This window comes from Rhizobium sp. Leaf311 (assembly GCF_001423445.1).
In the GTDB taxonomy this organism is placed as follows: Bacteria; Pseudomonadota; Alphaproteobacteria; order Rhizobiales; family Rhizobiaceae; genus Agrobacterium.
On sequence record NZ_LMNZ01000008.1, the window covers coordinates 232,417 to 347,759 of the forward strand.

Sequence of the window (115,343 nt, forward strand, 5' to 3'; positions counted from 1 at the left end):
CTTCATCGAGGCGTCGGCAGCACTCAACAAGGGTGAGAAGGTCGGCCTCGTCGGTCCCAACGGCGCTGGCAAGACAACGCTGTTTCGCATGATCACCGGAGAGGAGATGCCGGACGAAGGTCAGGTTGCTGCGGAAAAGCATGTTTCCATCGGCTACTTCAATCAGGACGTCGGCGAAATGGCGGGGCGCAGCGCGGTTGCCGAAGCCATGGAAGGGGCAGGCCCGGTCAGCGCCGTCGCCACGGAGCTTCGTGAGCTTGAAGCGCGGATGGTCGATCCCGACCAACTGGACCAGATGGATGAGATCATTGAGCGGTACGGCGAAGTTCAGGCCCGCTACGAGGAACTGGACGGCTATTCGCTGGAAGGCCGCGCGCGCGAAGTGCTTGCTGGCCTCAGCTTCACGCAGGAGATGATGGATGGCGATGTCGGAAAGCTCTCCGGCGGCTGGAAGATGCGTGTGGCGCTGGCCCGCATTCTCCTGATGCGGCCCGACGTCATGCTGCTGGACGAACCGAGCAACCATCTGGACATCGAGAGCCTCATCTGGCTTGAAAACTTCCTCAAGACCTATGACGGCGCGCTTCTGATGACCTCGCATGACCGCGAGTTCATGAACCGTATCGTCAACAAGATCATTGAAATCGATGCAGGATCGCTGACAAGCTATACTGGCGACTATGGTTTTTACGAACAGCAGCGCGCCCAGAACGAAAAGCAGCAGCAGGCACAGTTCGAGCGCCAGCAGGCCATGCTTGCCAAGGAAATCAAGTTCATCGAACGTTTCAAGGCCCGCGCTTCCCATGCCTCGCAGGTGCAGAGCCGGGTCAAGAAACTGGAGAAGATCGACCGCGTAGAGCCCCCAAAGCGCAGACAGACCGTTGCCTTCGAATTCCAGACTCCACCGCGGTCGGGCGAAGATGTCGTTTCGCTGAAGCAGGTGCATAAGGCCTATGGCCAACGGACGATTTACGAAGGTCTGGACTTCATGATCCGCCGCAAGGAGCGGTGGTGCATCATGGGCGTCAACGGTGCGGGTAAGTCCACGCTGTTGAAGCTGATTGCCGGAACAGCCGAACCCGATGTCGGCAGCGTCAATGTCGGCGCAAGCGTGAAGCTTGGCTATTTTGCCCAGCACTCGATGGATCTTCTTGATGGTGAAGCCACAATCCTGCAGTGGCTGGAGCAGCGGTTTCCGAAGGCGGGGCAGGCCCCGTTGCGGGCGCTGTGCGGTTGCTTCGGCTTTTCAGGTGACGATGTCGACAAGAAATGTCGAGTTCTCTCGGGCGGCGAAAAGGCGCGCCTCGTCATGGCTGCCATGCTGTTCGACCCGCCAAATTTCCTCGTGCTGGACGAGCCGACGAACCACCTCGATCTCGACACCAAGGAAATGCTGATCAAGGCGCTCGCAGAATACGAAGGCACCATGCTCTTCGTCTCGCACGACCGCCATTTTCTGGCAGCCCTTTCAAACCGCGTGCTGGAACTGACGCCGGATGGCATTCACCAATATGGCGGCGGCTACACGGAATATGTCGAAAGAACAGGCGCGGAGGCTCCTGGGCTGTTATAACTGACCCATGCTTTCAACGCTAAGCCCTGTTCTGGAGAGAGTGGCAGGGTTCGGGAGGAGAGAAGAATGGGTAAGGCGCAGATCGTCGGCTGGGCGCATGGACAGTTCGGCAAGTCCCCGCTGGAGAATACGGAGCAGCTCATGGCCTCCGTTGTGGCACCGGCTGTAGCCCATGCGGGCATCGAGGTCACCGATATCGATGGCATCTTTGTCGGGGTCATGAACAACGGCTTCTCCCGGCAGGATTTTCAGGCCGCTCTTGTCGCCATGAGCGACGAAAGACTGGCGCATACGCCTGCCGTGCGCTTTGAAAATGCCTGCGCCACAGGCTCCGCTGCCATCTACAGTGCCATGGATTTCATCGAAGCCGGTCGTGGCCGCATCGCCTTGGTGGTCGGTGCGGAAAAAATGACCGCGCTCCCGACCGATCAGGTTGGAGATATCCTGCTTTCCGCCAGCTACCGCGCAGAGGAAGACGATATACCCGGCGGGTTTGCGGGCCAGTTCGGGCGTATCGCCCAGACCTACTTTCAACGCTACGGCGACCGCTCCGAAGAGCTGGCAATGATTGCGGCGAAGAACCACGCCAATGGCGTCAGCAATCCCTTCGCCCATATGCAAAAGGATTTCGGGTTCGCGTTTTGCAATACGGTTTCGGAAAAGAACCCCTATGTAGCCGCCCCGCTTCGTCGTACCGACTGCTCCTTGATTTCAGATGGGGCAGCCGCAATCATTCTGGCGGATGAGGAAGTAGCGGCCACCCTGCAGCGCGCCATAGGTTTCAAGGCGCGCACCCAGGTCAATGACATCATTGCACTCAGCCATCGAGACCCCCTTGCCTTCGAGGGAGCCCGGCGCGCATGGATGGCCTCGCTGGAAAAAGCGGGATTGGATATATTCGATCTCTCTCTGGTGGAAACACATGATTGTTTCACTATTGCCGAACTCATCGAATATGAAGCCATGGGCTTAGCCAAGCCCGGTGAAGGTCACCGTGTTGTCCGTGAAGGGATTACGCGAAAGGACGGTCGCCTTCCCGTTAACCCGTCTGGGGGGCTGAAGGCAAAGGGCCACCCCATCGGGGCAACCGGGGTATCCATGCACATTATGGCTGCAATGCAACTGGCCGGGCAAGCGGGTGATATGCAGATTCCCGATGCAAGCCTTGCAGGGGTATTCAACATGGGTGGAACGGCGGTGGCCAACTACGTTTCAATTCTGGAACGCGTCAAATGAGGCGAGGTTCTCTCAATTCCGCGCATAAAAAATGCGGTCTGAAAGACCGCATTTTGGGGTAGAACTGGCAAGACTAGTTCATTGTTTCCCAGCCGCTGCGCACATCCGCAGCAGATTTGCTGAGGTGAACGTGGGCGTCGACGTGGTCGACCCAATCAAGCGGGATGAGGTGATGCTTGCCATCGTCAGCGTCGGTCTTGGTCAGCTTGATACGGTTCTGACCTTCCATGTGGTCAACAGTGCCGACGTGGCTGCCATCAGCCGAACGGACTTCCATATGCTCGCGAATTTTGTCACCAGAAATCATTTCTGTTTCCTCCTGTGTGTTTTTCAACTTGCGAGGAGGAAATGGAAATGCCCGGTTTTCGTTCCAGTTTTTTCGCGCGAAGACTTAGTCCGGCAGGATCACCGTCGCCTAGAAAAGGGCGTCGGCAAAAAGATCATCGTCATCAGACGCCGATGACTGGCTATTCGAGACGGCCGATGCGCTGGAAGAGGAATTCGAAACATGAGACGGCAGGAAGCGCGCGTGAATGTCCCGCTCCTGCGACATCGTGTAAAGCTTGTAGACGCGGTGGCTAAAGCCTTCGATCTTGTCCGAGAACCGGGAAACGTCTGCCTCAAAACCTTCCGAGAGCTGCGCGGCAATCTGGCAGCATTCATTGAAGGTGGAGCCGAGCTCGCTTTCGAAATCAAGCGTGACGACCGCGGCGCTGATACGGCTGAAAACCGCCTGCCCTTCTTGCGCCAGCGCTTCCACGCCGGAGTCCATCTGTGACTTGGCGTGGCGGATGGTCTGCAAAGCCTCATTCAGAGGCGATGCCATATCCGTCGTCACTCCGCCTTTTGCGAGCTGCGCCGTGGCTGTCTCAACCTTTTCGAGCTCTTCCACGATCGCATCTGCGGGCGTTTCAAGCTTTGCTGCGAAGATGCGCATCTCACCGCTGACAACGTTGACAGACCGCCCTGCATCGCCAAGCTTGGAACAGCGCAGGTTGGAGTTCAGCGCCATATAGTGAATGTCGATCTTGATGGACCGCAATATCTCGATGCCGCGCGACAGTTCCTTGGCGCTATTGGTGACCGACATGACGACATCGTCTGCATCAGCGCTGCTGCCCTGGACGCGACCGACAAGATTGGTGGCGTCCACAATGCCCTTCTCCATCAGAGCCAGAATGTTGCTGTCACCGTTGCGGGTCTTGTCGATCAGCTCGTCACGCAAGGACAAAATCCGGGCAGCATCATCCGCGAAGCTGGAAATGCTGGCAAAAATCTTGGAACAATCCCGGTGAAAATCAGCGGCGGTCTCATCCATCTGGGCACCTGCAAGCTGCAGGACGGCTTCCTGCAGAACCGCAAGCTCTGCTGCGTCAAGCGCTTTACCTTCACTGGAAGAGGCGAATTCCTCGAGCATCTCTAGTGTGCTTTGAATGTGCTCGATGCGCTGACGCGTAATGTCGCCAATCTGCAGCGAGGACAGGACAGATCCTATTTTGCCCTGGACTGTCTGTGCAATCTTTTTGGCCTGTGCCGCGATATCGGCCATTTCGCGATGCTGCTTTTCGATCAGCCCTGAATTCTCATTGAGGCTTTCGATGATCTGCGGAATGGTCGACTGGAAATCGGAAAGCGTGTCTGTTGAAAAGGACCGCGCCTTTATCAACTGTTGACGCATTTCTTCGAGATTTTTGGCAAAGCGACCGACTTCGTCCGAACCGGATTGTATACGTTCGCGGATCTCATCAGCAAATCCGGCAAATTCCGTAAGGCCAGCACCGGTGATCTTAACCGTAACAGCGAAGGTCTTCAGATATCTGATCGTCTCATGGATCTCATCAATATGTTCTCCGGTCAGGGAACACATATCGGCAAGATTGTTGAACGCCGCCTGGCGTTCTTCTTCCGTTTTTGGCAGCTGGGCCAGATCGTTGATGGTCTGACGCAGGCCTTCAAGCGTGTCGCGGGCCATCTTTCCGTCGATCGTCCCCGTCATCCCGTCGAGAATGCCGATAAGATTGCCGAGAATGTCCATCACCGAGACAAGAACCGCTCCGCCATCAAGAAATTTCTTCTCGATTTTCGCGTGCGCGGCAGAAAGCTTGGCACTGAATTCGGCCTGCCGATCGATCTTGAAGGTCTCTTTTTGCCGCAGCATGGTATTCATCGTCGTTTTCCGATCTTGTGTTGTGCGGAAAAGCTAGACGGATTTATAAAACGACAGGTAAATCTAAGTTCGCGTCAAAGCTGAAATCCGAAACAGAGTTAATATTTCTTACAAGACGATAGTTAACGATACACCCACGCTGCGTGGCTACTTTATGCCCTTAGTTTTTCCATCGATCTCCACTGCCTTGCGTTGCTTCTTTGTTGAAGAATCGTGAAGCAGCTTCAGTCCGGTTTCTCACATTCATCTTCTTGTAGATATTACGGACATGAACCTTCACGGTATTTTCGGAAAGATGCAGCCGGTCGGCGATGATCTTATTCTGCGTTCCCTTGCAGAGCAGGTCGAGTATCTGCACCTCCCTCGTCGTCAAAGCGCAGAACTCATTATTGCGGGCCGCCAACGCATCCGCACGGTTGGCAACGATCGATGGTGTATCCTGCACGGTACGGCTTGATATTTCCGGGCCTGAGGTGAGTTTCCCCAGCAAAGCCGATGGGAAGTGCTCACCGCCTTTTATCAGAAGGTCGACCGCCGCCATGAAGACATCAAGCCGCAGATTGAGGGGAAGAACACCGTCTATGATGCGCGTGCCCACCAGTTGCTTGAGGTATCCCTCGATCATCTCGATCGCATCGATCACCAGGGCGATCTGTGCATCGGGGTGCTTGGTGCGAACCTCCGTCAGCATTCGTTCCAACTGTGTTCCCGAGAGCTTGTAGATGAGAACAAGCTTGACATCGCCAATGGGTATGTCCGGCAAAGGCGCCGAAAAAGGCGAGGACATGACGTTGCAGGCGGGAAACTTCTTGGCTAATGCCTCGACGAGACATTCGGAAAAAAGATCCGCATTCGCAACGACGATGATCTTCCCGCCAACCCCCAATGCACTGTTGCTGCTCTTTCCGTCTAGTACGCGTGATGCGACCATGAACATATACGCCTCCCTCGAGCGTTACGCAGATACTGTGTTCTTTCACAAGCGCGCCGAGAGTGTGGAATACCTTGCTGAATGAGCGTTTCCACTTCTCCGAGCTAAGCTATTATGCGTTAGTTATTTATTAATCATAAGAACTAATACAAAAAAACACTAAAATAAATTGCCCAAACGGATTAGTGAACCGGAAGCAACATATCCGGACGAATATGACGCATGGATTTACTCGCTTTTTCTGGCAAAACGCAAATAAATATGGGTTTTTATACAGCCATCGATTTCGCGTGTGACGTCATCAACCAACGATGGTTGAATTTTATTCTGAAAATTTTTGCGGTTTCTGGTTACCTCATTTCCTTTTTTAACCCGCCAGGTTGACGTTTGTCGAGCCTGTGCGGGAAACCTTCAACCAACGTGCAACAACCTACGCAATTTAATTAGCATCCCCGATGCACGCAGCCGCATCCCTCTCTGCTTAATCCCATTTAGCAACTGGAAACCTTTCCGCATCTCGGACACATTCAGCGCCGTTGCAACTGACAGCAACCGGTTCGACCCGATCATCCCTTGTGTTTGCGTCCGGATGGCAGGCCGAAGACAACGTACTCAAACAGACAGACCTGACACTCTGCAGTCTTGCCGACTGCGGAACTGGATATGCGCATGTTCGTAACCGCGTCTTGTGCATCTCCCAAAAAACCACGGCCTGGCAAGCGGGCCGCTCACCGCAGACGAAATGTTGGAAGTACGTCTGCATTGGATGAACACTCGGAGTAAGCGCGAATAAAATCCCGTTTGAGATGAGAGGGATTTCGAAAGCTGCTCCGAACTTTCTCGGAGGGAATTGAAATGGGAAACTATCCACAGCCAGCTGGCGACGACATCACCAAGATCGGCGCACTTTCCGAAGGCTTTGCCAACACATCCACCAACGACAGTGACGTGGACGACAGCAATGTCGGCGTTGGCAACGGCGGCAACCGGGACAACACCTACACGGACAACAGCCAGAGCCTCGACGTCGATGCCAAGATCCAGGTCGCCACCGACAATGGCGACAATCGCGACAACAGCTACGACTGGGACTACGACAGCAAGACAAATACCTACAGCGACAACGATACGAATTCGAACAACAAGACGACCAACATCAACGACGCCGACACGAATGTGAAGACCGACTACGACTGGAGCTATGACAGCAAGTCCTATAGCGACAACGACACGACCGTCATTACGCACACAGACACGGACACCAAGACGTCCAGCTATTCGAGTGCCGATACCGACACCAAGACGACGACGGACAGCTTCAACGAAAGCTTCTCGAAGTCTGATGATGATTTCGCCACCATCGAAGACGTCAAGGACATCGGCAATCTTGGCGTTGCGGGCGGTGACATCGCGTTCAATCTTGGCGATGACTTCTCCTTCTCGCTCAATGTCGACAACATCCTCAACAACTCGCTGAACGGCGATGGAAACGACTCGGCATTCAGCCTTGTGCAGGCCAGCCACCTTGCTGACCAGGACTCGGCCTACAACGTGCAGATGAACAACCAGGACGCCATGAACGACCTGACTACCACCGGCGGCACAGCGCACGGCGCCGAAGGTATGGACATGGACGGCAAGGGTTGGGATCTCAAGGCCGGCGATGATGCTGCAGGCAGCAGCACCGCAAACGCTTCCTCGATCCTGGCAAACTCCGGCTACCATCTGGAACTGGTACAGGGTGCAAACCTTCTTACCAACTCCTTCGAAGGCAGCGTCATCGGGGGCAACTCGGACAGTGTAGGCGAAGACGCGGGCTCCTGAGCCCCTACTCTCTGGATGGCAAGAACTGCACCGGCTGGCGCCGGTGCAGTTTCCGGTTTGGACAGCCGGCAATACCCGCAGATGACAACACCCCCTTACGCCAAACCGGCGCACACGGTGATGGCATTGTCGCTCCGGGGCTGAAGAGGAGGGACACAGCATGTATACCGACAAGATTTCCGACATGATCGCCCATTTCATCGGCTTTTTCGACATGGAAATCGATGAAGCACGCATGAGGGCGCACTACACGCAAGGCACTGGCCTGCGTCCAGATGCGGTGCTTCCGCAGTCTGACGATGTCGCGGCCGGTTTTCTAATCGATGACACAAAGCTCCAGGATTTCGATCCGGGCGTGAAATATCGCGCTGGCGATTTTGATTTCATGGGCGGCCGCGCCCGACACGCCACGTCCTTTGATGACGCGATGCGCATGCTCTCGCGCAATGGCGATCAGGACCTTGTCGGCAGCCATTACCAGATGCCTGGCCAGCTCGACGAACTGGAAGAGCAGCCAAGGCTCGTCGTTTACACGGGGCCGGGCTCCGTCATCGCGCACGTCTCCCAGATGACGCTGCTTGAAGACGATGACGATCTCAACATGACCGATACGCCTCGCGCCCCACGCGACACGACATTCGTGACAGAGCGGACGATGGAATTTTACGTTGATGCGGGTCGCTTTACGCCTTTCGCAGACCATCACCGCACCGACACCTATGAAGGATTGCAGGCCATTGCGAAGGATGCGCACGACTTCATTACCCATGCCAGAGACAATCATGTCTCCTCCATGGAAACAGGCGCAGACCAGGACGTCGTCATCGCCGACCATTCCCTGACCGGAACCTATGTCAACGGACAGCTGGTGGATGAGCTGCCTGACGTCGACGATTACATGCCTGATCGCGGCCTTGCCAAACCGGCAGTGGAGCCTGACGAAAGCGACACACCGCAGCACAGCGAGGCCGAAGCGGGAAACAGCCTGGAAGTGGAGGCCGGGGCCAATGTCGTCGCGAATATCGTGTCGGTGGTGAATACGGGTGTCATGACCCCGGTCCTTGCCGTGATGGGCGACTACCATCAGATCGACGCCATCACCCAGTCATATGTTTACAGCGACAATGACGACATAGACGCATCTTTCACCCAGGAAAATCATGCGCAAACCGTCGCGAACAATATTGCAGACTTCCAGCGCACCGATCTCGGCGCGGATTCCGACACAAGTGAGACAGAGAGCGCTGAAGGCGAACCGATCTTCCCGACAGCATGGCGCGTAAGCTATGTCGAGGGAGATGTCTCCTTCGTCCACTGGATCGAGCAATATCATTTCGTATCCGACAACGACACCATCACCGTGACCACTTCCGGTGTCGACATCAGTGTGCTGACCGGCGGCAACGCGGCAATAGACCTCGTAAGTTTCCTCGGCATCGGTCTCCAATATGACCTCGTGATTGTCGGCGGCAACGTCCTCGACATGAATATGATCGCGCAGATAGCGATCCTCTATGACAATGACACGGTACGGGCACTGTCCGGCGCCGCGGAAGGCGCAACGGTCCAGTCGAGCAACAACCTGCTGTGGAACGAGGCGACCATCCACAATGTCGGCGCCAATGATCGTTTCGAGGACATGCCGGACTATATGGTCGAGACGGCCAAGGCGATCAACGAGCGAGACCCGAACATGCCGGACGGGCTGGCGACCGATGTCAATTTCGCCGGTTATGCCGGACTGAACGTCCTCTATATCAGCGGCAATCTCTATGACGTCACCTATGTCAAACAGGTCAGCGTGCTGGGGGACTCCGACGATGTGACACAGGCTGCGGCCAAATTACTCGCCGACAATGAGGGCGCTTCCATCAGTATCGACACCGGAAGCAATGCCGTTATCAACATCGCCCAGATCACCGACTACGACAGTTTCGGCGGCTCGACCTATGTTGGTGGGCAACTCTATTCGGACGCGGTGCTGATACAGGGCGGACTCATCGACAACGAAGGGACGCCGCAGCAACCGGCAGCCCTGGCCAATGAAGTCATCGCCTTTCTGCACGACGATAGCGCAACAGATCAACCTGCAGAGACCGTCATCAATGCGGGGCACGACCTTTCCTGGTCGCAGGCCCATCCCGTCGACGTCATGCAAACAGCTGTCGCCTGACAGGCTCTGGGGGACTGAAACATGGATCATATCTCAAGAAACAAGATCGAGAACGGGCGCATTCTCGACCTTTCCGGCAAACGGGAAGGTGATGTCGAAAGCGACCTGACCGACGCCTGCATCGCAGCGATCAACGAAGCAGTCGATAATCTGCGCCAGCTTTCAGCAGCGACGGCAAAGCACGAAGCAGGAGATGAACCGAAAGCCTCTGCTGCCGAGACGACGCCCGCCGTCAGTGAACCGACGATGCGCGATGCACCCGCCGAAAAAGTCGATCTCAAATCCAGCCCGGACCTGCCTTTCATCAAAACCATTGAAAACGACAATGGGCCGATCCGCGAAAACGAACGAAGGCCGACCACCGGTGGGGGCGGCAACGGCAAGGAACCCGATCTCGGCGGTGGAGGTGGCGGTGGCGGCGGTGGAAACAGGCACGGCTTTCACAAACGCAGCGAACCGGTAAATTTTGCAGCCAGTCTGGCAAAGGGCATCGCCGCTGTTCGGCGCAACATGGTCATCGTCATGTTGTTTACGATCGCCATCAATATTCTGCTGCTCGCGATCCCGCTTTATCTCTTCCAGATTTCCGACCGCGTTTTGACCAGCCGGTCCATGGACACGCTTGTCATGCTGACCATCGCCGTCATAGGCGCGGTTTTGCTGCAGGCCTTCATGGATTCCATCCGTCGCTTCATTCTGATGCGGACTGCCGTGGAGCTTGAGGTCCAACTGGGCGCACCCATTCTCAGCGCCGCAGCACGGGCATCCCTGCACGGCAGCGGCAAGGACTACCAGACGCTGCAGGACCTGCAGCAGCTTCGCTCATTCCTAACCTCGGGAACGCTGATCGCGTTCCTTGATGCGCCGCTGATGCCTTTATTCGTGCTGGTCGTCTATCTCGTCCATCCTCATTTGGGCATCATCATCATGGCGTGCTGCGCGGTGCTCTTCATCATTGCGTGGTTGAACCAGAGGTTTACCGCAAAGCACTTCGCGGAAGCCAATGGCTTCGTCAGCCGCGCGAATTTTCACCTCGACTCCATGTCACGCAATTCGCAGATCATCAATGCACTCGCCATGATACCGGAAGCCGTAAAGATGTGGGGGCGCGAAACCGCAGGCTCGCTACGCTCCCATGTTTCGGCACAGGACCGTAACATCATGTTCTCAGGCGTTTCCAAAGCCTGCCGCATGATTACCCAGATCGCCCTTCTGGGATGGGGAGCGCATCTTTCGCTCGCCGGAGAACTGACGGGCGGCATGGTGATTGCGGCCTCCATTGTCTCGGGTCGAGCGCTTGCGCCGATTGAGGGCGCTATCGAAGGCTGGCATCAGTTCAACAAATCCGCCTCCGCCTATGGCCGCATCAAGCAACTCCTCATCAATTCTCCCTTGAATTTTCCGCGTCTGCGGCTGCCCAATCCGGAAGGACGTCTGGATGTGGAGCGCATCCTCTTCGTGCCTCCCCCACAGAAAAAGGTGATCCTCAACGGTATCTCCTTCTCACTCAAGAAGGGCGAGTCTCTGGCTATCATCGGCAATTCGGGATCCGGCAAGACAACGCTTGGCAAGATGCTGGTCGGCTCCATTCTTCCCACATCGGGAAATGTCCGCCTGGACCTGATGGATCTGCGCAACTGGGACCAGCGGCAATTCGGGGAAAGCATCGGATATCTGCCACAGGATGTTCAACTGTTTCCCGGCACCATCAAGGCCAATATCTGCCGGATGCGCGACGATGTCGAAGACCGCCAGATTTACGAAGCCGCTGTGTTGGCCGATGTGCATGAACTGATCGCAGGTTTTCCGCAAGGCTACGAGACCGTCGTGGCAGCTGACGGAGCACCGCTATCCGGCGGGCAAAAGCAGCGCATAGCGTTGGCCCGCGCATTCTTCGGCGACCCCAAATTCGTGGTGCTGGATGAGCCTAACTCCAACCTCGACACACAGGGTGAGCAAGCCCTTGCGAAAGCCCTGCTGCACGCCAAGACGCAAGGCATTACCACCGTAACGATTACCCAGCGCCCTGCCCTGCTTCAGTGCGTCGACAAGATCATGATTTTGAAAGACGGATCGGTTGCGATGTTCGGCGAGCGGATGGAGGTCTTGAAGGCCCTTTCTGGCAATCGCGGTCCCCAGAACGGCCAATCTTCGCAGATAGAGGGATAAGGCAATGATTTTCGGTAGCAAAAAGAAACAGCCCGAAACCGGTCAGCTGGAGTGGTACAGCGATGTGCCCCGCTCCATCCGCACCTATAGCCTGACGGGGCTCACCGTTCTCTTCGCCTCCTTCGGTGGATTTGGTTACTGGGCCGGAACGGCGCCGCTGGCCTCGGCCATCATCGCCCAGGGCAGCTTCGTGGCGACAGGAAACAACAAGATCGTCCAGCATCTGGAAGGCGGCATCATCAAGGAAATGATGGTCAGCGAAGGTGAGGTCGTAAAAGAGGGCGATGTTCTTGTGGTGCTCGACAAGACGGCAGCGCTTTCCAATCAACGGATGATCAATCTCAAGCGACTTCGGCTTGAAACCATCGTTTCACGTTTGCGGGCAGAGGCGCAGGGCGAAAAGACGTTCAAGGTGCCTGAAATCGTGATGGCGGAAGCCAGCGACCCTGATGTCAACGCCATCATCCAGAGCCAGAATGTCGTGTTTCACAGCAAGCAGATCAAGCTTGAGGAACAGCTCAATCTCGTCGAAAAGAATATCAAGTCGCTCGGTTTCCGCTTCACCGGTTATCAGGGGCAGAAAGCATCCTTCGAACGCCAGCAATCTTTGCTGGAGCAGGAACGCAACTCCAAGGCCAAGCTTGCGCAGGACGGGGTGATCCGCAAGACGGACATGCTGGCGCTTGAACGCGCCATAGCCGACGCAATGGGCGATATTTCCCGGCTGGACGGCGAGATGAACCAGAGCGAAGCCGAAATTGCAAAGTTCCGCCAGGAAGCGATCATTGCCATCAATTCCAGCAAGCAGGCCGCCCTGGACGCCCTGGAAACGGCTGAAGCCGATCTGGACGGTGTGCGGCAGCAATTGCGCGAGGCATCGCAGGTGCTGGAGCGAACGGTCATCCGCTCGCCCGTCAACGGCACCGTTATTCGCTCCTATTATCACACGGCAGGCGGGGTCATCACGACAGGCAAACCCATCATGGAAATTCTGCCCGCCCATGTGCCGCTGATACTGGAAGCTCAAGTACTCAAGACATCCATCGACCAACTGCATGAGGGGCAGACCGCAGCCATACGCCTCTCCGCATTGGACCGACGCACGACCCCGGTGCTGGAGGGCAAGGTGTTCTATGTCTCGGCAGACAGTATCGAGGAAAATGCCGGGATGCAGGTCAAGGATGTCTACATCGTCCGGGTGCAGATTTCAGATGCGGAAATTGCCAAGGTTCACGGCTTTCACCCTGTTCCCGGAATGCCCGCCGATGTGCTGATCCAGACATCCGAGCGCACCTTTTTCGAGTATCTGACCAAGCCAATTGCAGACAGCATGTCGCGCGCCTTCAAGGAGCGTTGACGGACACATACGGCCGCATTCTCCGCCCGATTGGCAAGAGGATCAGAAAAGCTTATGGTCTTTAGGTCCGGCATTGTATGATGACGTCAGGGTTTGGGTGGAGGATCGAATGGCAGCCATGTCTGACGTCTTGTTGCTGGTTGGCCGTCTGAACTATGTCTGGACGAATACGGAAAGCCTTCTCATCTACATCATCGCCCATCTTTTAAGGGTAGAGAAAGAAGCAGCCGTCATCGTCTTTCTTACGTTGAACACCACCCGCGCGCGCATAGATCTGGTGGAGCGTCTGGCGAAGCTTCGCTCGACGCCAACGGCTGATCGCAAGACGATACTCGGCACCATGGCGCGCCTCAAAAAACAGTCCAGAATGCGCAACAAATACAATCACTGCATTTATGCCTTCGATGAAAATGGCGACATTTCCAGCACCCAGTTGATGCGGCTGGTGGAAGACGACAAGCGGGTGCGTTACGGCAAGGTCGAGCCCGTAGATGCTGCCGAAATATCGATGCTCGAACAATCCATCGCTGAAATCGCTGATATCAGCAAGGACATGTGGATCTTCATCAAGGAGAGCAAATACGTTTCTGGCGCACTATAGGACGGCGCGCCGGAATGTCAGGTTAAAGCGGGCACGACCTGTCTTTTCGTGGGTGCCTTCCTTCAATGGCAAAATTCCGTGGTAAAACAGCCGCGACGGGCCACCCCAGACCACGACATCGCCGTGAACAAGCGGGTATTTGCGCACCGCATCCTTACGGCTCAACCCGCCGAACTGGAACGTTGCGGGCAGGCCGAGCGAAACCGACACGATGGGATTGCTGAAATCCTTCTCGTCCTTGTCCTGATGGAGCGACATTTTCGCGCCCGGCTCGTAGCGGTTGATGAGGCAGGCATCCGGCTTGAAATCCGGATATCCGGCTTGTTTCGCCGCGTCGACCGCTAACGATACCATCACCTCCGGCATGGCTGGCCATGGCTGCCCGCTCAAGGGATCGGTGTTTTGGTAGCGGTATCCCCGCCTGTCCGTTACCCAGCCGAATTGCCCGCAATTCGTCATACCGACAGACATCGTGAATCCACCGGGCGTTACCATGTGACGCAAGGGTGCGGCAGACATGACGGTGCCGATGTCAGAAAGCAGGTCATCGGCTTTGTCGAGCGCAAACCGGCGAAGCAACACCGCACCATCGGCCATCTCTTCGTTGGTGGTGTCGAGGCCACCAAAAAGGTCGTCCATCATGCCTGCAGCTCCAAGAAAGAGGAAAGTGATGAATGAATGAGCGGCCGATAACCCGCCTGCAAAGTGCGCAACACGGATGGTGGCGTTAGCAGGCCATCTACGAAAGGCAGCGTTGCGGTCCGCTCATATCCCTTGGCAGTCCAGCGAAAAGCCTGGCCTCGGGCAACGAGAAAGGCTGTGCCTGCCGCTGCAATCATCGTTCCGTCGGGCAGGTCATCCAAGGGAGACAGAAGCATGTTGACCCGCTTGCGGCGCGCCTGCAGCCGCTCCCTGTGCAAGACAGTATCAATATCCCCGGCACTCGGCAAAGGCACAGCGTTACCGGCAGCCCAGCAGGCACGAAAACGGTCTGCATCCGGCTTGCGGCAGAGGAAACATGGGCGATGTCCAGCGGCCAGTGCCGTTGCCTCGTCGAAGAAGAAAAGCTCCGTCCAGCTTCTCGTCGCCATCACTTCTCGACGCACATTCTTGTAATTGCAACTGCAGACAAGCCATGCCTTTGATGTCCAGCGTTTAGCCGTCAGCGTTCTGGTGTGAGGGTCATGAAGAATTCCACGATTGCCGGTGAACATGCCGCGCAATGGGAGGTCGAGAATATCGCCAAACGGATCAACACGGTTTTGCAGCGGCATTTTTCCTCCCAGCCCTGAACAGGTAACCAGAACACATGGGAATAAAGACGATTTTAGGGAAAGCGTCCGACATGGTCCATCGTAAATACCGCGTTAAGTCCAATGCTCCATATCCTGTCTTGAGCCGTCGCCACGCCCTCAACATTCAAGGAGGTTCGCCCAAACGATGAACACGCTGGAAATGCGCCGTAAGTTGTTTTCTCGCGAAAGACCCGACATCATTTACGCGATCGGCGACGTGCATGGCTGCTACGATCTTCTCCTGTCGCTTCAACAAAAGATCTTGAGCGACGCGGCCAGTCATCACGGTTCCAAATGGATTGTGATGCTCGGGGACTATGTGGACCGCGGGCCAAAGTCCTGCGAGGTCATAAATGAGCTGATGACGCCAATGTCGGGGGATTTCGAGCGATATTGCCTGGCCGGGAACCATGAGCAGATCATGCTCGATTTTCTCGATGAACCGCGCAGCGACCACGTCTGGCTTCAATTTGGCGGTATCGAAACCCTGCAATCCTATGGCATCGGGCAGCTTCCCGAAGAGATGAAGGCGCGTAAAGCGCTGCTTGCGGAAAAGATACCGGGCGAGCACATATCCTTCATGGCATCCCTGCCATCGCTGCTTGCGGTACCCGGCTTCTGTTTCGTTCACGCCGGCGTCGTCAATGGCGTGCCGCTTCAGCGACAGGATGACCGGCATCTTCTCTGGATCCGCCCCAAGGAACAGACCAGGCCCGGGAGTGAAAACCTGTTTCTGACCGTGCACGGACACACGCCGGTCCGTACCGTATCGTTGAGCGACAACAGGCTGAATGTCGACACAGGTGCCTTCATGACGGGGCGATTGTCTGCGGCGAAGATTACCCGAAGCGGCGAGATAACCGTAATGCACGCCGAGTAGATACAGCCTCACTTGCTCCGTGTCATACGGATCGCGAAATGAAACGTCGCGCGAAAACAAAACCACCGCCTGATAAACAGACGGTGGTTTCTCGTTCATATGGCCATGTTTAGTGGTTGTCGCGCGGCAGGCCCTTTGTCTGGGCAATGCGCTGATACTTGACCGCAGATTCCAGAACCGCACCGGTCTCCATCTGGCCGACGAGGCTGCGCTGGATTTCCTGCCATGGCGTCTGGTGATCCGGGAATTTGTATCCGCCTTCAGCCGCAAGCGCTTCGTAACGCTTCGCCAGTTCCTCGGCGGAAATCAGGATGTCCGCCTTGCCCTTGCCAACATCGATACGAACCTTGTCGCCGGTCTGGAGGATTGCCAGACCGCCACCAGCTGCCGCCTCGGGCGATGCATTCAGGATGGACGGGCTGCCTGACGTGCCGGACTGGCGACCGTCGCCAATGCATGGCAGCGATGTGATGCCCTGCTTCAAGAGGTAGTCCGGCGCGCGCATGTTGACGACTTCCGCCGCACCCGGATAACCGATTGGACCGGCGCCACGCATGAACAGAACCGTATTGGCGTCGATGCCGAGCGATGGATCATCGATGCGGTGGTGATAATCCTCGGGACCATCAAATACGACGGCCTTGCCTTCGAAGGCTTCCGGGTCGTTGGGGTTGGAAAGGTAACGCTCACGGAATTCCGGCGAGATCACGCTTGTCTTCATGATGGCGGAAGAGAAGAGGTTGCCACGCAGAACGCGGAAACCTGCACGCTCCTTGAGCGGCTGATCGAATGGACGGATAACCTTCTCGTCCTCGATGATCGCGCCACGGCAGTTTTCGCCAATCGTCTTGCCGTTCACCGTCATGGCGTCTTCCATGATGAGACCCTGGGTCATCAACTGGTTGACGACGGCCGGAACACCGCCCGCGTGATAATAGTCTTCACCGAGATATTCACCGGCTGGCTGAAGGTTGACCAGCAATGGCACCTCTTCGCCGTAGGTCTGCCAGTCATCGACCGTCAGTTCGACGTCGAGGTGGCGCGCCAGACCATTCAGGTGGATCGGCGCATTTGTCGAACCGCCGATTGCCGAGTTGACGCGGATGGCGTTGATGAACGCATCCTTTGTCATGATGTCGGAAGGCTTGAGGTCTTCGCGGACCATTTCAACGATGCGAAGGCCGGTCAGGTAGGAGATTTCCTGACGATCGCGGTATGGAGCAGGAATGGCGGCCGAGCCCGGCAGCTGCATACCAAGAGCCTCGGCAAGCGAGTTCATGGTGGTAGCCGTACCCATGGTGTTGCAATAGCCTGTCGACGGCGCCGAGGAGGCGACCAGCTTGACGAAGCCCTGATAGTCGATCTCGCCCTTCGCCAGCAGTTCGCGCGCCTTCCAGACGATTGTGCCGGAGCCGGTGCGTTCGCCGCGGAACCAGCCGTTCAGCATGGGGCCGACAGACAGGGCGATGGACGGAATGTTGACGGTGGCCGCCGCCATAAGACAGGCAGGCGTCGTCTTGTCACAGCCGATGGTCAGAACGACGCCATCGAGCGGGTAGCCGTAGAGAACTTCTACGAGACCGAGATAGGCGAGGTTACGGTCGAGACCAGCAGTCGGGCGCTTGCCGGTTTCCTGGATAGGGTGAACCGGGAATTCGATGGCGATACCACCGGCTTCGCGAATGCCTTCACGCAGGCGATTGGCAAGCTCAAGATGGTGACGGTTGCAGGGAGAAAGATCGGAGCCGGTCTGTGCAATGCCGATGATCGGACGGTCGGACTGCAATTCCGCCTGGCTGAGGCCGAAGTTCATGTAGCGCTCGAGATAGAGCGCCGTCATATCCGCGTTGGCAGGATTATCGAACCAGGCGCGCGAACGCAGCTTACCGCCCTTTGCCTGTGTTGCGGGAAGATTGTTCTGGTCTTTCATGATTTTGGTCTCCAGCCGAAAGTGGCGAATGGGTACGACAACAGGATTGCGACGACCTTGTGGTGAGCGGCAGAGAAAAAATTCTGGCGGTCGGCAGCGCGCGGCAGCCAAACCCGAGGACAGTCCGACACGGAACCTGCCCCTTCAACAAAGTCGATGACTACTGTCACGAATTTCCACCCTGAATCTTCTCGTTCCGCTTCCTCCGAAACATCAGACCCTGATCATCCCTGCTTCGGCATCGCGCGGTATTCATATTACTATTTTGCCGGGGAATGGCTTGTCAAGTAAAGCCTCAGAGCGATCCGTCCGGTCAGATAAATTTATTTTAGTCGTTATTTTTATTGTTAATTCACAAGAAATTCCCGTTTCCTAAGGCGTAATGCGCGTATCAACTTAAGAAATCGCTCAAAAGTCTCTTTTCAAATATCATACTATATGCTCATATCGCCCCGTCATAGCCGAATTCATCTCTGGGAGGATATAAGATGAAAAAAGCACTCGCGGCGGTTACCGTCGCATTTTCCGTGTGTCTGGCATCAGGCGTTTCCGCTCAATCTCTGACCGTCGGCTTCTCGCAGATCGGCTCCGAATCCGGTTGGCGCGCGGCTGAAACCACGGTCACCAGACAGCAGGCTGAAAAGCGCGGCGTAACCCTGAAGTTCGCGGACGCTCAGCAGAAGCAGGAAAACCAGATCAAGGCTGTTCGCGGCTTCATCGCGCAGGGCGTGGATGCAATCTTCATTGCACCGGTTGTCGCAACCGGCTGGGATGCGGTGCTGAAAGAAGCCAAGGAAGAGAAGATCCCCGTCATTCTTCTCGACCGCCAGATTGAGGCTCCAGACAGCCTTTACCTGACCGCAGTCACCTCGGATCAGGTTCACGAAGGCAAGGTTGCCGGGGAATGGCTGGCCAAGGATGTAGGCTCCAAGGATTGCAAGGTTGTAGAGCTGCAGGGAACGACCGGTTCTTCGCCTGCCATCAACCGCAAGAAGGGTTTTGAGGAAGGCATTGCCTCCCACGCAAATATCAAGATCGTTCGCTCGCAGACCGGCGACTTTACCCGCACCAAGGGCAAGGAAGTCATGGAAAGCTTCATCAAGGCAGAAGGCGGCGGCAAGGACATCTGCGCGGTTTATGCCCATAATGATGACATGGCTGTCGGCGCAATCCAGGCCATCAAGGAAGCGGGCCTGAAGCCCGGCACTGACATCAAGGTCGTTTCCATCGATGCCGTTCCGGATATCTTCAAGGCCATGGCCGCTGGCGAAGCCAATGCGACCGTGGAACTGACACCGAACATGGCCGGCCCTGCCTTCGACGCGCTGGACGCGTATCTGAAGGACAAAAAAGAGCCACCAAAGTGGATCCAGACGGAATCCAAACTCTACACGGCCTCCGATAATCCGATGAAGGTTTACGAGGAGAAGAAGGGACTTGGCTACTAAGCCATTTTCCGGCTTCGGGAACGGCGCGCAAGCGTCGTTCCCACCAACATACCGTGCAGGAAACAACCATGTCCGAAACCAGCCCACTTCTGGAAGCGCGCGCCATTGGAAAATCCTTCCTTGGCATACCCGCTCTGGACAATGTCGACATATCCCTCAACCGTGGCGAAGTTCACGCGCTTCTCGGTGAAAACGGCGCGGGAAAATCGACCCTCATCAAGATACTGACCGGTGTGTACCACCGCGACCGGGGCACGATCCGCCTCGACGGCGCGGAAATCTCTCCGACAACGGTGGCAGAGGCCCAAGATCTCGGCATCGGCACCGTCTATCAGGAGGTCAATCTTCTCGAGAACCTTACGGTTGCCGAAAACCTGTTTTTGGGCAGGCAGCCACGCCGCTTCGGCCTGATCGATAGACGCGAAATGCGCGTCCGGTCTCAGGCGCTGCTTGCGCGTTATGGACTCAGCATCAATGTCGATGCTCTTCTCTCCAGCTATTCGGTTGCGATCCGTCAGATCATCGCGATTGCGCGTGCCGTCGATCTCTCCGGCAAGGTGCTCGTCCTCGATGAGCCGACGGCCAGCCTCGACAATCATGAAGTGGAAATGCTGTTTACCGTGTTGCGGCAGTTGCGCGCCGAAGGGCTTGGCATTGTCATCATCACGCACTTCCTCAATCAAGTGTACGATATCGCCGACCGCGTAACGGTTTTGCGCAACGGCAAGCTAGTCGGCACGCGCAAAATTTCCGAATTGCCCAGAGGTGAGCTCATATCGATGATGCTGGGCCGTGAGCTTCAAAGTGTCACCCATGATCGCCATGCCCCGGAAGCAACGGTCGTGGAAGGGGAAGCACCCATACGCTTTCAAGGTTATGGAAAGCGCGGCAGTGTCGAGCCCTTCGATCTCGATGTGCGGCCCGGCGAAGTCGTTGGGATCGCAGGGTTGCTCGGCTCCGGACGCAGCGAGACGGCGTTCCTGCTGTTTGGGATCGACAGACCGGATGGCGGACAGGCTAGTATCGACGGCAAAACGGTGGCCATTACCTCGCCGGAAGCAGCGATCGAAAACGGCTTCGGCTTTTGCCCCGAAGAGCGCAAGACGGACGGCATCATCGGCGATTTTTCGGTGGCTGATAACATCGCCCTTGCCCTGCAGGCCCGCCAGGGCTGGATGCGGCCCTTGTCCCATAAGCAGAAGGCTGCACTGGCGGACGGCTTCATCAAATCGCTCGATATCCGCCCGGCCGACCGTGAAAGACCCATCAAGTTCCTGTCCGGCGGCAACCAGCAGAAGGCAATTCTGGCGCGTTGGCTGGCGACCGACCCAAGGCTCCTCATTCTGGACGAGCCGACACGCGGCATCGATATCGGTGCCCATGCGGAAATTCTGAAAATGATCGAGCGGCTCTGTTCGCAGGGCATGTCTCTGATCGTCATTTCCTCGGAGCTGGAAGAGCTGACGGCTGTCGCGCACCGCGTCATCGTACTTTCGGACCGCAAGCATGTGGCGGAACTCAAGGGAGACGATGTGACGGCCGATAACATCATGCAGGCCATTGCCAGCGCAGCCAGAACGGAGGCAGCGTGATGAAGACCATCACTCACCGCCTGAAGAGGCTGGCGCCCCAGCTTGCCGCGCTGATCATCATTCTTGCCGCAATCGCGGCGATCTCGCCCGGTTTCCTGAACCTGTCGTTCCAGAACGGTAGGCTCTATGGCAGTATCATCGATATTCTGGTGCGGGCAGCACCGGTGGCACTGCTGACAATCGGCATGACGCTGGTGATTGCCACCAAGGGCATCGACCTTTCCATCGGTGCCGTCATCGCCATATGCGGCGCGGTTGCCGCGACCTTGATCAGCGGCGGTCATTCCATTCCAACGGTCATAGCCATATCGCTGGCGGTCGGCATTGCCTGCGGCATCTGGAACGGCATTCTGGTTGCCATACTGGATATTCAGCCCATTATCGCAACGCTGATCCTTATGGTGGCGGGGCGCGGCATTGCGCAGCTGATTACCGAAGGCGTCATCCTGACATTCAACAATGACAGCTTTTCCGCGCTCGGCTCCGGCTCTTTGGCGGGCATACCGATGCCAATCGTCATCTGGGTTCTGACAGCACTTCTGATCGGCACACTGGTGCGAAAATCGGCACTCGGCTTTCTCATCGAAGCGACGGGTGTAAACCGCCGTGCCGCTGCCCTGGCTGGCGTGCGAGCCCGTTTCCTGCTGTTCTTCGTCTATGCGGTATCGGGGCTGTGTGCTGCCGTTGCCGGCATGATCGTGACAGCAGACATACGCGGTGCGGACGCCAATAATGCCGGGCTGTGGCTGGAACTCGACGCCATTCTCGCTGTCGTCATTGGCGGGACATCGCTGAATGGCGGGCGTTTTTCCATTACCGCTTCGCTGATCGGCGCACTCATCATCCAGACCATCAATACCGGTATTCTGGTTTCCGGGTTTCCACCGGAGTTTAACCTCATCATCAAGGCGGGCATCATCATCGTCGTGCTGACACTTCAGTCGCCTGCAATCGGCACCGTCATCGGCTTTGCCAGATCGCGCAAGCCACACAACACCGCGCCCGCAACCAAGGCCGCCAACAACAAGGAAGCCGCGCGATGATAGACACCCGCAATCTTCCGTTTCTGACAACGCTTGCCGTCTTTATCGTCGCCTATGCCCTGTGCGTCATGCAATATCCCGGCATGTTTTCAACACGGGTTGTTGGCAATCTCCTTACAGACAACGCCTTTCTCGGCATAGCCTCTGTCGGCATGACCTTCGTCATTCTGTCCGGCGGCATCGATCTCTCGATTGGCTCCGTCATTGCCTTCGCCAGCGTTTTCGTGGCCGTACTGGTGGGAACGTATAATGTGCATCCGCTGGTGGCCTTTGCCGCTGTGCTCGTCATTTCCACTCTCTTTGGCTGCCTGATGGGCGCAATGATCCGGTTCCTGTCCATACCGCCTTTCGTGGTGACGCTGGCCGGCATGTTTCTCGCCCGTGGCGCCGCCTACCTTATCTCGACGGAGTCAGTCCCAATCTCTCATCCGGTCATCGATGCGATACAGGGTTTCTATTTCCGTTTTCCAGGCGGTGGACGGCTAACGGCGCTGGCCATTGTGATGCTGATCGTGTTTGCGGTCGGGATATTCCTGGCAAGCCGCACCCGATTTGGCGCCAATATCTACGCCCTTGGCGGAAACCAGCAATCGGCGGAATTGATGGGCGTTCCCATTGGAAAGACGATCATCGGCATTTATGCCCTTTCCGGCTTCCTTTCCGGACTGGCAGGTATTGTCTACACGCTCTACACCTCGTCCGGCTATTCGCTGGCGACCGTCGGCATGGAGCTTGACGCAATCGCCGCCGTCGTAATCGGCGGAACGCTTCTGACGGGTGGAACAGGCCTTGTGGCTGGCACCTTCATCGGCCTGCTGATCCAGGGTCTGATCCAGACCTATATCGTTTTTGAAGGAACGCTTTCATCCTGGTGGACGAAAATCGTCATCGGCGTACTATTGTTCATATTCATCGTGTTGCAACGCACAATCATCTGGTATTCAAACAGAAGGCTTGCCGGGGGACATCCGGCGTAAACCGAGCGGAGGCATTTGTTGGGGCTGCTGGAAACGACGATCACGGGACGTAAGCGACGCAGCAGCCACGCGCATGTCGTCGCGGAGCTTGGCAGCGCCATCGTTTCGGGCCGCATCCCTGAGGGGTCGCTTCTGCCCAATGATGCGGAGCTTTCGCTGCGCTTTGGCGTATCACGCACCGTTCTGCGCGAAACCATGAAGACGCTGGCGGCCAAGCGGCTGGTTGAAGCAAAGGCCAAGGTCGGCACCCGCGTGCTTGAGAAATCCAGCTGGAATTTCTTCGATCCCGACGTTCTGGGCTGGCGGTGCGATGCGGGGCTGGACCCGGAATTCATCACGCATCTGGCTGACATCAGGCTGGCACTGGAGCCGGCGGCAGCCGCTGCCGCTGCGCGCCATGCTTCGAGCGAGGATATCGTCTCGCTTTATGCGATTGCTGCGCGGTTTGACAATGTGAACCATACGCCGGAAAGCATCGCCAAGGTCGATCTGGAGTTTCACCTGGCCGTGGCGCGCATTTCCGGCAATCCGTTCATGCGCTCTGCCAGTGGCCTGATCGAAGCGGCCCTTGCCATCTCGTTCCAGCTGTCGTCACCCGCCTCCTCGCCGGAGACGATTTCGGAGATTGCATCCAACCACCTGCGGATCGTCCACGCCATCGCTGCTCGCGATGAAGCTGCCGCCATCAAGGCCATGCGGCAGGTTATTCTAGTGGGCAAGGACCGGATCAAGAACGCGATTTTGGGTTAGTCTAACGCGATTGCGCCAATGAGCCTCAATGAAAATTGCGGCCTTTGACCGTGATATGCGCGTCCCCATCTGCCAAAATCTCCGACCTTCGCGGTAGGCCACGCCGGTCAGGAGACGGGCTTCCACGATGGAACTCATCGCCGCGCCCGTGCGGCAGCGGAAATGGCCCTTCCCTTTCGCCCACGCTTCTCAGCGCCTCCGAAAGATCGGTCACCCGACGCGCCACCAGATGCACGACCTCTCCTTCACGCTGGATCTTTCCATAAATTCCGACCATTCCCGCAGACAGGATGACGGGACGGTATTTCTCGAAGGTCTTGACCCAGACCACGGCATTGGCAATGCCCGTCTCGTCTTCCAGCGTCATGAAGATGACACCCTTTGCCGAGCCCGGCCTTTGACGCACCAGAACAAGACCCGCCACTTCCAGCCATGTTCCATCGCGCGCGTTGGCCGCTTGCTCGCAGGTGGCTATGCGCCGCCGGGAAAGATCTTCCCGCAGAAAAGACAGTGGATGCTGGCGCAGGCTAAGCCCCATATGGCCGTAATCCTGCACCACCTCTCCCCCAGCCGTCATGGGGCGCAACGCAACGTCAGGCTCGTTCAGTTCCGCAATGACGCTGTTGCGGCTGGCGGCAGCGGCGGCAAACAGGGGCAGTGGCTCGTCCCGCAACGCTTTGATGGCCCAGAGCGCCTGACGGCGAGACAGCCCAAGGGATGGCAGGAACGCATCCGCTTCCGCAAGACAGACCAAGGCGCTGGCGGGAATGCCGGCCCTGCGCCATAGATCGTCAATGGAAACGAAAGGTCGGTCCTCCCGGCACGCAACGATGGCGGCAGCGTGAGCGTTGGACAGGCCCTTGACCAGCCGCATACCCAGCCGCACGGCATTGCGGTTGTGACCCATCTCTTCCTCAAGCCTGCAATCCCACCGGCTGTGGTTGATGCAGACAGGGCGCACGACGACACCGTGGTCACGTGCATCGCGCACAAGCTGCGCAGGTGCATAGAAACCCATGGGCTGGGAATTCAGGAGAGCGACGCAAAAGATATCCGGGTGATGGCATTTCACCCAGGCGGATGCGTAAGCGATCAGCGCAAACGACGCTGCGTGGCTTTCGGGAAAGCCGTAGCTGCCGAAACCTTTGATCTGTTCGAAAAGTCGTTTTGCGAACTCTTCAGGAAAGCCGTTTTCGATGAGCCCGCTGACCAGCTGCTTTTCGAAATTGGCAATCGTCCCGACATTCTTGAATGTCGCCATCGCTCTTCTGAGCTGATCCGCATCATTGGGTGTAAACCCGGCGCAATCGATGGCAAGCCGCATGGCATGTTCCTGAAACAGCGGAACGCCAAGTGTCTTCCACAGGACTTTTTCAAGTTTTGGATGCTCATAGATGATTTGCTTGCCTTGTGCTCTTTCCTGTCTGCGCTTGAGGTAGGGATGCACCATGTTACCCTGAATGGGACCGGGCCGAACGATCGCCACCTGGATAACGAGGTCGTAGAGTTCCCGAGGCCTCAGCCTTGGCAGCATGGACATTTGCGCCCGGCTTTCGATCTGGAACGTGCCGATCGTATCGGCCTTGCAGATCATGTCGTAGGTTTTCTGATCGTTCTGCGGCACCGTGACAAGCTCGTATCGCTTGCCCTCCCGCTCCTCCAGCATATCAAAGGCACGGCGCATACACGACAACATGCCGAGCGCCAGACAATCCATCTTCATGAAATCGACGACATCGATATCATCCTTATCCCATTCGATGATGCGGCGATTGTCCATGGCGGCTGGCAGGATGGGAACGAGCTCATCCAGCCTGTCATGGGTCAGCACGAAGCCGCCCGGATGCTGGCTGTGGTGGCGAGGCGTGCCGATGAGTTGGCGGGCAAGGTCGAAGGCCAGCTTTACCCGGCGGTCATCGAGATTGATGTTGAGGTCCTTGGCTTCCTTCTCACCCGCATCCTCGGTCCACCACCAGATTTGCGAGGACATGAGCTTGGTCAGGTCTTCCGGCAGGCCCAACACCTTGCCGACATCACGAATTGCACCCTTGCCGCGGTAGCGGCTGATGACGGAGCACAGCGCTGCCTTGTCGTGGCCGTAGTGATTGTAGATCCATTGAATGATCTCTTCGCGTCTCTGATGCTCGAAATCGACGTCGATATCCGGCGGCTCATTGCGGTCTTCCGAGACGAAACGTTCAAACAGAAGATCGCTTTCCTTCGGATCGATGGCAGTGATGCCAAGGACATAGCACACGGCGGAATTGGCGGCAGATCCACGCCCCTGGCACAGAATATTCATCTTGCGTGCCTGACGGACGATTGCATTGACCGTCAGGAAATAGGGAGCGTATTTCTTTCGTGCGATGATCGCCAATTCATGTCTGAGGCTCTTCTCCACCTTTTCAGGCACGCCATCGGGATAGCGCCCCGGCACCTCATCCCAGACATATTTCTCAAGCGCTTCCTGTGCGCCCATTCCCGGCAGGATATTTTCTTCCGGATATTGATATTTCAGTTCTTTCAGCGAAAAATTGCAGCGTCGCACAATTTCCAGCGTGCGTTTCAAGGCATCCGGATAGGCCGAAAACAGCCGATGCATTTCCTGTGGTGGCTTCAGATAACGGTCTGCGTGGCGCTCCCGCCGGAAACCGGCATCATCAATGGTGCAGTTATGGCGGATGCAGGTCACCACATCCTGCAACATGCGGCGTTCCGGCTCATGAAACAACACGTCATTGGTCACGACGGTCGCAACGCCTGCACGCTGCGCCATAAGGGAAAGCTCGTGGAGCCGCATGTGGTCATTGGGGCGACGGCGCAGGCTCATTGCCACATAGGCCCGATCCCCGAAATCCGCTTTCAGGCGTCGCAACCGCCCGGACAGCCCTTCATCCGCAAGATCAGGCAGCAGAATAACGAGCAGCCCCTCCCCGTAGGTGACCAGATCGCGCCATTTCAGATCGCACTTTCCCTTTGCTGCCTCTTTCTTCCCATGGGTCAGCAAGCGGCATAGCCGACCATAGGCCGCCCGATCGGTTGGATAGACCAAGACCGAGATATCGTCTTCCAGGTCAAGCCTGCAGCCGATGACCAGCCGCACGCCGAATTTTTCCGAAGCTTCAAAGGCCCGGGGAATGCCGGTAAGCGTATTGCGATCCACCACGCCCAGCGCTTCAATGCCGAGAGCCTTGGCTTGGGCGAACAGATCCTCGCAGGAACTGACGCCACGCAGAAAAGAAAAATGCGTGGTGACCTGAAGCTCGGCATAACGAAGATCGTTGCTCATCCGAACAGCCCATGCATGAACCAGCCTTGCGAGCCGGTATTGGCGTGCTCACCATCGCCGGAGCGAAAGATCCAGAACCTTTCGCCGACCTCATCCTCCACCGTGAAATAATCGCGAACCGCAGCCTGTTCGCGGTCCCGCTTCCACCATTCACCAAAGACGCGCTCCGGCCCATCGGCCCGTTTCACAACACGCCGGACACCGCGCCATGTGAAGCTTCTGGGCGGATGATCCGGCAGGAGCGCCATGGTCTGGATTGGCTCAGGCCTGGCAAGGAGCCGTACCGGTCGCGGCCAGTGATCCGGCCAGCCAAGACAATCATCGGCAGCCTGAACGGAAACTTTCTGGATGGAACGCTCCGGCACGTCGCTCGCCACGGCGGCGTAACGATAGACCCTGTGGCCGCGATTGATGATGACATCGACCGTTTCTCCGATATCGGCCCTTGCGTCATCCAGCAGCGTGGAGCGGGTCTGCCCCACCAAAAGCGCTTCCGCATGGGTTGCCGTCAGAACCATCTTCTCGATGCCGAAGCCGGGATTGATGGTATCGATCCGGTCCGCCAACAGGCGCGTCAACTGCTTGACATCACGAACTGGCCTGGACGTTCCGGCGCGAATGGCTTGCAAGCCGCTATCCACACGATGCAGCAAAAGATCCACACGGCGCGCACCCAGCCCACGCTTTTCCAGATCCTGACAGAGCTGGCGGACCAGTTTTTCGATATAGCGGGCAATGGTTTCGGCAGCAGAAATGGGCTCTGCAAAGAAGCGGAATGCTTCGACAAGTTCCGGCACGCGCACAGGCTCTATCGGTTCCGACAGAAACCCATGGGCCTGATCCAGCCTGCGCCCCACTTCCGGCCCGAACCGCAGGGTCAGCGGCGCGCGCGCGGTCGTCATCAGTTCCGTGACCGTGCGAAAACCAAGCACTTTCAAATCTCTTATTATCCTGTCTTCAAGGCGAAGTGCAGCCAAAGGAAGATGTGCGATTGCTTGACCGGCACCATGTTCCGGCACGATGGTGATCTGATCCCGCCCGAAGCGGGCAAGGGCATGGGCGGCACCCCAACTGTCGGCAATGGCTGCACGCGCGGCAAAGCCGATGCCGTGCAGACGGTTTATCATGCCCGTCAGCATGAGGTGTTCATTGCCATGCAGATGGTCTGCACCCGTCGTATCCAGCACAAGGCCGGCAGGTGGATCAGGCGAAACAATGGGCGCGTAAATTCGCAGGAACCACAGGGCAAGATCACGCAGTGCTCTTGCATCTTCGGCTGCCTTCAGTTCCTCCACGATCAGGCCGGAAACGATAGCCTGCGCTTTGCTGGCCGGCATGCCGAGACGCAGGCCAGCAGCAGAGGCCGCCGCATCCTGCGCCAGCACGACACGGCGGTTGCCCTGGCGGCCAATCATGACGACGGGCTGGTCAACCGGTGGCGCCTGCTTGCCAAGCGCCCTGCGGTATCGATCCGTCGACCATGTCGGCAGGTAAAGCGAGACGACCCTTTGCATCACAGGCTTCCACTTCAAAATCGGCACATTCACCGCCACGACAGCGCACAAGCTCCAGAAACCAGCGCGCCCTCCCAACCCCCCGCACGGGCAGCGGTGTGGATGGGCGAACAGAAACACGCCAGCGCGTAACCGCGGCCGTTGGTTGTCCGAATTCCGCCGCACCGGAGGGATGCCGCCAGCGGCGGATCGCAAGGCCGACTACGCCGGAGCTTTCTGCGGCCAGTTGCAGACGCCGCGACATGTTCATCGGCAGTTTCGACATCTCGCCAATGACCGCGCCGAAGCCGTTGCAACGCAGCCCCTCTTCAAAACAATCCAGCACGCCTTTCTCATCGCGGCATTCCACGATGATCAGCCGGTTTTGCGACAGCCCGGCCTGAGCCAGCGCTGGCATGAACAGATCAGGCCTTGTCACACACCACAGGATCTTGCCTTTGACACGTGCCGCGATGCCGGCTGAAAACAGGGCTGAAGCAGCACCATCTACCGCACCGTTTCCACCACCGCTCACCTCATGCAGGCTACCGAGCTTCAGGCCCCCACCCGGCAAATGATTATCGATCGGGGGGATGCCAAAGGGCAGGGTTTCATGATGGCGGGCCGGACCGTGCGTGATCCGCTCCAGCCTTTCCCGCAATTCCTCAACAACAAGCTGTTCGGCGCGTTTATGCATGACACAAAACTTTTCAAGACATTCACGCTAAAAGATATAACTGTTCACTTTTTGTTCCAATTTCAGCAAAGAGTCAACAAGAGTCATGGAAGAGTCTGTGGAGGAACTGGAATGGGGAATTACGGACCGGCCACGGGCCGCATTTCGACCTGCGATAATAGCCCTGCCCTTGCCGGTGCCCTTCGCGGCAGGGTCAGCTTGCCTGCGGCGTAGTATAAGAGGAATGTACCGACCTGATAGGGATATGTGACATCGATCTCAACGAAAGACCGCACCACAAACAGTGCGCAGAGAGCAAAGAGGACCAATCCTTGAGGATCGTTCTTCTTGACGAGAATGGATCGCAGATGCCCCAGGAGGGTCCCATAAAGCAGGATCAACAGTAGTATCAGTCCAACAAAGCCGTTCTCCACCACCGTTTCGATATAGGTATTGTGGAAGTGGAATCCGCTGCGAGTGGTGATGAAGAAATCATCCCACAGGCGTTCGGCATCAAAAAAGCCGACGACCCAGAAGCCTTGATATCCCACGCCGAGAATGGGTGCGTCTTTGGCCGCTTCGATGCCCTGCTGCCAAAGATAGGTACGCCCTGTCAGCGTGGAATCCTTGCCAAATATGCCAAGCACAGCATCGAGCAGACCAAATTGCAGCGACGCCACAACGAGAAGAGCCCCCACACCGACGAGCGCTAGAAATATCATCTTGCGATTGGCAGGAGACAACATGCCCATGGGCATGAAGCCTATGATGAGGGCCACCACTGCAACTGTGGTGATAACCGACGTCGCCGATTGCGATGCCAGCAGGCAATAGGCCGAGATGAGACCGGCGACACCCGCAACGCCCAGCCAGAGAATGTCGCGCTGGCGCAGCACAAGCACGGACGACACTGCAAAGATCACGCCCAGTGACGCAAAGAAGCCAAGCTGGTTTTTGGAGGAGAAGGCGCCGACAAAGCTGACAGTCCCGTCCAAAGCATCAAAGAGATAGAGTCCGAAAAGCAGGGAATAGAGAAGCACCAGTACGATGCCGATCAGCGCGCCGCGTGTGAGAGTCGTAATCGAGATCACTCTCATGGCGATCAGGGCGCAAACAATATGCGTCAGGTACTGAATGGACGCACGCATTGTAACGGACATGGCATCCGACCAGAAACTGGACAGAACGGCCAGGATGCCGAAAGCGAAAATCCAGAGATATCTGGTGTAGTTGCCAAGTACCCGACGGTAATCCACCACGACGAGCGGAAACCACATGGCGTAATAGGCAAGAATGGAAACCTGACCAAATTTGGACGAATAGGCAAAGACGAAGAACGACAGCGCGACTGCCGCCGTTCCGTAGAGGCCGTTTTTATCCGGATCGATCAAGGCCGATTTGGCAATCCGCATCTTGGCCTCACTGCATCAGAACATCTGATGACACCTTGATTACGTCGCCAGGCTGAATCGGCGTGTTTTCATCAGCCTTGATTTCCTTCGCCTTGCCATCTTCTTCACGCACGATGACATAGCTGATGCTGGCAGACTTGCCCGAAGGATCGAAGCGTAGCGCCTCGGCAGATTGCGCCAGAGCTTCAGACATCAGCTCCCGGCTGGTGCCCAGCTGAAGGTTCAACTTCTGCAGTTCCGCCTCAGTGTCCTGCAATTCCTTGGAACGCTGGGCGTCCCAATCGTTGCGCAGGTTGATTTCGTCCTGGGTCGCCTTGTTTATATCCTGCTTGGCGCGCAGCGCCGACGTATCGATATCGAGGAGTGTGGATTCAACTTCTGCGGCACGTTCCTCGGCTGAAATCCGACGTTGTGCGAGCGCGAGACCCTGTTCATTCAGCCGGTTGACCTTTTCGCGGTCCTCATTGGCCAGCTGCAACTGTCTGTTTTGAGTTTCGGCCTTTTTCTGAAGGGATTCGACTTCTGTTTCCAGAAGCTGCCGGAGATCCGTCAAGGCTTTCAACTGAAGCGTATAGCGCTCCGTCCGGGATTTCATGAGAGCAGTTTCGCTCTCAAGAAGCGCATCAATGTTGAGAATCTTTTCCAGTTCAGGTGTCTTGGTGATTTCCTTGTCACCCCTGACCTCGGCGCGCAGACGGGCTTGGCGTGCAAGAAGACGCCCGCGCTGGTCATCGTAGACAACAGCGTCGCCACGGGCATTGATGAAATCGCGAGCAAAACGCTGCCCAGCCTCGGAACGGCGCAGGCCACCAGAAAGGCTGACTGCCTTCAATACCGTGAGATTAGGCGCATAGGGATATTCGCCCGGCGTCTGGACATCGCCGGTCAGGAAGACGGGTCGGAATTGTGAGACCTCGACGGAGGCTGAGGGAAGATTGCGAAGGGCAAACTTGCTCTGAAGCTGTGCCCCGATTTCGGAGCCGACTTCACCGGCCGTTTTGCCAGCGACATCGAGCTCGCCGATGAAAGGTAGCGAAAGGGACCCGGAAGCGCCAACAGAATAATCGCCGTTGATGGCTTCCCAGTTGCGGATGGTACCATCTGCAGGCTGCCATTCTGCAACACGGATACGCAGCTTGTCTGCGGTGCCCAGCCTGTATTGCTTGTCCTGCTGAGCAAAGGCACTCAAGGGTGAGGTTGCGACCAGCGTGGCCGCGATAACAAGCGCAGGAATTTTGCGCAGGGCAAGATTCAATGAAAAACCGGTGGCAACGCCAACCATATTGAACTCCATAATTACAGCTGTCGTTACAGCCGATTTACGACCAGCTTTTAAGGCTGGTCGCAAATGCCACCCAATGGCGGCCGCAATAACTTAATGCCACAAAACGCCGAACTATGAATTTGGTTCAATAGCTGCCGCGTGACATGCACACAGCCGGAATGGTTTTAACGATGATGGACACGTCCTGCATCATGGACCAGTTGCGCACATATTGCGTATCGAAGTCCACGCGTTCCTTGTAGGACACGTCGTTACGACCACTGATCTGCCACAGGCCGGTCAGGCCCGGACGGGTGCTGAGATAATAAGAAGCTGCACTTTCGTAATAGTTCAGCTCTTCATCAACGACAGGACGAGGACCCACGACACTCATCTCACCACGAATGATGTTGATGAGCTGTGGCAACTCGTCCAGGCTCAGCTTGCGCAAGACAGATCCGATCGATGTTACCCGAGGATCGTTCTTGAGCTTGCGTGTCGTCTTCCACTCTTCCGCTGCTTCTGGATTGGCAGCAAGATAGTGTCGCAGGACTTCATCGCCGTTCATCACCATGGTGCGGAACTTGAGGCAATGGAACATACGTCCGTTGTGCCCGACGCGGCGATGACCATAGAAGGCCGGACCGCGGTCGGTGAATTTAACCAAAGCCATGATCATCAAGAAGATCGGGCTAAGTACGAGGAGTGCTAGCAGTGCTGACGAAACGTCAAAGCTGCGTTTAGCGATTCCTCCGATCGGAAAGCTCACATCGAATTCATCTGAGCTACTAAGCGGCGAAACAGCCGATCGAGTCGCGGACTTCATAGAGAGGACTCCATTTATGTTTTGCGATGGTCGGTACCCGTTGGGCGCGTCATTTCGAGTATCATCAGATAGCAATGCTGTGACGACAATTTGGTGCTTTTGAATTTTTTGTGAGGCGTGCCGCCTTAGTTCTTTTGGGTGAGGCAACCAGAAATACTCACAAAAGAAGTGAATTCAGTATAAAAACCGATCTACTGAAGAACAACACCGTGGTTCTAGCGAAACCCTCACACCTTGTTTAGGTTTTGGCATGTATTCGATGCTCAATTAAAACTCATTTAATCTTATAGCATTCTATAGAGCCATGCATATTTGCAGTGCTTAGACGACATAAGGGACGCATTTTAAGCATATTGGACCATTGTGCACCGCAATAAAATTGCGGCGACGCACACTCAAAATGACAAGGAATGTCTGTATTTTTATGAAGAAAAATTAATCTCGTCTGTAAATTAGGTCGATTGACGGGAGAAAATGGACGCAATCGTGACGCAAATAAGGCGAAATAGTGGCAAAACGCTTTTGCATAGCTCCTAATTATGTTCAACGAATTCTGATAGGCGAATATAATCGATTCAAACAGTGACGTTTGCGTGATTCCGCGTAAGCTCTGACGTTAGATATATCCCGGCGGTGGCGACAAATGGGCACCTCGAGATCATACTCACTTCGGATAGCGTAGAGCAGGCGGACCGCAGGAGCGCTTTTGCCAACGACTGGCCTTTCGATCACTGGGGAGAGTGATCGGCAGGCTCGATAAACTGGGAGGAACCATGCATGTTCGTCAACGCGATGAGCTTTGACTTGGGTGAAGACATCGGCGCATTGCGCGATGTCGTGCACCGCTTCGCGCAGGACCGCGTCAAGCCACTTGCGGCTGGCATAGACAAGGCAAATCTCTTCCCGCACGAGCTTTGGGAAGAGATGGGCGAGCTCGGGCTTTTGGGCATAACGGTGCCGGAGGCCTATGGCGGAGCTGACATGGGGTATCTGGCCCACACGGTCGCTGTCGAAGAGATTGCCCGCGCCTCGGCATCCGTAAGCCTGAGTTATGGCGCGCACTCAAATCTTTGCGTCAACCAGATCAAACTCAACGGTAACGACAACCAGAGGCAACGATATCTTCCCAAGCTTGTTTCAGGCGCTCATGTGGGTGCTTTGGCAATGTCGGAAGCGGGTTCGGGCTCCGACGTGGTTTCAATGGCTTTGCGCGCCGAGAAACACGGGGATTATTTCCGGCTGAATGGGACGAAATACTGGATTACAAACGGGCCGGATGCCGACACGCTGGTGGTCTACGCAAAAACCGACCCCGGCGCAGGCAGCCGCGGCATCACCGCCTTTATCGTTGAAAGGACCATGAAGGGTTTTTCGACCAGTCCGCATTTCGACAAGCTTGGAATGCGCGGGTCGAATACCGCCGAGCTGGTTTTCGACAATGTCGAAGTCCCCATCGAAAATGTCCTTGGCCAAGAGGGCAAGGGCGTTCGCGTCTTGATGTCAGGGCTGGATTACGAGCGCGTCGTTCTTTCCGGCATCGGCACAGGGATCATGGCGGCCTGTCTGGACGAAATCATGCCCTATCTTAAAAGCAGGAAACAGTTTGGGCAGAGCATCGGCAGTTTTCAGCTCATGCAGGGCAAGATCGCGGACATGTATACCGCGCTCAATACCGCGCGTGCCTATATGTATGAAGTCGCCCGCGCCTGCGACGCAGGCAGGGTAACCAGACAGGATGCTGCAGCCTGCGTACTCTACGCATCGGAACAGGCGATGGTCGTCGCGCATCAGGCCGTGCAGGCCATGGGTGGAACGGGGTTTATGAATGAAACGCCGGTCAGCCGAATGTTCCGCGACGCCAAGCTGATGGAGATTGGCGCGGGCACATCGGAAATTCGCAGAATGCTGATCGGACGCGAACTCATGGAACAACAGGCACCATGATGGCCCCCACCAACGCATAAAAAAGGCCGCCAGAGGATGGCGGCCTTTCTAACTCTTGTGCCGGATCAGGCTGCGTGGCGCTCGTGGCGGCCCTCTTCAACCTCTTCGACAATTTTTGCAACGAATGCATCGAGGTCATCTGGCGAGCGCGAAGTGATGATGCCCTTGTCGGTAACCACCTTCTCGTCCTTCCACAGACCGCCGGCGTTCATGACGTCCGTCTTGATGGAGCCGTAGGATGTGACCTGACGGCCCTTGACGGCATCAGCTTCAATCAGCAACCAAGGTGCGTGGCAGATGGCTGCGACGACCTTGCCGGATTTGACGAACTGGCGAACGACGCGCATGGCGTCATCGCTGGCACGCAAAACGTCGGGGTTGATCTGGCCGCCGGGCAGTACCAGAGCATCGAAATCTTCGATGTTGACGTCCTTTGCCAACATATCGACCTTAATGCTGTCGCCCCAGTCCTTCTCGTCCCAGCTCTTGATTTCGCCGTTTTCGAGCGACGCGATCTTCACGTCAGCGCCCTTCTTCTTCAGTTCCTCGTAGGGCACCCGAAGTTCGGAACGTTCGTAACCGTCTGTTGCAAGAATCACGATTTTAGCAGCGTTGATAGCTGTCATGGCTTTCTCCTTTGCTTGATTGTCTGGAATATCAATTCGCTTCGTCTGAATTGACGGATGGAAGGAAGAATTCGACATCCTCCCTGCGTGCCTGCTCAAGGCTGGCTATGCGTTCCTGCCAGAAGCGCTCGGCTTCGTCGGGCTCGTTTTCGTATTGGCGGATGAAGGTCTTGTTATCGTCGATCATCACCTGACGCGTACCGCCAAGCAGCATATATTCTTCCGCAAGCTTGCGCGTTTCGGTCTTTTCCATCGTGGTCTCCTTGGGCGGAAGGAACTTGTGTCGGAGAGCGCACCGGATGGGTAAGAAGCTCGTCTGCCATTTCGTTGGCCATCAGAAGAAAACGGAAAAATCCTGATGTTCTCCAGCGCCATCATGTCCGTTTGACACGGTGGCTCTCCTGCCAAATGAACGTGCCCTTTGGAGAATGGTTCCTAAAAAATCTGCAGATGTGGGAGGAAGCCGATCAGCTGCCCAGGGCTTCAATCTGCAATATGAGGCGCTCCGCCGACAGAAGCGCGCTACCCGTAGCGGCCACCATTTGCGGTAAGACCAGCCATTCCAGCATCCACGCCGCACCGGATCTTTCCTGCTCATGCACCATGGCTTGATGTATTGCAGAAACCTGCACCGCGTTGAAGCGAGCAAGCGCCACCAGCGTTTCCGCCACAACGGGATTTTGCTTGTGCGGCATGGCCGACGAACCACCACCGCCCGAAAGGCGAATGCCGGAGCCGGTTTGAGCAAGTAGCGCAATGTCCTGGCCGAACTTGCCAAGCGTGCCGGTAACAAGCGTCAGAAAATGGGCGAAATCAGCAATGCCATCGCGCTGGCTATGCCACTGGACGCTTTCTGCCAGGTCAAGCCTTCTGGCGAGTTCCGCGCGAACATCTGCGGCTTTATCACCCAGGGAATCCAGTGTTCCTGCAGCGCCACCCAGCTGGATTGCGAAGTTCTTTTCGAGGAGCAGATGCAGCCGCTCTTCATGTCGGCACAGCGGCGCCTGCCAGCTGACGACCCTGTCCGCAACCGTAATCGGTATTGCTGCCTGCATTCTTGTATAGCCCATCAAGGGCTTGGAGCCGTCGCGTTTGATCAGCCCCTCCATGCCGGCGATGCAGGACGACAGCCGTGTGCCGAGGATGAACGCGGCAGCCTTGAGGCGCAGCATCAGGCTCGTATCGATGACATCCTGACTGGTTGCGCCGAAATGCACCTTTGGTGCGACAGTTTTTTCGACGGCTGCCCGCAACTGACGAACTAGCTCGGGAATGACGACACCATCTTTCGCTACGCCATTCCGAAGCGCGGCGTAATCGATATCAACCTTGGCCAGTCCTTGAGAAATACTGGCGGCCTCCCCTTCTGAAATGATGCCGGCTGAGGCCTGCGCGGCGGCAAGTGCGGTTTCAAACCGCAGCATTGCCGCAACGTCGGCCTCTGCAGAGAACAGTTCTGCGATCTCCGCATCACCGAAAAGGCCGCGCAGCACCGGATGTTCAAAAGGGGAAAAGCTCATTGTGATCTCAAATATCGAAGAAGACTGTTTCGGCATCACCTTGAAGATGGATGTCGAAGCGATAGATGTTTCCTTCTTCCTTCTTCGCGATCAAGGTTGCAAGCCTTGGTTTATGCTCCACCCGGGCCAGAACCGGATCGACAGCATTTGCGTCTGCCTCTTCCGGAAAATACATGCGGGTCTGAAGGCCGATATTGATGCCACGTGCCACGACCCAGAAGGTGATGTGCGGAGCCATCCACTCGCCATTATTGAACGGCACTTTTCCAGGCTTGATCGTCTCGAAGATGAACTCACCGGTCTCCATGTTGCCCGGCGAGCGGCCCCAGCCCCTGAAATTTGGATCGGCAGCGCCACGCGTTTCGCTAGGGCTGTTGTAGAGACCCTGCGCGTCCGATTGCCAGATTTCGATCAAAGCGTCCTTGAGAGGATTGCCGCCGCCATCGTAAACTGTGCCACGGATGGAGATCCGCTCGCCCTTTGCATTGGCATTGTAGAGCGCGCCGGAACCCAGATCTTCCGAGAAGATGCCTTCGATACCCACGAAATTCGGCGTGCAACCGATGTGGACATAGGGACCAGCGGTCTGGGAAGCGCTTTCCTTAAGGTAGTGAAGCGGTTGAACCATCTCAGTTGCCCTCCATGCGATTTTCAAACAGGGTGGAACGGCGTCCTCTTAGAACAATGTCGAATTTGTAGGCGCGCATGTCCATCGGAAGGGCCGCGTTCATGTCGAGAGCAGCGACAAGCCGCTCAATGGCCGCCTTGTCCGGGATCGTTTTCACAATTGGACACTGCCAGATCATCGGGTCACCCTCGAAATACATCTGCGTGATCAGACGCTGGGCAAAACCGTGACCAAAAATGGAAAAGTGAATATGCGCCGGGCGCCAGTCGTTGACACCATTGGGCCATGGATAGGCACCAGGCAAAATCGTCTTGAACCAGTAATTGCCATCGGCGTCAGTGATCGTGCGACCGACACCGCCGAAATTCGGATCGACGGCAGCCAGGTAGGTTTCCTTTTTGTGACGGTAGCGTCCGCCGGCATTTGCCTGCCAGAACTCTACCAGCGCCCCATCGACACCCCTGCCCCGTTCGTCCAGAACACGTCCGTGCACGAGGATTCTGGGTCCGATCGGCATTTCACCCGGACGGGCGTAATTGAGGATAAGGTCGTTATCCAACGGATTGAGCATATTGTGGCCGAAGACTGGGCCGGTAATTTCGCTTTTGGTACCTTCCAGCGAGATCAGCGCCCGCTGCGGCGACCGCAGGATCGAGGTTTTATACGCCGGGGCATAGGCTGGCGGGTGAATGCTGCGATCTCTGGCAAAAAATGGTCCGGTTTCTGGCGGTCTGTTGGTCATTTCTTCTCCTCCTCACGCGAAGAGGCGGCTCGCATCTCGGCAAGTGCGTTCTTCGCAATCTTGAAAGCGTGGTTGGCTGCGGGAACACCCGCATATATCGCGACATGCATCAAAGCTTCGCGAATATCTTCTTCGGTCGCGCCGGTGTTTGCGGTGGCACGAACATGCATGGCCACCTCCTCATCATGTCCGAGCGCGGCAAGCAGTGCGATGGTGACCATCGAACGCTCTCGCTTGGTCCAGTGGCTCCCTGCCCAGACTGTACCCCATGCGGACTCGGTGATCAGCGTTTGAAACGGTTGGTCGAAGGGTGTCGAGGCAGCCTGCGCGCGATCCACATGGGCATTTCCAAGGACCTCACGACGGGTCTTCATCCCGCCCTCGAACCTGTTTGTCTTGTTGGCATCGGCCATGGGTCAAAGCTCCGGCAATGATTTCAGGAATGTATCGACAGCAGCCGCGTAGGCGGAAGGCTGCTCGACACAGGGAATGTGACCGCAGCCCTTGATGACCTCCAACCGACTGCCGGGAATGAGCGAGGAAAGCGTTGCAACAAGCTCCGGGGGCGTAGACCCGTCGCCATCACCGGCAACGCAAAGGGTCGGCACATCGAATGTCGCGACGACCTGCGTATAGTCGGCGTCGCGTATGGCAGCACAGCTTCCCGCATAACCCCGGGCATCCTGACGGGCGAGCATGTTTTTCGCGCCCAGATAGGCGGCATTGTCTGGCGAGCGGAAAGCCGGAGTGAACCACCGCTCCATGACACCATCGACCATGGCGAAGAGTCCGTCCTGCTCCACCTTGGCGATACGGTCATTCCACATCGCAGGAGTCCCAATCTTGTGCGCGGTATTGCTGAGCACGAGCGCGCTTACCAGGTCGGATCGACGGTCGCATAGCCGCTGCGCGATCAACCCTCCGATGGACAGGCCCCATATGATGGCACGTCGCACGGACAGATGCGCCAGCAAGGCTTCGATATCATCAACATGATCATCGATGCTGTAAGGCGTATTTTCGGTATCCGACAGGCCATGCCCGCGCTTGTCGTGCAGGACATAGGCGTATGAATCGCCAAGTTCCGCCATCACCTGCTCCCAGATGCGGAAATCCGTACCGAGCGAATTGATGAAGACAATGACGGGTCTTTTGCCATCAAGGCCGACTGTCTTGTAATGAATAGTCTGAGAGCCAGACATCAGAAATTGCATGGCGCTTCCTCCTGACAACGATATTGCAATGTCGATCCGGTTAAGTAAAATGAGATTATTGCAATCATCCATAACTCACAGATTATAAAATATGGTCGATACCCGGGTCAAATTTCGTCATATCCAGACTTTCGTCGAGATCGCACGACAGAAAAGCGTCGTCAGGGCCGCTGCCTCCTTGCATATAAGCCAACCGGCGGTGACGAAGACCATCAGGGAATTGGAAGACGTGCTTGGAGTGGCACTTTTCGAGCGCGACGGTCGGGGTATCAAGCTGAGCCGTTACGGCGAAATCTTTCTCAAGCACGCCGGTGCGACGATGACCGCCTTGAGGCAGGCGGTCGATTCCGTGTCGCAAGATGCCGCAAATACCGGGACACCCGTCCGGATAGGCGCGCTCCCGACCGTATCCGTCAGGATCATGCCTGACGTGATGAGCACTTTCCTGCGGGAAGATACGGGCAGCACGGTCAAGATTGTCACGGGCGAAAACGCGGTTTTGCTCGAACAATTGCGGGTGGGAGAACTCGACCTCGTTGTCGGACGTCTGGCCGCGCCCGAGAAAATGACCGGCTTTTCCTTCGAACATCTCTATTCCGAAAAAGTACGCTTCGTCGTCCGCGCCAACCATCCACTGTTGCGCGAAGGAACAGCTATCTACGAAAGGCTAAGCGAGTTTCCGATTTTGACGCCGACGCGCAACTCCGTCATCGGCCCGGTCGTCGAGCAATTTCTGATCGCCCGCGGCGTGGGCGCCTTGCCCAAACGTATTGAAACCGTATCCGATGCGTTTGGCAGGGCGTTCTTGCGAAACAGCGACGCCATCTGGATTATTTCAGAAGGCGTCGTGGCTGCGGATATTGCCGATGGCACGCTGGTGGTTCTACCGCTCGACACGGGCGACACAAGCGGCCCAGTCGGCCTGACCATGCGCGCCGATACGCAACCATCGCTTCCGCTTCTTCTGTTGATGCAAACGATCCGCGAAACCGCGGAATCGCTTGCATCCGCAAAAACCTAGTAGGGCAGACCCACGTAGTTTTCGGCCAGCGACGTCGCTGCGGCACGGGAATGCACGAGGTAATCGAGTTCGGCTTCCTGGATCTTCTGGCCGAAGTCGCCCGTATCCGGGAAACGGTGCATCATTGTCGTCATCCACCAGGAGAAGCGAACCGCTTTCCACACTCTGTCCAATGCGCGTCCCGAATAGGCATCAAGTCCGGCCTGCGAGCCTTCATTGTAATATTCGATCAAGCCCTGGCTGAGGTAGTGAACGTCACTGGCGGCGAGGTTGAGACCCTTTGCACCGGTGGGCGGTACGATATGCGCTGCATCTCCAGCCAGGAACAGGCTGCCGAATCGCATGGGTTCTGCAACGAAGGAACGCAGAGGCGCGATCGACTTTTCAAAGGATGGCGCAGTCTTCATTGCTTCTGCGTGATGGGCTGGCAGGCGACGCCGGATCTCGTCCCAGAAGCGGTCGTCGCTCCAGTCCTCGATCTTGTCATCCAGCGGGCACTGCACGTAATAGCGGCTGCGCGTGTTGGAGCGCATGGAACACAGAGCAAATCCGCGCGGATGGTTCGCATAGATCAGTTCATGATTGACCGGCGGCACCTCTGCCAGAATACCCAGCCAACCGAAGGGATAGACACGCTCATATTCACGAATGGCACCCTGTGGGACAGCTTTCCGGCTGACACCGTGGAAGCCATCGCAGCCCGCGATGAAATCACAATCGATGCGATGCGTTACGCTGTCCTTCTGATAGGTGACATAGGGCTTCTTGCCGGAAAAATCATGCGGCTGAACGTTTTCCGCATCATAGATGGTCAACGAACCATCACGCTCACGGGCGTCCATCAGGTCGTGGGTCACTTCCGTCTGGCCGTAAACCATGACACGCTGTCCACCTGTCAGATCAAAGAGATCGATGCGGTGATCGCGACCGTCAAAGGCAAGCGAGAAGCCGTCATGCGGCAGGCCTTCCTTATGGAGTCTGTCTGCGACGCCGGCATTTTCAAGAAGCTTTACCAGCCCCTCTTCCAGCACCCCGGCGCGAACTCTCCCGAGAATGTATTCCTTGCCAACGCGATCAATGATGACGTTGCTCACTCCGGCGCGGGTCAGGATCTGACCCAACAGCAGACCCGACGGGCCGGAACCGATGATAACGACTTTCGTGCGCATTAAACCCTCCTGCACAACACTCCCAGGAGCAGAAATGACGGCCACGGAGCGTGGTTTCAATGGACATTTCAGAGCAGAAATTGCACTATCCGACCATGATTTGAAGTGCAGGGTAGCGCAAATGTCCAGAGACAAGCTCTATGGTGAGAGCACCGGACCACAGAGCCTGTTCCGTTTTCACTGCGAAACCCTGTTCTCACGCAGCAGTCTGCACCGCTTCGAAATCGGCCTGCACAGGCATGAGAGCTTCCTCCAGATACTCTATATTTCGGGTGGCGACGGTGATGCCACGCTGGAAGGCGCAGTAACGCCCATTCAGCCGCCAGCCGTCATCATCGTGCCGCCGGGCTTCGAACATGGGTTCCGCTTTTCCAAGGACATAGCGGGGCTCATCATCACGCTTATTCCCTCTGCGCTATCGACACTGTTGCAGACGGTCACGCGCCAGCATCTGGCGCGCCCGGTTCTCATCCCGCTTGAAGGCCATGATGCACTTGGAGAGGTCGTCAAGGCTTGTGAATTGATCTCCCAGGAATTTGCAGGCAATCGCCTGGCCCGGGACGCCATGATCGAGGGACAGATTGCAAGCCTCATCGCGCATCTCTGTCGGATCGACAGGGCATCCGCTCAGCAAACGGGAACGGACCGAAACGGCAATCGGTTCGAGATGCTGCTCAACCTCATCGAACGTCATATTCGGGACCACAAGAGTGCTGCCTTTTACGCGCAGCAACTCGGCATGTCTCAGACGCACCTCAACCGCCTCGTCAGGCAGCAATGCGGAACAAGCCTCCAACGCCTCATCGCCCGAAGACAGCTGGAAATCGCCCAGCAAGAGCTGCTTTTCACGGTCTCGACGGTGCAGATGGTGGCAACGGGTTTGGGATTTGTCGACCCGTCCTATTTCTCAAGGTTTTTTGTCAGGGAAACAGGCATGACGCCGGGTGCATGGCGCAGCGCGGAGCAATCGAAGTTCGCGGCCACGCCTTCGACCGAGGCTTAAACCAGCATTCTGCGCAGATCCGCCTGAACGTCCAGAAGCGGCGGCAGATAGGTGTTTACCAGATCTTCCATGCTGGCCGAGGTCACCGACAAGCCGACATTCAACGCTGCAACGGTTTGCCCACGCAGGTTTTGCAACGGAACGGCAATCGAACGCAGGCCGATCTCGACTTCCTGATCGATAATGGCGTAGCCCCGTGCACTCGTCGCCTCAAGCTCGGCCATCAGCGCATCAATATCCGTGATCGTTCTTTCCGTCCGTGCATCCAGATGAGACTTTTCCAGCAAGACTCTGCGTTTTTCAGCATCCAGCGCGGCAAGCGCCACACGGCCCATGGAGGTACAATAGGCAGGAAGGCGGGAGCCGGGCATAAGGGCAATGGACATGACCCTGCGCTGCGCCGCTCGGGCGACATAGACGATTTCCGTTTCGTCGAGGATGGATACCGAGGTGCTCTGTTCGATCCGTATCGACAAATCGTCCAGCAGGGGCTGGACGATGCGCGGAAGTGGCATGGTTGCCAGGCAGCCTGTTCCAAGCCGCAGCACCTTGGGCGTGACGGTGAAATATTTGCCGTCGTAAGCGGCATAGCCAAGCTCCGCCAAGGTTAAGAGACATCGGCGGGTGGTGGCCCGATCAAGAGCTGCAATTTCAGCCGCCTGTGAAATCGAAAGGCGCGGATGTTCGGCGCTGAACGCTTCAATCACTTTCAGCCCCTTGGCAAGTCCACCCATCAGGTCGCGTTCACTCACCATTTCCAGCCTCTCAAATGTGCGATATACGAACAAAGTTTATATAACGCACAAACCAGTTGCAGTCGAGCGCTGTTCGGCTTTACCTCTTTGCCAATGCTGAGCAGACAGAGGGCCGTCGAGGAGGGCTTCATGGACAAGACAATCAAGAGCGCAGCGGATGCTGTCTCTGCGATCGGTGACGGCGCAACGGTGATGATTGGTGGCTTCGGGGGCTCCGGTGCACCAATCGAACTCATCCATGCGCTGATCGACAAGGGATCAAAGAACCTCACCGTCATCAACAACAATGCGGGCAACGGTCGTATCGGCATTGCCGCGATGATCGATGCCGGCATGGTCGCCAAGATGATTTGCTCCTTCCCGCGCTCATCCGATCCACGTGCCTTTACCGACCGCTATCTCGCCGGCCAGATCGAACTGGAACTAGTGCCGCAGGGCACGCTGGCAGAGCGCATCCGTGCAGGCGGCGCTGGAATTCCCGCTTTCTACACGCCAACCGCCTATGGTACCGAGCTTGCCGAAGGCAAGCCGATTGCCGAATTCGATGGTCGGCCTTACGTGCAGGAGCGCTGGCTGAAAGCGGATTTTGCGATCGTAAAGGCGCATCTGGGCGACACGCACGGCAACCTGACCTACCGAAAGGCCGGTCGCAACTTCAATCCGCTGATGTGCATGGCCGCCAAGACCACGATAGCGCAGGTTTCCCGGCTTCTGCCCGCCGGCGAAATCGATCCGGAACAGGTGGTTACGCCCGGCATATTCGTCGATGGCGTCGTCGAGATAGCAGATCCACAGCAGGAAGAAGTCCTGATCCGCGCAGGAGTGGCCTACGTATGACCGATACAATCGCTCTCAACACCTTTGAAGACATCAAGCTTTCCAACGCACAGATCGCATGGCGCGCAGCGCAGGACATTGCCGATGGTGCCTATGTCAATCTGGGGATCGGCTTTCCGGAAATGGTTGCCCGTTATCAGCCACCCGGCCGCGAAGCGATTTTCCATACCGAAAACGGCGTTCTGAATTTTGGAGAGGCGCCGCCGGAAGGCGAGGAAGACTGGGACCTCATCAATGCCGGCAAGAAAGCCGTCACCCTGAAACCCGGTGCAGCTTTCTTCCATCATGCCGACAGTTTTGCGATGGTTCGCGGCGGTCATCTGGATGTTGCCATCCTCGGCGCCTATCAGGTTGCGCAGAATGGCGATCTCGCCAATTGGCGCGTCGGATCGAAAGGCGTGCCCGCCGTTGGCGGCGCAATGGATCTGGTTCACGGCGCCAAGCAGGTCTTCGTCATTACCGAGCATGTGACGAAGAAAGGCGAGCCGAAGCTGGTTGAAAAATGCGCCTTTCCTCTGACCGGTGTTGCCTGCATCACGCGGATCTACACCAGCCATGCCGTGGTTGATGTAAAAGACGGACACTTCGTGCTGAGGGAGAAATTGCCGGGCATGACATTTGAGGATTTGCAGGCAATGACCGGTGCAAAGCTCCACACCGATGGCGCTGTCGCCGATCTTATCGCTCCCGAACTCTGAGGCGTAAATACATGACCGACGTTTTTATCTGCGACTACATTCGCACTCCCATCGGCCGTTTCGGCGGCGCCCTCTCCTCCGTTCGGGCGGATGACCTCGGCGCGGTTCCGCTAAAGGCGCTGATGGAACGCAACGCCTCCATCGACTGGGACGCCATCGACGATGTCATCTTCGGTTGTGCCAACCAGGCGGGAGAGGACAATCGAAATGTGGCCCGCATGTCCCTCCTACTCGCCGGGCTTCCCGTCGGCATCACCGGCACAACGATGAACCGGCTTTGCGGCTCTGGAATGGACGCCGTCATCACCGCCGCCCGCGCCATCAAGTCCGGTGAAGCCGAGCTTATGATTGCCGGGGGCGTGGAAAGCATGAGCCGGGCACCCTTCGTCATGCCGAAGGCAGAAACCGCCTTTTCCCGGAATGCCGAAATTTACGACACCACGATCGGTTGGCGCTTCGTCAATCCGGCCATGAAGGCCCTCTACGGCGTCGATTCTATGCCGGAAACGGGTGACAATGTTGCCATTGACTACGCAGTCTCCCGTGAAGATCAGGATGCCTTTGCGGTCAGGAGCCAGCAGAAGGCAGCCGCAGCGCAGGCCAATGGACGATTGGCAAAGGAAATCACCCCTGTCACCATTCCGCAGCGCAAAGGCGAGCCGGTCATTGTTTCAAAGGATGAGCATCCGCGCGAAACCAGCGTCGAGGCGTTGGCGAAATTGAAGCCCGTCAACCGCATGGATGGAGCCACGGTTACGGCGGGTAATGCGTCCGGAGTAAACGACGGTGCCGCCGCCCTGATCATTGCGTCCGCAGCAGCGGTGAAGAAATATGGCCTAACGCCGCTTGCCAGAATTTCCGGCGGCGCGACGGCTGGCGTACCACCGCGCGTCATGGGCATCGGTCCTGCTCCGGCTTCGCAGAAACTTCTGGACCGTCTGGGTTGGACCGCAGACGCACTCGACATCATCGAGTTGAACGAAGCTTTCGCCTCGCAAGGGTTGGCGACGCTTCGCCAACTCGGTATTGCCGACGACGACGCACGCGCCAACATCAATGGCGGTGCAATCGCGCTTGGTCATCCGCTTGGAATGAGCGGGGCCCGCATAGCAGGCACCGCAGCTCTGGAGCTGTCTCTGACCGGCAAAAGCAAGGCTCTGGCCACCATGTGCATTGGCGTTGGTCAAGGCATCGCCATTGCGCTTGAAAAGGCCTGAGTTTCACGCCGCCGCATTTGGGAGGCCGCTTCGGCTGCTTCCCAAATGCATCACCATGTAAATCCCGCCCTTACTCAATTGGCTTTGGATCTGCCAATGCCTGCTTGAGAACGTCGCTCATTGGAATTCCAAGCTTTACTCCGAGCGCTGGAACAGGTTGCTCGAACCACTTGTTGTAGATATCAACCATCTCCGGGCTTCTGTAGATCTCACCGAGGGCTTCGTTGACCGCAGCGGCGAATTCAGTATCACCCAGTCGCATCATGAAACCAATGGGCTGCAGCTCTGTCACGAACTCATCCGAGATAGCGTAGTCGTCCGGATGTGCTGATCGCGCGATCATTGTGCTCAGCAGGACTTCATCCATCGCAAAGGCAGAGACCTGACCATCGGCTACCATGTCAAAGGCGGCCTGTAGCGATTCTACCGGCACGACCGAGATATTGAGCCTTTTGGAACGATTTGCCTCGTTGATCTCACTGACATTGACAGTTCCAAGCGCCACACTGACAGAGCGGCCCTTCAAGTCTGCAAGCGTTTTGAGGTTGTTCTTCGCCAGCGAAACATAGCGCGTGGCACCGTAGAAGTGGCTGACGGCAAAGATGACGCTTTTGCGCCGCTCGGCAGTATTTGTGCTGGAGTTGCACTCGATGTCGATCGTGCCCTCTTTCAACAATTGTATGCGATTGCTGGGGGTTCTTGGTAGAAACTCGATCTCGATCGAATCCATGTTCAACCGCGCACGCAATTTCTCCGCAACGCGACGACACAGATCAATCGAATAACCCATCACCTCGCCATTGTCTGAGGGAAAGGAGAATGGCGCGGTCTGTCCATATCCGATCCTGATTTTCCCCGTTTCCTTGATACGTTGCAAGGTTGGCGTCGTGAAATCCGCAGCGATGGCCTCAACTGAGACAGCCAGGCCCAAGGCGCAGACCATAAGAAATATGGAGAGTGCCTGTCTCATTGCAGATACTCCGCAGGCTCGCGAAAGGCAGCCTTGAGTTCTGCCGACATCGGCAAATTGAAGTTGCGACCATCCTGCGGCAAGGGCGACATGAACCATTTTTCATAGATCTGATCGATCTGCCCGCTCACGAATATGGTCTTCAATGCGTCATTGACGACTGATTTGAACGCAGCATCGTCCTTGCGCATCAGAATTCCATAAGGCTCTGGAGGCCCGAATGTATCTGCTGAAATGACGTAAGCATCCGGTGCTTTGGAGAAGGCCACCTGTGCCGCCAGGAGGACGCCGTCCATCACGAATGCAGATGCCTTGTCATTCTCCACGAAAGCAAAACCATCCGAATTCTGGCGTGCAAGCAAAACGGAAATATTGAGCTTGTCCGCCCGATTGAGATCCTGCAGTTGCTCGACATTAACAGTGCCTGTCGTTGATGCCACGGTTCTGCCTGCAAGATCCTTGATGCTTTGCAGGCCGCTTGCCTTTTTCGCGACGAAACGTGTGGCCGTGATGAAATGTGGGTAGGAAAAGGACACCTGCTCACGTCGCTCGGCGTTGTTGGTGGTAGCGCTGCATTCCAGATCGATCTTTCCTGACTTCACAAGCAGAAAGCGGGTCGCTGGCGAAGCGACGACATAGTTGGTGTTCAACGTATCGAGCTTGAGTTGCGCGCGCACGTGCTCCGCTATCAGATTGCACAGGTCTACCGAGTAGCCGACAGCCGAACCGTCAGACGACTTGTAAGCGAAGGGAACTTCGTCTTCCCGATATCCAATGGTTATCGTTTTGGTGCGGGCGATCTTGGCCAACGTGTCCGTATCTTGGGCAGATGAGACCGTCGTAAAAGCGGTGAGAAAAAAAGCGGACAGCAAGCTGCCATATGCGAGATTCGAAGAAATTGATTTGAGACGCCTAAGTGGAAGATAATGCACGTTAAATGCTCCTCGTTATGACACCTTCCGGGGATAAAGATTGCTATAAGTATTCTGAATGTCTTCTATTTTGGACGGACGACCGAGGAGATAACCCTGAGCCAACCCGCAACCTGATTCCTTCAGGAATTCGAGCTGGTTTTCAGTTTCGATACCCTCAGCAGTGGTCTTCAGACCTAGTCCGTTCGCAAGCCTCAGAAGATTTTGGATCACGATCCGGCTGTCGGCTCGATATTCCACATCCATGACGAAGCTGCGATCAATCTTGATCTTGGTAACGGGCAGTGAAAGCAGGTAACTGATGCCCGAATAGCCCGTCCCGAAATCATCCAGTGCAAAGCCGACACCCATGGAATAAAGCGCTTCAAGGGTTTCTTCGCATTCGCCAGCGCAAATTCTCTCGCTTTCGGTCAATTCCAGTTCAAGGCGGCTTGGCGGCACCCCATGAGTGGTCAGAATGGATTTTAATTTCCTGGGAAAATCGCCCTGCTGCAGTTGGAGGGGGGAAACATTGACCGCCAGAAACGTATCTGTCGGTAGCCGCGCAATATCTGAGCAGGCTTTGTTCAAAACCCATTCGCCAATCTGAACGATCTGGCCGGTTTTTTCGGCGACAGGAACGAAGTCTGCCGGAGAAACCCAGCCAAGTTGCGGGTGACGCCATCTCAACAGCGCTTCAAAACCCGCAGGCGCGAGGCTATCAACCGAGAAAATCGGTTGATAGTGCAGTTCGAATTGCCCATCTCGCAAGGCTGCGTCCAGATCATGCTGCAAAACATGGCCACGCTCGCCGGACATCTCCATGCCCTGTTTGAAAAACCGGAATGTTCCCCGCCCTTCGGACTTAGCTGCGTAAAGCGCAATATCCGCCCGTTTCAACGGTTCCGAAATATCCAGATCAAATGATGTTTCCGTGCAGATGCCCAGACTCGTTCCGACAGTGACCTCACGTCCCAGCAAGATGAAAGGTCTGCCGACGGATCGGATAATCGCCGAAGCAAGCTTGCTTGCTTCAACCAACGAATCCTTGCGAACGATCTGCAGAATCGCGAACTCATCCCCGCCCAATCGCGCCGCGATATCGCCCGGCTTCATCAGCAAAAGCAGACGCTCCGCAAAGGAAACGAGCAGTGCGTCTCCACTCGCGTGGCCCAGGCCATCATTGATGGATTTGAAACGGTCTAGATCCAGGACCATAAGATTGAAGCGAAAGCTGGTTTCCCGAGATTTCGCTATCATTTCCTCAAGCTTCTTGTTGAAGAAAGTCCTGTTTGGCAATCCGGTCAGGGCATCGTGATGCGCCAGGTGTTCCATATGCTTTGCAACGTCCCGCACCTGACGCAGATGCTCGCGCTCGACAACAGCCTCTCGCAGCGTCTCAATGGCGACTGCAAAATGACCGATTTCATCATGGCGATCCTGAAATGGCGTGACAGAGCGCGTATCATCACGCGCAATTCGGCTCAACGCACCAATGAGATCGGGGACCGGCCTGAAGACCTTGCGCATGATGAGCGTGACCGTAACACCCGTGAGGATGAGAATTGTCAGCAGCAGCAAAAAGGAATTCCGCAGAAGCTTGTTTTGGCTCTCCTGCAAGGCATCCGCCTCACCAATTGTCGTGACCAAGGCCCCTTGCAATTCACCGATGAGATTGATCACCGGAACATAGGCGACGAAATGTGTGACGTCACCGACATCAGCAAATCCAACGAAGAAGAGAGACGGATCTGCGCTGGCAGGAAGCGACAGTGCAAGTCCATTGCTTGAACCGAACGCTTCTGCAGAGCTTGTGAAGGCCTCAGGGCCGGGCGTTTTTTGGAACAGCCAGATGTTGTTCTTGGTCTGCGAAGCCGCAAGGCCCAGCACATCAGATGGGTTGAACCCCGTGTCCAGAATGGACGCATCGTCGCCGATGGGCCTCTCGCTGATGATCTTGGTGATCTGGCCATCATCGGCGCTGTCGATCGCTATGAAGGTGTAAATGGAACGAATGGCAGAGCTGGTGACCTGAGCATTCTGTGCCGCCTGCCTGCGCCACTGCTCAAGAGAATCGCGCTCGACCATGACCCAGCCGATCGTTGCGCCCACGACATAGGCCAGCACGACACTGGAAACGAGAAAGACATTTATTTTCCAGAAAAGGGAATGATACCAAACAAGACGACCCTGACCGGCAATTTGCTCGCCAGCCTCCCTCTCAAACCTGTCCGCATCATCGACCATCTTTGGCCTGCAACCTTTTTCCGTAGTTGCAAGACCATAGAAGTCGATGCCTTAACTGACACTTTAAAAGCTTCAGTTAAAGCGCACAGCGGCCCAACCAATAGTCGACATAGAAAACAAAGTCTAAAACATCCTGGAATTTGACCAAGTGCAAAAAACAAATTGGGAGCTGCACGACCTAAAAGGCCGAACAACTCCCAAAGTCATCTTTTCACTTCAGCAAATCTTTTCAGGCGACCTGCAACCGGGCAGAGGATGAATTGGCGCCTTCTGCCGGCATGTCTGCATGGGCGCTGTTGAGGCAACGCGCGACAACATCATGGTTGAGCCATTGCACCGGAGCCTGAGGATTGGACGAGGCACCGAAGATAAGCCGACCTGTCGCCTCAACCACCAACGCACTCAGATGGTCGCTGATCATGGTCTTGTTGTCGCGATGCATGGCTGTGATCTCATTGGACGTGCCGATGGTAAGATCAGCCTGAGCCTGGCTGTTCGGCATTGGCCATGCCGAGAAATCATAGAACGGAACCATGACATCGCTGGCCTGCAGCGTGCTGATCTTCTTCATGACCTCATCCAGCGTATGGCCTTCGCCAAGCAAAGCCTCGCAAGACTTCCACTGAGCATCGGCCCAGGCACCGCCACCTTCCTTTTTCAAGGCAAGAAGGAGTGGGATGAGTGGAAGCTCGATGCCGGTGAAGACATCGGAAGAGTTCGTCCGGATTTCAGGGCAGTTATAGACGCTCGCCTTAACGCCCTTCGACCACGCGTCCTCGGCAATCGCCTCCAGCCGCATCTTGGCATAGCCCTGCGTATAGTTGGTGTAAGTCTGCCAGCGGTATTCACCGCCAATGAGAATGCCCGTGCCGTGGTAGCCATAGGCCGTATAGCGCACCTGACCACCAGCGGCTTCCACGCGTTCACGAATACCGGCACTCAAATCGATGAGGTGGCGGAACGTGTTTGCAGAAACTTCATCGAAGTTGCGGAGAATGAGTTTCCCCATATCGCTCTCGATGAGCGCCTGTGATGACATATGGCGTGCGCCGGTGCCCTTGTAGATGCGATTTGCAACGACGAGGAAAACCTTCGCTTTGGGAATGCCGCCCGCCATGGTGTGGGCGAAGAAGACATTGCGACCGCCTTCAATCATCCCGTCCAGAACGGACATGACCTTGGTGACAGCGGACTTGAACCGGTCCGTTGCGACAGCCTGACACTGATCGATGTAATCCCAATCGAACTTCTCGCGTTCCCAGCTTTCCAGCGTCAGACCTGCAAGAAGATCCGTCGGCGTGGGTCCACCGGCTGGCGCATCGAGATCGAAACCAGCCATCACGGGGATATTGATGATGGCTCCGCCCAGTCTCTGCTCTGCCTCGGAGAGCTCATCGGCAGTCAGCGGACGAAGCGCGTTGTTTTCATCACGACGTCCGACCGTGATTCCCACGATCTGCATTCCGGCTTTCCGTGCCTGGTCGAGAAGACCGGTTGCGTAGCCGCGACCGAACAATTCGCCAAACAGAACAAAGACATCGCCTTTTCGAAACACTGTGTTTTCGGAGATATTCTCCAGCGCGATCGGTTTTTTCATGTGCTCAGTTCTTCAGATAAGTTGGCATCGGGCAGATACCCGACATTTGCTGAGTACTTCATGAACGCTGGAGCGACGAATGGAAAGTCATTTAAAATGACGAAATATATCGAAACGTGAAGAGAAGGCCATTTGCGGCGCTTGGCGTTGCAGCGCAAGCCGCCCAGTCATTCAAACGGTCGCGATTGGGCGTGAGCGCCTGAGAGCACTGACGCGTCGGCATCATGGCTGATGACAAATGCCGTTCACCCGGCATTTGCCGTTCCAAGGTAGCTTTCCATGAGTGCCGGATTATTGGCCAAGTCGGATGCGGTGCCCGACAGCTTTACTTCACCCAACTCCATGAGGTAGCCGAAGTCGGCAATCTCCAGTGCAGCGCGAGCATTCTGCTCCACGAGCAAGATCGAAACGCCGCTGTCGCGCAACTCTGAGACAATCCTGAGGATATCGGCAACGATCCTTGGTGCGAGGCCAAGGCTTGGCTCATCCAGCAGGAGCAATCTCGGCCTGCTCATCAGGGCGCGGGCCAGCGCCAGCATCTGCCGCTCCCCGCCAGAAAGCGTTCCGGCGAGCTGTTTGCGGCGTTCGGCAAGCCTTGGAAAACGCTCGTAAAGTTCGGCACTCGTCTCGGCGCGCTCGGCCCGGCTGCGCAGAAAGCCGCCCAGTTCGATATTGTCCTCCACAGTCATTGTAGAGAAAAGTTCGCGACGCTCCGGCACCAGACAAAAACCCGATGCGACGCGCGCCTCGACTGACCCAGGAACCGGCTTTCCGTCATAAAGGATGGTGCCGCTGCTGGGGATGACGCCCATGGCGGCGTTGAGCAGGGTCGTCTTTCCTGCGCCATTGGCGCCGATCACCGTGACGATACTCCCGCTCGTCATCGTCAGTGAAACGCCCTGTACAACCTCGGCGTGACCATAGGATACGCGGATGTCTTTCATGTCCAACAGAGAACTGGTCATGCCGAACCTCCCAGATAGGCAGCGATGACGGCCGGGTGATTTCGCACGTCCTGCGGTTTTCCATCTGCAATCAGTGTGCCGAAGTCCAGGACCACAAGTTGATCGACCAGTCCCATCACAAAACCCATATCGTGTTCAACGAGCAAGACGCTTACGCCCTCCTCGCGCAGTTTCGACAGCAATGCGGAAAGCTCCTGTTTTTCAGCGTGCCGCAAGCCGGCTGCGGGCTCGTCGAGCAGCACCAGAGCCGGATCGGCAGCAAGAGCTCTCGCAATTTCCAGAATGCGTATCTGACCAAGGGCAAGATCCCCGGCGGGTCTGTGCAGCAGCGGACCTAAACCCACCCGCTCGACCTGTCTTGCGGCCTCGGCAAGCAGCGTGGCCTCTTCAGCACGCTCCAGCCGCAGCATGCTGCGCACCACGCCTGCCGACCCACGCAGATGCGCGCCGAGAGCCACGTTTTCCAGCACGGACATGTCAGGCAGGATTTTCGCATGCTGGAAGGTACGGGCAATGCCGAAACGTGCGATGTCGCGCGGGTTCAACCCCGAAATCGCCTGCCCCTGATAGGTCACAGCGCCATTCGTCAAGCCGAGAAGCCCGGTGATGAGGTTGAATGTGGTGCTTTTCCCGGCTCCGTTGGGGCCAATCAGGCCGACGACCTCACCCGCCCTGACACGAAAACTGACATCGTTGACCGCGACCAATCCGCCAAATTCTTTCCTTGCAGTCTCGACGGAAAGCAGAGGCCCTCCTCGCTGCGGCAAGGCGCGGCGATCCAGAGCACTCGCATTTTTCGATATTTGACGCTCGCGAACCTTGACGCCAACCCAGCGGGTCAAAAGCGGCCACAAACCCTCACGCGCCACCTGGAGGATGACGACAAGCAGAATTCCGAAAACGACCATCTCGACATTGGTTGTCGTACCGACAAGATCGGGCAGGAAACGCTGCAAAACTTCCTTTAGAACAAGCAGCACCGCTGAGCCAAAGACAGCGCCCCAGACGTGACCCGCGCCGCCGACAACGGCCATCAGCAGATATTCAATGCCCATGCTCAAGCCGAATGGAGTTGGATTGACGGATCGCTGCATGTGAGCATAGAGCCAACCGGAGAGGGCTGCGAGAACACCGGCAAAAACGAAAACGGTCAGTTTTGCACGGACAATATTGACGCCGAAGGCTTCTGCCGCCTGGGCACCGCCACGCAGCGCCCGTATGGCGCGTCCCACGCGAGAGTCCAGGAGGTTCGTCGCGCCGATCGCTGTCAGAATGACAAAGCCCCAGATGACGTAAAATATGGATTGGCTGCTGATGAAGGCATATCCGGCCACCGACAGTGGCGGGATGGCGGTGATGCCGTCATACTGTCCCAGAATTTCGATCTTTCCGAACAGGTAGTATAGCGCCAAACCCCAGGCGATGGTGCCGAGCGGCAGGAAATGGCCTGAAAGGCGCACGGTGATAAAGCCAAGCAGCAGCGCCATGACCGCGCCCATGAGAAGGGACAGCGGCAGGGTAAGCCACGGAGACACGCCATAGGCCGTCGTCAAGACCGCAGTTGTATAGGCCCCGAAACCGCAAAATGCGGCCTGACCGAAAGAGGTGAGCCCGCCGACACCGGTCAGCAGCACAAGGCCGATAGCCACCAGCGACGCAAGCCCGATGTTGTTGACCAAAGTGAGCCAGAACGGTGGCACCGGCAAAAGCGGAAAGGCTGCCACGACAAGCAGGCCAATGATTGGGAGTATAGGGAGGCGGTTGCTCATTGATCAATCCTCCTCATGGTGGCTGGCACCGAATGAAAGCCACACCAGAACAGGTATAATCAGCCCGAACACGATGACCTCCTTGTAGGCGCTGGCAAAGAACGAGGCGAATGCCTCGACCAGCCCCACGCCGATAGCGGCGATGGCAGTAACAGGAAAATTGCCCAGCCCACCCAGTATTGCCGCGACAAAGCCTTTGAGCCCGATCAGGAACCCTGTGTCGTAATAGATCGTGGTGACCGGTGCGATCAGGACGCCGGAAACAGCGCCGATGATTGCCGCCAGGACAAGTGCGGTGACGCCCGTCAATTGCGTTCGCACTCCAACAAGCCTTGCACCCAACCGGTTTACGGCGGTTGCCCGCAACGCTTTACCGAGCAGGGTTTTCTCGAAGAAAAGGTAGAGCCCGACAATGATGATGATGGTAACCGCGTAAATCCACAGGCTTTGTGTCGTTACGTTCAAGGGGCCCAGCATGAAGCTGTCTTCCGACAGCGGGCGCGCGCGCAGTCCCTCCGGTCCGAAGAACACAAGTCCAAGCCCCATCATCACGAGATGGACACCCAGCGAGGCAATCAAAAGAACCAGCACAGATGCGTCAACCAGAGGCCGGTAGACGATGCGGTAGATATAATAACCCATGGGCGCAATGAGCAGAACGGCAAGCGCGGCACGAAGCAGAGATGGCAATTCCAACGGTGCAGTCAGCGCCAAAAGTGCATAGATCGCAACCGGGACAGCGACATTGGCCGCGAGAGCCCGAACCAGCGATGACAGTTGGAAATCACGACGCATCTGCCACAGGTCAAGCAACAACGCTGCCGCGCCGAAGGCCACCAACATTGGCGCAGTTCCCGGGACCTTGCCCTCGTCCAGAAGCGCCAGAGAGAGAGCGCCATAGGCGACGAATTCTCCCTGCGGGATGAAAATGATGCGCGTCACCGCAAAAACCAGAACAAGCGCCAGTCCCAAAAGCGCATAGATCGCGCCGTTGGTCACGCCGTCCTGAATTAGAAAAGTTGCAATCGTGGCGTCCACACCAATTCCCCGGTTGAATGCATGATCTGGCAAGACAAGAAAAAGGCCGCGTTTCTTGCGCGAAACGCAGCCTTTTTGTCAGCTCGACTATTTAATCAAATTGAACTTGCCGTCCTTGGCGGTCAGAAGCACGATGCCCCTGTCGTCAAGGCCGTAGTGATCGGATGGTGAGAATTGGAAAACGCCATGGGTTACCGGGAACGGTCCGCCATTCTCGATGGCATCGCGCAGCGCATCCCTGAACTCCTTGGTGCCAGGTTTTGCCTTTGCCAGTGCCACCGGGACGGCCTTCTTGAGGATGATCATAGCATCCTGCATGTGTGAGCCGAACTGTGTCCGGGTGCCGGCGCCATATTTGCCTTCATAGGCGGTTACATAGGCAAGGCCCTCAGCCTTGGTTTCCGATGAGTCCGGCTGGTCTTCTGCCACCATTACCGGGCCCGAAGCAAAAACGGTGTTGTTGGCGCTTTTTCCGGCGATGCGCAGGAAATCGAAGGTGACGGCGCCGATGGTCTGATAGATGGGGCCCGTAAAGCCACGCTCACGCAGACCCAGTTGCGGCAGCGCAGCACCTGTGCCGGAAGCACCGATGAAAACCGCGTCTGGCCTTGCAGCAACCACTTTCAGCACCTGCCCGGCAACAGACGTATCAGGCCGCGCAAACCGCTCCTCGGCCACCATTTTCAGGCCGTATTCCGCTCCCAGCTTCTTGAACTGATCGACCCACTGATTGCCATAGGAGTCAGAAAAGCCGATATAGCCCAGCGTCTTCACGCCATCTGCCTTCATCTTCGCAAACAGGTGGCGAGACACGAGCTCGGCATTTTGCGGCAGGACGAAGCTCCAGCCCTTGGCCACAGGCGGCGGCAGCGGCGATGGGGCAAGGTGCGGAACGCCCACCTCGGCCGCGACGCCAGCAACCGCGATGGCCCCGGGCACGAGTGCTGTACCGACAATCACATCCGCCTTGTCGTCATTGGCGAACCGTCGCGCATTCGTGGTGGCCAAAGAAGGATCCCCCGCATCATCAAGCACGATGACCTTCACTTTCTCGCCGGCAATTTCAGTCGGCCAGAGGTCTACCGAGTTTTTCAATGGGATACCCAGCGCGGCACCAGGTCCTGTGGTGGGTATCGTCACACCAATCGTGATATCGGCGAAGGCAGGAAAAGCGGCAAGCGTGAACGCCACACCGGCAAGCGCACCGAGCCTGATCATTGAATTCTTCATGTCGTCCTCCCGTTAATTTGTAAAGCATGCCATCCGGGGCGCTGCAGCCGCGCCCTCGAACTGGCCATGTTCCGTTTCGGCGTCGCCCCTCGGCAAACGCAGTGAAAGCCATGCTGCAACCGCCTCCCAGCCGCAGCGCATGTAATCGTCTGCCTTGAACAAGGCCGCCTCAGTCTGGGCTGACAAAAGGCGCATTTGCTCACTTGCATCCTGAAAGGACCTGAGCGCGCTCAACGCCCGCTCATTCGCCGCTGCGTTTTGAGAGGCGGCAATGTCGCGCATCACAAGTGTTTCGAACGCCGCCAGACCACGACCTTCGTCTCGCCAAAGCCGTCGCGTCAGAAAGTCCAGCGCCTGCATTCCGGTCGTGCCTTCATAGATCGACATCACCCGGCTATCGCGCAGATATTGCTCAAGAGGCCATTCGCGCGTGTAACCGGCACCGCCGAGCACCTGGATCGCCCGGTTTGCCGTATCGAAACCGATTTCCGCTCCGAAGTTCTTGACCAGTGGCAGCATCCAGGCCGCGAAATCCTGATGGAAGGAACGGTCGTCCTCATCGGTGGAGAGGGACGCCAGATCAAGCGTTGCCGCCAGTTCCAGCGTGGCTGCACGCAGCACTTCGGTCTGCCGCCGCAAGATGCGGAGTTGTCGCTTCACATCGGGATGCGTAGAGATCGGCACGGGTCTCGCGCTGGGTGAGCCACCCTGTCGCCTGTCCTGCGCATAGGCTTCGGCAATGTCTGCAGACGCAGAGGCAATCCCAAGCCCCTGGCAACCCGTCACAAGCCGCATCCGCTCTATCATTGTAAACAGGTGCTGGAGCCCTCGCCCCTCCTGCCCAAGCAGAATTGCCCGCGACTTTTCAAAACGCAGAACGCATGTCGGCGAGCCGTGAAGTCCAAGCTTTTCTTCGATGCGCTCAACCAAGACACCGTTTCGATGTCCGTCAAGGTGATCCGGCACAAGAAACAGGCTAAGCCCTCTGGTCCCTGCTTCGTCGCTGGTCCGGGCAAGCAGACAATGACCAATGCGGTCCGTGATGTCGTGATCGCCGAAGGAAATCCAGCACTTGGTGCCGTCAACGCGCCACTCGCAGCCTTCTGTCATCGCGCGGGTGCGAATGCGCCCCACATCGGAACCTGCATCCGGCTCTGAAATGCAAATGGTCGCAGACCAGTCTCCGGCAAGGAGTTTGGCGATCCACTCTTCCGCGACATTCGTTTGCGCAGACTCTGCCAGCAGAAAGGTCGCCGCTCTTGAAGAGCCGGCCAGCATCATGAGGGCGACACATCCGCGCTCGAATAACGCCGCGCACGCCGCCTGCAATGTGTGAGGAAGTCCCTGCCCGCCAAAGCGCTCTGGCACATCCAGCGCCAGCCAGCCCGCCTGGCAAAAACGTCTGTAAGCATCGCCAAATCCCGCCGGTGTGATGACACGACCGTCAACAACGCGACAGCCCTGCCGATCGCCAATCGCGTTCAGCGGTGCGAGGACGGTTTCGGCGAAGGTTGCCGCTTCGGAAACAATGGAATTGACAGTGAAGTCATCAAGATCGGGATTGGCGGCGCATATTTTCTGCCAGCCGGGAGTGTTGCGCAAGAGCGCCAGCGTTGCCTCGACTTGATGGTCAAAGCCACTCATCGCGCCAGAACCTCGGCGCAGAAAAGGGAATGTGCGACCCGTCGTGACGCCGAGGGGCAGTTCACCTCGTCAGAGGCCGACGAATAAGCGCCGGGCGACGGAAAAGTGCCAAGTCGAATTTCGCTTTCGTTCATGACTCCTCCCAGACGTCAATCGCGCGATATCAAGGAGGACGAATGTCAGCCTCCTCTAAATTTTGTTTACAAGGAAACAATCTCTAAGTAAACAATCAATACGAGGCGCTCGACATCACACTTGCGTTTCCCCACGAAAGACAGCGCAACCGCCGCAGAAAAACGCAGGGCTCAGCGGAAACGTGAGAGCGAATTGAACAAGTATCGGCGCGCAGATAAGCGACTGCCGCTCTTCCATTCGTGCAAACGCATCAGATAAGAGTGCTACAACGGACGCTTGATGTGTTGGGACGTGGCTGGAAAAATCTGCAGCGCACCGATATTTAGGATGAGACATGGATATGCTGGTTCACGGCCATGAAAAGGTGGATCTGGGCGGCCTCAACGAAGCGCCGGGTTTCATGCTGAGACTGGCCCAGTTGAAGGTGTTCGAGAACTTCTTTTCAGAGGTGGGAGGGCGCGGCCTCAAGCCGGGGGAGTTCTCAGTCCTCTGGGTTATTCGCAACAATCCGGGCATCCGCCAAAGCATTCTGGGCCAAAGCCTCATGATAAAGCGGGCGCATATGACGAAACTCATCCGCGCGCTTGAGGACCGGGACCTGCTCTCGCGCAACATACCGGACGAAGACAGACGCGCGGTCGAACTGACCCTGACCAGCAAGGGCAAGACCGAAGCGGAAGCCGCTTCGGAATGGTTCTTTGCCTATGAGCAAGGCGTGGGAGCAGCGCTATCGGAAGCCGAAAGGGAGCAACTGCTGGCTCTTTTGCGAAAATTCATCGGCATCTGACCACACCGTCAACAGGCCACGGTGCGATCTTTCGGCATGACGATCGACGCTCGAAGCGTCAGGCATCACATCTGCGAAGGCTGCGGGCCGACATAGCGCGACTGTGGACGGATGAGCTTGCCGAGACGCTCCTGCTCCAGAACATGTGCCGTCCAGCCGCCCATCCGGCCAGCAGCAAAGACATTGGTAAAGCTCTCTCGCGGGAAACCGACAGCTTCCAGCACAAGCGCCGTGTAGAACTCGACATTGGTCTGCAAGGGACGCAGAGGCTTCTTTTCGGCCAGCAGCGCAAGCGCTTCGGCTTCGACAGCCTCTGCGAAACCAATTCGGCCACCGCCATGGCGCAGGAGGCCGACCGCCTGCTTCAAGACATCGGCGCGGGGGTCACGAACGCGGTAAATGCGGTGGCCGAAACCCATCAGCCGCTCACCACGGGCAAGCGAGGCGGATAGCCAGGCATTGATGTTATCTTCGCTGCCGATTGCATCCAGCATATCCAGAACCGGGCCCGGTGCACCGCCGTGAAGCGGTCCTTTGAGTGCGCATAATGCGCCGATGACGGACGAAAACATGCCCGCCTTGGTGGATGCAATGACGCGCGCCGCAAAAGTGGAGGCATTCAGACCATGGTCCGCCACCGTGACGAGGTAGGTGTTCAGCGCCCTCACATTTTCTTCCGAAGGACGCGTGCCGTGGAGCATGAATAGAAAGTCCTCGGCATGACTCAGTGAAGCATCGGGAGCGACAGGCGCAGAACCCGCTGCATTTCGTGCAATGGCTGCTGCAAAGACCGGGACGGCAGCAATGGCCATGACATGATGTGGAACCGTTTGTGAGTCTGCCAGCGCCGCCAGCAGGAAGCGAAGGGCTTCCACCTGTGAAAGGTGAGGTATGGTCGGCAGCAGACGTTCAACGAGATGGAACGCGGCAGCGCGGGCTTGCCCCAATGCAGATTGCACATCGGCTTCGGTGACTTGGCCGGGCGCAAGATCTTTCCAAAGCAGGACAAGGAGTGCCTCGAAGCTCCAGCTTGAGATCTGGTCGAGATCATATCCCCGGACAATCAGCCGGCCCGCTGCGCCATCGACATGGCTGAGAATCGTTTCGGCAGCAACGGTGTTTTCCAAGCCTGGGCTCGTGGTTTCGGGAGCAGGAGCAATGTGTGATGAAATGGTCATGGTGAGCCTCATGGGTTGACACCCACAGACATCATGATTGAATCAATATAATCAATCTTGATTCAACCGATCAATGTAGAGAAAATTTCGTGCAGGACCCTTTCATCGATGCGGCGACGGCCTCAGACCTACTGGGCATCAACCGCGCCAGCCTTTATGCCTATGTCAGCCGGGGCCTCATTCGCACTATCGAGGCACCTGACGATCCAAGACGCCGCTTGTATAACAGTCACGACATCGACCAGTTGAAGAAGAACAAATCGCTTGGCAAAAGACCGAAAGACGTCGCCGCATCGACACTCGACTGGGGTCTGCCGGTGCTGCCCTCCAACCTGACCCTCATCCATAACGGCCACCTATTCTATCGCGGCCACGATGCAGTGACGCTTGCCGAGAGCAAGACGCTTGAGGATGTCGCACGACTGCTCTGGAACTGTGGCGACGAAAATCCTTTCACGGACGCAGCAGAGCCGGCGTGGGACGCGTCCCTCCTTGGCTTGACAACGGATCTGCCGATGACGGAACGGTGCAAAGCGCTGCTCTGCTTTGTCGACGCTGGCCGGATGACGGCTTGGCAAAGGAACAAGCGCAGGCTATGGCCGGGTGCAGCCACGCTTTTACGCAGCATGACGGCAGCGGCGAGCAATAGCCAGCCCAGCAGCCTGCCCGCTCACCTCCACCTCGCCAGAGCCTGGAAAATTGATGAAGCCAGAGCGGATATTCTGCGGTCTGCGCTGGTATTGCTGGCGGATCATGAATTAAATGCATCCGCCTTTGCCACCCGCGTCGTCGCGTCAACCGGCGCTTCCCTTGGGGCCTGTATCGACGCCGGACTGTCTGCGCTGAGCGGACCTTTGCATGGTGGCATGACCAGTCTCGTCGAACTTCTGTTCGATGAAATTGAAGCAGCAGCCGACCCTGAAACGGTGGTGGAAACCCGGCTGCGCAGAGGAGACGGTCTGCCTGGCTTCGACCATCCGCTTTATCCTGAGGGCGACCCGAGAGCTGCAACACTTCTGGCCCGCCTTAAACCCCATCCCACACGTCAGGCACTGATCGACACCGTCGCCGATACAACCGGAAAATTGCCGACAATAGATGTGGCGCTGGTCAGCCTGCGGCGTGAACTCAACCTTCCGCCGGGCGCAGCCCTCAGCCTTTTTGCCATCGGCCGGACTGTTGGGTGGCTTGCGCACGCTTTCGAACAGTTTTCAGACAACAGGCTCATTCGCCCACGCGCCCGTTACGAAGGGCCAGAGCCGATAAACAGGTGAATGAGATCGGCATCGATGAATATGTGTTGAAGACCATGTATTTCCACAAGTGCAATATGCGCTTCACTTGCCAGCATCGTAAATGACTGTAATGAAATTGGAAGGACGTGACGTTACGGGAGGCTTTACATGACCACGATGACAGAGGCGAATATAAGACTTGGCGCTGTTCTCGCCCAGGCTGAAAATCGGCAGTCATCGCTTGGCGTCTCCCAGCTTGAGAATGCTGGCCTGCTTCCATCCAGCATTGAAACCGGCATGGCCGTGCAGGCAATTGCAGCCGCTTCTATCGGCAAGGAAGTCGCGGGCTGGAAGCTTGGTATCAACAACGGACGTGCCATCGCGGCTCCTCTTCTGGATCTTTACGACATGAAGACGGAAACCTCCTTCGAGATTCCCAAGCCTGGGGCCGTGGCAATCGAAATCGAAGTCTGCTTTGTGCTGTCCGATGATCTGCCTGCACCGGAAACGGGAAGGGAGTACACAGTGGAAGATGTCCTGCCGCGTGTCGCGTCGGTCCATATGGGCGCAGAACTGTGCAGCTACCGCCTCGTCGAAGAAAACAAGGCGCCGCTGCCGCTGTTTCTGGCAGACCGCCTCGGCAATCACTCCTTTGTCCTGGGACCAGAAATCGATATTGCGCTCGCCCAGCGCCTGACCAACGAAGACCCAACGCTTGCTGCGCTTGTTCTTGAAGGTGATGGCGAGGTTCTTTTTGCTGCCACACCGAGACATCCGCAGAGCAACCCGCTCACTCCGCTGGTTACCTATGCCAACCTGCCTATCGACCATCTTGGCGGATTGAAGCGCGGGCAGGTCGTGACAACCGGCAGCCTGTGCGGCCTGATCCGCCTGTCACGTCAATCCGTGGTGAAGGCAAGATGGGGCGATCTGCCGGAAATGACGATAAGGCTGCCTGTCTAAGCCGATCAGACGATTCCAACATAGGCTTTGACGAGATCGGGATCGACGCGCAGGACGTCCGTCGCCATGGTGGCTTTCGTTTCGCCGTTTTCTACGAAACACACCCTGTCGGCAACGGACAAGACGGCTTCCATGCGCTGCTCCACCAGCAATACCGCCTTGCCACGCGCCCTTAGTTCCAGGATGACGTCCCGTATCGTTGCGATCATCGACGGCATGAGGCCCTCGGTGGGTTCATCCATCAGGATCAATGCCGGATCCAGGCAAAGGGCGCGGGCCATTGCCAGCATCTGCTGCTCGCCACCGGACAGCGTGCCCGAGACCTGCTGAAGTCGCGATTTCAGAACGGGGAAAAGCGAAAAGATGCTGTCCAGAATGGCGCGATCCGTATTGCGCGCCATCAGACCTATCTCAAGATTCTCCCGCACGGTCATCTCTGCAAACAGGCGCCTGCCCTGCGGCACGTATCCAATACCTGTTTTTGGAATTGCATGGGGCGGCAGAGAGGTCAGTTCGACACCATCGAAAACAACCGAACCGCTGCGAACCGGCGCAAGCCCCATGATTGCACGCAAGCTCGTCGTCTTGCCCGCTCCGTTTCGCCCCAGAAGGCACAGCACTTCGCCAGGCGAAATGTCGAACGAGACATCCTTCAAGCTACGGACATCGCCATGATAGACCTCAAGATTGCGAACGGAAAGCATTTCAGCTTCCTCCGAGATAGGCGGCCTGGACCTCCGCGTTGGCGCGAATATCCTCGGGCGCACCCGTCGCCAAAAGCCGCCCACCGTTCAGCACCGTGATGCGTTGCGCGAGCCGCATGACAACAGCCATATTGTGTTCGATCAGCAAGATCGTCGTATCCTTCGATATGGCTTCGACAAGATGGCAGAAGCGATCGATCTCGCCGTCCGAAAGCCCTTGGGTCGGCTCGTCGAGGATCATGAGTTTCGGCGCCAGTGCCAGACCCATCGCAACCTCAAGCAGCCTTTGGTGGCCATAGGCCAGCGTGCCCGCCTTGACATCCGCCCGGTCCGCCAGGCCAACCTTCTCCAGCGCCGACAGGGCATGGCGGGCGAGATCAACAGATTTCCATCCGAGCCAGCCCGCCCGTCGTTGCAATGTATTCTGGGCCGCAAGCGCGACGTTATCGAACACGCTGAGCCGCGGAAATATACTGGTGATCTGAAACGTATAGGCGATGCCCTTGCGCACACGCTGATAGGCGGCATCGGCGGTGATGTCCTCTCCCATGAAGCTGATGCTTCCGGCGGTCGGTTCTATCCGACCGGACAGAAGTGAGACGAATGTAGTCTTGCCCGCACCATTGGGGCCAATCAGCGCATGAATTTCCCCGGCCGATATCTCGAAGTCCACGCCATCGACCGCTCTGAGCCCGCCGAAATGGCGGCTCAAGCCCTTTGTGGACAGCAGCGTCACGGAAGCCATGGCAGCCACCTTTCGCGGATCGAGCCGAGAATACCTTTCGGAAAGAAAAGAACAAGCAAGACCAGGGCAACACCCGCGACCAGCATGTAGGCGGAGGTGAGTTCACTTGCGATATCGATGATGTAGAACATCGAGACGGTGCCGAGAATGGGCCCGAGCAACGTTCCCGCACCGCCCAGAAGGGTGAAGAGCAGCGCTTCGATCGAGTATTGGATCGAGCCGAAAGACGATCCGACATAGGCAAACAGCAGCGCATAGGTCGCGCCTGCCATGGCGCAAAGCGTGCCGGACATTGTCAACGCGATGAGTTTCAGCCGGAATGTGTTGTAACCCAGCATGATCGCACGTGGCTCGTTCTCGCGCACCGCAACCAGCACCCGGCCCGCCGGGCTCGAAACAACGAGATATGTCATCAACAGGGTCAGGGACATGAGCACAAATGCGATGTTGTAGCGCGTAATGGCATCCGTGAGATCGACGACATATCCGAAAAGCTCGAAGCCGCGCGCAGCCTGCGGCAACATCAGCCCCTCCTCACCACGTGTCCATTCCGAGAAATAGAGACTGCCGAGATAGGCCACCTGCGAGAACATCAGCGTCACGATCATGAAGGCGACACCGGTCGTTCGCAAGCAGATCAGTCCGATGACCAGCGACACGAAGAAGCCGACACCAATCCCGGCAGCAAAGGCGGCAGGAACGCTCCAGTCGAGATGATAGGCTGCCAGGCCGGCACCATAGAGGCCGCTCGAGAAAAACAGGGCGTGGCCGAGGCTTAAGAGCCCGGTGTAGCCGAACAGCAAATTGTATCCCATGGCAAAAATCGCAAGCACCATGATGCGCGTCATCGCGAGCTGGTGATAATCAGGAAGCACATATTGCAGGCTGAAGAACAGGGCGAGCACGAGGCAGTGCAAGGCGAAGATACGGGAGCGCGTTGCTGTTTTCATCGCTGCCTTGCTCCAAAAAGGCCTTCGGGTTTGAATACCAGAACGAGTGCGACGAGGAGCGTCGAGATCATCTTTGCAAGGGTCGGCGAGAAGAAAACGGAGATGATGCCGTCGCTCAAACCAATGACCAGAGCGGCCACCACAGTTCCGCGTATACTGCCCAGCCCGCCAATGATGACGACGATGAATGAGAGCAGCAGCGGATCGAGCCCCATGAGATAATGGGCCTGACGGATCGGCACGATAAGCACCGCTGCGATGGCTGCAAGCATGGCACCTGCGGCAAAGACAAAACCATAGACCCGATCGATTGGAATGCCGAAGCTCTGCGCCGTTTCCCGGTCATATTGGGTGGCGCGCATGATGAGGCCGATGCGTGTCCGGGTTAGAACATACCATACGGCAGTCAGCAGAACGCCCGCAGCGACAATGACGAAGAGATTATAGGCAGAGTAGCCGAACCAGGGCAGTTGTAGACGGTAATAGAAGGGTGCGGCAACCGGCCTTGCGTCCGGCCCATAGGTCAGAAGAACGGTTTGCTGGATGATGTAAAGCATGCCGATTGTGGCAACGATGGTCGACTCCGGATCATAGGAGAGCCTGCGCAGCACCAGCCGCTCTGCCGCAAAAGCAACAACACCGACGATGAGCGGGCTAACCAGCAATGCCAAAAAGAAACCGGCGGCGGGATGAAGGCCGATCATGGTGGTAATCCACCATGCCAGAACCGCACCCAGCATATAGAATTCGCCATGCGCGACGTTGACGACACGCATCACGCCGAAAACCAGGGACAGGCCGAGCGCGGTCAAGGTCAGGACCGCCGCCTGCAAGAGCCCTTCTAGCGTGGCAAGTAACAGGAACGGGCCAAATGCCACGCGTTTTCCCTTCAATATTCTCAGGCGCTGGGATCAGACCCCCGCGCCTCATGCGTCGTCACGTCAAAGCGACATCTTCGTATAATCCGCGGTGACCTCATATGCACCATCCTCAATGGATGTCTTGTGGACAACGCCCAGCTTTCCATCGGTGACCTTGGAAATATACTGGTGACCATAGCATTGGTGGTTCTTGCCGTTGAACCGCTTGTCGCCTTGCGGATGATCGCGGCCTTCCGCAAATGTTTCAAGGGATTCCATGGCCTCGATAAAGGCTGGTGTGTCCTGCGGGCCTCGATAACCGGCCTTTTCCATTGCCTGTTTGATGACGAACAGGCTCTCCCAAACGCCGAACATATGCGAATAGGTCGAGATATCCTTGGGATCGGCAGCACTGGCGCCGTTCTCATCAATTCCAACGGCGGCGCGATAGATCTTGTCCCACTGGCTCTGATCTTTCTGGGCGTAGCGCGGCATTCCTTCCCAGAAATATGTCCCGTCAAGGTAGGAAAGCTGTGGTGTCGCAAGATCAACGGCCTCGAGACTATCGATGAACCCGAAAATCTGCGGGCGCTGCGAGCCGTAGAACTGACCAAGCTCCGTAACAAAAGTCAGAACCGATGGTCCGACCATCACGTGATAGAGAACCTCCGTGTCGGAGGGAATGCGCGGCAGATAACGGGTAAAGGATGTTTCTGTCGGTGGAATGGCTATGAGTTCCAGAACCTCACCGCCCTGGGCTTTCAAGGCCGCAGAAAAGTAATCGCGGTGGTCATGCCCAAATGCGTAATCCGGGAATATCATCGTCGCCTTCTTGCCGAGATTTTGCGAAATCCAGGGCGCCATGGCGGTGACCTGGCTGCGTACATCGGTGATGCAGGGCTGGAAGCAATAGCGGTTCAGCTTTCCAGAGGCTACATGGAAGCCCTCGGAAACAACCACATAGGGCATTTTCAGCTCGCCCGCGCGTGGGGCAGACCCAATGACGACATGCGAAAAAAGCGTGCCGAAGATGGCATCCACCTTGTGCTGGGCAGCGAATTTCTCCACCACCTCTGCACCGCGCTTGGCATCGGTCCCATCGTCTTCCACGATGATTTCCAGCGGACGGCCATTGATGCCGCCTTCGTCATTGATGATTTTGGCGGCGGCCTTGGCGACGCGCTCGTACCAGCGTCCGTAAGAAGCACCGATGCCGGTCCTGTGCAGTTGCAGTCCAAGCTTGACGGGTTGCGATGTCTGGGCCTGAGAGTAGCGCACGAAGCCCGGCGCCACACTGCTTGCAATCCCCGCCCCCGCAGCTGCTCCCAATGTCAGAAGCGTCGATCGGCGCGTGAGCCCAGTCTTGCGTGTCATCGTCTCATCAGCCATCTCATCCCCCACTCATGGACATCATGCCCAAATATGCTGCACAGCACCCTTGACACCAACTGCGCCAGTCAGAATCCAGAGGGCGTTTTATGCCGTGCATTGATCTTTGCGTAAATACGTGAACAACAGAAAACGAAAAAATATTGGAGCCTGGTCTACAGGCCAAATCTTTGACCATGTGATTTAAAATTGAGATCGCGAACATCTCTCGAAATTACAATTATAGAATTTTCAATATAGAAAGATTTTTGATCTGCTTTCTTTGTTGAATTTTGGAGGGTACAGGCAAAAATGGGAGAGAAAACGTCGCAAACGCCACTAAATTTTCCCATAAAAGCGACATTTCAGCGACCTTGCTTCACGCGTCGCAATTTTGGATACTTGACGTTGCTTATCGCAACATCTGCAGGTAGCACGCAGGCCTTTGCCCACGGCGCAGAGCGTGGATTGATCATGCTCCTTCCAACACAGTTCTATCTCACCGGTGGAGGACTTGCGGTCCTCCTCTCCTTCCTGCTTTTGACGGTCGCTCCGACACGCTGGTTTGCCGAGCTGCCGCGAAAGACATTCTCGGTGGCGCAAGCCCTCAGTGTCCCAAAGGCGCCTCTCAGCCTTTTATCATTCGCCATTCTTGGGGTGAGCGTGGTGGCCGGATTTCTCTCGGTCGATGATCCCTTGAGCAACCCGTTGCCGCTTTTGATCTGGACGGTGGGCTGGGTCGGGTTGACGATGCTGCAGGCAATCCTCGGCAATCTCTGGCCATGGCTCAACCCGTGGACCGGTGTCCTTTCGGCACTCCGCAGGGTGTCGGGAACAGCGGTGGGCCGCGAGCCGATCATGGCGTTGCCATCGGCCATCGGCTACGTTCCCGCCATTCTCCAGTTCTCGGGTTTTGCATGGTTCGAGCTCGTCTCGATTGCGCCGGAGGACCCGACCCGGCTGGCAATGGCGGTTTCGAGCTACTGGGCGATAAACTTTGCAGCGATGATCGTTTTCGGTGAGCGCGCATGGATGCGCGTCGGCGAGCCGTTTTCCATCTTCTTTCGGATGATTGGCTTGTTCTCAGTCTTTAGCATCACGACTGATGGGCACCGCAAAAGCTACTCGATCGGTTGGCCCGGCGCCAGATGTCTCAGTGCCGAAACGCTTCCGCTGTCCGGCACGATTTTCATTCTGCTCACACTTGGCACCGCAACATTCGACGGATTTTCCGAGACATTCACCTGGCTCGGTTTCATCGATGTCAACCCGCTTGAATTCCCCGGACGAAGCGGCGTGATGATTGCCAATTCATTTGGCCTGCTCATCACTCCCATCGTGTTGATGCTGGTCTTCTACCTCAGCGTCGCTGCCGGCTTGTACCTTGCGGGCAAGGGTTGGAGTGAGCTCCAGCACCTTGCCGGTCGCCTCGTTTATTCCATCGTGCCTATTTCCATTGCGTTCCACTGCGCGCATTATCTCACGCAACTCCTGATCAACGGCCAGTATCTGATGGTCGTGATCTCAGATCCCTTTGCGCTTGGCTGGGACCTCTTCGGCACCGTCGACATGCATGTGACCGCGTCCTTCCTGCAGAATCTGGAAGGTGTTCGCATCATCTGGACTGCACAAACACTCATCATCGTGATGGGACATGTCGCTGGCATTGTCGTCGCACACGCGATCGCCGCGGACGTCTTTCGCAGCTCAAAAGCGGCCGCACGGTCACAGATTTTTCTTGCGGTCGCCATGGTCATCTATACGGTTTTCGGCCTGTGGTTACTGTCCACACCATCCGTTGGCTAATGTTTGACCACGGCTCTAACCCTTGATTTTTCACAGGTGCCGCGACCCCATTTATCTCATTTTCGACACAAACATCACGGGCTTCGCTGGTACAGTATTGGCACCAGCAAATGTCTTGGATGGCAGTGTCAACGGGGGAAATTCGATGGCCAGATCAATCTTGAATGCACTCGGCAAACCGCTTTATTACAGCGATACGTCCACCGGGTTTTTCTCCGCAACAGGCTCCGGACCAAACCTCTATGGAACCGCCAAAAACGACTCCATGTGGGGTGACAGCAGCGTCAATGTCACTATGCGCGGCGGCACCGGAGATGACATTTACTATCTATATTCGACCATCAATCGCGCCGTCGAGTCGGCTGGCGAAGGTGTCGATACCATCAACACATGGATGGGCTACACGCTTCCCGACAATTTTGAGAACCTCATCGTCACCGGTGACGGGCGAAACGCCTTCGGAAATTCCATCGACAACATCATCAGCGGCGGGTCCGGCAAGCAGACGATAGACGGCGGCGCGGGCAATGACGTGCTGACCGGCGCGGGCGGGGCAGACACGTTTGTCTTCGCCAAGGGTAACGGTACGGATCTCGTCACGGATTTCGGTTCAGACGACATCATTCGGCTCGATGGTTATGGCGTCACGTCGTTTGACAATCTGATATCTGCGTCCACCCAGAAGGGCGCTGATCTGTGGCTGAACTTCGACAATGGCGAAAGTGTCGTGCTGGCAAACACGACGGCGGACGACCTGAACGCTGATCAGTTTCGGCTATCGCTCGATCGGTCTCAACTCACCTCAACTTTTTCGGATGAGTTCAACTCCCTGTCGCTGCGCAACGGCCAGACCGGCGTATGGGAACCGAAGTTCTGGTGGGCCGGAAACGAGGGCGGTAGCCTTCATTCCAACTCCGAACAACAGTGGTACATAAACCCTGCCTATCAGCCCACCTCGTCAGTCAATCCGTTCTCCGTACAGAACGGCGTACTGACCATCAAGGCTGCCCCTACCCCGGATTCGATCTCGGACGCCGTCAATGGCTATGACTATACGTCCGGTATGCTGACCACGCATGCATCCTTTTCCCAGACCTATGGCTACTTCGAAATTCGCGCCGATATGCCCAGCGACCAGGGCACCTGGCCAGCCTTCTGGCTGCTGCCGACGGATGGAACATGGCCGCCGGAGCTCGATGTCATCGAGATGCGTGGTCAGAATCCAAACTCGCTGATCCTTTCGGCGCACTCGAACGCAACCGGCCAGCAAACCTCCAGCATCAACAACGTCAACGTCTCAAGCACTGAGGGATTCCACAAATACGGGCTTCTCTGGGAGGCAGACCATATTACCTGGTATTTCGACGACGTCGCGATAGCACAGATCGACACGCCAGCCGACATGCATGATCCCATGTATATGATCGTCAACCTTGCCGTAGGCGGCATAGCGGGGACGCCTGCAAATGGGCTGCCAAATGGATCCGAAATGAAAATCGATTACATTCATGCCTACTCGATCAACGACCCGGATGTCGCGGCACTAAGCCAGCAAGCTCCTGCGGATAACCTGCTGGTCTGACAATTGCGCAGGACTTTCCCCTGCGTCTAAGGTGCCCACCTAACCGGTGGGCATCGCTTTTAAAGAAGCTTCGGCATAGTGCGCCTTTTTCACCTCATACATGCTCATGTCCGCCCTGCGCACCATCGCCTCCAGTGTTTCTCCCGGCTCACTGGTTGCCACACCGATAGAAATCCCGAGTGGTGACGCGGAATAGAACTGGTTGTTGATCTTCAACAGTTCGTAGATGGTTTCCACCAGATTGGCGGCGACCTGTTTGTCAGCGCCTGGCATCAATATAGCAAATTCATCGCCGCCGATCCGCGCGGCGCTGTTGGGCGAGGCCACCACGCCGTTGAGAACCTCTCCAAGCCGCCGCAACAACTTGTCGCCCGCATCGTGGCCGAGTGTATCGTTGGCAACTTTCAGACCATTCAAATCGATGATGATCGCGGAGACGGGTCGCAGGCTCTTGCGCTCAAGCCGGTTCAACTCGTCGGTATAAAATGCTCTGTTATAAAGTTTGGTCAAAACATCATGCTTGCCCAGATATTCGAGATACGCCTCGGCCTTCTTGCGCGCCGTGATGTCCGTTAGCGCGACCTGCACGAGCGACCAGTCTTGCTCGTGGCCCGGAAAGACAGAGAATTGCAAAAGGACGTGACGTTCCGTCCCGTCGAGCGCGTAGTTGATGACCTCACGCTGATGGAAAAGATTTCCGTTCCAGAGATCGATCAGCTGTTCGCGAAATGGCTTGTCCATTTCATCACGGAACACATCACGCAGCCGACGCAGCAAGGTTTGCTCATCGGGAGCACAAAAGAGATCGAGGGTCGCCTTGTTGACCTCGATCACCCGGATTTCGCTCATGCATTGGTGCACGAATTCGGGATGAACATCCATGAAGACCCGGAAGTCGACGATGCCACCGTCCTTCAGGTCATCGATCATCCGTTTGATACGGCTGAAGTCCTCGACCCATAGCGACACCGGGGAATGTTTGAACATGCTCTCGGCATATCGGCGGTTGCTTCGCTCAAGCCTTCTCGCCTCTTCGCGTTCCGTGACATCTTCCGTGGTGATGAGGATACGCTCGAAGGTCTCCTCATGGCCGGGCAGGATGACGCCGCGCAACTGAATGTCGAGGCGCTTGCCACTTAGGGAATAGTTGACCGCATGACTGGAAAAGCGAGCCTTACCCTCCCACAGTGCTTCCAGTTCGGTGATATGGCCTTCCAGCATATCATCACGAAATATGCGATCCATATTCGAGAGCAGATGGTCAAAATCCCGGGCAGCGAAGAGTTCGAGGGTTTTTTCGTTTACGCTGAGAACTCGTATCTTCTGCGAACATTCCTGCACACGGGAAAGGTCTTCGCGCAGGTAACTTCGGATATCGGTAATGCCCTGTCCGCGCCAGATATCGAACTGTCGCTTCACGCCGGAAAAATCTTCGATCCACATTGCCACGGGCGCGAGGTTGAAAACATCTGCTTCGAAAGTTTCAGGCATAGTGTCGATCTCCGCTAAGCGGTCCTGGAAGATTGTTTGCGCGCGGTTATTCGCGCAAACCTATGGCCGACAACCTCACTCCCCGAATTAAAGATTTCGCTAACTTCCGCCCGGAGTGGACAGCAATATGGGGCGTCTAGAGGCCTGGTCACCACAATTTCACGTGACGATTTACATCCTTGTAAAGCAGATACCGGAAACGGCCGGGCCCACCTGCGTAACAAGCCTGCGGGCAGAAGGCGCGAAGCCACATGAAGTCACCCGCTTCAACTTCAACCCAATCATTGTTCAAACGATAGACCGCTTTGCCTTCCAACACAAAAAGCCCGTGCTCCATCACGTGGGTTTCCATGAAAGGGATTGTCGCGCCAGGCTCGAAGGTGACGATATTGAGATGCATGTCATAGCGTCCATCCGCCGGGTCTATGAAACGCGTCGTTGCCCATTTGCCGTCCGTGTCGGGCATGGCTGACAATTCATGCTCATCCTCATGCGTGAAGATCGCCGGGGGCAACTCAAGGCCGTCAACGACATCGAAAACCTTGCGCACCCAATGAAACTTGGCCGGCACCGTACCTTCGCCGCGTAGGCTCCAGGCATCGCCCGCAGGAATATAGGCAAATGAACCGGCCCGCAGCGCATGGCGCTTGCCCGCGTGTTCGATACTCATCTCACCGTCGACGACGAAAATGGCGGCTTGCGCACGCGCGTCCGGTTCCGGCCTGTCACTTCCTCCACCGGGCAGAACTTCCATGACATATTGGGCAAATGTCTCGGAAAAGCCGGTCATCGGGCGCGAAATGATCCAGGCTCGCGTTTCGCGCCAGTGTGGCAGAACACTGGTCACGATGTCGGACATGACCCGCTTTGGTATGACGGCATAGGCGGTCGTAAAGGTCGCCTTGCTGGATAGAAGCTCAGTTTGGCCAGGAAGGCCGCCAAAGTCAGAATAATAACGCTTGTTTTCCATGTCCGCGCTCCAAAGCCATGCTATCTCCCAAGTTTCCTTAGAGTGTTTCGAGCGTCATGGGAATCGCGATTTAACCGGTCGCCGTCACGCCGCCATCAGAGGCGGCGCGACGTCTGCGTAAAGGACGTCACGCCTTTTTGCGAATGACGCCATAGACGATGTTGCGGTTCTCGCCGAAGAAGACCTCGGCCTCAAACGCTTCCGGATCGATGCTGGCATTGATGATGCGCCACATGTCTTCCTCAGTGCGCAGCAACAGAGCCCAGTTCATGAAGGATTCCATGTAGCCGTCAACGCCGATATCCTGCGAGAAATTGGCAAAGAGGAAAGTACCGCCGGGCTTGAGCATGTCCAGGCAACGCTGGGTCAGCTTGATCGAGACCTTGTCGACCAGATAGTCATACAGACCTGCAGCATAGACAAAATCGAACGTGCCAAGCTGCTGGCGACCAGACAGAATGCCACGCACCGAGCCATCGACGGCCTCGATGCAGGTGCCAGCAAAGTCGCGTGTGATGGCGCCGACGCTCAGAGGGTCCTGATCAAGAGCAACCCAACGCCTGATCTTGCCCTCGGCCAGCGCAACAGAACGATTTGCCTCGCGCAGATGCCCGGCTGCGATGGTCAGAATTTCCGCGTCGTTCCCGACGGAAGCTGCGATCTGATCGACATATTTCGTCAATATGTCGCGGCGCTCCCGCACGGCCACCGAGGATGAAGCATCTTTCGTGTATTCATACAGTGCCATACCAAGTGGCGATGCGGCAGCGATACGATGCTGAACACTCTCGTGACCATAGATGAAATCTAGCAATTGCGCATCGCCCGAGTATCCGCGAGGCTTCTCGAAAGACCACAGCGTGAAGGGGTCCTGCAGGAAGTAGTCCGAGACCTCATGGTCCTGAATGATAGGAATGATCTCCCGCCACACTCCTGAGTGGTATTTCTCTCTGAGAAAATGGAGCTGGCCAGCAACGTTGTGGATGATATCCTGCGGCGCCCTGCCGTTTACGAATTGCTGATGTGACAAATTGAGAACCAGCGAGACGTCCGCCTGCGCAAGCAAAAATTTCTCTTCAAAATTGCTCGCTCTTGTGTCGAATATTTCGTCCGAGATAGTCTCTGGGGTAATGAGACTTTCACCATCAAAGTTTGCAGTAGCAAGTTGGGACATATATGGCTCCTGATTAACACTATGTTAACTTTGTGTTAATTCATCTGCGACGAGTGCAGGAGTCAATCTACGAAAAGCCGTGAAAACATGCTTTTTTCGAAAACCTTTTATTAAGGTAAATCTAAAGTCAGTTGTAGTTTTTTGGCGATTTAAAGAAACTTAATAGGAATGCTTATATTGTTACCATGATTGCAACCTGAACTTGAGTCTGACCGATGAGAGAACCGGGAGTAAAACAGCAGAATTTAGCAATAACTTCTGCAAGTCTCGATCCGATAAACTTGCAACATTATTGCAACCTATGGAAAAGTGCATGACGCACACTTTAGCAGACACGGCAGGACTTGACTTGCATCAGGAAGCGTCGCCGCAGCGGTCCAAGGACGCTTTGCGGACTCTTTTCCTTGAAGAGGCTGACGTCCAGCGACGCAAAGCCATAAGGCAAGGCTTATGGCTGGCGGTCCCCATCTACCTGATGTTTTCGCTGATGGATATTTTGCTGGTGCCAGATGTTGCACCACACACGATGTTCGCGCGGTTTGTCGTCAGTATCTGCGCCCTTCTGACACTGGAAATGCAAATCCGGGCCGGTGCCAAAACGAACCAGTTGGACATTGCCTGTGCCACGGCATTGATATGCAGTTATGTCGGTTGGCTCATGCCGGCAATGATGACATCCTATGCCACCAACATGTCCTATTACATGGTGTTCGGCGCGATGTTCATGATGGGCGCCAACCTGTTTTTTACCTTCAATTTCAGCCTGTCCATATTTACGTCCAGCCTGGTCTTGCTGACTTATTTCGTGGCGCTCAGCTATTTCCATCAGGACATCTATTATCAGATCGCCTTCGGCACCTTCTATTTCTCGTGCTTTGTCTTCACCAGCTATGTGAACTTTAGACTGAACCGTGAACGCTATCACGTGTTCCTCAACGCGATCGAGGCTAAGGTGCAACAACGCCAGGCGGAAGAGCGCGGCGTGGCCTTGCTGCGACTGTCCAACACCGATCCTTTGACCGGCCTTGAAAATCGCAGGGCAATCGACGGCCGCCTGCGGCATTTGTGGGACGAATGGACCGAGAAGGAGCGGAACTTTGCAGTCTTCCTCATCGATGTCGATTTCTTCAAAAAGTATAACGACTTCTATGGCCATCAGGAAGGCGACCGCTGCCTGATGCAGGTGGCGCAAACGCTTCAGGACAGTATGAGCCGCTTCGACGCGGTCATCGGTCGCTACGGTGGCGAGGAGTTCATAGCCCTGGCGCGGTTCACCACCGCCCGAGACATTGAAGAAATCGCCGAAACGATGCGCCAGACAGTCCAGGACCTTTCACTGACACATGAAAGACGAAGAGATGGGACGTCTGTCATAACCGTCAGCGTCGGCGTCTCCTATACGCGTCCGCACCCGGATGCGAAGCTGGAACGCCTCATCAATGAAGCGGACCGCGCGCTTTATCTTGCCAAGGCGAATGGCCGGAACACCGTCAAGCTATTCGACCCGAACGACCCGAATAACAGCGACGACACCGAGAATGTCGCGGCGCTGCTGAATATAGCAATCGCCCAGAACCTCGTATCTCTGGTTTATCAGCCGATAAAGACACTTTCGACCGACAGGGCGACAGGGCTCGAGGCACTCATGCGGTTGCGGCTTCTGGACGGCACACTTGTTCCTCCCAGCATCTTCATTCCCATCGCCGAACGGACCGGGGTGATCACCGATCTTGGCCTGTGGGCTATCCGCACGGTGTGCCAGCAGGTTCTAAGCTGCGAAGAAACCTCCGTCGTCAGCGTCAACGTGTCCCCTATTCAGCTGAAATGCCCCGGCTTCGCCACATCGGTCGCCGCCATTCTCGGCGAAATGGGAGTGGCTGGAGGGCGGCTGGCCCTTGAGATCACCGAGGGCCTTGAGGTCGACATGAACTCCGATGTTCTTCGCTGCATCAGCGATCTAAAAACACTGGGCGTAAAAATCTGGCTCGACGATTTCGGCACCGGTTTTGCCGGGCTGTCCTGGCTGCGGCTGGTTGAGTTCGATACCGTCAAGATCGACAAGTCGTTCCTGCATGATGCCTGCACACCTTGCGGCAAGGCGATGTTGAGCGATATTGTCGACCTGATCCGCAACCGTGGCCACAAGATCCTCGTTGAAGGTGTCGAAACCGCGGAGCAGATGGAATTGCTCAAGGAACTTCGCATCGATCAAGTTCAGGGCTATTACGTAGGTCGTCCTGCCGCCATCGAAAAGCTGAAACGCAACAGGGTGCCCTATCTGCCGCGCACGGGTCTCATCCGCCCGATCTAATCCGGCAAGAGAGTGCCAGATGCAAAAAACCCGGCGATGACCTCGCCGGGTTTTTGAATTTCTGCAGGCAACTTGAACGACAGGGTGTTGCTATAGCGTGTCCAAATAACGAGGAGACACCCTAGTCGACAGCGCCCGGTACCTCACACACATCACGTTCACCCATGATGATCGATCGTTTGCCGACGTGATTGGCAGGGCCCACAATGCCTTCCTGTTCCATGCGCTCAACCAGCGAGGCAGCGCGGTTATAGCCGATCGAAAGGCGACGCTGGATATAGGAGGTCGAGCACTTCTTGTCGCGCAGCACAACCTTGACCGCCTTCTCGTACAGGTCGGCCGTATCGTCCTCACCCATGGCTGATTTGTCGAAGACAGCCGTGTCCTCTTCCTCAGCGTCATCGGCTTCATCCGCGTCTTCCGTGACGGTGCCGAGATATTCAGGACGGCCTTGCGTCTTCAGATGTGCGACGACCTTCTCGACCTCTTCGTCCGATACGAACGGTCCATGCACACGCGCTATGCGGCCGCCTCCAACCATGTGGAGCATGTCGCCCTGGCCCAGAAGATGCTCGGCACCCTGTTCACCCAGAATGGTGCGGCTGTCGATCTTCGATGTAACCTGAAACGAAATGCGCGTCGGGAAGTTGGCCTTAATGGTGCCGGTGATGACATCCACCGATGGGCGCTGTGTGGCCATGATGAGGTGAATACCCGCTGCACGCGCCATTTGGGCCAGACGCTGGATAGCGCCCTCGATCTCCTTGCCTGCGACCATCATGAGGTCGGCCATTTCGTCCACGATCACGACGATATAAGGCATCGCCGTCAGGTCCATTTCTTCCTGTTCGTAGACAGCCTCTCCCGTTGCACGATCAAAGCCGGTCTGGACGTTGCACATGACGGTTTCGCCCTTGGCGCGCGCCGATGCTGCACGGGCATTGTAGCCATCAATATTGCGCACACCCAGACGCGACATCTTGCGATAGCGGTCTTCCATCTCGCGAACCGCCCATTTCAGCGCCATGACGGCCTTCTTGGGATCGGTCACGACTGGCGTCAGCAGATGCGGAATTCCATCATAGACAGACAGTTCAAGCATCTTTGGATCGACCATGATGAGCCGGCACTCTTCCGGCTTCAGCCGGTAAAGCAAAGACAGGATCATCGTGTTGATCGCGACGGATTTGCCCGAGCCCGTGGTACCGGCAACAAGAAGGTGCGGCATCTTCGCCAGCTCGGCGACAACGGGCTCGCCACCAATTGTCTTGCCGAGGCAAAGCGCAAGCTTCATCCGCGTTTCCGCGTAATCAGGCGACTCGATCAGTTCACGGAAATAGACCGTTTCCCGAACCGGGTTCGGCAATTCGATGCCGATGACGTTGCGGCCCGGCACCACAGCCACGCGGGCGGAAAGTGCAGACATCGAGCGGGCAATATCATCCGACAAGCCGATAACGCGGGACGACTTGACACCGGGGGCAGGCTCGAACTCGTAAAGCGTCACGACCGGGCCAGGGCGAACATCGATGATCTCGCCCTTGATGCCAAAGTCTTCCAGAACACTTTCCAGCAGACCTGCGCTCTGCTCCAGTGCTTCAGGCGTCATTGTTGTCGTCTGCAGAACCTGCGGCTGTTGCAGAAGATCGATTGGTGGATACTCGTATTCGCCGTCGCTGAACACCGGCGCATCCAGAAACATCGGCTGATTGTTGTTGCGCGCGACCGTCCGCATTTCCCGTCGCGGCTCTATTACGGCAGCGGGTTGAACGGCCTGCACGAGAGGCTGCTCGGCTGGAGCGGCCGCGATCTGGGCCGGATCCTCCACAGGAGTCTCGCTATGGTGCGCTTCGGGCTGGGTGACCTCCGCCTCGGCAACCGCGCGGACCTCGACCTGCCGGTAGAGCGAAACGGGTGAATCAACTGATCTCGCAAAGACCGGCTTCTCGATGGTTGGTGGCAACTGGCGAATGACCTGGACCGGTTGTGGCCGGGGAGTGACTTTCGCCTGGGCGGGAACTGGCGGTACTGGCACGGCAGTCGCCACGCTGCTGGCCTTGATGCGGGCCAGTTCGGCAAGCCGCATCGGGCGCGAAGGCGGCAAAATGGCGTCACCCATATCGAGGCTCATGGCCTCCCAGAACATTTCATCCGACAATGCATCGGCAAAGGCGGGAACATCAAGCCTGGCCTGAACCGAAGCGCCTTGAGCGTCGGGGAAGCAGGCAACATCGATCTGCTCGTCAGACGACGTGGCAGAGGATGGAGCGTGTTCAACTGTCGTCGCCGCGTCAGCCGGAGCGGAGGCTTCCTGCTGTTGCTTCAAGGCAAGTTCGCGCCGCAAACGATATGTAAGCGCAAGCGCACCCGTTGCTCCCGGAGGTTGGGGAAGCACGGCTGGTTTTGCAATGCGGCGCTCTTCCTCTGTCAGCTTGGGCGCGGCAGGGCGATCGCTCTCCGGCCTGGCAGCGTGCGAGGGAGCGAATACCGCCTCATCCGCATCCGGTTTGGGGGAGGTGGCAGCTGTCGCCTGTTTTCCGGCAACGATATTTTGCGGAGTACGCGTAAACCGCACATTGGGCCCGAGAACAAAGGCGTTCTGCCACAGGGGCATCTCGTCGCGACCCTCAATAGCATTCGCAGCAATCTGGTCAGCGTTCCGACCCATAACGGCACGCTGGTCTGGCGTTAACGGAATCATTCCGCTGGCCCCATTTTGCGTTGCCTGCGGCTCCGCATCGGGCTGCTTCTGTCCCCTCTCTTCTATCGTATTGACGGAATTATTTAAATTCGAACGGGGAAAACGCATCACAGCCTGTACACTCATCATAAACGGACATTTGGCACAGCAAATGAGATAGAAAATAAAGGTTAATCACATATTGCCAAGAGCCTCCCAAAAGCCAATTTTAACAATCTTAATCTTCGCTGTGTCCCGTCAGACACGCTTTTCTAAAATGAGCTAACTGGGGAAAAACCCCTTTAAAGCCAGCGTTTTCCCAACTCAGCACTCCTTTTCCACGCAGACCCCGCGCCATTTTGTCCGACGATCAAAATCTTTCCACAGGACTGAGCACCATAGGCTTTACAACTAACATGTTAATGTCGTATCAAACGTTTGTCAGTTTTGGAGGAGCAGGCAATTGACTGGTAAATTCGGCCTATCGGCAGCACTTACGACACCGTTTTCGCAGGATCGAGCGATCGAGATCCCGACCATGATCGCTCAGGCCAAGCGTTCGCTGGCCGCGGGCTGCGATAGCGTTACCCTTTTCGGCACCACTGGCGAAGGCAGTTCGATCGGCACGAGAGAGCGGACCGAGATCCTTTCAGCTTTTCTGGATGCGGGCATTGCTGCCAACAAGCTAGTCACAGGCGTGCTGGTGGATTCGGCGCAGGATGCGGCAGACCAGGCGGGCGAAGCTCTCAAAGCCGGGGCGCGCAACATCCTTCTTGCACCTCCGTCCTATTTCAAGAACGTTAGTGACGAAGGCCTGTTTCAGTGGTTCTCATCCGTATTCCACCAGCTTGGCGATACCGGCCGGGACATTCTGGTTTATAATATTCCGTCCGTTACAGCGGTGGGACTTTCGGTAGAGCTCATCGGCCGCCTGCGCCACGCCTTTCCGGGCGTCGTCACAGGCGTAAAGGACTCCTCCGGCGATTGGCCCTATACGCAGCGCCTGCTTTCCGAGCATCGGGATCTCGTCATTCTGATTGGCGATGAACGGCATCTGGCACAGGGCGTTCGCCTTGGCGGACAGGGCGCGATTTCCGGCTGCGCCAACTTCCTGCCACAGGAAGTTCGGGCCATGGCTGTGGATGGCGTGGATGACAATCGGATCGTGGATCTGGTTGCAGAGCTGCTCAAGAACCCCGTGACACCGGCGGTCAAGGTTCTGGTTTCGCACGTCACGGGGGAAACAATCTGGCACACGGTTCGCCCTCCCCTGGTTTCCATTTCCGCTGAAAATTGTAAGAAGCTTCAGGCCGCATTCGATACTTTATTCAACAGGCAGGCGGCCTGAAAAGGGTGTTTCATGGACGAGACTGGCGAACAGACGACATTGCGGGAAAAGGCGTATGAGAGTTTTACGCACCACCTGCTTGCGCGCGATGTTCGCCCCGGCCAGTTTATATCCCAACGTCGTCTTGTGGAATTGACCGGGCTTCCGCTAGGGGCAATTCGTGAGGCCATACCACGGCTGGAAGCGGATGGGTTGATCAAGACCGTTCCCCAGCGCGGTCTTCAGGTCGCCCATATCGACATCAACCTGATCCGCGAAGCGTTTCAGTTTCGTATCTTCCTGGAAAAGGAAGCCGTTGCGATTTTTACCCGCACGGCTTCCGATGACACGATTGCAGAGATGATCTCCAATCACCGCAACATTGCCGAGGCCGCGCAAAGCGGAACGACATCGCCGGAACTGGATGCAAGAGCGCAGGCTATCGATTGGGGAATGCATGATGCCTTTATCGATTCACTTGGAAATTCCATCATTTCGAATGCGTACCGGGTAAATTCCATCAAGATGCGGCTGATCAACCAGGAGCGGTTTCGAATTGCAGGTCACGTCAAGTCGGTCATGGCCGAGCATCTGACCATTCTGGAGGCCATCGAGCAACGCTTGCCCGAGGAGGCGGCCGAAAGGCTGGTCGCCCATATCAGAAATGCGAGGGACAGGGCTCTCGCGGTCTAAAAAAACAATCGGCCGGGGGTGAGGAGATTTTCGGCCACACAAGAGGAGGAAAACATGACATACTCTCTGCTTAATCCTACACGTCGTGCCTTCATGGCTGGAACGGCAGCCATTGCCGGTACCGCGGCATTCGGCATTCGTCCCGCCTCGGCAGCGGTTGACTGGAAGAAACACGCCGGGACCACGCTCGAGGTCAATCTCGTCAAAAGCCCGCGCAGCGAAACACTGCTGAAATACATCAAGGAATTCGAGGAACTGACCGGCATCAAGGTCAATGCCGAGGCGACGCCTGAACAGCAGCAACGCCAGAAGGTCGTGATCGAGCTGTCTTCCGGCAGACCGAGCTTCGATGTGGTCCACCTGAGCTACCACGTGCAGAAGCGCCAGTTCGAAAAAGGCAAATGGCTGGCCGATATCAGTGGCTTCCTGAAAGATCCGACACTCACCGACCCTTCGCTGACCGAGAGTGATTTTGCCGAAGCGGGAATGCAGTTCGCCAAGGATAGCGATGGCGTCCTCCGCTCGCTGCCCTTCTCCGTGGATTACTGGATCCTCTACTGGAACAAGGAACTGTTCGAAGCCAAGGGCCTGAAGTATCCACAGACCTTCGATGAACTTGTTGCCGCCGCAGAAGCGATCACCGACCCGTCGACCAACACCTACGGCTTCGTGGCGCGCGGATTGAAGAACGCCAACACGCCCGTCTGGACATCGCTGATGCTGGGCTATGGCGCAGCTCCCATCGTAAACGGCAAGATCGACACCACGACGCGTGAAGCTGTCGAGGCCGCAAAGCTTTACCAGCGGCTGATGACGAAGTCGGCCCCTCCGGGTGTTTCCGGCTTCAACTGGGCCGAAGCGCAATCCGCCTTCCTCCAGGGCAAGATCGGCATGTGGTTTGATGGTGTCGGCTTTGCTCCCCCCATCGAAAACCCGGAAAAGTCACGCGTCGTCGGCAAGGCCGGTTACGGTGTCATGCCAAAGGGTCCGGCCCAGCAGGCTGCAGGCACCTTCGGTGATGGACTTGGCGTCGTTGAAGCCTCCACCAAGAAAGAGGCCGCTTACCTGTTCTGCCAATGGGCCATTTCGCATGAAATGGGTGCACGTCTGTTGCAGGCAGGTGCGGGCGTACCGTTCCGCCAGTCCATTTTGGAAGACGCGAAGGTTCGCGAAGGCGTCAAGATGCCTGCCGAATGGCTGGACGCCGTCGTCGGTTCCGGCAAGGTGTCCAAGCTTGCCCTTCCCGTCATCATTCCCGTTACCGAGTTCCGCGATATCTATGGCGTTGGTCTCACCAACATGATCGGCGGGGCAGACCCGGAAACCGAACTCAAGAAGGCGACCGAGCAGTTCGCACCTGTTCTGGCACGCAGCGAGGGATAATGGTGTCCGTCAGCATCGAAACTGCCGCGTCGGCAAAAACAATCAGCAGAAGGAGCAAGCCCACGCGGCTTGCTCCCAACTACTGGCCTTTCGTCATTCCCGCACTCGTCGTCATTGCAGCGGTCATCGTGTTTCCGTGGGTGTTCACACTCTGGATGAGCGCGCAGCGCTGGACGCTGGGTCAGGAGCAGAGCTTCATCGGCTTGGACAATTATATTCGTCTGGCCAGCGATGCGCGGTTCTGGGAATCACTCTGGCACACGCTGGTCTATACGACGCTGTCAGTTGTCGCGCCTCTGTTTCTCGGTACGCTGGCAGCACTTCTGTTCGATGCGCAATTCCCATTGCGCGGCTTCCTGCGCGGCGTCTTCGTCATGCCCATGATGGCAACTCCGGTGGCCATCGCGCTGGTCTGGACCATGATGTTCCACCCGCAGCTGGGTGTGCTGAATTATCTGCTCTCGCTCATCGGCATCGGCCCGCTGGAGTGGATCTACAACCAATCCACGGTGATCCCGTCTCTGGTCCTCGTGGAAACGTGGCAGTGGACACCGCTTGTCATGCTCATCGTCCTTGGCGGCCTTGCCGCTGTGCCCCGTGAACCCTACGAAAGCGCTGAAATCGACGGCGCCAATGCCTGGCAGAAATTCCGCTACCTGACCATGCCTATGATTGCGCCGTTTCTGATGATTGCGGTCATCATCCGCTCCATCGATGCCGTCAAAAGCTTCGACATCATCTACGCGATGACGCAGGGCGGGCCCGGCACGGCCTCGGAAACCATCAACATCTATCTCTACAACACAGCCTTCGCCTATTACGATATTGGCTACGGCTCAGCCATGGCTGTCGTTTTCTTCATCGTCATCATTGCCCTGTCCTTCGTGCTTCTAATGGTGCGCGCAAGAACACAGTGGAACGAGATGGAGTCCCGCTGATGAAACGCAAGACACTCGACCGCATCGGCCTGTTTTTCGTGGCACTGGTCATGATCTCGCCGGTCATTCTTTTCTTCATCTGGATGATTTCACTGTCCTTGAAATACGAGATCGACAACGGCGCCTACCCGCCCATCCTCATCCCGGAACGCTTCGCATGGTCGAATTACGTGAAGGTCTTCGAGGAGAACAACTTCTTCCTCTATTTCTGGAATTCTGTTCTGGTCACGGGGGCAGCGACCTTTCTTGCGCTCGTCATCGGCGTTCCCGCAGGTTACGGCATTGCGCGATTGAAGGCCGAAAAGGCAGCCATCGTCATTATGATTGCACGCATGACGCCCGGCCTCTCCTTTCTCATTCCGCTGTTTTTGCTGTTCCAATGGCTGAACCTGCTCGGCACGCTCTGGCCACAGATCATCATCCATCTCGTCGTTACTGTTCCGATCGTCGTCTGGATCATGATCGGCTATTTCGAGACGACGCCGAAGGAGCTCGAAGAAGCCGCCAGCATGGATGGTGCCTCTTCGTGGCAGGTTTTCCGGCTTGTGGCACTGCCCATCGCAAAGCCCGGCATCGTCGTGTCATTCATTCTCGCCGTCATCTTCTCCTGGAACAACTTTGTCTTCGGCATCGTGCTGGCAAGTCGTGAAACGCGCACCCTGCCCGTCGCCGTCTACAACATGCTGTCCTTCGAGCAGGTCAGTTGGGGGCCGCTTGCGGCGGCGGCTCTGATCGTCACCCTGCCGGTTCTGTTGCTGACGATGTTTGCGCAAAAACAGATCGTTGCGGGCCTTACCGCTGGCGCCGTCAAGGGCGGCTGAACCACCTCTTTTGCTTAACGCAGCTCCGAACGCAAAACCGCTTGGCATCTTTGCCGGAATTGCTTTCATCACGGGATCAAAACCATGGCAACGGTCAATATTCAAAATGTTCAAAAGCGCTTCGGCGCAGTCAACGTCATCCACGGCATCGACATCGATATTGCAGATGGTGAATTCGTGGTCCTCGTCGGACCATCGGGATGCGGGAAATCGACCCTGTTGCGGATGATCGCGGGACTGGAAGAGGTGAGCGATGGCCAAATCCACATCGGCGCGCGTGAGGTCAGCAACCTGCCTGCGCGAGATCGCGATATCGCAATGGTGTTCCAGAATTATGCGCTTTATCCGCATATGACGGTCAAGGACAATATGGGCTTTGCCTTAAAGCTCAAGAAGGTCAGCGCTGATGAGACCGCCGCCAAGGTCAACAAGGCGGCTGGCATTCTGGGTCTGGACAAATTGCTAGACCGATACCCGCGCCAGCTTTCCGGCGGCCAACGCCAGCGCGTTGCCATGGGCCGCGCTCTGGTGCGCGATCCGCAGGTCTTCCTCTTCGATGAACCGCTATCCAACCTCGACGCCAAGCTGCGTGTGCAGATGCGCGGCGAGATAAAGGCCCTGCACCAGCGCATCGGCACCACAACAATCTACGTTACGCATGACCAGGTGGAAGCCATGACCATGGCCGACAAGATTGTCGTCCTGCATGATGGCGTCATCGAGCAGATCGGCGCACCGCTGGAACTCTATGACCGGCCCGCAAACCTGTTTGTCGCAGGCTTCATCGGCTCCCCCGCCATGAACTTTATCAGGGGCCGGGTCGAAGAAGGCGTGTTCCGTACGACCAAGGGGCTGACCCTGCCCTTGCCACAGACTGCGGACCCCGCAGAACTTGGCGGTCGTGACCTTGTTTACGGCATCCGCCCGGAGCATATCCGCGTTGCCGAAAACGGCATCTCCGGGCGCGTCGAACTGGTGGAGGGCACCGGTTCCGAAATCTACGCCAAGCTGGACTGCATGGGCGAAGATATTGCCTGCCTGTTCCGCGAGCGGCTGGATATCCGTTTTGGCGATACGGTCAGCATTGCCGTCGATCCGGCTTCGGTGCATCTTTTCGACAGGGAAACAGGCAAGCGCATCTGACAAAGCTGAGTGAAACAAAAGGCGGATAGCATGAGCTGCAACGAGCACGGCCATGCTGCCTGCGCGACCTTGGGTCCGCAAACACCAACACTTGCGCTTCGCCAAACAAACTCTGCGGCAGCTTACGCGAAGTTTAGTGATTTTTTGGCCAGACACCTGTAATGACCACCCATGGGTATGAATCATACAGGGGCCTGCGCGGGGCGAATGGCGAGATCATTCATACTGCTCCTTATTCTGTGTCTCAACGCGACGCTTGCCAACGCAACCGTCGTTGATGGTGCACGGCCGCAGCAAACGCCCAAAGTTGGAAGCCTGAAATCCGGAAGACTCCTTGGTGCACGACCAGCAACCCGTTTCGATGAGAATAGGTGTCGTGGCCTTGCTGATCTGGGTGCGGGAGAACGGCCAGCCTTCCTGGCGCGAGAAAGCGGCGAATGGGAGTGCAGCTACCTCATCGATTATCCGGAAACCTCGCACCAGCCCTCCGTTTTCGTGGTGATCCGTGGTGTGAAGGCCGAAGTGTGGAGCAATTTCAGGCTCAAGCTTAATTTTGGCTCTGTCCTGTCGCGTCAGGAACTGGCGTCTCAGGCCGCACAGCTGGTTCAGGCAATTGTTGGGGAGCGCATCCACGTCAAGGATCTAGCCGCGATGCTGGCCGCTCAAAAAGACTTCACCATCGCGTTCGGCAATATCGAGTTCGTATACAAGCGTGAGCGGATGGACGAAACGCGTTTCAATCTGACGGGAACTGTTGCGAACTAAGACCAATATCGATGGCGCCAACAGGCCCGCCGGAAGGCAAGATGCGCCCGAAAAGGCGCATCCATTCCATTCCATTCTATTCTATTCTATTCTATTCCAGACAGAACTGATCAGTTTGGATAGCGTGAGGAATACCAGCTTTTAAACAGCGTGAACTGGTTCTCGATCTGGCGACGCTGCGAGTCGCTGAGCGCATCGCTTTCATTGAAGTGCAGGCTGTATTCGCTCTCACCTTTGAGCACCATCAGGTACTTGTAGTGCAAGACGAGGTCTGGGCCTTCATCATAGGTGGACAGGACAGTCAGCGCCTCTTCCAGTTCACGAGCATCGCGGCGAGCGGCTGCATCACCCTTGGCAGCTTTTTCGCAAAGGGAGACGAGATGCAGGACTTCTTTCGGCAAGGCATTGCCGATGCCGGTGATGGCGCCGCCCGCTCCGCAGTTGACAAAGCCGTGGTAAACCCCGGTATCGACGCCCACCATCAAGGTCAGGTCGTCATCACCTGAGGTGATGTTTTCTGCCGCATAGGTCATGTCGGCCTTGCCACCGAATTCCTTGAAGCCAATCAGGTTGGAGTAACGCGAGCGGAGATCGAAGAAGAGGTCGGCGCGCGTGGCAAAGCCATAATAGGGGCTGTTGTAGATAACGGCGGGAAGTCCGTTGGCAGCTTCCAGAATAGCGGAAAAATGTGCTTTTTGCGCAGCGGTTGATGACCCACGAGACAGAACCCGCGGAATGACCATCAAGCCCTTGGCGCCAACCTTGGCAGCATGTGCCGCATGGCTGACAGCAGATTTCGTGTTGATCGCTCCCGTTCCAACGATGACGGGAACACCGGCTTCAGCCAGCCGACGCACGCCCTCCTGCCGTTGCTCATCCGTCAGCAGCGGCCAGTCGCCCATGGAACCGCAGTAGACAACCGCCGACATGCCAGCAGCGATCAGCTCCTTACCCTTTTTAACGAGCGAGTCGAAATCAGGGGTGCGGTCTGCCTTGCAGGGCGTCATAAGCGCTGGAATACAGCCAGTAAAAATGGAATCTGCCATGTTTGTCGCCTTGCTGAAGCTGGGGCCGCGGCCCGATCAATCGTGCAAGGGTCCTAACACGGCATCGCCAACTTGTCGACAAATAAAATACAGAGCGTGCGTCCCAGATGGCTTCACAGGGAAAGGCTGAGACTTTCCCGGCCATCTGCGGCAATATAGGATCGTATTTGCTGGACGATCTGGTCCGCGTGCTCACGCGCAATTCTGTCGGCGCCTTGAATGTCACGCTCGACGATGACCTTGATCATGTCTTCATGCTCGGTGACATATTGGCGAGGCAAGAGGTCATTGAACGAGGAATAATAGAGGCGAAGAATGCGACGCCCCTCGTCCAGCAGCCGCGTGAAAAGCTCCGTGTAATATCGGTTTCCGCCTGCCACGGCGATTGCAATATGGAAATCCCGGTTGGTAGAGATCATGGCGAGCACATCCCTCTGGGTGACGGCCGTTTCGAATGCCTGTTGCAGCGCCCTGATTTTTACAATGTCATCTTCGCTGTGCCGGGCGGCAGCCAGCCTTGTGGTTACCCGGTACAGGAGCGTCAAGGCATCGAAGAACTCGGGCAGGCCCAGAAAATCGATCTGCGAGACGATGGTCGCGCGGTTCGTCAATGTGGTGATCAAACCTTCCGCCGCCAGTTTGACCAGCGCCTCGCGAATGGGTGTTCTGGAAAGCTCGAAACGTTCCGAAAGCTGGACTTCGTCGATCGGGCTGCCTGGAGCAAGTCTCAGTTCGATGATCTCATTGCGAAGCGTTTCATAGACGGTTGAAACCCCAAAACCCCTGCGGTGCGTCTGCTTTTCCTTTTCGTCCAGCTTTTCGCTCGCAGCCATATCAATCCCGTCTCCGCAATCACATCGATATGTCCATTTACGATATTCCCGCCCAGAACAAAATCCCAACGGGCAGCCACAGTCCTTCTTCACGACCATTTCCAGTGAGTTTCCGTTATTTTCACTGGCGCTAATGTGCATAGCCGTCGAATCGATGAAAAAAGGGTTGCGGCTACTGGATTAAGTGAGCAAAGAGTAACGAGGCGATTCCGGTCGCTTCGTAATTGCGTTCATGGTCAGGGAGGAAATTCCATGAAAGTCGTTCTCGCGTCTGTTACAGCCGCTGCTACTGCTCTGCTGATGGCATCAAGTGCCATGGCCGCTACGGAAATCCAGTGGTGGCACGCCATGACTGGCGCGAACAACGAAGTTGTCGAGCAGCTTTCAAAAGAATTCAACGAAAGCCAGTCCAACTACAAGATCATGCCGGTTTTCAAGGGCACCTATGGTGAAACGCTCAATGCGGGCATCGCAGCGTTTCGCGCCAAGCAGCCTCCTGCCATCATTCAGGTCTTTGATGCCGGCAGCGGTGTGATGATGGGCGCGCAGGGCGCAATCGTCCCGGTTGCTGACGTGCTGGAGAAGGGTGGCTACAAATTCAACAAGGCAGACTACCTGCCCGGTATCGTCGCCTATTATTCGAAGCCAGACGGCACCATGCTGTCCTTCCCGTATAATTCGTCATCGCCTATTCTTTATTACAACAAGGACATCTTCACCAAGGCTGGCCTGAACGCCGACAATCCGCCAAAGACATGGCCTGAAGTGTTCGAAGCCGCAAAGAAGATCAAGTCGAGCGGCGCGGCGCCATGCGGCTTTACCTCCACTTGGCTGACATGGATTCAGACCGAAAACTTCGCAGCCTGGAACAACCTTTCCTATGGCAGCAATGAGAACGGATTGGCCAGCACGGACGTGAAACTGGCATTCAACGCAGAGCCCTTCGTCAAGCATTTCCAGGCGATTGCGGATTTGGCCAAGGATGGAACCTTCCGTTATGGCGGTCGCACATCGGAAGCCAAGCAGCTCTTCACATCAAGCGAATGCGGCATTCTCACGGAATCCTCGGGCGGTCTGGGCGATATCGTGAAGAGCGGCATGAACTACGGCATCGGCCAGCTTCCTTACTACGAAGGCGAAGGCCGTCCGCAGAACACCATTCCCGGCGGCGCGAGCCTTTGGGTCTTCGGCGGAAAGTCCGACGACGAATACAAGGGCACTGCGGAATTCTTCCACTTCCTGTCCCAGACCAAGATCCAGGCGCGCCTGCATCAGGTGTCCGGCTATATGCCTGTCACGCTTGCAGCCTATGAGGACACGAAGTCATCCGGCTTCTACCAGAAGAACCCGGCACGCGAAACGCCGCTTCTGCAGATGATGGGCAAGCCGCCGACAGAAAACTCAAAGGGTGTCCGTCTCGTCAATCTCCCGCAGGTTCGAGACATCATGAACGAAGAGTTTGAAAACATGCTGGCTGGCAAGCAGGACGCCAAGGCCGCCCTGGACAAGGCAGTCGAACGCGGAAACGCTGCCATCAAGCAGGCAATCGGTCGATAAACCAGCCTGATATTACAGCAGGTACAAGCGTATCTGCGATGAACTGGAACGGTCTGGAATAAATATTCCACACCGTTCCATATGTTCCAAATCTGCCTATGGCGATGTCGTCTTCACCGGTCAAGCGTTCAGATCCTTACGGGATCGAGGTCGCGGCTTCATCGGCTTGCCAGCATCGCCTCAAAGGAGCCCGACGTGCAAAGCGTTGTCTTTCCCAACAAGATTCTTCCCTATTTTCTGGTCGCACCGCAGATTGTGCTCACCGTCATTTTCTTCTTCTGGCCCGCGAGCCAGGCGTTGTACCAATCGGCAATGCGGGAAGATCCTTTCGGCCTTCAAAGCAGCTTCGTCGGCCTTGCCAACTTCTCGGACATCCTTTCCGACCCGAACTATCTGCACGCCCTACAGGTGACCGTCGTCTTCAGCATCGCAACGGCGCTTCTGTCGATGGGCGTGGCACTTCTGCTTGCCACAGCCGCTGATCTTGTCGTGCGAGGAAAGAATTTTTACCGCACCATGATGATCATCCCCTATGCCGTGGCGCCTGCAGTTGCCGGTATGCTCTGGCTGTTCATGTTCAATCCCGCCATGGGCACCCTCGCCTACATCTTGCGCCGCAATGGCATTGCCTGGGATCCGTTGCTGGACGGTAATCAAGCCATGACACTGGTTGTTGCCGCTGCTGCATGGAAACAGATCAGCTACAACTTCCTGTTCTTCGTGGCCGGTCTGCAGGCTATCCCGAAATCACTGCTGGAAGCGGCTGCCATCGACGGTGCGCGCGGTGCCCGGAGATTCTGGACGATCATCTTTCCGCTTCTAGCGCCGACGACGTTCTTTCTGCTTGTCGTCAACACCGTCTACGCCTTCTTCGACACGTTCGGCATCATTCATTCGGTCACCGGCGGTGGCCCCGCCAAAGCTACGGAAACGCTTGTTTACAAGGTGTACAACGACGGCTTCGTCAATCTCAATCTCGGCTCGTCTGCGGCTCAATCCGTTGTGTTGATGATCATCGTCATCGCGCTCACGGCATTCCAGTTCCGCTTCGTCGAGCGACGCGTGCATTACGGTTGAGGGACAGACAATGATTCAGAACCGCCCCATAGCAACCTTGATGGCGCATTTGATGCTCATCCTCGGCATCATCATCGTCGCATTTCCGATCTACTACACATTCATCGCGTCTTCAGCGACATCCACCGATATCCTGCGACCACCACTTTCGCTTCTGCCCAGCGGACACCTCGTGGAAAACTATCACGAAGCCATTTCCGGCGGCGTTGAACGGGTGGTTGGGGTCAGTCTGGAACGACTTCTCTTCAACAGCTTCGTCGTTGCCATCGCAATTGCGGTTGGCAAGATCGTGATCTCGTTTCTTTCTGCCTTCGCGATCGTCTTCTTTCGCTTCCCATTCCGCATGGGCTTCTTCTGGATGATCTTCGTCACCCTCATGTTGCCGGTGGAAGTCCGTATTCTGCCGACCTACAAGGTGATCGTCGATCTGGGCCTGCTCAATTCCTATGCCGGGCTGACCTTGCCTTTGATGGCATCGGCGACCGCAACATTCCTGTTTCGTCAGTTCTTCCTGACGATCCCCGGGGAGATGGTCGAGGCGGCCCGCATCGACAATGCCGGACCTTTCCGCTTCATGCGCGATATCCTGCTTCCGCTTTCAACGACCAATATAGCGGCTCTTTTCGTGATCCTCTTCATCTACGGCTGGACGCAATATTTGTGGCCGCTTCTGGTAACGGATCGCGCCGAAATGAACACAATCATAATTGGCCTGCGCCGCATGGTGGATTTTGCCGATGCCTCAACACCCTGGAACTACGTGATGGTCACGGCCATCCTTGCGATCATTCCTCCGGTTCTCGTCGTGGTGTTGATGCAGCGCTGGTTTGTAAAAGGCTTGGTGGAGACTGAAAAGTAATGGCAACTATCGAACTCAAGGACGTCCGCAAGGTCTATGGCGGCAATGTCGAGGCGATCAAAGGTGTTTCGCTGAGCATTCAGGATGGCGAAATGATTGTCCTCGTGGGCCCATCCGGCTGCGGAAAATCGACGCTTTTGCGCATGGTTGCCGGGCTGGAAAGCATCAGCGGCGGAGATGTCCATATTGCCGGCAAACGCGTCAACGATCTGGAGCCAGCAGAACGCGACATCGCCATGGTGTTCCAGAACTACGCGCTCTACCCGCACATGACGGTGCGCCAGAACCTAGCCTATGGTTTGAAAAACCGGAACACACCGAAGGACGAGATCGATCGGCGCATCACCGAGGCGGCACGTGCGCTGGAAATCGAGCAGTTCCTTGAACGCAAGCCGCGCCAGCTTTCCGGTGGCCAGCGCCAACGTGTTGCCATGGGGCGTGCGATCGTGCGCAAGCCATCGGCATTCCTGTTCGATGAGCCTCTGTCGAACCTCGATGCAAAGCTTCGCGTCCAGATGCGCGTCGAAATCCGCCGTTTGCAGCGCTCGCTGGCGACAACCAGCATCTATGTGACCCACGACCAGATGGAGGCCATGACGCTTGCAGACCGGCTTGTCGTTCTCAACGCCGGGCGCATCGAGCAGGTTGGAACACCCATTGAACTCTATGAAAAGCCAGCAACCAGCTTCGTGGCAACCTTCATCGGTTCCCCCTCGATGAACCTGTTGCCGCTCGACGGGGCGGTATGGAAAGCGCCTGATAACGCGATGATCCCGTCAAGCGCAAAGACAATCGGTATCCGCCCGGAAGATATCGTCATTGCCGATGCAACGTCGAGCAGCCCCTTCAAGATCGATGTCGAGGTTGCCGCGGTTGAGTTGGTAGGAGCAGAAAGCTACGTTCACGGGGAGATGGCCGATGGCAGCGCCATCGTTTTCCGGGTACCGGGCCGCTCTGCAATAGAGATCGGGGAAAAGCTGAGAATAACCGCCGACCCGGCGCGTTTCCACCTTTTCGACAGCGAAGGACGGCGTCTCGACTGAGGCGCCATCAACGTCGTTGACCGTCAGGCTGCGGAAACAGGCATTTCGAAGGTAAAGCGGGTTTCCGCGTGGTCGGAATGAACGGTAATCGTGCCCTTATGCGCCTTGGCGATTTCGGAAGCGATATAGAGCCCTAGCCCCAGCCCCTGCATATTGGGGCGCACATCGCCTCGCCGGAATGGTTGGAACAGTTTTTCCATCGTGTCCGGCGGGATCGGCTCGCCCTGATTGCTGACCGACAGACGCAGCAATCCATCCGCCAGAGCTCCCGTGACCGTTATGGGCCCATCTTCAACGCCATGCGTCAAAGCGTTCGAGACAAGATTGGAAAACATCTGGGCGATCCGCAAGCGGTCTATGCGCATTGGCGTCGAAAGGTTGACGTTGATGTCGATCTTTCGCTCGGGATGAGCCACAAGAAGTTCGTCTATGACATGTGAAAGGGTGGTTGCGACATCGTGTTCGCCAAGGTCGAGCGAAATGCCGCCGCCCAGCCGTGCGCGTGCCAGGTCCATGACATTATCCACCAGACCTCCCATGCGCCCTATGCTTGCCTTCATCAATTTCAGGATAAGCGGACTACGCTCAGTCCATCCTTCCTTGATAAGGCGCGAGGTGCCAGCGTCCACGGCAGCGATCGGGTTGCGCAGGTCATGGCCCAGCACCGCGATGAATTGTTCGCGCAATTCGGACACTTGCCGCTCACGCTCAAGCGATTGCTCGGCCACTTTCAGCCTTTCATCCGCATCGAGATGGTGTCCGATCAGTTCCGCAAAAAGCCTCAAGGCACCGAGTACCTGGGGATTGTTCACCTTGGCAGGCTTGGGGTCGATGGCACAAAGAGAACCAAAAAACTGACCGTTGGAAAGGATAATCGGCACGGAGATGTAACTGCGCAATCCATAAATACGCGGCGTGTGATGATCCTTGTACAACGGATCGACTTCGGCATCGTCAAACACCACCGCCTCGCGATGATCGCGGATTTCATTGCACAATGTACTTTCAATCGGCAATTCATCCCCGGGCTTCAGGCCAAAACCAAAATGATCGACCGACAGGCAGGTAATCCATCTGTCTTTCGTGACGCGCGCGACAGCGGCGAAGCCCATGCCTGTCATGCGCAGGACAACATCCAGAATGACCGGGACCGCACTGATGCCAGCGACGCGTTCCACATCCTTCGACAAATCACCCGGGTCATCGCTGTAATCAGGCAAGAGGCTGCGCGCCTGTGCCAGATCGTTCGAAAGCGATCCGATCAGATCAACGGTTTCAAAAGCCGAAGCTGCTGCACTGGCCAACGCCTCCAACGTATCGATTTCCCACTGAGTAGCCTCATAGGGATGCGACCAATAAGCACCGATAGCGCCCGTAGCACCGCCAGGATTGTCGGCACCGACGGGTGCCATGATCAAGGCTTTGACGAATGTGCCTGAATAAAGGTCTTGAGGGACACGTTCATCCTTGGAGACATCAGGAACGACCGCAGTCTTTCTGTTCGACATAGCCCAGCCGCTGATGCAGGAGGCGACCGGAAATTTCCGCCCTTTCCAAAGCGGGCCGATGGCGTCTTCCTCGATGTAATGGCAAAGATCGCGATCTCGACGGATGATTGCAATGCCGTCACAACCCACCAGGCCTCGGGCAGAGGCGCGCACAGTTTCGACAACCTCTTCACGTTTCCGCGCCCGTGCAATTCTTGCAATGGCTTCAGTCAGACCCGAAAGAGATGTTATATTGGTGGATGCGAAATCCTGCAGTGCCATATCGTTCTACTTTCCCGGAACTATGGCCGTGTTGCGTGAGACGTTAGCACTTTCCCACATGTCCGCAAGTAGGGTAAATGCATTAGTTCTCACGGGCAAACGAGCGGAAATTGGCATTAGCCCTAGAAAATCAAAGCCTCTTCAGGTCCGGCTGGCGTCATGTGTGGCATTGACAACCGGCCGTCGTGCGACACGACCCCACAGCGATTTGATCACATCGGACAGGCGCTCAATCTCCACAAACACGACCGGCGTCATGAAGAGCGTCAATATCTGGCTGACGATGAGACCGCCGACGACGGCCACGCCAAGTGGCTGCCTGAGCTCCGAGCTCGCACCTGTTCCAAGCGCTACCGGAAGTGCACCGAAGAGAGCGCAGAAGGTGGTCATCATAATGGGCCGCAACCGCCGGACGGCCGCCTCATGGATCGCCGTCAGCGTGGGCATGTTTTCCTCCCGCTGCAATGTCAGCGCGACATCGATCATCATGATCGCGTTCTTTTTGACGATGCCGATCAGCATCAGCAGACCGATCAGCGCAATGATGGAGAGGTCGAAACCAAAGAGCTTCAGCGTCAACAGGGCGCCGAACGCGGCCGATGGCAGGCCGGACAGGATCGTCAGCGGGTGGAGGAAGCTTTCATAGAAAACCCCAAGCACGATATAGATCGTCAGAACTGCAGCGCCGATGAGCAGGCCGGTGCTGTCGCTCGTTTGCTTGAATATCTGGGCGGCTCCGGCAAGGTTTGTCGTGACGGTGGATGGGAGTTGGATCTGCTGTTTGAGCAAGTCGATCTGCGCTGTCGCATCGCCCAACGATACGCCCGCAGGAAGGTTGAACGAAAGCGTCACGGAGGTGAGCTGGCCGGTCTGGTTCACCGTTACCGGTCCTGATACGCGGGATATTGTTGCAAAGCTGGATATTGGAACCAGAGCGCCCGATGCCGATGAAACCCTTATCGCGCCGAGCGATTGCTCCGTCCACTCCAGTGACTGATCATATTCCACGATCACATCATAACTGTTTCCGGTTGTCTGGATCTGCGTTGCGACATAGCTGCCAAATGCCGCCTCAAGCGTTTTTCGAATGGTTTGCGAGGTGACGCCGAGGCTGTTGGCACGATCATTGTCGACATCGATATGGGCTTGCAGGGCACTGTCCTGCAGATCGGAGGCAACATCGACGAAATGGGCGGAGTCCGAACGCATGGCATCTGCCAGCGTCTGGGACCATTGCCGTGCCGCGGCGGCATCGATGGATTGCAACACGACCTGATATTGGCTCTGGGTGCTGCGCCCGCCAAAGCGCAAGCTCTGCTGCGGCGTGATAAAGGTTCGCAGGCCCGCTATGCCTGATAGCGCGTGCCTGAGATCATTCAGCGTTACCGCCAGCACCGGTCGCTCATCGGCGGGCTTGAGCTGGACAAGCAGGTTGCCGGAATTGAGTGCCGAACCACCGGGGCCGGACCCGAGCGTGGAGGTTACGTGCGCGACAGCAGGATCGGCAGAGACGATTGCCGCCGCCCTTGCCTGAAGATCGCTCATGGCCTTGTAGGAAATGTCCTGTCGAGCCTGCGTCGAAACCGTCAGCAAACCAAGATCCTCGGTTGGAAAGAAGCTGCGCGCAAGGCTGGCAAACATCCAGCCGGAGCCGACCAACGTCATCACAAACATCAACATGACCAGCAAGCGATGATTGAGGCACCAGCCAACGGACTGGCTGTAGCCGTCTGTCGCGCGATCGAAGAGTGTTTTCCTGGCACGTTCAGGCGACTGGTGATGTGGCAGCCGTGCCGCCAGCATGGGCGTGACCGTAAGAGAGACAATTGCCGAGGCCATGATCGCAAGCGTGACGACCACACCAAATTCATTGAGAACGCGTCCGACTATGCCGCCCATCAGCAGGATCGGCAGAAACACGGCAACGAGGGAAATCGACATGGAGATGATCGTGCCCGTCACTTCCTTGCTGCCTTCCACGGCGGCTTGAAACGCGGGCATCCCCTCTTCGACCTTGCGGACGATATTTTCCAGCATCACGATGGCATCATCCACCACGAGACCGACCGAAAGCGTCAGGCCAAGCAGCGAGATATTGTCGATGGAAAATCCAAGCGCATACATGGCGCCCAATGTTGCGACAAGAGACAAAGGCACCGCAATTGCCGGGATGAGCGTTGCCCAGACCTGCCGCAGAAACAGGTAGATGACGAGGACCACGAGTCCCAGCGTCACCATCAGCGTCGTCTCCACATCTGCCACCGCAGCCCGGATGGAAACCGAAGCATCGTTGACGACGTGGATTTGCATATCCGCCGGCATGTTTGCCTGCAACTCCGGAAGTTTTGCCTTGATGGCATCAACGACCTGAACCGTGTTCGCCCCCGGTTGCCGCTGCACGGCAAGAACGATGGCGGGGGTTCCATCAAGCCAGCTGCCCTGATTGAGCACTTCGACACTGTCATTGACGGTAGCAACATCCTGCAGCCGCACGGCCCTGCCATTCGGGTTGGCGATGATCAGTGTGCGGAATGACGACGCATCCGTACGTTGCGTCGAGGCATTCACCGTCAGGGCTTGCGAGGAGTTCTGCAGCGTGCCCACCGGCGACTGGTCGTTGGCTGCCGCCAGCGTGTTCGACAGCCCCTCCAGCGACAGGCCACGGCTGGCCAGCCTGGAGGGATCGACCTCTATTCGCACCGCATAGGTCTTAGCGCCGAATATCTGCGCCTGCGCGACGCCTGATATGGTCGACAAGGCGGGCGAAATGATATTCTCCGCAAGATCATCCATCTTGGTAAGATCGGCGCCATCGCTCGTCAGCGCCAGAATAACCACCGCCGCATCCGCAGGATTGGCCTTTCGATAACTGGGCGGCGTCGTCATGTTATCGGGCAGCTGCCTCTGGGCACGTGCAATTGCTGCCTGCACATCGGCTGCGGCGGCATCGATATTTCTAGACAGGTTGAACTGTATGGTGATCTGCGTGTTACCGAGCGACGAGCTTGCCGTGATCGTATCGATACCCGCTATTGTTTCGAACTGCTTAATGAGCGGCGTGGCAACCGAGCTTGCCATCGTATCGGGAGCCGCACCCGCCAGTTGGGCGGACACGTTGATTGTCGGGAAATCCGCTTGCGGAAGCGCCGCAACCGGCAAGTTCCGATAGGCTGCGGCACCGGCCAAAAGCACACCGATGATGAGCAAAATGGTTGCGACCGGGCGGCGGATGAATATCTCGGAGATATTCATAGCGAGACACCGTTTTGCGATATTTCCGCCTTCGGATCGTTAGCACCAGAGGGCGATGCATTGACGGTTACCCGCGTGCCTTCGACCAGACTTGCCTGCCCCTCCGTTACCACCTGCTCTCCGTCAGCAAGGCCCTGGGAAACGCCAGCCAGATTACCACTGCTTAGCGCAAGCGTGACCTTTCTCTTCTCAACCGTCTTGTCCGGCTTGACCACGAAGGAGATATAGCCACCCGACTGCGGTTGAAGCGCAACCATCGGCACAGTCACGAGATTGTCCATTTTGCCCGCGCTGACGGTGACTTTGAGGGATTGCCCCGGCCAGAAGTTTTCCGCCTGGTTGTCGAGCAGCATCCGCAGTTTGAACGTGCCGGAGGCGTCGTCGACATTGTTGTCGATGAAGACGATATCGCCTGAAGAGGCGTTGCTATTGTCCTGCGTCGAATGGACTTCGGCCGTCAACGTCTTGCTCGCATAATTGGCGCGGACAAGATCGAGATCCGGCTCCGGCAAAGAGAATTCGGCATAGACCGGCTTCATTTTCGTCAGCAGTACGACATCTGCGCCGGGCGCGACGTAAGCGCCTGCCGAAAGCAGCACGGCCCCCAACTTGCCATCGAAAGGCGCGCGGATCTGTGTCTGGGAAAGGGTGACATTGTCTGCGGCCAGATTTGCCTGGTCGACCTGAACCGTTGCCGCCGCCTGCTTTGCCGTTGCGGCGGCATCGCTGAACTGCTGCTGTGTATCGACGCCGGATTTGCTCAGGGTTTCAACTCTGGACAGCGTTGAATTGGCGGAATCGAGGATCGCCTGATCCTTTGCCAATTGCGCCTCGTCGCGTTGAATATTCGCTCTTATGGTGCGGTCATCCAGCTGGATCAGAAGATCGCCCTTTTGGACCTCCGAACCGTCCTTTGCGAGCACGTTTGCGACGATGCCCGAGATCGGGCTGGTCAGAGCAGTCGATTCAACCGGCACTATGGTGCCGATTGTCTGACGCAAAACAGGAATGGAGCCGGTCTTGGCAACGGCCGTGGTGACCGTCACGGAGCGGCCTTGCCCCTGCCCCCCTCCGCCGCCATGTCGTCCACCGTTACCCGCCGCAGCGCTGGCGGTTGAGACAGCCCCCTGCGAGCCCCCGGCTGGGTGAGCAACCCAGCCAGGCAGATAGGCTTCGAATTCGCTGCGATAAACGAAAACCAATAGAGACAGAGCAGCAACAACGAGGATCGTGACTACGTATTTCATGCGGAGGTCCTTGAATGAGGCTTATCCGATGGACAAAAGGCGCATTTCCACAAGCGTCCATCAGCGGAGCCTAGCCCAGCTCAGGATCGCTTGCGCCCTACCGGGACGACGGCATTTCGTTACTTCATAAAAAATCAGGTAGGACGTGAGGGGCTGGCAACGTCGGCTCCGGGGAACGCATCCGATGAGAGCCGATCAAACGGTGCAGCCACCGTTTTTCCTGTTGAGCACTTAACGCCGCAACAGCTCAAAACGGAAGCCCGCATAATATTAAATTACTGTAATATGTAAGCTATTTCGAATAGCTCTCGCTCAACACAACATCCAGCCAGTCGCATTTAAGCGCAATCAAGCTAGTCGATGAGCTTGAATTCAAGCATGAGACTGCGCTGCAAGAAGGAATGGTTGTCGTCTGAAACGAAGATCAGGCGGGTCGAGCCATCGGCACCTTTCACCACATCCAGCCCTTCCATATTGTCGATCTGGTACGCGAGATCGGCTTCCAACAGGATGGGTCCATCGACGACTGCGCCGGGTTTGATCGTGTCGGCAGAAATCCGGCGCAGCCGCATGCCCACGCCTTCTGCGAGATTGAAGCGGCGCTCAAGCAGAAGCAGGTCGCCATTTTCCAGAAACGCGCCGTCTGTCACCGAAAAGGAAGGATCCTTGGCAACGAAGAAAAGACCCTTTCGAGGTCCGTCCAGAACCGCAGCGTAAAGATTGCCACGAGTGTCGACACTCGCCTCTGTGACGGTGACGAGTGCACCCTGAAGCGGGCTTGATGCTGGCGAAAGCACAAGCGTTTCCATACCGGCGTTGCGCCTGAGTTCCTGATCAGGAAGAAGGTGCGGCACTTTGCTGGTGGGCGTTGCAGCTGCAAGGTTCTTCGTTGAAAACACACCGATGCGTGGGAACTGCTCGAAGCTGACGAAGGCAGTATCTCCCCGCAATGCCAGTCCCTCAGCATCCATGTCGCGCTTGCGACGTGCCTCGTTCCCTGTCTCGTCGAGGATGGGATCTATTTTGACATGGGAAAGACCGGACAGAACACCATCGGCATTGCGGTCGACCTGTCCACTCATCCAGTGGCCTGTGTCCAGCACCGCTATGAAGTCTTTGCCGTCAGGTTGAAAACGAATGCTGGAAATGGCACCGAACAAAGGCTCAGGCGACGTGAAAATCAAGCCGCCGACGAATTCCAGCTGGCCGAAGCGCTTCTGGCTCGACTTGGTGCTGAAAGCCACGATGGGTTTAGACCGCACCTCCACGTCCAGCGTCGAAGCGGCCATTTCCGACGGGGCAAAGGTGAAGAACGGCAAGGCGACGACAGCGGCCGTTTTACCGACCAACCGAAACAAGGATCGCAACAAAGTGGATGCGCGAAAAGGCCTAGCCTGCACGGCGCATCCTGCTGCCACGACGCGGCGCAGTGCTTGTGTCCTCGAACAATGCAGCCAGCTGTTCCGTCATGGCGCCCGCAAGTTCATCGGCATCCACGATCGTGACAGCACGACGATAGTAGCGCGTCACATCATGGCCGATGCCGATGGCCAGCAGTTCCACGGACGAGCGCGTTTCGATCTGCTCGATAACGGCGCGCAGGTGGCGCTCCAGATAATTGCCGGGGTTGACCGAGAGGGTCGAGTCATCAACCGGCGCACCATCTGAAATCATCATCATGATCTTGCGCTGTTCAGGACGGTTGATGAGGCGATTATGCGCCCACATCAAAGCCTCGCCGTCGATATTCTCCTTGAGAAGCCCCTCGCGCATCATGAGGCCAAGGTTGCGACGTGCACGCCGCCAAGGCGCGTCTGCCGACTTGTAAATGATGTGCCGCAAGTCGTTCAAGCGACCGGGCGATGGCGGTTTACCGCCCGCAAGCCATTGCTCCCGCGACTGTCCGCCCTTCCAGGCCTTTGTCGTGAACCCGAGAATCTCGACCTTGACGCCCGACCGTTCCAACGTCCGCGCCAGAATATCGGCGCAGGTGGCAGCCACGGTGATCGGACGGCCACGCATGGAGCCGGAATTATCGATGACAAGCGAAACGACAGTGTCGCGGAACTTTGTGTCGCGTTCCTTCTTGAACGAAAGCGGCTGCATGGGATCGATGATCAGACGCACCAGACGTGCGGGATCGAGGTAACCCTCTTCCAGATCGAAATCCCAGGAGCGGTTCTGCTGCGCCATCAGGCGGCGCTGCAAGCGGTTGGCAAGACGTCCGACTGCCCCTTGAAGATGGGCGAGCTGCTTGTCGAGGAAAGCGCGAAGCCGATCCAGTTCGGCGTCATCGCAAAGCTCCTCGGCGTGGATTTCCTCGTCGAACTCCTGCGTGAAGATGCGGTAGTCAACCTTTTCGTTGAAGTCGTCGAAGGGGCTGTTTGGCCGACGGGTCTCGCCCGGCGTTTCGGAATCCTCATCGAGGTCGTCGGACATTTCGTCTTCGGACATCTCGGCGCCGTCCATCTCGCCATCTTCCATCTGCTCCTGGGACGCTTCGCTTTCCTCGGCAGGGGCAGCATCGGACCCGGCTTCTTCCTCGACCTGCTCTTCCTGCGTCTCGTTGCTGGCTGGCTGGTCTTCGTCGGTTTCGGCCTCTTCGCTTTCAGGCTGATCGTCTTCGTCGCCGAAATCCTCAGCCATCTCCATGGACGTCAGCATCTTGCGGATGAGCTTCGAAAAAGCCTTCTGGTCTTCAACGACCTTGGACAAATCCTCAAGATCAGCCGCCGCCTTGCCCTCGATGAAGGGGCGCCAGAGGTCCAGCACCTTGCCGGCGCTTTCCGGCGGCTTTTCACCCGTGAGACGCTCACGCACCATCATCGCGACAGCTTCCGCCAATGGCGCATCTTCCTGCGTGTTGATGTTGACGAAATTGGCCTTGGCGTATTTTTCCGTATTCATCGCGCGGATATTGGATGCCATTCCCGGCATCCGCCGCGCGCCGATGGACTCGACCCGCGCCTGCTCCACAGCATCGAAGATCAGCCGTGCATCCGCACCCTGCGGGGCCATGTTCGCGTGAATATCACTATCATGGCAGGCGAGGCGCAATGCCATGGAATCGCCCAGGCCGCGGGTAACCGCAATCTCCTGCGCAGTGGGCTTCTTGGAGATTTCAGGCAGGCGCATCCGCTCGCCTGCCAGACCGGGCCGCTCATTGGCGAAAACAACCTCGACTTCGGCATCACCGGCAATCGACCGCACGCATCCGGTGATGGCCTGACGCAAAGGTTCGGCATCGATCACCATACCCGACTTGGGTCTTACATTGTCGCCACGGCCTGCCATTGTCTTTCCTGTCGATTCTGAACGTCACCCAAAGCCAAACGGCTTGCGGGTGACGTCTTCAACTCATCGGTGATGCTCTCCGGTAAACCGGGGAATATCAGGCGCTCAGAACGATGTTTGCGGCGCTTTCCTTCAGCTCAACACCGAATGCGCGCTGGTACTGCTCGGCCACGAGCGTCCGCTCCAGCTCATCGCACTTGTTGAGGAAGGTCACGCGGAAGGCAAAGGCGACATCGCCGAATATTTCCGCGTTTTCCGCCCAGGTAATGACCGTACGCGGGCTCATGACCGTGGAAAGATCGCCATTGATGAAGGCCGAGCGGGTGAGATCCGCAACCCGGACCATCTTGGACGCTGTTTCACGACCCTTCGGGTTGTCGAGGCTCTTCACCTTGGCAACGACGATGTTCACTTCCTGCTCATGCGGCAGGTAGTTCAGCGTCGTGACGACGGACCAGCGGTCCATTTGCGCCTGGTTGATCTGCTGCGTACCGTGGTAGAGACCGGTCGTATCGCCCAGACCTACGGTGTTCGCCGTCGCGAAAATGCGGAAAGCGGGGTGAGGACGGATAACGCGGCTCTGGTCGAGCAAGGTCAGGCGTCCAGAGGATTCCAGAACACGCTGGATAACGAACATCACGTCAGGGCGTCCGGCATCATACTCATCGAAGACCAGCGCAACATTGTGCTGATAGGCCCAGGGGAGGATACCGTCCTTGAATTCGGTTACCTGCTTGCCGTCCTTGAGCACGATGGCGTCCTTGCCGACGAGATCGATACGGCTGACATGGCTGTCCAGATTGACGCGAACGCAAGGCCAGTTGAGCCGTGCTGCGACCTGCTCGATATGGGTCGACTTGCCGGTACCGTGGAAGCCTGACACCATCACGCGACGATTGTGGGCAAACCCCGCGAGAATGGCGAGCGTCGTATCGCGGTCGAACAGGTAATCCGGGTCGAGATCAGGAACATAGGCATCGCCCTGCGAATAGGCGGGCACACGCAGGTCCGAGTCGATACCGAAGACTTCACGCACCGAAACGGTCGTGTCCGGCAGGTTGGTAATATCGAGGTCAATTTTGCTCATAACGTCTCCAAGGCGGGTAGCAGCCACCCGGCCACATATCTTTCAGGCGATCACATGAAAGGGCTTAGCAGAAACCGGATTGCTTTAACAATTGGTAGGCTTGAATTACAGCACGAAAACGTTCTTCCGATCCGCGATCGCCGCCATTGGCATCAGGATGATGTTTTTTCACCAGGTCCTTATAGCTCCTTTTGATCTCTTCAGGGTTGGCGTTCACAGAAAGACCAAGCGTGTCGAAGGCTTTTTGTTCCAGCGTCTTGAGTTTGCGGCTCTGCTGGTAACGCGGGCCGCCCGACCGCCCCTGCCCCGCAAAGCCGAACGGATCACGGATACGGGCATTGGCAGCACCCGAACGCAGGGTGGAATGCAGCGGGCTGTCGCTCGCGGTCTTGTTCACGCCCACCGTCCAGGTAGGGCGATGGCCGGTTATGGCTTCCTTCTGATAGCGCGCAATTTCACTATCAGACAGGCCGGAGAAATAGTTGTAGCCTTTATTGTAATCCTTCACATGCTCAAAACAGAACATGAAGAACTGCCCCTCGGCATTGCGGCCGACGGGAGCGCGATGAACGCCCGGCTTGTCGCAGCCATCCCACTGGCATGTCGGGGCCTGTACCTCAGGCTCCCGCTCCCGTTTACGGCGCGTGCGAATGCGGTCGAAGTATTTCGAATCCAGTTTCATGATATCCTGATTATGGTGCGCGAAAACGCGCACAACAAGAATTGACAAAGCAGAATGTTACGGGTTTCTAGGTAGCCCCTTTTTATGATCAACAGTGATTTGGAGTCCGAACACATGTCCTTGCGCGAGCGTATTCAAAACAAGCTCAACGAGGCGTTTTCGCCGGTTCGGCTCAACGTCATCGACGAAAGCCACATGCACGCCGGACATCATCCGGATATCACCGGAACGGGTGAGACCCATATGCGTGTTCAGATAGTATCGGAAAGCTTTTCCGGCAAGTCACGCGTCGACCGGCATCGCGCGCTCAATGAAGTGCTGAAGCCGGAACTGGACGCCGGCCTGCACGCACTTGCGCTGGAAATTGCAGCGCCCGGAGAAAAGACGCGTTTTTGACGATGTGTTGTTAGCCGGGGTGCTTTTCGCCGAGGAAGGATCTTACTTCAGAAGCAGGCACATCATTGGCAACAAATGACTTGCCGATACCGTGGGTGAGGATGAAGGTCAGGTTACCGCCCTTGACCTTCTTGTCCTGGGCGATGGCCGTCATCAGCATCTCCACATCGGGAAGCTTGCCGGGGATATCTTTCATGGTCGTCGGCAATCCGACGGCCTCAAGATGTGCTCTTACCCTTGCCGCATCATCCGGGCTGGCCAGGTTCAGGCGCGCAGAAAACTCGTGCGCGAGCACCATACCGATGGCAACGCCTTCACCATGCACGAGGCGCTCGCTGTTATATTCCGTCGCCGCTTCCAAGGCATGGCCGAAAGTGTGGCCGAGATTGAGCAGCGCACGGACGCCGTTTTCCTTTTCATCCGCCACGACGACATCTGATTTGGCCTGACAGCTGGTGGCAATTGCCTGAATTCGGGCTGGTCCACCTGAGAGAACCTCGGTCCAGTTCTTCTCCAGCCATTCAAAAAATTCAGGCTTGTCGATCAGACCGTATTTAACCACCTCCGCATAACCGGCGCGAAACTCCCGCGGGCTCAGCGTATCGAGAACCGCTGTATCCGCAAGGACCAGGTCCGGTTGGTGGAATACGCCAAGCAGGTTCTTGCCGTGACGCGAATTGATACCGGTCTTGCCGCCGACGGATGAATCCACCTGCGCCAGAAGAGACGTCGGTATCTGCACAAAGCGCACGCCACGACGCACGATGCCAGCCGCAAACCCCGCAAGATCGCCGATAACGCCGCCGCCCAATGCGATGACGGCATCGTTACGCTCGATACGCGCAGCAAGGACGGTGTCGCATACGGTTACCAGATGATCGAAGCTCTTGGTCTTTTCACCAGCCGGAAGCGTCAGCGAAACCGCCTCGATACCATCGGTCTGCAGACCATCCATCAAAGCTTCGAGGTAAAGCGGTGCGACGTGCTCATCCGTTACGATGGCGGCGCGCTTACCTTTCAGGCGAGAGGAAATCTCACCGCCTGCGCGGCCGATCAGACCCGGGCCAATCAAGATGTCATAGGCGCGTTCCCCGAGCGGTACGTGGACAAGACGTTCTTCAATGGTTTCGTGGACGGTCATGATGAGGCCTTCTGTTCTGCCCCTGCAATTGCCTGCAGGACTTCATTCACGATGATCTCCTTGCGGACATCGCGTGATTCAATCGTTATGTCGGCTTCCCCGTAAATAGGATAGCGCCTCTCCATCAACCCCAAAAGGGTTGCCTTGGGGTTCTCGGTCTTGAGAAGCGGCCGGTGATCGCGCTTGTTGACCCGCTCCCAGAGAACGTCCAGATCGGCTTTCAGCCAGATGGAAACGCCGCTGCGCTTGATCTGTCTGCGGGTCGCTTCATTCACGAACGCGCCACCGCCAGTAGACACGACTTTTGGCCCGGCACGCAGCAGCCTCTTGATGACACGCATTTCCAGCGCGCGAAACTCGTCTTCCCCGTAAGCTGTAAACAGCTCCGATATCGTCATGCGCGATACGCGCTCGATTTCGACATCCGTATCGACAAAGGGGATTTTGAGTTGCTGGGCGACAAGCCGACCGATGGCGGACTTGCCCGCCCCCATCAAACCCACAAAAACGAGGTTTCGTCTGCCGAGCTTGGCTCGTGCTCTTTCGCCCAGACTTTTCCCACCCGTGCCGGGGTGGACCGTTATGTTGGTTTCGCTCATGAATGATGGCCCGTTTGGCATCGGTATCTGCAAATGTTTACCAAGCGTCAAGCCTAATTGCGCCTTATAGAAAGAGAATCATATGAAACACGCGAAGGATGACCGGACCTCGGCCTTGTCCTTCCCCAAACCGCATATCATATGTCGCCCAACACGTGCACCGGAGTGTCCATGCCCACCCTCTTCCGTTTCCTGTTTGTGCTGGCAGCCATCGCTGGCATCATCTACGGCAGCATGGTGTCGCTGGTGATGCTTGTGGAACCGAAGCCGCGTGAAGTGACGGTGCGGATACCATCCGAGCGCCTCAATCCACCCACGCCCTGACGACGGAAAATCCCTTCAATGGCCAGTCAGGACGCCGCAAGGCTCGACAGTTTTCTGGAAATGATGAGTGCGGAGCGAGGGGCAGCGGCAAACACGCTCTCATCCTACGAGCGCGACCTTACCGACATGCGAGACTTTCTCAATCGTCGCAACATCGCGATATCAGAGGCTACGACCAGCGATCTTTCCGCCTATCTCGAATCTCTTTCTGCCAATGGCTTTGCCTCGTCTTCGCAGGCCCGTCGCCTGTCCTGCATGCGGCAGTTCTATAAGTTCCTCTATTCGGAAGGGCTGCGTGGCGACGATCCGACCGGCATATTGGACGCACCCAAAAAAGGACGCCCTCTTCCAAAAATCATGAGCGTGGCCGACGTTACGACGCTTCTTGCGCAGGCATCGAAGGAAGCCGAAACAGAAGGGCCGGGGCAGATTTCCCGTATCCGGATGCATCTCCTGCTGGAATTGCTGTACGCCACCGGAATGCGCGTCAGCGAACTCGTATCGCTGCCGGCCAAGGTTCTGCGTCATGACGGTCGGTTTCTGATGATCCGCGGCAAGGGCAACAAGGACCGTATGGTGCTGCTGTCGCGGGCGGCCATAAAGGCGATGGAAGCCTATGACCGGGCGAGATCCGCCCTACTTCCAAAAAAGGAAGGCGAGCCGGAAAGCCCGTGGCTTTTTCCTTCCAATGGCAAGGAGGGGCATCTTCCCCGGCAGGTCTTTGCGCGCGACCTGAAGGACATTGCCATCCGCGCGGGGCTTTCGCCATCGGCAATATCGCCGCATGTCATGCGCCACGCCTTTGCCAGCCACCTTCTCCAGAACGGTGCAGACCTGCGCGCAGTGCAGGAACTGCTGGGCCATTCGGACATTTCAACGACACAAATCTATACACATGTGCTGGAAGAACGGCTTCAAGAGCTGGTACAAACGCACCACCCTCTTGCCAAACAGGCCAAAAACCTTGAATAGAGCGACCGGAACCGCCGGGACCACCCGGTCAAACCTTGCGCAAAACGATCGGAAACGGATCTCATGCACAACTACCTCGACTTCGAAAAACCTATCTCTGACCTGGAAGGCAAGATTCTCGAGTTAAAGAAACTCGCTGCCGAAGACGAGAGTATAGATACCTCGGAGGAGATCTCACGCCTTGAAAGCCGCGTCCAGGACGCGATGCAGGACATCTACTCCAAGCTTAACGCCTGGCAGAAGACGCAGGTCGCGCGGCATCCGCAGCGTCCGCACTTCGTGGACTATGCCAAGGCCCTGTTCACGGACTTCACGCCGCTGGCCGGCGACCGCAAATTTGCCGAGGACGCAGCGATCCAGGCAGGTCTTGCTCGGTTCAACGGGCAGCCCGTTGCGATTATCGGTCAGGAAAAGGGCAGCGACACAAAGTCCCGCCTGAAGCACAATTTCGGCAGCCCGCGGCCCGAAGGTTATCGCAAGGCCATCCGTGTTCTCGAACTGGCGGATCGTTTCTCACTGCCCGTCGTCACGCTGATCGACACGGCCGGAGCCTATCCGGGCGTTGGCGCCGAAGAACGAGGCCAGGCTGAAGCCATCGCGCGCTCGACGGAAATGTGCCTCAACGCGAAAGTTCCGATCGTATCGGTCGTCATCGGTGAAGGTGGATCGGGCGGAGCAATCGCCATCGCCACCGGCAACCGCGTCTACATGCTCGAGCACGCGATCTATTCGGTTATCTCACCGGAAGGTGCAGCCTCCATCCTGTGGCGCGATTCCACCCGCGCCAAGGAAGCAGCGACCAACATGAAGATCACCTCAGAAGATCTGAAGGGTCTCGGCGTCATCGACGCTATCATTCCCGAGCCGATGGGTGGCGCGCATCGCGACCCTGCCAAGGTCATCGATGCGACCGGCAAGACGATCGAGGCAGCGCTGAAGGAACTGATCCCGCAATCTGGAACACAACTGCGCGCAGAGCGCCGCCAGAAATTCCTCGATATCGGGCGTAACCTCTAAGCAGGCGTCAATATCCTTCAAGAAAATCGGCCCGTCGGCGCATTGCTGGCGGGCTTTTTTTCTTCTTCCACCCAGAGAGCCCGCTTACATCGCGAGAATCGTCATCGCGTCTGTTCGATAAAAGTGAACAACTCGACCATTGATGCACCAACGTCTTGCATAAGGCATCGCTGGCGGATTACTTACGAAACAGCTTAAAAACTGCGGGGCATTCCTTGGCAAAATTATCTGCGTTCATTCGCCGAACACTCATCATGCTGGGAATAGGCGTCGCTCTGCTCGTCGGCATGGTGGCAACATCGCTATGGCTGGTGCAGGCCAACAATGAATATTCGCAGGAAACTGCCGCGTTGCGGCGGCTGCGCGCTTCGATTCTGGATGTGCTGACAACAGTGCAGGATGCCGAGACGGGGCAGCGCGGTTTTCTTCTGACCGGCGACGAGCGCTATCTTGCTCCTTACCGCGAGGCGGTCAACACAATGGCGGCCAAACGCGCTCTTCTTGTCGAAAGGATTGGTGACAGGCAGGAGTATTTGGGGGACATAGAGGGCCTGCAAGCCAATCTCGACCGAAAGCTCGCAGAGATCGGTGAGGGCATAGACCTCATGCGCGCCAACCGCACGCAGGATGCCGTGGATCTGGTCCGCCGTGACACCGGTCTGATCTACATGCGCGAGATCCGTGAAACGCTAAATCGTTTCCAGCAAATCACCGACGATCACCTTCGCATCCTTGTCGCCAATCAGCTTTCTGCTGCCGAAAACCTTCGCTGGGTAACAATCGTCGGCGCCGTCGCAATCACAGGCGTGTTGATCGGTGCTCTTGCGCTCATCATGAAATATATTCGCGAACTGATGCGCTCACGAGAAGAGGTCGATGAACTCAACCGGGGGCTCGAAGAGCGCGTCGACGAAAGAACGCGCGATCTTATCCGCGCCAATCAGGAAATTCAGAGATTTGCCTATATCGTAACCCACGATCTGCGCGCACCATTGGTCAACATCATGGGATTTCTGTCGGAATTCGATGCATCGCTGAAGCCCGTGCAGGCCTATGTTCTGGCGGATGGCGCAGCACTGCCCGAGCGCGACGTTCAGGATGCAAAGACCGCGGTCAAGGAAGACCTGCCGGAAGCGATTGGCTTCATCCGTTCCTCGACCCGCAAGATGGACCAGCTCATCAATGCGATCCTGAAAATATCCCGCGATGGCCGACGCAAGCTTCAAGCTGAAAAAGTCGACATCAAGGATCTGCTGATTGCGGCAGGAGCAAGCGTTCAGCATCAGGTCAGCGCGGTGGATGGCAGCATAGACATCGACGTGCCAAGCTTTACGGTCATCAGCGATCGCATTTCGCTGGACCAGATACTGGGCAATCTCTTTGACAACGCCGTCAAATACCAGATGCCCGGAAGACCGCTGAAGATTTCCGCCCGCATTCTGCCGCAGGGCCGTGGCATCGTTCGCATTGATGTCAGCGACAATGGCCGCGGGATTGCAGAAGACGATTTCGAGCGGATTTTTGAGCTTTTCCGCCGTGCGGGCGAGCAGGATCAGCAAGGCGAAGGCATCGGCCTTGCTCATGTGCGGTCGCTAATAAGAAATTTAGGTGGAGACATTACGGTCGCGTCCGAGCTCGGCAAAGGAAGCACATTCCATCTGACACTGCCGACGGACCTTCGAAAAATTACGCGCGGGAGCGATATATGAAAGCCACAGGACAAGAAGTAACGATCGTGATGATCGAAGACGATGAAGGTCACGCGCGCCTTATCGAAAAGAACGTGCGACGTGCCGGCGTCAACAATGAGATTGTGCCCTTCACCCTTGGCCACAAGGCGCTGGATTACATTCTCGGCCCGGAACGGGACGGCCTTGTCAGCAAGGATCGCTACCTGCTGATCCTGCTGGATCTGAACCTGCCGGACACGTCAGGAATACGGATTCTTGAGCAGATCAAGAGCAATGAGCACACCAAGCGCCTGCCTGTTGTCGTACTGACCACAACGGATGACGAGACCGAGATACAGAAATGCTATGATCTTGGCGCGAATGTCTATATCACCAAGCCGGTAGACTATGAGGGTTTCGCGACCGCAATCCGCAATCTTGGACTTTTCTTCTCCGTTATTCAGGTCCCGTGAAAGTTTAATGACGTTGAACATTTTGTATGTCGATGACGATCCGACGCTGGCTAAGCTCGCTCAGCGCGTGCTCGGCCGTCACGACATAGCGGTGGTCCATGCAGCATCCGTTGCCGCTGGTCTGAAAGAGTTTGAGGCCAACACATTCGATGCGGTTGTGCTCGATCATTACTTCCAGAACGGTACCGGGCTGCAATTCCTGGCTGCCATTGGGGAGGCCTGCCGGACCATCCCAGTTCTTTACGTTACGGGCGCCAGCGAGGCACAGATTGCCATCGATGCCCTGAAGGCGGGTGCGGCGGACTATGTCATCAAGAATGTCGGCGACGACTTCTTCCCGCTTTTGCTGAACTCCATCCAGCAGGCGCTTGAAAACTTCCAGCTGCGCCGGGCGAAGGAAGAAGCGGAAGCGCAACTGCTGCAGGCGAAAGAACGCGCCGAGCTGATGGCGAAGGAGATGAATCACCGCATCGCCAACAGCCTCTCGCTGGTCTCCGCGATGATACGAATGCAGCTTAACGCGGTGGCGACCGAGGAAGCGCGGACCGCGCTACTTGAGACCCAAAGCCGCATCTCGGCCATCGCAGGTGTTCATCGCAGTCTTTACACCGCCTATAATGTCGGGGAGGTCGAGCTCGATTCCTACCTCTCGTCCATCATTCAGGATCTCGGCCGTTCGGCGCGCGACAATGAGAAAATCCGTATTCTGACTGACATGGCCAATGTGAAGGCCTCGCCCGATCAGGCCGTGGCGCTGGGGGTTATCGTAACCGAGCTGACGACCAACGCGCTGAAATACGCCTATCCAGAAGGTGAAGGCGACATTCGCATTCGTCTGGAGAGGCAAGACGGCCAGATTCGACTTTTTGTGGAAGACGATGGCGTCGGCATTGGCGATAGCGATCAGCCAAAGGGCACGGGTCTCGGCACACGGCTCATTACCGCCATGGCTCAGAGCCTCAAGGCAGACATCACGCAGTCGACGGGACCGGCCACCACTGGAGCAAGAATTCGCATCCAGTGGGAAGAGGCCGATTTATCGCACTGATCCCTGTCAGATCCTAGTAATAATCCGGGCCTGGGCCCACGGAGGCGTCTGGCGCCATAACCATTTGCGGAGCCGCAGCGGCACCGGACATGACGACGATCGGCGTGCCACCGGGCACACGATTGTAGAGGTCGATGATGTCCTGGTTCATCAGTCTCACACAGCCGGACGATACCGATTTTCCAATCGTCCACCATTCCGGCGATCCGTGCAGCCGGTAGATCGTATCGCGACCATCCTTGAAGATATAAAGAGCGCGGGCACCAAGCGGGTTCATCAATCCAGGCGCCATGCCGCCATTGGCAGCACTGTAGGGTTGAAGCTCCGGCTGGCGGGCAATCATCTCGTCAGGCGGCGTCCAGCGTGGCCACTGCCGCTTGTATTGAATGACACCCCTGCCCGCCCATTCGAACCCGGCACGGCCCAGGCCCACACCATAGCGCATTGCCTGATTGCCCTCATAGGTCAGATAGAGGAAGTGATTGGCGGTATCGACAACAATGGTGCCGGGACGCTCGCCGGTCGGATTGTCCACCATCTGCCGGTAGAAGCGGCGATCGATCTTTTCGTAGGGAATGGCAGGAAGCGGAAACATCTCGTCCGGTTTTGGACCGTAGATCTCAGCATAGAAAGGATCGGCTACGGGTCGTGCACTCTGCACCACCTCGCGCTGCGTGGTGTTACATCCGGCAAGCGCCGACAAAGCCAGACCTCCCGAACCCAAAAGGAAAGACCGACGGGTCGAATCAAGCATTTTCAAATATTGTCCTCGTCAAATAGATCATCTCGAGCCCGCAAACGGGTCCGCGAGTGCCGCTTCCGGGCGGCTGATGGGGTATTTCGTGCCGGAAACCTTCGCTGCCATGCTTTTTGGACCATCATTTTTCAGGATGGCACGAAAACTTGGATGCATTCCGCCGTCGACATAAGCATTGACCGCGCTGGAAGTTCCGCCACCGAGTGCTGCTGCGAGCTTCTGCTGTTCAGCGTTGAGCTTTGCGGCGACCTCCGGTTCCGGCTGACTAACCGCCGGCGGGCAGCTTGCCAGCGGATCGGATGGCTCTCCGCCAGAAAATTCCGTGTTGAACACATAGCGCTTACCGCAAACGGAAACCTTGGGCTGGCGCCTTGTCAGCTCGAAATAGTCATAGCCTTCCTTAAGGGTCTTCCAGAACCCAAAGTTCGGATCGCTCTTGTATGCTGCCATGTTGCGCGCGGTCATACGGAATGGATAGGCTTGAACCTGAAACTGGTTCTGTCCGCCCTTCAGTGCCCTGTCGACGATGGCGTAGATTTCGCCAACCTGCTGGTCCGTCATGGCATAGCAGCCAGAAGACGAGCAGGCACCATGCACCATAAGTGCCTCACCCGTGTAGCCGAGAGCCGATTCCAGCCGGTTAGGATAGCCGAGATTGAAGGAAACATAATATTGTGAATTCGGGTTCAGCATTCCAGACGAGACATGGTAAAAGCCTTCCGGTGCCTGACGGTCGCCGCTTTTCGTCTTGGGGCCGAGCTTTCCCGACCATCTGCACATGGGATAGGTCTTGAACAGTGCGTACTGCCCCGACTTGTCCACTTTCCAGACCTCGAGTTCGCTTTCCTGTTTGAAAATGCGGACAAGAACCGGGCTTTCAGGCTTCATTCCCTTTGCTGACATGGATGCAGCAATTTTGGATGACAGCTTTGGGGGAGCACGATCGGCGCTGTCGAGACCCATCGAAGTGCAGGCCGCGAGCACGGCACAGATCGCCGCAACACTTGCTGCCTTTACCGAACCATGGATCAAACCCCGCAGTCCCTCAGGTCCTGCCCGCAAATTTTTCACACTGCTCATCAAAACGCCTTACCCGCCACCGTAAGCGAAGCCCTACATGGAGAAGTTGACCGCAAAACGGCAACTCTTGAGGGATAAGGGTCGTGAATTTACGTTAAAGCCTCGTTAATCATAGATACACAACAAAGTGAGTGATCAGACGAGCAGCCCCTGCCCTCCGTCGATCCACACCGGCGTGCCGGTAATATGCCGGGATTTGTCGCTTGCGAGGAACGCAATGAGATCAGCAACATCCTCGCTCGTTCCCGGACGACCGTCAGAAAGAGGGATCGTCCCTTCGGGCCACTTCACAGGGATAGCCGTTTCCTTTTGCGACCGGATACGCGTGTTGTCATCTATTTCCGTATCGATCGCGCCGGGACAAACGGCGTTGACCCGGATGGCGTAGCGCGCCAGTTCGAGCGCCAGCTGTTGTGCCATTGCCAGTTGCCCGGCCTTCGTTACCGAATAGGCAGTTGCGCCGGGAGAGGTGAAGGTTCGTGTTCCGTTGATGGAAGAAACAATGACGATCGCACCGCCTGAGGCTTTCATGTGGGGCACCGATTTATGGATGGTCAGATACGTGCCACGCAGATTGATGTTGATGGTCTGGTCCCATTCGTCAGGCTTCAGATCTTCAATTGGCGCCCAGACGCCGTTTACTCCTGCATTGGCGACAACCACGTTGAGGCCACCATACAGCTCTACCAGTTGTGAGATTGCGTTCCCGATCTCATCTTCTTGCGAAACATCTGCTACCAGGGTGGAGGCCTCAAAGCCTGCGGCCTTGATCTCTGCCACGACCTTATCAAGCTCATCCTTCGTTCTGCCGACGGCGCCGATGGCAAATCCATCTTTCGCCAGCGCCAGGGCTGCAGCCCTTCCTATCCCCGACCCGGCACCCGTAACCAGCGCTACCTTTGCAGACCCCATGCTTCATTCCCTTCCTGTTGGACATTGCGTTTCTGGCGCAATCAGTACACATCTTGAAATGAGAACAGCGCACACCGAGCGTGGTTCCAGTAAAAAGCCCTTTCCCGATGATCCTTCCAGACAGCTTTTATTCCCGAGATGCCGTGACCGTTGCCGAAGCGCTGATCGGCTGCGAGTTTGTTTTCAACAACACGGGCGGCATAATCGTGGAAACGGAGGCTTACCGATCGGACGATCCTGCCTCGCACAGCTTCAACGGCCCAACCACGCGCAACAGGACCATGTTCGGCCCAGCCGGTCATCTCTATGTCTACCGCTCCTATGGGCTGCACTGGTGCGCGAACGTGGTCTGCACATCGGGATCGGCGGTCTTAATACGAGCGGTCGAGCCGACGATGGGCCTGGACTTGATGAAGATGCGCCGAAACAGTGAAAACCTCACAAATCTCTGCTCCGGTCCGGGCAAGTTGGCGCAGGCCATGGGAATAACGAGTGAGGCGGATGGCACATCCTTGTCGGGAGAAACCGCATTTGTGAAATCAGGGATG

98 protein-coding genes (2 of these 98 only partly in view) are annotated in these 115,343 nt (G+C 56.7%); 44 read left to right on the forward strand and 54 right to left on the reverse strand.

The window, feature by feature from the left end; translation table 11 throughout:
- Positions 1-1,573, forward strand: the 3' portion of a protein-coding gene (locus tag ASF69_RS12980; RefSeq protein WP_062588417.1) for an ABC-F family ATP-binding cassette domain-containing protein. Its footprint begins 47 nt before the window's first position; 1,573 of the gene's 1,620 nt are visible here — the last part of the coding sequence; its start codon lies beyond the left edge, outside the window; the stop codon is at positions 1,571-1,573.
- 66 nt (positions 1,574-1,639) lie between these two features.
- Complete coding sequence (locus ASF69_RS12985) at positions 1,640-2,809, forward strand: acetyl-CoA acetyltransferase (RefSeq protein WP_062588101.1); 1,170 nt, start codon at positions 1,640-1,642, stop codon at positions 2,807-2,809.
- A 73-nt stretch (positions 2,810-2,882) separates the two neighbouring features.
- Here ASF69_RS12985 and ASF69_RS12990 read toward each other — a convergent pair whose 3' ends face one another.
- From ASF69_RS12990 to ASF69_RS13000, 3 genes are all read right to left on the reverse strand, one after another.
- Positions 2,883-3,116, reverse strand: coding sequence for a DUF2171 domain-containing protein (locus ASF69_RS12990; protein ID WP_062588103.1), 234 nt, complete (start codon positions 3,114-3,116; stop codon positions 2,883-2,885).
- Between the two features lie 108 nt (positions 3,117-3,224).
- Positions 3,225-4,976, reverse strand: a complete 1,752-nt coding sequence (locus tag ASF69_RS12995) for a chemotaxis protein (RefSeq protein WP_244475467.1) — start codon at positions 4,974-4,976, stop codon at positions 3,225-3,227.
- A 160-nt stretch (positions 4,977-5,136) separates the two neighbouring features.
- Entirely contained in the window at positions 5,137-5,907 is a 771-nt protein-coding gene (locus tag ASF69_RS13000) for a response regulator transcription factor (RefSeq protein WP_112962388.1), read from the reverse strand.
- Positions 5,908-6,762: 855 nt separating this feature from the next.
- On the opposite strand from ASF69_RS13000, the gene ASF69_RS13005 reads away from it, so the two are divergent.
- From ASF69_RS13005 to ASF69_RS13025, 5 genes are all read left to right on the forward strand, one after another.
- On the forward strand, positions 6,763-7,731 hold the full coding sequence (locus ASF69_RS13005; protein WP_062588107.1) for a hypothetical protein: 969 nt from the start codon (positions 6,763-6,765) through the stop codon (positions 7,729-7,731).
- Positions 7,732-7,891: 160 nt separating this feature from the next.
- Positions 7,892-9,904 carry a hypothetical protein gene (locus tag ASF69_RS13010; RefSeq protein WP_062588109.1) on the forward strand — a complete coding sequence of 671 codons (2,013 nt, stop codon included), beginning with the start codon at positions 7,892-7,894 and terminating at the stop codon, positions 9,902-9,904.
- A 21-nt stretch (positions 9,905-9,925) separates the two neighbouring features.
- A complete protein-coding gene (locus ASF69_RS13015; RefSeq protein WP_062588111.1) occupies positions 9,926-12,073 on the forward strand; it encodes a type I secretion system permease/ATPase in 2,148 nt (715 codons plus the stop codon).
- 4 nt (positions 12,074-12,077) lie between these two features.
- Positions 12,078-13,430 carry an HlyD family type I secretion periplasmic adaptor subunit gene (locus ASF69_RS13020; protein ID WP_062588112.1) on the forward strand — a complete coding sequence of 451 codons (1,353 nt, stop codon included), beginning with the start codon at positions 12,078-12,080 and terminating at the stop codon, positions 13,428-13,430.
- A 109-nt stretch (positions 13,431-13,539) separates the two neighbouring features.
- The gene (locus tag ASF69_RS13025; RefSeq protein ID WP_062588114.1) at positions 13,540-14,031 is read left to right on the forward strand and encodes a hypothetical protein; all 492 of its coding nucleotides are present in this window, start codon (positions 13,540-13,542) and stop codon (positions 14,029-14,031) included.
- On the opposite strand, the gene alkB is transcribed toward ASF69_RS13025, so the two are convergent.
- Both alkB and ASF69_RS13035 read right to left on the reverse strand, forming a co-directional pair.
- Entirely contained in the window at positions 14,026-14,670 is a 645-nt protein-coding gene (gene alkB / locus ASF69_RS13030) for a DNA oxidative demethylase AlkB (protein ID WP_062588420.1), read from the reverse strand. The genes ASF69_RS13025 and alkB overlap by 6 nt on opposite strands.
- A complete protein-coding gene (locus ASF69_RS13035; protein ID WP_062588116.1) occupies positions 14,670-15,305 on the reverse strand; it encodes a hypothetical protein in 636 nt (211 codons plus the stop codon). Before ASF69_RS13035 ends, alkB begins: the two co-directional genes overlap by 1 nt.
- 166 nt (positions 15,306-15,471) lie before the next feature.
- Here ASF69_RS13035 and ASF69_RS13040 point away from each other — a divergent pair, with 166 nt between their 5' ends.
- Positions 15,472-16,206, forward strand: coding sequence for a metallophosphoesterase family protein (locus ASF69_RS13040; protein WP_062588118.1), 735 nt, complete (start codon positions 15,472-15,474; stop codon positions 16,204-16,206).
- Positions 16,207-16,315: 109 nt separating this feature from the next.
- On the opposite strand, the gene ASF69_RS13045 is transcribed toward ASF69_RS13040, so the two are convergent.
- Positions 16,316-18,136 carry an IlvD/Edd family dehydratase gene (locus ASF69_RS13045; protein ID WP_062588120.1) on the reverse strand — a complete coding sequence of 607 codons (1,821 nt, stop codon included), beginning with the start codon at positions 18,134-18,136 and terminating at the stop codon, positions 16,316-16,318.
- A gap of 488 nt (positions 18,137-18,624) precedes the next feature.
- On the opposite strand from ASF69_RS13045, the gene ytfQ reads away from it, so the two are divergent.
- The 5 genes from ytfQ (at position 18,625) to ASF69_RS13070 (ending at position 23,946) form a co-directional block, all read left to right on the forward strand.
- On the forward strand, positions 18,625-19,584 hold the full coding sequence (ytfQ, locus tag ASF69_RS13050) for a galactofuranose ABC transporter, galactofuranose-binding protein YtfQ (RefSeq protein WP_062588121.1): 960 nt from the start codon (positions 18,625-18,627) through the stop codon (positions 19,582-19,584).
- 68 nt (positions 19,585-19,652) lie between these two features.
- Positions 19,653-21,176: a sugar ABC transporter ATP-binding protein gene (locus ASF69_RS13055; RefSeq protein WP_062588123.1), complete on the forward strand. Its 1,524-nt coding sequence runs from the start codon at positions 19,653-19,655 to the stop codon at positions 21,174-21,176.
- Positions 21,176-22,219 carry an ABC transporter permease gene (locus ASF69_RS13060; RefSeq protein WP_062588125.1) on the forward strand — a complete coding sequence of 348 codons (1,044 nt, stop codon included), beginning with the start codon at positions 21,176-21,178 and terminating at the stop codon, positions 22,217-22,219. The genes ASF69_RS13055 and ASF69_RS13060 overlap by 1 nt, the downstream gene beginning before the upstream one ends.
- Positions 22,216-23,196, forward strand: coding sequence for a galactofuranose ABC transporter, permease protein YjfF (gene yjfF, locus ASF69_RS13065; RefSeq protein WP_082469716.1), 981 nt, complete (start codon positions 22,216-22,218; stop codon positions 23,194-23,196). The genes ASF69_RS13060 and yjfF overlap by 4 nt, the downstream gene beginning before the upstream one ends.
- 18 nt (positions 23,197-23,214) lie before the next feature.
- Positions 23,215-23,946 (forward strand): FadR/GntR family transcriptional regulator, encoded by a 732-nt coding sequence (locus ASF69_RS13070; RefSeq protein WP_062588127.1) that lies wholly within the window; start codon positions 23,215-23,217, stop codon positions 23,944-23,946.
- Positions 23,947-23,971: 25 nt separating this feature from the next.
- Here ASF69_RS13070 and ASF69_RS13075 read toward each other — a convergent pair whose 3' ends face one another.
- The 6 genes from ASF69_RS13075 to ASF69_RS13100 all read right to left on the reverse strand — a co-directional run bounded on the left by ASF69_RS13075 (position 23,972) and on the right by ASF69_RS13100 (position 32,906).
- Positions 23,972-27,235: an error-prone DNA polymerase gene (locus ASF69_RS13075; protein ID WP_062588129.1), complete on the reverse strand. Its 3,264-nt coding sequence runs from the start codon at positions 27,233-27,235 to the stop codon at positions 23,972-23,974.
- Positions 27,232-28,749 (reverse strand): DNA polymerase Y family protein, encoded by a 1,518-nt coding sequence (locus ASF69_RS13080; protein ID WP_200939078.1) that lies wholly within the window; start codon positions 28,747-28,749, stop codon positions 27,232-27,234. The genes ASF69_RS13075 and ASF69_RS13080 overlap by 4 nt, the downstream gene beginning before the upstream one ends.
- Complete coding sequence (locus ASF69_RS13085; protein WP_062588132.1) at positions 28,664-29,425, reverse strand: ImuA family protein; 762 nt, start codon at positions 29,423-29,425, stop codon at positions 28,664-28,666. Before ASF69_RS13085 ends, ASF69_RS13080 begins: the two co-directional genes overlap by 86 nt.
- 119 nt (positions 29,426-29,544) lie before the next feature.
- Positions 29,545-30,816, reverse strand: a complete 1,272-nt coding sequence (locus ASF69_RS13090; RefSeq protein ID WP_062588134.1) for an O-antigen ligase — start codon at positions 30,814-30,816, stop codon at positions 29,545-29,547.
- A 7-nt stretch (positions 30,817-30,823) separates the two neighbouring features.
- Positions 30,824-32,098 (reverse strand): polysaccharide biosynthesis/export family protein, encoded by a 1,275-nt coding sequence (locus ASF69_RS13095; protein WP_062588424.1) that lies wholly within the window; start codon positions 32,096-32,098, stop codon positions 30,824-30,826.
- A gap of 127 nt (positions 32,099-32,225) precedes the next feature.
- Positions 32,226-32,906, reverse strand: coding sequence for a sugar transferase (locus ASF69_RS13100; protein WP_062588136.1), 681 nt, complete (start codon positions 32,904-32,906; stop codon positions 32,226-32,228).
- A gap of 777 nt (positions 32,907-33,683) precedes the next feature.
- On the opposite strand from ASF69_RS13100, the gene ASF69_RS13105 reads away from it, so the two are divergent.
- The gene (locus tag ASF69_RS13105) at positions 33,684-34,850 is read left to right on the forward strand and encodes an isovaleryl-CoA dehydrogenase (RefSeq protein ID WP_062588138.1); all 1,167 of its coding nucleotides are present in this window, start codon (positions 33,684-33,686) and stop codon (positions 34,848-34,850) included.
- A 65-nt stretch (positions 34,851-34,915) separates the two neighbouring features.
- Here ASF69_RS13105 and ASF69_RS13110 read toward each other — a convergent pair whose 3' ends face one another.
- The 7 genes from ASF69_RS13110 to pcaD all read right to left on the reverse strand — a co-directional run bounded on the left by ASF69_RS13110 (position 34,916) and on the right by pcaD (position 39,580).
- Complete coding sequence (locus ASF69_RS13110) at positions 34,916-35,476, reverse strand: type 1 glutamine amidotransferase domain-containing protein (protein ID WP_062588139.1); 561 nt, start codon at positions 35,474-35,476, stop codon at positions 34,916-34,918.
- Between the two features lie 31 nt (positions 35,477-35,507).
- Positions 35,508-35,729, reverse strand: coding sequence for a hypothetical protein (locus ASF69_RS13115; RefSeq protein ID WP_062588141.1), 222 nt, complete (start codon positions 35,727-35,729; stop codon positions 35,508-35,510).
- Positions 35,730-35,943: 214 nt separating this feature from the next.
- Positions 35,944-36,996: a 3-carboxy-cis,cis-muconate cycloisomerase gene (locus ASF69_RS13120; protein ID WP_062588142.1), complete on the reverse strand. Its 1,053-nt coding sequence runs from the start codon at positions 36,994-36,996 to the stop codon at positions 35,944-35,946.
- A 7-nt stretch (positions 36,997-37,003) separates the two neighbouring features.
- Positions 37,004-37,624, reverse strand: coding sequence for a protocatechuate 3,4-dioxygenase subunit alpha (pcaG, locus tag ASF69_RS13125; RefSeq protein WP_062588144.1), 621 nt, complete (start codon positions 37,622-37,624; stop codon positions 37,004-37,006).
- A gap of 1 nt (position 37,625) precedes the next feature.
- Positions 37,626-38,366: a protocatechuate 3,4-dioxygenase subunit beta gene (pcaH, locus tag ASF69_RS13130; protein WP_062588145.1), complete on the reverse strand. Its 741-nt coding sequence runs from the start codon at positions 38,364-38,366 to the stop codon at positions 37,626-37,628.
- Entirely contained in the window at positions 38,363-38,779 is a 417-nt protein-coding gene (pcaC, locus tag ASF69_RS13135) for a 4-carboxymuconolactone decarboxylase (protein WP_062588147.1), read from the reverse strand. The genes pcaH and pcaC overlap by 4 nt, the downstream gene beginning before the upstream one ends.
- Before the next feature lie 3 nt (positions 38,780-38,782).
- Positions 38,783-39,580 (reverse strand): 3-oxoadipate enol-lactonase, encoded by a 798-nt coding sequence (gene pcaD / locus ASF69_RS13140; protein WP_062588149.1) that lies wholly within the window; start codon positions 39,578-39,580, stop codon positions 38,783-38,785.
- 91 nt (positions 39,581-39,671) lie between these two features.
- Here pcaD and pcaQ point away from each other — a divergent pair, with 91 nt between their 5' ends.
- Positions 39,672-40,601, forward strand: coding sequence for a pca operon transcription factor PcaQ (gene pcaQ / locus ASF69_RS13145; RefSeq protein WP_062588151.1), 930 nt, complete (start codon positions 39,672-39,674; stop codon positions 40,599-40,601).
- Here the strand turns inward: pcaQ and pobA are convergent.
- Positions 40,598-41,770 (reverse strand): 4-hydroxybenzoate 3-monooxygenase, encoded by a 1,173-nt coding sequence (pobA, locus tag ASF69_RS13150; protein WP_062588153.1) that lies wholly within the window; start codon positions 41,768-41,770, stop codon positions 40,598-40,600. The genes pcaQ and pobA overlap by 4 nt on opposite strands.
- A gap of 121 nt (positions 41,771-41,891) precedes the next feature.
- On the opposite strand from pobA, the gene ASF69_RS13155 reads away from it, so the two are divergent.
- Positions 41,892-42,773, forward strand: a complete 882-nt coding sequence (locus ASF69_RS13155; RefSeq protein ID WP_062588426.1) for a helix-turn-helix domain-containing protein — start codon at positions 41,892-41,894, stop codon at positions 42,771-42,773.
- On the opposite strand, the gene ASF69_RS13160 is transcribed toward ASF69_RS13155, so the two are convergent.
- Positions 42,770-43,528, reverse strand: coding sequence for an IclR family transcriptional regulator C-terminal domain-containing protein (locus ASF69_RS13160; RefSeq protein WP_062588155.1), 759 nt, complete (start codon positions 43,526-43,528; stop codon positions 42,770-42,772). The two genes, ASF69_RS13155 and ASF69_RS13160, sit on opposite strands and share 4 nt — an antisense overlap.
- A gap of 129 nt (positions 43,529-43,657) precedes the next feature.
- On the opposite strand from ASF69_RS13160, the gene ASF69_RS13165 reads away from it, so the two are divergent.
- The 3 genes from ASF69_RS13165 to pcaF are packed head-to-tail and all read left to right on the forward strand — an operon-like array spanning position 43,658 to position 46,280.
- Positions 43,658-44,365, forward strand: coding sequence for a 3-oxoacid CoA-transferase subunit A (locus tag ASF69_RS13165; protein WP_062588156.1), 708 nt, complete (start codon positions 43,658-43,660; stop codon positions 44,363-44,365).
- 8 nt (positions 44,366-44,373) lie between these two features.
- Positions 44,374-45,063: a CoA transferase subunit B gene (locus tag ASF69_RS13170; RefSeq protein ID WP_200939087.1), complete on the forward strand. Its 690-nt coding sequence runs from the start codon at positions 44,374-44,376 to the stop codon at positions 45,061-45,063.
- An 11-nt stretch (positions 45,064-45,074) separates the two neighbouring features.
- A complete protein-coding gene (pcaF, locus tag ASF69_RS13175; protein ID WP_062588160.1) occupies positions 45,075-46,280 on the forward strand; it encodes a 3-oxoadipyl-CoA thiolase in 1,206 nt (401 codons plus the stop codon).
- A gap of 70 nt (positions 46,281-46,350) precedes the next feature.
- Here pcaF and ASF69_RS13180 read toward each other — a convergent pair whose 3' ends face one another.
- The 9 genes from ASF69_RS13180 to ASF69_RS13220 form a co-directional block, all read right to left on the reverse strand.
- A complete protein-coding gene (locus tag ASF69_RS13180) occupies positions 46,351-47,250 on the reverse strand; it encodes an amino acid ABC transporter substrate-binding protein (RefSeq protein WP_200939079.1) in 900 nt (299 codons plus the stop codon).
- Entirely contained in the window at positions 47,247-48,059 is an 813-nt protein-coding gene (locus ASF69_RS13185) for an amino acid ABC transporter substrate-binding protein (RefSeq protein WP_244475468.1), read from the reverse strand. The genes ASF69_RS13180 and ASF69_RS13185 overlap by 4 nt, the downstream gene beginning before the upstream one ends.
- Before the next feature lie 138 nt (positions 48,060-48,197).
- On the reverse strand, positions 48,198-50,408 hold the full coding sequence (locus ASF69_RS13190; RefSeq protein WP_062588162.1) for an EAL domain-containing protein: 2,211 nt from the start codon (positions 50,406-50,408) through the stop codon (positions 48,198-48,200).
- A gap of 229 nt (positions 50,409-50,637) precedes the next feature.
- Positions 50,638-52,005: a hypothetical protein gene (locus ASF69_RS13195; RefSeq protein WP_062588164.1), complete on the reverse strand. Its 1,368-nt coding sequence runs from the start codon at positions 52,003-52,005 to the stop codon at positions 50,638-50,640.
- 245 nt (positions 52,006-52,250) lie between these two features.
- Positions 52,251-52,970: an ABC transporter ATP-binding protein gene (locus ASF69_RS13200; protein WP_062588166.1), complete on the reverse strand. Its 720-nt coding sequence runs from the start codon at positions 52,968-52,970 to the stop codon at positions 52,251-52,253.
- Complete coding sequence (locus ASF69_RS13205; protein WP_062588167.1) at positions 52,967-54,739, reverse strand: branched-chain amino acid ABC transporter ATP-binding protein/permease; 1,773 nt, start codon at positions 54,737-54,739, stop codon at positions 52,967-52,969. The genes ASF69_RS13200 and ASF69_RS13205 overlap by 4 nt, the downstream gene beginning before the upstream one ends.
- Before the next feature lie 3 nt (positions 54,740-54,742).
- Positions 54,743-55,777: a branched-chain amino acid ABC transporter permease gene (locus ASF69_RS13210; protein ID WP_062588432.1), complete on the reverse strand. Its 1,035-nt coding sequence runs from the start codon at positions 55,775-55,777 to the stop codon at positions 54,743-54,745.
- 87 nt (positions 55,778-55,864) lie between these two features.
- Positions 55,865-57,007 carry an ABC transporter substrate-binding protein gene (locus ASF69_RS13215; RefSeq protein WP_062588169.1) on the reverse strand — a complete coding sequence of 381 codons (1,143 nt, stop codon included), beginning with the start codon at positions 57,005-57,007 and terminating at the stop codon, positions 55,865-55,867.
- A gap of 12 nt (positions 57,008-57,019) precedes the next feature.
- Positions 57,020-58,651: an acyl-CoA dehydrogenase family protein gene (locus tag ASF69_RS13220; RefSeq protein ID WP_062588172.1), complete on the reverse strand. Its 1,632-nt coding sequence runs from the start codon at positions 58,649-58,651 to the stop codon at positions 57,020-57,022.
- Positions 58,652-59,120: 469 nt separating this feature from the next.
- On the opposite strand from ASF69_RS13220, the gene ASF69_RS13225 reads away from it, so the two are divergent.
- Positions 59,121-59,573 (forward strand): MarR family transcriptional regulator, encoded by a 453-nt coding sequence (locus ASF69_RS13225; protein ID WP_062588173.1) that lies wholly within the window; start codon positions 59,121-59,123, stop codon positions 59,571-59,573.
- A 65-nt stretch (positions 59,574-59,638) separates the two neighbouring features.
- Here the strand turns inward: ASF69_RS13225 and ASF69_RS13230 are convergent, their stop codons facing one another.
- A complete protein-coding gene (locus ASF69_RS13230) occupies positions 59,639-60,751 on the reverse strand; it encodes a citrate synthase/methylcitrate synthase (protein WP_062588175.1) in 1,113 nt (370 codons plus the stop codon).
- Positions 60,752-60,840: 89 nt separating this feature from the next.
- Here ASF69_RS13230 and ASF69_RS13235 point away from each other — a divergent pair, with 89 nt between their 5' ends.
- Together ASF69_RS13235 and ASF69_RS13240 are read left to right on the forward strand one after the other, a co-directional pair.
- A complete protein-coding gene (locus ASF69_RS13235; protein ID WP_244475469.1) occupies positions 60,841-62,025 on the forward strand; it encodes a citrate synthase in 1,185 nt (394 codons plus the stop codon).
- 129 nt (positions 62,026-62,154) lie between these two features.
- Entirely contained in the window at positions 62,155-62,949 is a 795-nt protein-coding gene (locus ASF69_RS13240) for a hypothetical protein (protein ID WP_062588178.1), read from the forward strand.
- Positions 62,950-62,954: 5 nt separating this feature from the next.
- On the opposite strand, the gene ASF69_RS13245 is transcribed toward ASF69_RS13240, so the two are convergent.
- The 5 genes from ASF69_RS13245 to ASF69_RS13265 form a co-directional block, all read right to left on the reverse strand.
- Positions 62,955-63,653, reverse strand: a complete 699-nt coding sequence (locus tag ASF69_RS13245; protein ID WP_062588180.1) for an ABC transporter ATP-binding protein — start codon at positions 63,651-63,653, stop codon at positions 62,955-62,957.
- A 1-nt stretch (position 63,654) separates the two neighbouring features.
- On the reverse strand, positions 63,655-64,398 hold the full coding sequence (locus ASF69_RS13250) for an ABC transporter ATP-binding protein (RefSeq protein ID WP_062588182.1): 744 nt from the start codon (positions 64,396-64,398) through the stop codon (positions 63,655-63,657).
- Positions 64,386-65,348, reverse strand: a complete 963-nt coding sequence (locus ASF69_RS13255) for a branched-chain amino acid ABC transporter permease (protein WP_062588184.1) — start codon at positions 65,346-65,348, stop codon at positions 64,386-64,388. The genes ASF69_RS13250 and ASF69_RS13255 overlap by 13 nt, the downstream gene beginning before the upstream one ends.
- The gene (locus ASF69_RS13260) at positions 65,345-66,226 is read right to left on the reverse strand and encodes a branched-chain amino acid ABC transporter permease (RefSeq protein WP_062588186.1); all 882 of its coding nucleotides are present in this window, start codon (positions 66,224-66,226) and stop codon (positions 65,345-65,347) included. The genes ASF69_RS13255 and ASF69_RS13260 overlap by 4 nt, the downstream gene beginning before the upstream one ends.
- 63 nt (positions 66,227-66,289) lie before the next feature.
- Positions 66,290-67,597, reverse strand: coding sequence for an ABC transporter substrate-binding protein (locus ASF69_RS13265; RefSeq protein ID WP_062588188.1), 1,308 nt, complete (start codon positions 67,595-67,597; stop codon positions 66,290-66,292).
- Positions 67,598-67,984: 387 nt separating this feature from the next.
- Between ASF69_RS13265 and ASF69_RS13270 the strand changes: the two genes are divergently transcribed.
- Positions 67,985-69,382, forward strand: a complete 1,398-nt coding sequence (locus ASF69_RS13270; RefSeq protein ID WP_244475470.1) for a hypothetical protein — start codon at positions 67,985-67,987, stop codon at positions 69,380-69,382.
- Positions 69,383-69,527: 145 nt separating this feature from the next.
- A complete protein-coding gene (locus tag ASF69_RS13275) occupies positions 69,528-70,964 on the forward strand; it encodes a family 16 glycosylhydrolase (protein WP_062588192.1) in 1,437 nt (478 codons plus the stop codon).
- Between the two features lie 39 nt (positions 70,965-71,003).
- On the opposite strand, the gene ASF69_RS13280 is transcribed toward ASF69_RS13275, so the two are convergent.
- The 3 genes from ASF69_RS13280 to ASF69_RS13290 all read right to left on the reverse strand — a co-directional run bounded on the left by ASF69_RS13280 (position 71,004) and on the right by ASF69_RS13290 (position 74,599).
- Positions 71,004-72,455 carry a sensor domain-containing diguanylate cyclase gene (locus tag ASF69_RS13280; RefSeq protein WP_062588194.1) on the reverse strand — a complete coding sequence of 484 codons (1,452 nt, stop codon included), beginning with the start codon at positions 72,453-72,455 and terminating at the stop codon, positions 71,004-71,006.
- A 148-nt stretch (positions 72,456-72,603) separates the two neighbouring features.
- On the reverse strand, positions 72,604-73,425 hold the full coding sequence (locus tag ASF69_RS13285) for a bifunctional allantoicase/(S)-ureidoglycine aminohydrolase (protein ID WP_062588196.1): 822 nt from the start codon (positions 73,423-73,425) through the stop codon (positions 72,604-72,606).
- A 127-nt stretch (positions 73,426-73,552) separates the two neighbouring features.
- Entirely contained in the window at positions 73,553-74,599 is a 1,047-nt protein-coding gene (locus tag ASF69_RS13290; RefSeq protein ID WP_062588198.1) for a class I SAM-dependent methyltransferase, read from the reverse strand.
- 313 nt (positions 74,600-74,912) lie between these two features.
- On the opposite strand from ASF69_RS13290, the gene ASF69_RS13295 reads away from it, so the two are divergent.
- Positions 74,913-76,910 carry an EAL domain-containing protein gene (locus tag ASF69_RS13295; RefSeq protein ID WP_062588200.1) on the forward strand — a complete coding sequence of 666 codons (1,998 nt, stop codon included), beginning with the start codon at positions 74,913-74,915 and terminating at the stop codon, positions 76,908-76,910.
- Between the two features lie 121 nt (positions 76,911-77,031).
- On the opposite strand, the gene ASF69_RS13300 is transcribed toward ASF69_RS13295, so the two are convergent.
- The gene (locus tag ASF69_RS13300; RefSeq protein WP_062588201.1) at positions 77,032-79,740 is read right to left on the reverse strand and encodes a DNA translocase FtsK; all 2,709 of its coding nucleotides are present in this window, start codon (positions 79,738-79,740) and stop codon (positions 77,032-77,034) included.
- A gap of 313 nt (positions 79,741-80,053) precedes the next feature.
- Between ASF69_RS13300 and ASF69_RS13305 the strand changes: the two genes are divergently transcribed.
- The 7 genes from ASF69_RS13305 (at position 80,054) to ASF69_RS13335 (ending at position 86,660) form a co-directional block, all read left to right on the forward strand.
- Positions 80,054-80,938 (forward strand): dihydrodipicolinate synthase family protein, encoded by an 885-nt coding sequence (locus tag ASF69_RS13305; RefSeq protein WP_062588203.1) that lies wholly within the window; start codon positions 80,054-80,056, stop codon positions 80,936-80,938.
- A 12-nt stretch (positions 80,939-80,950) separates the two neighbouring features.
- Positions 80,951-81,610 carry a GntR family transcriptional regulator gene (locus tag ASF69_RS13310; RefSeq protein WP_062588205.1) on the forward strand — a complete coding sequence of 220 codons (660 nt, stop codon included), beginning with the start codon at positions 80,951-80,953 and terminating at the stop codon, positions 81,608-81,610.
- A gap of 54 nt (positions 81,611-81,664) precedes the next feature.
- Positions 81,665-82,993, forward strand: coding sequence for a sugar ABC transporter substrate-binding protein (locus ASF69_RS13315; protein WP_062588206.1), 1,329 nt, complete (start codon positions 81,665-81,667; stop codon positions 82,991-82,993).
- Positions 82,993-83,931, forward strand: a complete 939-nt coding sequence (locus ASF69_RS13320; RefSeq protein WP_062588208.1) for a sugar ABC transporter permease — start codon at positions 82,993-82,995, stop codon at positions 83,929-83,931. The genes ASF69_RS13315 and ASF69_RS13320 overlap by 1 nt, the downstream gene beginning before the upstream one ends.
- Positions 83,931-84,752 (forward strand): carbohydrate ABC transporter permease, encoded by an 822-nt coding sequence (locus tag ASF69_RS13325; RefSeq protein ID WP_062588210.1) that lies wholly within the window; start codon positions 83,931-83,933, stop codon positions 84,750-84,752. Before ASF69_RS13320 ends, ASF69_RS13325 begins: the two co-directional genes overlap by 1 nt.
- 84 nt (positions 84,753-84,836) lie before the next feature.
- Positions 84,837-85,895 (forward strand): sn-glycerol-3-phosphate ABC transporter ATP-binding protein UgpC, encoded by a 1,059-nt coding sequence (ugpC, locus tag ASF69_RS13330; RefSeq protein ID WP_062588212.1) that lies wholly within the window; start codon positions 84,837-84,839, stop codon positions 85,893-85,895.
- 207 nt (positions 85,896-86,102) lie between these two features.
- Positions 86,103-86,660, forward strand: coding sequence for a DUF6030 family protein (locus ASF69_RS13335; protein WP_062588214.1), 558 nt, complete (start codon positions 86,103-86,105; stop codon positions 86,658-86,660).
- A gap of 110 nt (positions 86,661-86,770) precedes the next feature.
- Here ASF69_RS13335 and ASF69_RS13340 read toward each other — a convergent pair whose 3' ends face one another.
- Together ASF69_RS13340 and ASF69_RS13345 are read right to left on the reverse strand one after the other, a co-directional pair.
- On the reverse strand, positions 86,771-87,706 hold the full coding sequence (locus ASF69_RS13340; protein WP_062588216.1) for a dihydrodipicolinate synthase family protein: 936 nt from the start codon (positions 87,704-87,706) through the stop codon (positions 86,771-86,773).
- A 113-nt stretch (positions 87,707-87,819) separates the two neighbouring features.
- Positions 87,820-88,539 (reverse strand): GntR family transcriptional regulator, encoded by a 720-nt coding sequence (locus ASF69_RS13345; RefSeq protein ID WP_062588217.1) that lies wholly within the window; start codon positions 88,537-88,539, stop codon positions 87,820-87,822.
- Between the two features lie 252 nt (positions 88,540-88,791).
- On the opposite strand from ASF69_RS13345, the gene ugpB reads away from it, so the two are divergent.
- From ugpB to ASF69_RS13365, 4 genes are all read left to right on the forward strand, one after another.
- On the forward strand, positions 88,792-90,096 hold the full coding sequence (gene ugpB / locus ASF69_RS13350; protein ID WP_062588219.1) for a sn-glycerol-3-phosphate ABC transporter substrate-binding protein UgpB: 1,305 nt from the start codon (positions 88,792-88,794) through the stop codon (positions 90,094-90,096).
- 195 nt (positions 90,097-90,291) lie between these two features.
- Positions 90,292-91,173, forward strand: coding sequence for a sn-glycerol-3-phosphate ABC transporter permease UgpA (gene ugpA, locus ASF69_RS13355; protein ID WP_062588221.1), 882 nt, complete (start codon positions 90,292-90,294; stop codon positions 91,171-91,173).
- 10 nt (positions 91,174-91,183) lie between these two features.
- Positions 91,184-92,032 carry a sn-glycerol-3-phosphate ABC transporter permease UgpE gene (ugpE, locus tag ASF69_RS13360; RefSeq protein ID WP_062588223.1) on the forward strand — a complete coding sequence of 283 codons (849 nt, stop codon included), beginning with the start codon at positions 91,184-91,186 and terminating at the stop codon, positions 92,030-92,032.
- Complete coding sequence (locus ASF69_RS13365; protein ID WP_062588225.1) at positions 92,032-93,075, forward strand: sn-glycerol-3-phosphate import ATP-binding protein UgpC; 1,044 nt, start codon at positions 92,032-92,034, stop codon at positions 93,073-93,075. Before ugpE ends, ASF69_RS13365 begins: the two co-directional genes overlap by 1 nt.
- Before the next feature lie 23 nt (positions 93,076-93,098).
- Here the strand turns inward: ASF69_RS13365 and ASF69_RS23800 are convergent, their stop codons facing one another.
- The 7 genes from ASF69_RS23800 to ASF69_RS13400 all read right to left on the reverse strand — a co-directional run bounded on the left by ASF69_RS23800 (position 93,099) and on the right by ASF69_RS13400 (position 104,406).
- On the reverse strand, positions 93,099-94,844 hold the full coding sequence (locus tag ASF69_RS23800; protein ID WP_062588227.1) for an ATP-binding protein: 1,746 nt from the start codon (positions 94,842-94,844) through the stop codon (positions 93,099-93,101).
- Between the two features lie 141 nt (positions 94,845-94,985).
- Entirely contained in the window at positions 94,986-98,096 is a 3,111-nt protein-coding gene (locus ASF69_RS13375) for an efflux RND transporter permease subunit (RefSeq protein ID WP_062588229.1), read from the reverse strand.
- Positions 98,093-99,343 (reverse strand): efflux RND transporter periplasmic adaptor subunit, encoded by a 1,251-nt coding sequence (locus ASF69_RS13380; protein WP_082469718.1) that lies wholly within the window; start codon positions 99,341-99,343, stop codon positions 98,093-98,095. The genes ASF69_RS13375 and ASF69_RS13380 overlap by 4 nt, the downstream gene beginning before the upstream one ends.
- A 353-nt stretch (positions 99,344-99,696) precedes the next feature.
- Positions 99,697-100,632, reverse strand: coding sequence for an esterase-like activity of phytase family protein (locus ASF69_RS13385; RefSeq protein WP_062588435.1), 936 nt, complete (start codon positions 100,630-100,632; stop codon positions 99,697-99,699).
- Positions 100,633-100,732: 100 nt separating this feature from the next.
- Positions 100,733-102,637 (reverse strand): cobaltochelatase subunit CobT, encoded by a 1,905-nt coding sequence (gene cobT, locus ASF69_RS13390; protein WP_062588231.1) that lies wholly within the window; start codon positions 102,635-102,637, stop codon positions 100,733-100,735.
- A 97-nt stretch (positions 102,638-102,734) separates the two neighbouring features.
- On the reverse strand, positions 102,735-103,724 hold the full coding sequence (gene cobS / locus ASF69_RS13395) for a cobaltochelatase subunit CobS (protein WP_062588233.1): 990 nt from the start codon (positions 103,722-103,724) through the stop codon (positions 102,735-102,737).
- Between the two features lie 64 nt (positions 103,725-103,788).
- Entirely contained in the window at positions 103,789-104,406 is a 618-nt protein-coding gene (locus ASF69_RS13400) for a J domain-containing protein (protein WP_062588235.1), read from the reverse strand.
- Between the two features lie 114 nt (positions 104,407-104,520).
- Here ASF69_RS13400 and ASF69_RS13405 point away from each other — a divergent pair, with 114 nt between their 5' ends.
- Positions 104,521-104,802 (forward strand): BolA family protein, encoded by a 282-nt coding sequence (locus ASF69_RS13405; RefSeq protein WP_062588437.1) that lies wholly within the window; start codon positions 104,521-104,523, stop codon positions 104,800-104,802.
- 10 nt (positions 104,803-104,812) lie between these two features.
- Here ASF69_RS13405 and aroB read toward each other — a convergent pair whose 3' ends face one another.
- Both aroB and ASF69_RS13415 read right to left on the reverse strand, forming a co-directional pair.
- Entirely contained in the window at positions 104,813-105,943 is a 1,131-nt protein-coding gene (aroB, locus tag ASF69_RS13410; protein WP_062588237.1) for a 3-dehydroquinate synthase, read from the reverse strand.
- Entirely contained in the window at positions 105,940-106,542 is a 603-nt protein-coding gene (locus tag ASF69_RS13415; RefSeq protein ID WP_062588439.1) for a shikimate kinase, read from the reverse strand. Before ASF69_RS13415 ends, aroB begins: the two co-directional genes overlap by 4 nt.
- Positions 106,543-106,713: 171 nt before the next feature.
- Here ASF69_RS13415 and ASF69_RS23370 point away from each other — a divergent pair, with 171 nt between their 5' ends.
- The 6 genes from ASF69_RS23370 (at position 106,714) to ASF69_RS13440 (ending at position 112,046) form a co-directional block, all read left to right on the forward strand.
- Positions 106,714-106,866 carry a hypothetical protein gene (locus ASF69_RS23370; RefSeq protein ID WP_112962149.1) on the forward strand — a complete coding sequence of 51 codons (153 nt, stop codon included), beginning with the start codon at positions 106,714-106,716 and terminating at the stop codon, positions 106,864-106,866.
- Positions 106,867-106,884: 18 nt separating this feature from the next.
- On the forward strand, positions 106,885-107,838 hold the full coding sequence (gene xerD / locus ASF69_RS13420; protein WP_062588239.1) for a site-specific tyrosine recombinase XerD: 954 nt from the start codon (positions 106,885-106,887) through the stop codon (positions 107,836-107,838).
- A gap of 63 nt (positions 107,839-107,901) precedes the next feature.
- Positions 107,902-108,855, forward strand: coding sequence for an acetyl-CoA carboxylase carboxyltransferase subunit alpha (locus tag ASF69_RS13425; protein WP_062588241.1), 954 nt, complete (start codon positions 107,902-107,904; stop codon positions 108,853-108,855).
- A 254-nt stretch (positions 108,856-109,109) separates the two neighbouring features.
- The gene (locus ASF69_RS13430) at positions 109,110-110,564 is read left to right on the forward strand and encodes a CHASE3 domain-containing protein (RefSeq protein WP_062588243.1); all 1,455 of its coding nucleotides are present in this window, start codon (positions 109,110-109,112) and stop codon (positions 110,562-110,564) included.
- Positions 110,561-110,998, forward strand: a complete 438-nt coding sequence (locus ASF69_RS13435; RefSeq protein WP_062588244.1) for a response regulator — start codon at positions 110,561-110,563, stop codon at positions 110,996-110,998. Before ASF69_RS13430 ends, ASF69_RS13435 begins: the two co-directional genes overlap by 4 nt.
- A 7-nt stretch (positions 110,999-111,005) precedes the next feature.
- On the forward strand, positions 111,006-112,046 hold the full coding sequence (locus tag ASF69_RS13440) for a response regulator (protein WP_082469719.1): 1,041 nt from the start codon (positions 111,006-111,008) through the stop codon (positions 112,044-112,046).
- 13 nt (positions 112,047-112,059) lie between these two features.
- Here ASF69_RS13440 and ASF69_RS13445 read toward each other — a convergent pair whose 3' ends face one another.
- From ASF69_RS13445 to ASF69_RS13455, 3 genes are all read right to left on the reverse strand, one after another.
- Positions 112,060-112,800 (reverse strand): L,D-transpeptidase, encoded by a 741-nt coding sequence (locus ASF69_RS13445; RefSeq protein ID WP_082469720.1) that lies wholly within the window; start codon positions 112,798-112,800, stop codon positions 112,060-112,062.
- 27 nt (positions 112,801-112,827) lie between these two features.
- Positions 112,828-113,883, reverse strand: a complete 1,056-nt coding sequence (locus ASF69_RS13450; protein WP_244475472.1) for a murein L,D-transpeptidase family protein — start codon at positions 113,881-113,883, stop codon at positions 112,828-112,830.
- A gap of 135 nt (positions 113,884-114,018) precedes the next feature.
- The gene (locus tag ASF69_RS13455; protein ID WP_062588248.1) at positions 114,019-114,795 is read right to left on the reverse strand and encodes an SDR family NAD(P)-dependent oxidoreductase; all 777 of its coding nucleotides are present in this window, start codon (positions 114,793-114,795) and stop codon (positions 114,019-114,021) included.
- A 107-nt stretch (positions 114,796-114,902) separates the two neighbouring features.
- On the opposite strand from ASF69_RS13455, the gene ASF69_RS13460 reads away from it, so the two are divergent.
- Positions 114,903-115,343, forward strand: partial view of a DNA-3-methyladenine glycosylase gene (locus tag ASF69_RS13460; RefSeq protein WP_062588250.1) — the 5' portion only. It continues 120 nt past the right edge of the window; the window shows 441 of its 561 coding nt (coding positions 1-441); its start codon is at positions 114,903-114,905; the stop codon falls past the right edge of the window.

What these genes read in the sequence shown, in the direction of transcription:
- ASF69_RS12985 (WP_062588101.1), top strand. Translation starts at nt 1,640, where the DNA reads ATGGGTAAGGCGCAGATCGTCGGCTGGGCGCATGGACAGTTCGGCAAG.
- ASF69_RS12990 (WP_062588103.1), bottom strand. Translation starts at nt 3,116, where the DNA reads ATGATTTCTGGTGACAAAATTCGCGAGCATATGGAAGTCCGTTCGGCT.
- ASF69_RS12995 (WP_244475467.1), bottom strand. Translation starts at nt 4,976, where the DNA reads ATGAATACCATGCTGCGGCAAAAAGAGACCTTCAAGATCGATCGGCAG.
- ASF69_RS13000 (WP_112962388.1), bottom strand. Translation starts at nt 5,907, where the DNA reads ATGGTCGCATCACGCGTACTAGACGGAAAGAGCAGCAACAGTGCATTG.
- ASF69_RS13005 (WP_062588107.1), top strand. Translation starts at nt 6,763, where the DNA reads ATGGGAAACTATCCACAGCCAGCTGGCGACGACATCACCAAGATCGGC.
- ASF69_RS13010 (WP_062588109.1), top strand. Translation starts at nt 7,892, where the DNA reads ATGTATACCGACAAGATTTCCGACATGATCGCCCATTTCATCGGCTTT.
- ASF69_RS13015 (WP_062588111.1), top strand. Translation starts at nt 9,926, where the DNA reads ATGGATCATATCTCAAGAAACAAGATCGAGAACGGGCGCATTCTCGAC.
- ASF69_RS13020 (WP_062588112.1), top strand. Translation starts at nt 12,078, where the DNA reads ATGATTTTCGGTAGCAAAAAGAAACAGCCCGAAACCGGTCAGCTGGAG.
- ASF69_RS13025 (WP_062588114.1), top strand. Translation starts at nt 13,540, where the DNA reads ATGGCAGCCATGTCTGACGTCTTGTTGCTGGTTGGCCGTCTGAACTAT.
- alkB (WP_062588420.1), bottom strand. Translation starts at nt 14,670, where the DNA reads ATGGACGACCTTTTTGGTGGCCTCGACACCACCAACGAAGAGATGGCC.
- ASF69_RS13035 (WP_062588116.1), bottom strand. Translation starts at nt 15,305, where the DNA reads ATGCCGCTGCAAAACCGTGTTGATCCGTTTGGCGATATTCTCGACCTC.
- ASF69_RS13040 (WP_062588118.1), top strand. Translation starts at nt 15,472, where the DNA reads ATGAACACGCTGGAAATGCGCCGTAAGTTGTTTTCTCGCGAAAGACCC.
- ASF69_RS13045 (WP_062588120.1), bottom strand. Translation starts at nt 18,136, where the DNA reads ATGAAAGACCAGAACAATCTTCCCGCAACACAGGCAAAGGGCGGTAAG.
- ytfQ (WP_062588121.1), top strand. Translation starts at nt 18,625, where the DNA reads ATGAAAAAAGCACTCGCGGCGGTTACCGTCGCATTTTCCGTGTGTCTG.
- ASF69_RS13055 (WP_062588123.1), top strand. Translation starts at nt 19,653, where the DNA reads ATGTCCGAAACCAGCCCACTTCTGGAAGCGCGCGCCATTGGAAAATCC.
- ASF69_RS13060 (WP_062588125.1), top strand. Translation starts at nt 21,176, where the DNA reads ATGAAGACCATCACTCACCGCCTGAAGAGGCTGGCGCCCCAGCTTGCC.
- yjfF (WP_082469716.1), top strand. Translation starts at nt 22,216, where the DNA reads ATGATAGACACCCGCAATCTTCCGTTTCTGACAACGCTTGCCGTCTTT.
- ASF69_RS13075 (WP_062588129.1), bottom strand. Translation starts at nt 27,235, where the DNA reads ATGAGCAACGATCTTCGTTATGCCGAGCTTCAGGTCACCACGCATTTT.
- ASF69_RS13080 (WP_200939078.1), bottom strand. Translation starts at nt 28,749, where the DNA reads ATGCAAAGGGTCGTCTCGCTTTACCTGCCGACATGGTCGACGGATCGA.
- ASF69_RS13085 (WP_062588132.1), bottom strand. Translation starts at nt 29,425, where the DNA reads ATGCATAAACGCGCCGAACAGCTTGTTGTTGAGGAATTGCGGGAAAGG.
- ASF69_RS13090 (WP_062588134.1), bottom strand. Translation starts at nt 30,816, where the DNA reads ATGCGGATTGCCAAATCGGCCTTGATCGATCCGGATAAAAACGGCCTC.
- ASF69_RS13095 (WP_062588424.1), bottom strand. Translation starts at nt 32,098, where the DNA reads ATGGTTGGCGTTGCCACCGGTTTTTCATTGAATCTTGCCCTGCGCAAA.
- ASF69_RS13100 (WP_062588136.1), bottom strand. Translation starts at nt 32,906, where the DNA reads ATGAAGTCCGCGACTCGATCGGCTGTTTCGCCGCTTAGTAGCTCAGAT.
- ASF69_RS13105 (WP_062588138.1), top strand. Translation starts at nt 33,684, where the DNA reads ATGTTCGTCAACGCGATGAGCTTTGACTTGGGTGAAGACATCGGCGCA.
- ASF69_RS13110 (WP_062588139.1), bottom strand. Translation starts at nt 35,476, where the DNA reads ATGACAGCTATCAACGCTGCTAAAATCGTGATTCTTGCAACAGACGGT.
- ASF69_RS13115 (WP_062588141.1), bottom strand. Translation starts at nt 35,729, where the DNA reads ATGGAAAAGACCGAAACGCGCAAGCTTGCGGAAGAATATATGCTGCTT.
- ASF69_RS13120 (WP_062588142.1), bottom strand. Translation starts at nt 36,996, where the DNA reads ATGAGCTTTTCCCCTTTTGAACATCCGGTGCTGCGCGGCCTTTTCGGT.
- pcaG (WP_062588144.1), bottom strand. Translation starts at nt 37,624, where the DNA reads ATGGTTCAACCGCTTCACTACCTTAAGGAAAGCGCTTCCCAGACCGCT.
- pcaH (WP_062588145.1), bottom strand. Translation starts at nt 38,366, where the DNA reads ATGACCAACAGACCGCCAGAAACCGGACCATTTTTTGCCAGAGATCGC.
- pcaC (WP_062588147.1), bottom strand. Translation starts at nt 38,779, where the DNA reads ATGGCCGATGCCAACAAGACAAACAGGTTCGAGGGCGGGATGAAGACC.
- pcaD (WP_062588149.1), bottom strand. Translation starts at nt 39,580, where the DNA reads ATGCAATTTCTGATGTCTGGCTCTCAGACTATTCATTACAAGACAGTC.
- pcaQ (WP_062588151.1), top strand. Translation starts at nt 39,672, where the DNA reads ATGGTCGATACCCGGGTCAAATTTCGTCATATCCAGACTTTCGTCGAG.
- pobA (WP_062588153.1), bottom strand. Translation starts at nt 41,770, where the DNA reads ATGCGCACGAAAGTCGTTATCATCGGTTCCGGCCCGTCGGGTCTGCTG.
- ASF69_RS13155 (WP_062588426.1), top strand. Translation starts at nt 41,892, where the DNA reads ATGTCCAGAGACAAGCTCTATGGTGAGAGCACCGGACCACAGAGCCTG.
- ASF69_RS13160 (WP_062588155.1), bottom strand. Translation starts at nt 43,528, where the DNA reads ATGGTGAGTGAACGCGACCTGATGGGTGGACTTGCCAAGGGGCTGAAA.
- ASF69_RS13165 (WP_062588156.1), top strand. Translation starts at nt 43,658, where the DNA reads ATGGACAAGACAATCAAGAGCGCAGCGGATGCTGTCTCTGCGATCGGT.
- pcaF (WP_062588160.1), top strand. Translation starts at nt 45,075, where the DNA reads ATGACCGACGTTTTTATCTGCGACTACATTCGCACTCCCATCGGCCGT.
- ASF69_RS13180 (WP_200939079.1), bottom strand. Translation starts at nt 47,250, where the DNA reads ATGAGACAGGCACTCTCCATATTTCTTATGGTCTGCGCCTTGGGCCTG.
- ASF69_RS13190 (WP_062588162.1), bottom strand. Translation starts at nt 50,408, where the DNA reads ATGGTCGATGATGCGGACAGGTTTGAGAGGGAGGCTGGCGAGCAAATT.
- ASF69_RS13195 (WP_062588164.1), bottom strand. Translation starts at nt 52,005, where the DNA reads ATGAAAAAACCGATCGCGCTGGAGAATATCTCCGAAAACACAGTGTTT.
- ASF69_RS13200 (WP_062588166.1), bottom strand. Translation starts at nt 52,970, where the DNA reads ATGACCAGTTCTCTGTTGGACATGAAAGACATCCGCGTATCCTATGGT.
- ASF69_RS13205 (WP_062588167.1), bottom strand. Translation starts at nt 54,739, where the DNA reads ATGAGCAACCGCCTCCCTATACTCCCAATCATTGGCCTGCTTGTCGTG.
- ASF69_RS13215 (WP_062588169.1), bottom strand. Translation starts at nt 57,007, where the DNA reads ATGAAGAATTCAATGATCAGGCTCGGTGCGCTTGCCGGTGTGGCGTTC.
- ASF69_RS13220 (WP_062588172.1), bottom strand. Translation starts at nt 58,651, where the DNA reads ATGAGTGGCTTTGACCATCAAGTCGAGGCAACGCTGGCGCTCTTGCGC.
- ASF69_RS13225 (WP_062588173.1), top strand. Translation starts at nt 59,121, where the DNA reads ATGGATATGCTGGTTCACGGCCATGAAAAGGTGGATCTGGGCGGCCTC.
- ASF69_RS13230 (WP_062588175.1), bottom strand. Translation starts at nt 60,751, where the DNA reads ATGACCATTTCATCACACATTGCTCCTGCTCCCGAAACCACGAGCCCA.
- ASF69_RS13240 (WP_062588178.1), top strand. Translation starts at nt 62,155, where the DNA reads ATGACCACGATGACAGAGGCGAATATAAGACTTGGCGCTGTTCTCGCC.
- ASF69_RS13245 (WP_062588180.1), bottom strand. Translation starts at nt 63,653, where the DNA reads ATGCTTTCCGTTCGCAATCTTGAGGTCTATCATGGCGATGTCCGTAGC.
- ASF69_RS13250 (WP_062588182.1), bottom strand. Translation starts at nt 64,398, where the DNA reads ATGGCTTCCGTGACGCTGCTGTCCACAAAGGGCTTGAGCCGCCATTTC.
- ASF69_RS13255 (WP_062588184.1), bottom strand. Translation starts at nt 65,348, where the DNA reads ATGAAAACAGCAACGCGCTCCCGTATCTTCGCCTTGCACTGCCTCGTG.
- ASF69_RS13265 (WP_062588188.1), bottom strand. Translation starts at nt 67,597, where the DNA reads ATGGCTGATGAGACGATGACACGCAAGACTGGGCTCACGCGCCGATCG.
- ASF69_RS13275 (WP_062588192.1), top strand. Translation starts at nt 69,528, where the DNA reads ATGGCCAGATCAATCTTGAATGCACTCGGCAAACCGCTTTATTACAGC.
- ASF69_RS13280 (WP_062588194.1), bottom strand. Translation starts at nt 72,455, where the DNA reads ATGCCTGAAACTTTCGAAGCAGATGTTTTCAACCTCGCGCCCGTGGCA.
- ASF69_RS13285 (WP_062588196.1), bottom strand. Translation starts at nt 73,425, where the DNA reads ATGGAAAACAAGCGTTATTATTCTGACTTTGGCGGCCTTCCTGGCCAA.
- ASF69_RS13290 (WP_062588198.1), bottom strand. Translation starts at nt 74,599, where the DNA reads ATGTCCCAACTTGCTACTGCAAACTTTGATGGTGAAAGTCTCATTACC.
- ASF69_RS13295 (WP_062588200.1), top strand. Translation starts at nt 74,913, where the DNA reads ATGACGCACACTTTAGCAGACACGGCAGGACTTGACTTGCATCAGGAA.
- ASF69_RS13300 (WP_062588201.1), bottom strand. Translation starts at nt 79,740, where the DNA reads ATGATGAGTGTACAGGCTGTGATGCGTTTTCCCCGTTCGAATTTAAAT.
- ASF69_RS13310 (WP_062588205.1), top strand. Translation starts at nt 80,951, where the DNA reads ATGGACGAGACTGGCGAACAGACGACATTGCGGGAAAAGGCGTATGAG.
- ASF69_RS13315 (WP_062588206.1), top strand. Translation starts at nt 81,665, where the DNA reads ATGACATACTCTCTGCTTAATCCTACACGTCGTGCCTTCATGGCTGGA.
- ASF69_RS13320 (WP_062588208.1), top strand. Translation starts at nt 82,993, where the DNA reads ATGGTGTCCGTCAGCATCGAAACTGCCGCGTCGGCAAAAACAATCAGC.
- ASF69_RS13325 (WP_062588210.1), top strand. Translation starts at nt 83,931, where the DNA reads ATGAAACGCAAGACACTCGACCGCATCGGCCTGTTTTTCGTGGCACTG.
- ugpC (WP_062588212.1), top strand. Translation starts at nt 84,837, where the DNA reads ATGGCAACGGTCAATATTCAAAATGTTCAAAAGCGCTTCGGCGCAGTC.
- ASF69_RS13335 (WP_062588214.1), top strand. Translation starts at nt 86,103, where the DNA reads ATGGCGAGATCATTCATACTGCTCCTTATTCTGTGTCTCAACGCGACG.
- ASF69_RS13340 (WP_062588216.1), bottom strand. Translation starts at nt 87,706, where the DNA reads ATGGCAGATTCCATTTTTACTGGCTGTATTCCAGCGCTTATGACGCCC.
- ASF69_RS13345 (WP_062588217.1), bottom strand. Translation starts at nt 88,539, where the DNA reads ATGGCTGCGAGCGAAAAGCTGGACGAAAAGGAAAAGCAGACGCACCGC.
- ugpB (WP_062588219.1), top strand. Translation starts at nt 88,792, where the DNA reads ATGAAAGTCGTTCTCGCGTCTGTTACAGCCGCTGCTACTGCTCTGCTG.
- ugpE (WP_062588223.1), top strand. Translation starts at nt 91,184, where the DNA reads ATGATTCAGAACCGCCCCATAGCAACCTTGATGGCGCATTTGATGCTC.
- ASF69_RS13365 (WP_062588225.1), top strand. Translation starts at nt 92,032, where the DNA reads ATGGCAACTATCGAACTCAAGGACGTCCGCAAGGTCTATGGCGGCAAT.
- ASF69_RS23800 (WP_062588227.1), bottom strand. Translation starts at nt 94,844, where the DNA reads ATGGCACTGCAGGATTTCGCATCCACCAATATAACATCTCTTTCGGGT.
- ASF69_RS13375 (WP_062588229.1), bottom strand. Translation starts at nt 98,096, where the DNA reads ATGAATATCTCCGAGATATTCATCCGCCGCCCGGTCGCAACCATTTTG.
- ASF69_RS13380 (WP_082469718.1), bottom strand. Translation starts at nt 99,343, where the DNA reads ATGAAATACGTAGTCACGATCCTCGTTGTTGCTGCTCTGTCTCTATTG.
- ASF69_RS13385 (WP_062588435.1), bottom strand. Translation starts at nt 100,632, where the DNA reads ATGGCCGCTTCGACGCTGGACGTGGAGGTGCGGTCTAAACCCATCGTG.
- cobT (WP_062588231.1), bottom strand. Translation starts at nt 102,637, where the DNA reads ATGGCAGGCCGTGGCGACAATGTAAGACCCAAGTCGGGTATGGTGATC.
- cobS (WP_062588233.1), bottom strand. Translation starts at nt 103,724, where the DNA reads ATGAGCAAAATTGACCTCGATATTACCAACCTGCCGGACACGACCGTT.
- ASF69_RS13400 (WP_062588235.1), bottom strand. Translation starts at nt 104,406, where the DNA reads ATGAAACTGGATTCGAAATACTTCGACCGCATTCGCACGCGCCGTAAA.
- ASF69_RS13405 (WP_062588437.1), top strand. Translation starts at nt 104,521, where the DNA reads ATGTCCTTGCGCGAGCGTATTCAAAACAAGCTCAACGAGGCGTTTTCG.
- aroB (WP_062588237.1), bottom strand. Translation starts at nt 105,943, where the DNA reads ATGACCGTCCACGAAACCATTGAAGAACGTCTTGTCCACGTACCGCTC.
- ASF69_RS13415 (WP_062588439.1), bottom strand. Translation starts at nt 106,542, where the DNA reads ATGAGCGAAACCAACATAACGGTCCACCCCGGCACGGGTGGGAAAAGT.
- ASF69_RS23370 (WP_112962149.1), top strand. Translation starts at nt 106,714, where the DNA reads ATGCCCACCCTCTTCCGTTTCCTGTTTGTGCTGGCAGCCATCGCTGGC.
- xerD (WP_062588239.1), top strand. Translation starts at nt 106,885, where the DNA reads ATGGCCAGTCAGGACGCCGCAAGGCTCGACAGTTTTCTGGAAATGATG.
- ASF69_RS13425 (WP_062588241.1), top strand. Translation starts at nt 107,902, where the DNA reads ATGCACAACTACCTCGACTTCGAAAAACCTATCTCTGACCTGGAAGGC.
- ASF69_RS13430 (WP_062588243.1), top strand. Translation starts at nt 109,110, where the DNA reads ATGCTGGGAATAGGCGTCGCTCTGCTCGTCGGCATGGTGGCAACATCG.
- ASF69_RS13435 (WP_062588244.1), top strand. Translation starts at nt 110,561, where the DNA reads ATGAAAGCCACAGGACAAGAAGTAACGATCGTGATGATCGAAGACGAT.
- ASF69_RS13440 (WP_082469719.1), top strand. Translation starts at nt 111,006, where the DNA reads ATGACGTTGAACATTTTGTATGTCGATGACGATCCGACGCTGGCTAAG.
- ASF69_RS13445 (WP_082469720.1), bottom strand. Translation starts at nt 112,800, where the DNA reads ATGCTTGATTCGACCCGTCGGTCTTTCCTTTTGGGTTCGGGAGGTCTG.
- ASF69_RS13450 (WP_244475472.1), bottom strand. Translation starts at nt 113,883, where the DNA reads ATGAGCAGTGTGAAAAATTTGCGGGCAGGACCTGAGGGACTGCGGGGT.
- ASF69_RS13455 (WP_062588248.1), bottom strand. Translation starts at nt 114,795, where the DNA reads ATGGGGTCTGCAAAGGTAGCGCTGGTTACGGGTGCCGGGTCGGGGATA.